Raw genomic sequence first — 89,092 nt, forward strand, 5'->3', positions numbered from 1 at the left:
GCTTAACCCGGGGATCTTATGGGTCGCCCCTCTCTCTCGTGTTGTGACGGGTCATACCTGGCCAGAATGACGGCAGGTTCACGCTGCACGACGCTCACCCATGCGGATGCTTCACACCATGCTCCGGGTCGCTGATCTGGAGCGGTCTCTGGGCTTCTACACCGAGGTCCTGGGCATGCAGCTTCTGCGTCGAAAGGATTACCCCAGCGGCCGCTTCACCCTGGCGTTTGTTGGCTATGGGTCGGAGAGCGACCACACGGTTCTGGAACTCACCCACAACTGGGACACCGACAGCTACACCCTGGGTGATGGCTACGGCCACATCGCGCTGGGGGTGGAGGACATCCACAGGACCTGCGCCGGCATTGCCGACAAGGGTGGTCGTGTGGTGCGGGAACCTGGTCCGATGAAGCACGGCACCACCGTCATCGCCTTTGTTGAGGATCCGGATGGCTACAAGGTGGAATTGATCGAGATGTCCTCCAAAGCCCACGCCTGAAGAACCGGATGACTTCATCGCCAGCGTTGAACGGCAGCCTCACCCATGAGCCGGATCGCTTCAGCGACGCGGCCTGGGATCTGCTGCTTAGTGGTCAGGACGTTGCCCGTCGCTGGCGTCATGAGCAGTTGGATGTGGAGCACCTGATCCAGGTGCTGTTCACCGATCCCGCCTGCCGCCGCCTGGTGGAGCGCTTGCCTCTCCCCATCGATGCGCTCTTGGATCGCTTGGAGGATGTGCTGGCTGATCAGCCCTCCGGGCGAGGCGCAGAGCTCTTCATCGGTGATGACCTGGAACAGCTGCTCGATTCGGCTGATGCCATCCGTCGGCGCTGGAATGGCGACGTCATCGATCTGCCGGAAGTGCTGATGGCCATTGGTGCCGATCCGCGGATCGGCGCTGATCTGTTTGCCGGCTTTGGTTTGTCGGCCGATGCTCTGGAGCAGCTGATTCAACGGGGCATGGATGAGCGGGTTCCTGGCGTGACCGTTCCTCCCCAAGAGCGCTCGATGCCGCGGGCTCAGCCGGAGGTGCAGCAGGAAGCGCCCCGACGTGAACGGGTGGCGCGCGTTCTCTCCTCCTCCCGTGCGCTGCGCGGGCCGGAGCCTGTCGCCGCCCCTGTCACCCCCCAGTTGCCCGCCCTTGAGGCCCCCTTGCAGGAGCCCCCTACAGCCTTGGAGTCCTATGGGCGGGATCTCACAGAAGAGGCGGAAGCAGGCAGCCTGGATCCGGTGATCGGTCGTGATTCTGAAATTCGCAACCTGGTCAAGGTGCTGTCGCGCCGGAGCAAGAACAATCCGGTGCTCATCGGTGAACCCGGTGTTGGCAAAACAGCGATTGCGGAGCTGCTGGCGCAGCGGATCGTCGCGGGTGAAGTGCCGGAGTCGCTGCAGGGTCTGCGGCTGGTGGCCCTGGATCTCGGGGCTTTGATCGCCGGTGCCAAGTTCCGTGGTCAGTTCGAGGAACGCCTGCGCTCGGTGCTCGAGGAGGTGAGTGGTTCCGATTCTGGGGTGGTGTTGTTCATCGATGAGCTGCACACCGTTGTCGGCAGTGATCGCAGCAGCACCGATGCCGGCAGCCTGTTGAAACCCGCCCTGGCCCGGGGAGACCTGCGCTGCATCGGTGCCACCACGCCGGAGGATTACCGGCTCACGGTGGAAAAGGATCCGGCCCTCAACAGGCGTTTCCAGCAGGTGGTGATCCGGGAGCCGGATCTGGAGTTGAGCCTCGAAATTCTGCGGGGCTTGAAGGAGCGCTACGAGCTGCACCATGGCGTCAGCATCACCGACGAGGCCATTCAGACCGCCAACCGTCTTGCCGACCGCTACATCAGCGATCGCTGCCTGCCGGACAAAGCCATTGATCTGATCGATGAAGCGGCGGCACAACTGAAGATGGAGGTCACCTCCAAGCCGCAGGTGGTGGAGGAGGCCGAAGCGGATCTGCGCCGCGTTGAACTGGCCCTGCTCGCCGCCGAGCAGGCGCCTGAAGCGGAGCGGATTCAGCTCCAGCGCAACCGGCTTGAAGTCTCCACGCGACTGGATGATCTGCGGCGGCGCTGGCAGGAGGAGCGCGGTCAGCTCGAGGAGCTCGGCCAGCTGCTCCAGCAGGACGAAGACCTGCGCCATGCCATCGCTGAGGCCGAGCGGGATGGTGACCTGGAGGAAGCGGCCCGCCTCCAGTACGACCAGCTGCATCGGGTGCAGCAGCGCCGGGATGAATTGGAGGCGTCCCAGGCGGAGGCCCAGTCCGCTGGAACGGCTCTGCTGCGCGAGCAGGTGGAGGCCGGTGACATCGCTGATCTGGTGGCCCGTTGGACCGGGATCCCCGTGCAGCGTCTGTTGGCGGGCGAGCGGCGCAAACTCCTGGATCTCGACGCCCATCTCGCTGAACGGGTGATTGGTCAGGGCGAAGCGGTGATGGCCGTTGCTGCTGCCATCCGCCGGGCCAGGGCCGGCATGAAGGATCCCCGTCGACCGGTGGGTTCCTTCCTGTTCCTGGGGCCGACTGGCGTCGGCAAGACCGAGCTGGCGAAGGCGCTGGCGGGGTCTTTGTTTGATGAAGAGGAGGCGCTGGTTCGCCTCGACATGAGCGAGTTCATGGAGCGGAACGCCGTGGCTCGGCTGATCGGTGCTCCTCCGGGGTATGTCGGTTATGAGGAAGGGGGGCAACTCACGGAGGCCGTGCGCCGCCGGCCCTATGCGGTGCTGCTTCTTGATGAAGTGGAGAAGGCCCATCCCGATGTGTTCAACCTGCTGCTGCAGGTGCTGGACGACGGCCGGCTCACCGATTCCCAGGGCCGCACCGTTGATTTCCGCCACACCGTGGTCGTGATGACCAGCAATCTGGCCAGCCCGGCGATCCTTGAACATGCCCGCTCGGGATCCACGGATGAGTCAGCCCTGCAACAGCAGGTGGATGCAGCGCTCTCCAGCCAGTTCCGGCCTGAATTCCTCAACCGCATTGATGAGGTGATTCGTTTCCGTCCGTTGGAGGTCTCCGATCTGGTGCGGATTGTTCAGTTGCAACTGAAGGATCTCGCTGCTCTGTTGGCTGAGCAGGGCCTAGCTCTGGTCGTGGATGACGCTGTCGCTGAGGCCATGGCCCGTCAGGGCCATGAACCGGAGTACGGGGCGCGGCCGCTGCGTCGGGTGCTGCGCCGCCAGCTGGAAAATCCGCTCTCCACGCTGCTGCTTGAGGAGCGCTTTGCCGGAGCCAGTGGCGTGACGGTGCGGCTGGGGGAGGCCGGCACAGATGCCCTGGTGTTCGATCCGGTGGGAGTTTGAGGGCATCCGGTAGGGTGTCTGTTTGGCGAAGTGCTTAACGGCACCGTTGTCAACTTCCGGTCCCATCCCCGTGACCAGCCCCATCTCTGAGGACACCACCACTTCCGACGGCTCAAAAGCCGCTGCCGATTCCACCAAATCCGGTGGTTTTCTGGCGGACACGGTTGATGAGCTGAAACTCGTGGTCTGGCCCAGCCGCCAGCAACTGTTCAGCGAATCCATCGCTGTGATCCTGATGGTCAGCCTTTCGGCCGCCACCATCGCGGCTGTCAGTCGCTTCTTTGGGTGGGCTTCGTCCCAGGTGTTCCGCTGACTCGATATCACCTTTCTCGCCGTGCCCGACGACCTGACCACACCGGACGCCCCTGAGGTGCTTGATCTGCCGGCCCCGAATGAGGGGGAAGACGGCACCTTGCCTGCGGAGGCTGTCGCCAACACGGCCATCGCCCGTTGGTACGCCGTTCAGGTGGCCTCCAGCTGCGAGAAGAAGGTCAAGGCCACCCTGGAGCAGCGGGCCGTCACCCTCGGGGTGAGCAACCGGATTCTCGAAATCGAGATTCCCCAGACCCCTGCCGTCAAGCTTAAGAAGGACGGCACCCGTCAGTCCACCGAGGAGAAGGTGTTCCCCGGTTATGTGCTGGTGCGGATGGTGCTGGACGAGGACACGATGATGGCGGTGCGGAGCACCCCGAACGTGATCAATTTCGTCGGTGCTGAAGACCGGCGCGCCACCGGCAAGGCCCGTGGTCACATCAAGCCTCGTCCCCTCAGTCGCTCTGAGGTGGATCGCATCTTCAAGCGCGCTGCCGAGAAGAAGACCGTCGTCAAGGTGGATCTCACCGAAGGCGATCAGATCCTGGTGACCGCTGGTCCGTTCAAGGACTTCCAGGGCGAGGTGATTGAGGTCTCAGGCGAGCGCAACAAGCTCAAGGCCCTGCTCTCCATCTTTGGTCGCGAGACCCCGGTGGAACTGGAGTTCTCTCAGATCAGCAAACAGAACTGACCTGGCGGCGGCCGTCTCCCTGCGGAGGGCGGCCTTGGGAGTGGGCAACCATTCCGCCGCACCCGACCTGAGGGTCTGGTGATCCGCAACTGTCCAAACCCCCCAGCCGATGGCCAAGAAAGTCGTAGCTGTGATCAAGCTGGCCCTAGACGCCGGCAAAGCCAACCCCGCGCCGCCGGTGGGCCCTGCCCTCGGTCAGCACGGTGTGAACATCATGATGTTCTGCAAGGAGTACAACGCTCGGACGCAGGACAAAGCCGGTTATGTGATTCCGGTGGAGATCTCGGTCTTTGAAGACCGCAGCTTCACCTTCATCACCAAGACGCCTCCGGCGTCGGTGCTGATCACCAAGGCAGCAAAGATCCAAAAGGGATCCGGTGAGTCCGCCAAGGGCAGTGTTGGATCGATCAGTCGGGCTCAGCTCGAGGAGATCGCCAAGACCAAACTCCCTGACCTCAACTGCACCAGCGTTGAGTCCGCCATGCGGATCATCGAAGGCACCGCCCGCAACATGGGCGTTTCCATCAGCGACTGACGTCGCTGCATCGCTTCTCCAACCCATACGGGGGAGGCATCCCTGATGTCGTCTGAACCCCAACTCTGAACATGCCCAAAATCTCCAAGCGCCTGGCCAGCCTGGCCGGCAAGATCGAGGACCGTGCCTACGCACCCCTCGAGGCGATTGCCCTGGTCAAGGACAACGCCAACGCGAAATTCGACGAGACGATGGAGGCCCATGTGCGCCTCGGCATCGATCCGAAGTACACCGACCAGCAGCTGCGTACCACCGTGGCTCTGCCCAACGGCACCGGTCAGACGGTTCGCATCGCCGTGGTGACCCGCGGTGAGAAGGTGGCTGAAGCCAAAGCCGCCGGTGCCGAACTCGCCGGTGAAGAAGACCTGGTGGAAAGCATCAGCAAGGGCGAAATGGATTTCGACCTGTTGATCGCCACCCCCGACATGATGCCCAAGGTGGCCAAGTTGGGACGGGTCCTCGGCCCCCGTGGCTTGATGCCTAACCCCAAGGCAGGCACCGTCACCACGGACCTCGAGGCTGCGATCAAGGAATTCAAGGCCGGCAAACTGGAATTCCGTGCCGACCGCACCGGCATCGTTCACGTCCGCTTCGGCAAGGCCAGCTTCAGTGCCGATGCCCTGCTGCAGAACCTCAAGACCCTGCAGGAAACCATCGACCGCAACAAGCCCAGCGGTGCTAAGGGCCGTTACTGGAAGTCCCTGTATGTGACCTCCACCATGGGTCCTTCCGTTGAAGTCGATTTCTCTGCTCTGCAGGACATCGAGCAGGGGAGCTGATCCGGCTCTCCTCTACACTTAACGATTGGCGAAAGCCAAATCGGGCACGCGCCCGGCCAGAGACAGCAGGATGTCCCTGGGCATGACATCAGTCATTCCCGTTGATGTAATCCCTGCCGAGGCAGACGCGACACGGTTTTGTCCCATTCGGGATTGGATCGGCACGCGGCCTCGTCTTCCTTTCGAAGACTCGATCGGCCGTGTGCCCAGCTTGTTCCTTTGATCCGATCCAATCCCTATGGGCCGCACGCTGGAGAACAAGCAGCAGATCGTCGGAGAGCTCAAAGAGCTCCTCGCCGACGCCGAACTGGCACTTGTCCTTGATTTCAAGGGCCTGTCCATCAAGGAAATGTCTGACCTGCGGGATCGTCTGCGGGCCAGCGACAGCGTTTGCAAGGTGACCAAAAACACCTTGATGCGCCGTGCCATTGATGGTGACAGCAACTGGGCCAGCCTCGATTCCCTGCTGACCGGAACCAACGCCTTCGTCCTGGTGAAGGGCGATGTTGGCGCCGGTGTGAAGGCCGTTCAGACCTTCCAGAAGGAACTCAAGAAGTCCGAGACCAAGGGCGGCCTTTTCGAAGGCAAGCTCCTGTCTCAGGACGAGATCAAAGCCATTGCCGATCTCCCCTCCAAGGAGCAGCTCATGGCTCAGATCGCCGGTGCCATCAACGCCGTGGCCACAAAGGTCGCTGTGGGCATCAACGAGGTTCCCTCTGGTATGGCCAGGGCACTCAAGCAGCACGCCGAAGGCGGCGAAGGCTGATTCGGCCCTGCCGAGACCACTGTTCATTGATCTGTTGCTTCCCCTTTCAAAACCATGTCTGCAAAAACCGACGAAATTCTCGAATCGCTGAAATCCCTCTCCCTGCTTGAAGCTTCCGAGCTGGTCAAGCAGATCGAAGAGGCCTTCGGTGTGTCCGCCGCAGCATCTGCTGGTGTTGTGATGGCTGCCCCTGGCGCTGCTGGTGGCGGTGGCGATGCCGCTGAAGAGAAGACCGAATTCGACGTGATCCTGGAAGGCTTCGATGCCTCCGCCAAGATCAAGGTCCTCAAGGCCGTCCGTGAGGCCACCGGTCTGGGTCTGGGCGACGCCAAGGCTCTTGTCGAGGCTGCTCCCAAGGCTGTCAAGGAAGGTGTCTCCAAGGAAGACGCCGAAGCTGCCAAGAAGGCCATCGAAGAAGCAGGCGGCAAGGTCACCCTCAAGTGATCGCCTTGGGAGAGGGCTTGACCCTCTCCTCCTGTTGTCGTGCAGTCACCGGTCCTTTCGAGGACCGGTTTTTTTGTGGTTTTCTCTGAAAAATAAAAAGCCCCGCCAAAGGCGGAGCTTTTTAGAGAGGAACACGTTCAGGAGTCTGTCCTTGTTTCGACCCTGAAGAGGCGTTCAGCACTCCTCACACAAATTCAAATTAAGGGTGGGGAATCCATTGTCAGCCCCTGTCTGGTCGCCCTCTCAACTGTCACTGTGACGGTTGGTCCTCAGCGGCGATAGGGAATCACCTGCAGTCGGATCGGGGCATTGCTGGCCAGGCGTGTGGTGCGTCGGTGTGTTGCTCGTGCCGTTGGCAACGGCGGTGGTGCGATCGGCGGCATCGGCGCTCCCAACTGCTGAAAGCCTGAACGCTGGCCGCGGCTGCTGGCCAGCGCAAGCAGCCGGTTCACCGGGGCTTGATGAGCAAAATACAGGTGGTTCAGCTGCCTACCCTGATAAGTCCGGCGTTCCAAGGCCCAGCCCGGCTCCAGCTGCAGAGCCACAAACCCGTTGGTATCGCGGCGAGCTGGTATCGCGGCCTGACCCACCAGAAGTGGTGCCCGTTGCTGGGGGTCGAGGGCTTCGAGCCTCAGTGATGTGCCGGATGGCTTGAGCCGGAAGCGAAAGCGCGTTCCAAGGTCTTGGCCACCGCTTCGCAGCGAGTAGCCATTGCTGTCCAGGTAGCGCTTGCAGATGCCGCTGAAGTTGAAGCGAGTCAGGCTGGGCTCCACCAGTCCGTCCTGGCGTGCCCTCCAGCAGCGCGGTTGGGTTTTGATCTGTTCCAGCACCAGCAGTTTCCACTGGGTTCTGCCGATGGGTTGGGCCAGCACCGCAAAGTGCTTCTGCGGTACAGCAGCGCTTTCAAACAGGGACCGTGCTTTGCACTCCTGCGACAGACCGGCGGCCAGGAACCCCACGGCAGTCAGACCGGCAGCCCGCAGGTAGGTTCGGCTCATCCACGGTGACGCCAGAAACCGTGTTGTACCGAACAATGTTGGGACCGATCAATGGCGGAAGGACGGGGACGGGTCGTGGCTGCAGCGACGGATGGTGCCTGCAGCGGCAACCCAGGTCCGGGAGGTTGGGGCGCCTTATTGCGTTTTGAAGACGGCAGCGTTGAGGAATTCGGTGGCCATGCACCCGACACCACCAACAACCGCATGGAACTGCAGGCGGCGTTGGAGGTGTTGCAACGGCTTGAACATCTGCCCCGTCATCCGGATCTCACCCTGCGCACCGACAGCAAATATCTGATTGATGGCCTGGGCTCCTGGATCAAAGGCTGGAAGCGCAAAGGCTGGAAAACGGCTGCGGGCAAGCCCGTGCTCAACCAGGACCTCTGGAAGGCTTTGGATGCCGCTCGTCTGGATGATGTGCCCCTGCGCTACGTCAAAGGCCACAGCGGTGATCCAGACAACGAACGGGTGGACCGCATCGCCGTGGCGTTCTCCCATAACGCCCAGCCCAACTTGGCTTTGAAGCAGGGATCATCGGAGCTGTCTTCCGCCGAGGCCGCGCCAGAAGCACCATCTGAGGTTGCCCCCAAGCCTCTGCTGCAGCTGTTGTCCCGGTTGGAGCTGGCGGACCGTCTGGCGCAGGGTGGCTACAGCCTCTCGTTGCTGGAGCTGGCGCAGCTGGTGGAAAAGCCGCTCAAACAGCTGGAAACCAAGGCTGAGAGCTGGATCTGGAGGGATTGGATGGTCGAGCCCCAGGCGGAAGGGCGTTGGATCCTGCAACGTCGCGAGGCAGGATCAGAACAGTCCTGAGCCAGAGCATGTCGCCGTCCTCTTCGGCCGGACCGCTCAGCAGCGGTGCCTTTTATCAGCGTTGGCTTGGCCCGGTCTTGGCGCGGGACGACGGTCTGGATGCTGAACAGCTGTCGCGCACTGCCCTCACGGCTCTTGGTCAAGCCAGCCTGCGGCGCCGCTGGCCAGGGGTGTCCACGGTGCTGGATGGCGTTGCGGCGGATCTGCAACGGCGTGATCTGCGCCTGGAACAAGTGCTGTTTGGCTGCCGCTTCCCCAACCCGGTGGGTTTGGCGGCGGGGTTTGACAAGAACGGTGTGGCGGCTGGCATCTGGGATTGCTTTGGCTTTGGCTTCGCCGAAGTGGGCACGGTCACCTGGCATGGCCAGCCGGGCAACCCCAAACCACGCCTGTTCCGGTTGGCGGAGGAGCAGGCCGCGTTGAATCGGATGGGATTCAACAACGATGGTGCCAAGGCACTGTTGAAAACGCTGGAGCGTCAACGTCTGGACCCGCCTGGCCGGCGGCCGGCGGTGCTGGGGATCAATGTGGGCAAATCCAAGATCACGGCCTTGGAGCAGGCACCGGACGACTACGCGGCGTCGCTGGAGTTGTTGTCCCCCTTGGCGGACTACGCGGTGATCAACGTCAGCTCCCCCAACACCCCCGGATTGCGGGATCTGCAGGACACAGCCCAGTTGCGGCGGTTGGTGGAGCGGCTGCGCCGGCTGCCGGCCTGCCCCCCTTTGTTGGTGAAGATCGCGCCGGATCTGGACGATGAATCGATTGATGCGGTGGCCCGATTGGCCTTTGAGGAGGGTCTGGCTGGGGTGATCGCGGTCAACACCAGTCTCAATCGGCTGGGCCTGGAGCAACGGCGGTTGCCGCAGACCGGGCGCACTTTGGCGGAGGAGGCCGGTGGTCTCAGCGGTGCCCCCCTGCGTCAGCGGGCCCAGGAGGTGATCCGTCGTTTGCGGGCCAGTGCTGGCCCGGCCCTGCCGTTGATCGGTGTGGGCGGGATTGATTCGGCCCAAGTGGCTTGGGAGCGCATCACCGCAGGGGCTTCATTGGTGCAGCTCTACACCGGCTGGATCTTTCAGGGGCCGGATCTGGTGCCGCGGATTCTGGATGGTCTTCTGTTGCAGTTGGACCGCCACGGTCTGCGCACCATTGCGGAAGCATCCGGCAGCGGTTTGCCCTGGCAAGACTGAACCTGTTGCTTGAAAGACAGCTCAACTGCTCGATGTTTCGCTCTTGAATGGCTCTTCTGCGCAGTTATTCAAGGGGTAATCGTCGAAAGCGTTGGCTCAGTGGACAAAGCCGCTTGCCATGCTCGCTTTTGGTGAGCTGCCTCAACTCATAGCGGTCAGCTTGGCTTGAACTCGTCAGTGGGCCACGCTGGTGATGTCTCTGCGTTGTATTGGGAGTCGGGATGGGCGTTGACCTACGCCATGGCGGCAACCGCGAAGCAGCCGCCGCAAGGTTGAACTGCCCGCCGTCCCAGCTGCTCGATGCCAGTGCATCTCTGGTGCCTTGGTCTTCCCGTTGGCAGCGAATTGGCCTGAGTGCCTGGCGCGACTATCCCGACCGCAGTCAGGTGCTGCTTCGTGAGCGCATCGGTGTGCTGCACGGCGTTGAGCCTTCCTTCGTATTGCCGGGTAACGGCGCTGCCGAACTGTTCACCTGGGCGGCTCGTGATGCAGCCGAGCAAGGTTTGAGTGTGCTGGCAGCACCGGGTTTTGCCGATTACAAACGCGCCTTGCGCTGCTGGTCAGCGACCTCCCGGCAGCAGCAGTTGCCTCTCCTTTGGGATGAGGCGTTTCCGCAACCGTTTCCCGACGCGGGCGAGGGATCTGTGCTGTGGATTTGCAATCCCCACAACCCCACCGGCCAGCTCTGGTACCGTGCTTCATTGCAGCCATTGCTGGAGCGGTACGCCCTGGTGATCTGTGATGAAGCGTTTTTGCCTCTGGTGCCCAACGGCGAGCAGCAGTCGTTGATTCCCTTGGTGGCTGAGCATTCGAACCTGGTGGTGATCCGCAGCCTCACCAAGCTCTATGGCATTGCTGGCTTGCGTTTGGGCTATGCCGTTGCGCAGCCCCAGCGGTTGCAGCGTTGGGCCGAGTGGCGGGATCCCTGGCCCGTGAATGGCATCGCCCTGGCTGTTGGCGAACGGTTGTTGTCATTGCCCCGGCGTTACCAATCTTGGTGCGCGCGCGTGCAGCGTTGGACGGCAACGGAGGGGGCGTGGATGCAGCGGCAATTGGCTGCGTTGCCGGGCATCACCCCGATGCCGTCGGCGGTTAACTATCTGCTGATTCGAGCGAACCGATCCCTCGTGCCTTTGCGGGAGGCATTGGAGCAACGGCATCGCATTCTTTTGCGCGATTGCCGTTCCTTCGAGGGTTTGGGAGAGACCTGGCTGCGGATCGGATTGCAATCGCGGCGCAACAACCGCCGCATTGTGTGGGCGATGCGTGAGGAGTTGAAGCGCAGCCCTCTGGTTTGACTCAGGCCACCAGGCCTTGAAGCACGCCGGCCAGTTGCTGTTCAGCATCCCGTTCCGCCAAGGCAGCCATCCCTTCACGCATCTGAGTGAGTGGATCGTTTGTGGTGCTGGCATGTCCGAGCCGCGATGCCAGGAGCCGCTGCACGGTGTTGAACAAAACCGGCTGCTCCGGATCGTGTTGATGCACGATCACGGCCGCACCAAGGGATGCGGCGCAGGATGCATTGGCCTCCTGGTGTTGGTCCGCCGCCTGGGGGAATGGCACCAATACGGCCGGGGTCCCGCAGACCGCCAGTTCACTGAGGCTGCCGGCCCCCGCGCGGCTGATGGCTAGATCCGCATGTTGCAGCAACCCTGGCATCTCATCGCTGAAGCGGCGTTCCACCAGTTGTGGGTGCTGCAGTTGCCCAAGGTCAGGGTCGTTGTCACCGGTGAGGTGAACCACGCGGCAGCCCTGCTCCAATAGGGCCGGCACCGCAGCACGCACCATCCGGTTGAGGCCAACAGCGCCTTGACTACCTCCCATCACCACCAGCAGCGGTCCCTGGCCGGCGGGCACCCAGCTCGGTAGGGGTTGTGGGGCCAGAAAGCTGGAACGCACCGGCGTGCCCGTCAGCACCGGCTGGCTGCCGGGGATGCGTTTGGCGGCAGCGGGGAGGCCGATGGCCACGGCGCTGCAGAAGTGACCCAGCAAGCGGGTGACCCGCCCCGGGATCGCATTGGATTCATGCAGCACTACGGGAATGCCACACCAGCGCGCCGCCAGGATCGCGGGGGCGGCGATGTAGCCGCCGGTGGTGAACACCACATCGATCGCGTTCCGGCGGATCACCCGCCGCACGCTCACGCTGGCCAGCAACAGCCGCAGCAGCTGCAGCAGCTTGGTGAGCCCGCGCCCCTGCAGTCCGCCGGCGTTCACGCACACCAAACCAAAACGCTCCGGCACCAGCTGCGTTTCGAGCCGATCAGGCACTCCCAGCCAGCGCACGGCCCACTGCTGTTCAACGGCTTCCGCAACAGCCAGAGCGGGGAAGAGATGGCCGCCGGTGCCGCTGGCGGCGATTAGAAGCCGGGTCATCGCGTCGGCCGTCACCGCACACCAGCCCTAGTTTAATTGGGTTGTTCTAGTCCGGCCCGTGCGTCGTTTCCTGGGTTTCACGCTCGTGTCGGCCATGGCGTTGCTGTTGTCACCGGCCCATGCCCTTGAGCCGTCCGGACGAGGGGGCAGTGCTGTGGAACGTTTCAGCGATCGCCTGCAAGCGGCATTGAACAGCGGCAGCTCTTCGGCGTTCGACACGCTGGCCAGCGTTGAGCTCCAGCCTGTGCTGGCCCAGCGCCTGGAGCGGTTCCGGCAGGATTTCCCCGAGGTCACCTGGCAGGTGCAGCCCGCAGCGCCCACATCTGATGGGCGTCCGACCCTCAGCCTGCGGGTGCGGGGTGCCGCTGAATCCGAGGGGCTCAGCTATTCCCTCGAGGCCAGTGAACAGATTGCGATTCGTCTGGACGGTGGCGAGTTGGTGGAGCAGGAGCTGTTGGCCCAGCAGTCCTTGCTGCGCAGTGGTGAGCGCCCCTTGGCGGTTGACGTCGCCATCCCCGACGTGGTGCTCACCGGCAGCCGTTATGACGTCGACTTGATTGTTGAAAAACCGCTAGGCCAGGCCCTGGTGGCGGGCGGTTTGATCGATCTCACCGATGAGCAGCTGTCGGCTCAGATCCGTCCCAACCTGCCGCTGGCTCCCCAAGGAGGGGGTGGCTTGTTCAAAAGCGTCCAGGCACCGCAGCAACCCGGTTCGCAGACCTGGGCCGTGATGCTGGTGCATCCCGATGGCGTGGTGACGGCCACCAAACGGGTGCGCGTGGTCAGCAGCTACTAGCTCCGTTGTCTTGTTTGATTCCAGCGGTGCAGGGCGGACACGTCCTCATCACCATGGCCGTTGTTGATCAGATCGAGTTCCAGCTGTTCCACCAGCGTTGTGACGGGCAGATCCAGTTGGACGGCCTTGGCTGCATCAAGGGCAATCCCGAGATCCTTGCGATGCAGGCTCAGCCGGAAGCCGAGGGGATAGCTGCCCTCCAGCATGGCGATGCTGCGATGGTCGAGGGCCCATGAGCCGGCTGCACCATTTTTGAGGGCATCGATCACCTGGGGCATGGGCAGCTCCAAACGCTGGCCTAGGGCCACCGCTTCGGCCACGGCGGCATAACTGCCGGCCACCAGCACCTGGTTCACCGCCTTCACCTGCTGCCCCCGCCCCACGCTTCCGAAGTGGTGGATGGAGCCGCCAATCACCTCGAGGATGGACTGAACCCGTTCCAGGATCTCGCTGGCCCCTCCCACCAGCACCGTGAGGCTGCCGCGTTTGGCCCCTTCTGTACCACCGGTGACCGGCGCATCCAGGTAGTGGATCTTCTGGTGGGCCAGGCGCTCCGTACAGCGTTGGGCCGTGGCGGGAGCAATGGTGGAGCAATCCAGCACCACGCTGTCGGCGCTCAGCTGTGAGGCGGCACCGTTGGGGCCGAAAAGCACGTCCTCGACGGCTGCATCGTCACTAACGCAAAGCAGCAGCACATCAACGCCGGTGCTGGCGTCGGCTGGGCTGGAACACCGCACTGCACCCTCGAGCTCCGGGCTGGTTTCAGCGGTGCGGCTGCGGCTGTGCACCCGCAGCTTGAAACCAGCGCGGTGCAGGTTGATCGCCATCGGCAGGCCGAGTGCCCCCAGTCCCACGAAGCCCAGGCTCAAGTCACTTTTGGTCATGACGCATGGCGAAGAATTTGGATCCTGATCGACGGATGGGATGCGCTGCAGCCGTGCTTTCAGGACAAAAAAATCCCGGACGTCCGCTTGGAGGGACGACCGGGATGAGATCGATGAAGGTCTGAAGCTCCAGGGTTGAGCCGCTGATCAGGCGGCGTCAAGTGCAGCCACGCCGGGCAGCACCTTGCCTTCCAGCAGTTCGAGGCTGGCGCCACCACCGGTGGAGATGTGCGACATCTTTTCGGCCAGGCCAGCCTTCTCGACAGCGGCCACGGAGTCACCGCCTCCGATGATTGTGCAGCAGCCCTTGCCGCTCAGGTCGGCCAGGGTGGTGGCGATGGCATTGGTGCCAGCAGCGAACTTGTCGAACTCGAACACGCCCATGGGGCCGTTCCAGATCACGGTCTGACAGTCGGCCAGGGCGTCCTGGAACACCTTGATCGAGTCGGGGCCAATGTCCAGACCCATCCAGCCATCAGGGATGGCGTTGATGTCAGCGGTTTGGCTGTTGGCATCGGGGGCGAAGTTGTCCGCCAGCACCACATCGGTGGGCAGAAGCAGCTGCACGCCCTTCGCCTTGGCCTTGGCCTCGAGCTCCTTGGCCAGTTCCAGCTTGTCTTCTTCCACCAGGCTCTTGCCGACAGACAGGCCGCGGGCCTTGTAGAAGGTGAAGATCATGCCGCCGCCGATCAGCACCTTGTCGCACTTGTCGATCAGGGCTTCGAGCACACCGATCTTGGAGCTCACCTTGGAGCCGCCGACGATGGCAGCCAGAGGACGCTTGGGCTCATCCACAGCACCCTGCAGGTACTGAAGTTCCTTCTCCATCAGGAAGCCGGCGACGGAGGGCTTGAGGAACTTGGTCACGCCCTCGGTGGAGGCGTGGGCGCGGTGGGCGGCGCCGAAGGCGTCGTTCACGTACACCTCAGCCAGGCCAGCGAGCTTCTCAGCGAAACCGGCTTCGTTCTTCTCTTCTTCGGCGAAGAAACGGACGTTCTCCAGCAGAACCACATCGCCGTTGGCCATGGCGCCCACCTTGGCTTCGGCGTCGGGGCCGATGCAGCTGTCGGTCTTGGCCACGGGTTTGCCCAGCAGTTCGCTGAGGCGAGCGGCCACTGGTGTGAGACGCATGGCGTCATTCACCTGGCCCTTGGGCCGGCCGAAGTGGGCAGAAAGGATCACCTTGGCGCCCTTGCCGATCAGGTTGTTGATTGTGGGCAGGGCAGCACGGATGCGGGTGTCGTCGGTGATCGCACCGGCATCGTTCAGGGGCACGTTGAAGTCAACCCGCACGAGAACGCGTTTGCCGCTCAGGTCGCCGGCATTGAGGCTGGCCAGGGAACGCTTCGCCATAGGGTTGTGTCGTGCGGTAAGAAAACGGGGTGAGATTAACCCGTGTGAATGGCGATGGCGCCAGCGCGTTCAAAGTGAATCTGTTCCGGCTGGCTGTCTGTTCTGTGCGTTTGCGTTCGTGAGCACCCCAACGATCCAGTGGTATCCCGGCCACATCGCCAAGGCGGAGCAGCAGCTCAAGCGCCATCTCGACAAGGTGGATCTGGTGATTGAGGTGCGTGATGCCCGTATTCCTCTGGCCACGGGCCACCCCCATCTCAACCGTTGGTTGAAGGGCAAGCAGCATCTGTTGGTGATCAACCGGCGCGACATGGTCACCGCGGCGGCCAAGGAGGCCTGGGAGGCCTGGTTCAAGGCCCAGGGGCAGCGAACGGTTTGGTGTGATGCCAAGGCAGGCACCGGCGTGAAGCAGGTGCAGCAGGCGGCGATCCGTGCCGGCGATCAGCTCAACGAACGCCGCCGCAACCGGGGCATGCGGCCCAGACCGGTGCGGGCACTCACCTTGGGCTTCCCCAACGTGGGCAAGTCGGCGTTGATCAACCGTCTGGTGCGGCAGAAAGTGGTGGCCAGCGCCCGGCGGGCCGGGGTGACGCGCACCCTGCGCTGGGTGCGTCTGGGGCAAGACCTTGACCTCCTTGATGCCCCTGGCGTTCTGCCGCCTCGGCTCGATGACCAGCAGGCGGCCCTGCGGCTCGCCCTTTGCGACGACATCGGCCAGGCCGCCTACGACGGTGAACTGGTGGCCCAGGCCTTCCTGCAGTTGCTGTTGGATGTGGAATCGCAGGCTGCTGCTGGGGTGACGATTCCGCTGCTGCAGGAGCGTTATGGCATTCCCCTGATCGGTGAAACGGCCGACCCGGCTCTTTGGCTGGATGCTGCAGCGGCCCGCCACACCTCTGGCGAGACGGCGCGCATGGCCCAGCGGTTGCTGGATGATTTCCGCAAATCGGCCCTCGGCAGCATTGCCTTGGAGCTGCCGGCATGAGTCCGCAGCAGTGGAAACGTCCTCCGTTGCCGGAGGAGACCTTTACGGATCGCTTTGGTGAAGGGGAGGGTGAGCTGCTGACGCTGGCCTATCCCAAGCCGTTGCCGATGCGGCTGGACCGTTGGTTGGTGAGCCAGCGCACAGAGCAGAGCCGGGCTCGGATTCAGAAGTTCATCGACGCGGGCTATGTGCGCGTCAACGGCAAGACCGGCAAGGCCAAAACACCCCTGCGCCAGGGGGACGAGGTGCAGCTGTGGATGCCGCCGCCGGAACCGCTGCCTTACCTCAAGCCGGAGCCGATGGATCTGGATGTGTTGTTTGAGGACGACCATCTGATCGTGCTCAACAAGCCGGCAGGGCTGACGGTGCATCCGGCGCCGGGCAACAAGGACGGCACACTGGTGAACGGCCTGTTGCATCACTGCCCGGATCTGCCTGGCATCAGCGGCAAGTTGCGGCCAGGGATCGTGCACCGCCTTGATAAAGACACCACCGGCTGCATCGTGATCGCCAAGAGCCAGGAGGCCCTGGTGCGGCTGCAGGTGCAGATCCAGAAACGGATCGCTTCCCGCGAGTACTTCGCCGTCGTCCATGGCGTGCCGGCAGGTGACTCGGGCACGATTGTTGGGGCGATTGGCCGTCATCCGGCGGATCGCAAGAAGTACGCGGTGGTGAGCAGCGAAAACGGCCGTTATGCCTGCACCCACTGGACCCTGGTGGAGCGTCTCGGCGACTACTCCCTGCTGCGCTTCAAGCTCGACACCGGGCGGACCCATCAGATCCGCGTCCACTGCGCCCACATGAACCACCCCGTGGTGGGGGATCCCACCTACAGCCGCTGTCGCAAGTTGCCGATCGAGCTGCCCGGCCAGGCGCTGCATGCCGTCCAGCTGGGGCTGGACCATCCGATCACCCGCGAGCGGATGGTGTTCGAAGCTCCTCTTCCTTCGGTGATGGAGAAGTTGCTTGGGGTGCTGAGGCGCCGCGCCGCCTCGGGCTGAGACCTCAACGGGGCAGCCTCGGACAAGCCTCCACGAGGGTCTTGCTGATCGGCGCCTGAGGCGCGCTGAAGATCTGGTCTCCCCGCCCCTCTTCCACCACTTTCCCTTGGTCGAGCACCATCACCCGGTGACAGAAACCACTGGCCACCGAGAGGTCGTGGGTGATGAACACGATCGCCAGGCCCAGCTCCTGCTGCAGCTCCCGCAACAGCGCCAGCACATCCGCCTGCACTTCGGCATCGAGCATGCTGACGCTCTCATCGCAGATCAGCACCTTGGGTTTCAACGCCAGGGCGCGGGCGATCGCCACCCGCTGCTGCTGGCCGCCGGAGAGCTGCTTGGGCAAGCGATCTTGAAACTGCTCGGCCGGGCTGAGGCCGACCCGCTCCAGCAGGCGGCGGGCTTCCTCCCGGGCTGCTGCTTTGCAGCAGAGGCCATGGATCAGCAAGGGATCGGCGATGGCATCGGCCACCTGCAGGGCGGGATTCAGGCAAGCCAGAGGGTCCTGAAACACCATCTGAAGGGCCTGGCGGGCCGTCCGCAGCGCCTCTCCGCGCAGGCTCAGCAGGTCCTGGCCCAGCAGGTCCACCCGGCCGCCACGGATGGGGTTGAGCCCCATCAGGGCCCGGCAGAGGGTGCTTTTGCCGCAGCCGGAGGCTCCCACGACCCCAAGGCTTTCACCGGCTCTGAGCTCGAAACTCACGCCATCCACCGCCTTCAGCCAGAGGGGTGCCCATGGTGCGCCACCCACGGCATGCCAGCAGCGCATCTCCTCCACCCGCAGCACGCTGCCGTTGTCGGGACGTGCCGGTGAGCGTCCCCCTTCCCGGGCCTGGGCGGAGGCTATCAGCCGTTGCCCCACCGGCGACTGCGGCCGGGTGAGCAACTGATGGCTGGGGCCGTCCTCCACCTTGCGTCCGCCGTCGAGCATGGCCATGCGCTCGCACCAGCGGGCGGCCATGGCCAGGTCGTGGCTGATCAGCAGCAGGGCGCTGCCGAGTTCCTGGCAGAGGCCGCTGAGTTCGGCCATCACCTGCCCGGCCACTGCCACATCCAGGCTGGTGGTGGGTTCATCGGCGATCAGCAGCGGTGGTTCCAGGGCAATCGCCAGGGCAATGGCCAGGCGCTGGCGCATCCCACCACTGAGCTCATGGGGGTAAGCGCGAAAGCGGTTGGCGCCAATGCCCACTCGCTCCAGCAGTTCTCGAGCCCGTTCCTGGTGGGCCGCGGCACTGATTTGAGGTCGGTGGGCCCTGAGGGTGTCGATCAGATGGCCGCCCACGCTCATCAGCGGATTCATCCGCGTCATCGGGTCCTGGAACACCAGACCCACGGCCTCACCCCGCAGCTGCCGCAACTGCGGTCGCCGGAGTTGGCGTGGATCCTGGCCGGTCAAGGCCAGCCGTCCTTCACAGACCGTTCCCTGTGGCAGCAGCTGCATCACGGCCCGCGCCACCGTGCTTTTGCCGCAGCCCGAAGATCCCACCAGGGCCAGGGTCTCTCCCGGCTCAAGGTTCAGATTCAGCCCATCCAGCGTCCAGGAGTTGCTGCCGGGATAGCGCAACCGCAGCTGTTCGAGTTCCAGAACAGGCCGGCCCATGAACAGTGCTGCGGGAGCGACAGGGGGTCCTGCACTGAATACCATGGACTGACCCGATGGGTCGGATGCTCAACGCTGCCTCCACACCCAAAGAGCCCCGAACCAGCACGGGTTCGGCCATTCCGGGCTGCGCGTTGCCAGAAGTGAGGCGTTATCCCGTCCGCCATCCGGACGATTACGGCATTGCTCTGCCGGACTGGTTGCGGGAGTGCATCGCCAATGTGCCGCCCGGCATTGGCCAGAGCTGCCCCACCGATGCCGAAGCGCTGCTGGTGTCGGCCTTCGATTTCGGCTTTCAGCTGCACGAAGGCCAGTTCCGCGCCAGTGGGGACCCCTACATCGTTCATCCGGTGGCGGTGGCTGATCTGTTGCGGGATATCGGCGCCAGCGCTCCGGTGATCGCCGCAGGGTTCCTCCACGACGTGGTCGAAGACACCGACGTCACCCCCGATCAGATCGAGCTGCACTTCGGTTCCGAGGTGCGTGAATTGGTGGAAGGGGTGACCAAGCTCGGCGGCATCCACTTCAACGACCGCACGGAAGCGCAGGCGGAGAATCTGCGCCGGATGTTCCTGGCGATGGCCAGCGACATCCGTGTGGTGTTGGTGAAGCTGGCCGACCGCTTGCACAACATGCGCACACTGGGTGCGTTGAAGGAGGAGAAGCGCCAGCGGATCGCCCGTGAAACCCGTGAGATCTATGCCCCCCTGGCCAACCGCCTCGGCATCGGTCGCTTCAAGTGGGAGCTGGAGGATCTGGCCTTCAAGTTGCTGGAACCGGAGGCCTTCCGGGAGATTCAGGAGGAGGTGGCCACCAAGCGCAGTGAACGGGAGCAGCGGCTCGGCGTCACGGTGGGGCTCTTGAACGAGCGGTTGGAACGGGCCGGCCTAGAGCACTGCGAGGTGAGTGGTCGCCCCAAACATCTGTTTGGCATCTGGAGCAAGATGCAGCGCCAGCAGAAGGAGTTCCACGAGATCTACGACGTGGCGGCGTTGCGGATCCTCACCCCCAATGTCGAGAGCTGCTACCGCGCCCTCGCGGTGGTTCACGACACCTTCCGCCCGATTCCTGGACGCTTCAAGGACTACATCGGGTTGCCGAAACCCAACGGCTACCAATCCCTGCACACGGCGGTGATCGGTCGGCATCGCCCGATCGAAGTGCAGATCCGCACGCTCGAGATGCACCACGTGGCCGAATTCGGAATTGCGGCCCACTGGAAATACAAGGAAGGCGGCTCACCGGCCAGCAGCGGCAGTGATGCGGAGCGGTTCAACTGGCTGCGTCAGCTGGTGGATTGGCAGCAGGAAGGCGGCAACGACGATCACAACGACTACCTCTCTTCGATCAAGGAAGACCTTTTCGACGAAGAGGTGTTCGTGTTCACCCCGAAGGGTGATGTGCTCGGTCTGCGCAAGGGGGCAACAGCCGTCGACTTCGCTTATCGCATCCACTCCGAGGTGGGCAACCACTGCCATGGCGTTCGCATCAACGATCGGCTGTGTCCGCTAGCGACGCCGCTCCAGAACGGTGATTTCGTTCAGGTGCTCACCAGCAAAACGGCCCATCCCAGCCTCGATTGGCTGAACTTCGTTGCCACGCCGACGGCCCGCAATCGCATTCGCCAGTGGTACAAGCGCAGCCACCGTGACGAAACGATTGAACGGGGCAAGGATCTGCTGGAGCGGGAGCTGGGGCGTGATGGCTTCGATGCCCTGCTCAACAGCGAGGCGATGCAGCGGGTGGCGCAGCGCTGCAATGTGCCCACCACCGAAGACCTCCTGGCATCACTAGGATTTGGAGACGTCACGCTTCAGCAGGCGCTCAACCGTTTGCGGGAGGAGATGCGTCTGCTGGCGGAACAGCAGCAGGCCCCACCCAGCAACGAAGACGTGGCCGCGGCGCTGCTGCCATCGCGGGATCCGGCGCCGGACCGTTCCGGAGGTGAAGGGGCGATCCTTGGGCTGGAGGGCTTGGACTACCGCCTCGGTGGCTGCTGCAGCCCGCTGCCGGGTGAGTTGATCGTGGGCACGGTGGCCCTCGGAAACCACGGCATCACCATTCACCGGCAGGACTGCTCCAACGTGGAGACAATCCCGCGGGAACGGCGGCTCCCTGTGCGCTGGAACACCGCCCATGCCGATCAGGAGAAACAGCGCTTCCCGGTGCAGTTGCGGATTGAAGTGATCGATCGCGTCGGCATCCTTAAAGACATCCTGCTGCGTCTCTCCGATGGGGCCATCAACGTCAGTGATGCCCGGGTCACCACCGCCGCTGGCAAGCCGGCCCGCATTGATCTGCGGGTTGAGCTGGAGGGTGCCGATCAGCTCAGTCGCACCATGGACCAGATCCGCTCGATGGCGGATGTGATCGGGATCGCCCGAGTGGGCACGAGTTAGCTGCCTCGGCCCACGACGGCACGGGCTTCATGCTGCAGAAACAGGCGGTAGGCCATCCAGCTGCTCACCAGGGCCAGCACCATTCCCACTACGGTGGAGCCGAGCAGGATTCGCTGGCTGAACTCCCACCCCTGGGCCCACAGGCTGCTGCGATTCAGCTCCGAAAGGTCGATCCCGCCTTGGCCTGGGCCCAGCAGCCGACAGCCCACCAGATAGTTGAACCAGTAGAGGGGCAGATAGGTGAGGGGATTGCTCACCAGGGTTCCTGCGGCGGCGAGCAGGTGGTTGCCACGCACCATGCTGGCCACACCCACGCTGAGGAAGATCTGCAGCCCAAAGAAGGGGTAGCAGCCGCAGAACACGCCAGCGGCCAGGCCCCGGGCCCGTTGGCCTGGGGTGCCTTCCTGTCTCCACAACCAGAGGACCCCACGGCGCATCCGGATGCGACTGAGGCGCAGCAACCGGCGCATGAACCCTGCAGAAATCGGCCGGATCCTAGGTATGGATCACCAGCGGCGACTGCTGTGCCCAGCACCGACACGATTGCGGCCGTGGCCACCGCCGTGGCCCCAGGGCAGGGCGGCATCGCCGTGATTCGTCTCTCCGGGCCGGCTGCGGAAGCGACGGGGCGCAGCGTGGTGCACTGCCCGGGCCGACAGGAGTGGGGATCGCACCGGGTGGTGTACGGCCATGTGATCGATGGCGAGGGCCGCCGACTCGATGAGGTGCTGCTGCTGCTGATGCGCGGGCCCCGCAGCTTCACCGGTGAGGACGTGGTGGAGATCCACTGCCATGGCGGGGTGATCGCCGTGCAGCGGGTGCTCGAACAGGTGTTGCGGCAGCCGGGAGTGCGGCGGGCCCATCCGGGCGAATTCAGCCAGCGGGCCGTGCTCAACGGCCGGCTCGATCTCACCCGTGCCGAGGCGGTGAGTGAGCTGGTGGCAGCCCGCAGCCGCCGGGCGGCCGAGTTGGCCATGGCGGGCCTCGATGGCGGCATTCAGGCCCAGATCACGGCGCTGCGGGAACGGCTGCTCGATCAGCTCACCGAACTGGAAGCACGGGTGGATTTCGAGGAGGACCTGCCGCCCCTCGATGGCGAGGCCCTGCTGCAGCAACTGCAAGCCGTGCGGCTGGAGCTGCAACAGCTGGTGCGCGATGGCGAGCGGGGCGATGCCCTGCGCCAGGGCCTGCGGGTCGCCCTGGTGGGTCGCCCCAATGTTGGAAAAAGTTCCCTGCTCAATCGGCTCAGCCGCCGCGAGCGGGCGATCGTGACCGATCTGCCGGGCACCACCAGAGATCTACTGGAGAGCGAGATCGTGTTGGAGGGGGTGCCGATCACCCTGCTCGACACCGCCGGCATCCGCAGCACTGATGACGCGGTGGAGCAGCTGGGGATTGCCCGCAGCGAGGAAGCGCTGGCCACGGCGGATGTGGTGCTGTTGGTGCTCGACGGCCATGCGGGCTGGACCGCTGAAGACGCTGCCTTGCTGGCGCGCATCCCTGAGCAGATCCCCAGGATCCTGGTGGCCAACAAAGCGGATCTCCCGGCGGGGGCCTTCCCCCAGCCGGTGGATGTTCAGTTGTCGGCTTTGCAGGGCACGGGGGAGGCCGACCTGGTGCAGGCCCTGCTGGAGCGTTGTGGTGCTGCAGGAACCGAAGGGGTGCTGCTGGCGCTGAACCAACGCCAACGCGATCTGGCCTCCCGAGCCGCCGAAGCCCTGGCCCGCAGCCAGGAGGTGGCGGCCCAGCAGCTCCCATGGGACTTCTGGACCATCGACCTTCGCGAAGCAATCCGCGCGCTGGGGGAGATCACCGGAGAAGAGCTCACCGAAGCGGTTCTGGATCGGGTGTTTTCGCGCTTCTGCATCGGAAAATAGGTTCAGCGGACGTCTGAAACGGTTTGGACTGGCAATCCCCGGCACTCAACGCTGCCTTGGAGGCCTGGCTGGCGGAAGACATCGGCCGCGGTGATCTAACGGCGGCTGCCTTGCAGGGACAGCAGGGTCAGGCCCATTGGGTCGCCAAACAACCGGGCCGGTTCTGTGGTGGGCCGTTGGTGCAGCGCTTGTTCCAGCATCTGGATCCTGGGGTGAACCTTCGCCTGCTGCGGCAGGACGGCGACGCCGTCGAGGCAGGGGACTGCCTGCTGGAGCTGCAGGGGGCCGCCACGGCCTTGGTGGCGGGGGAACGCACCGCCTTGAACCTGGCCATGCGGCTTTCGGGCATCGCCACCGCCACGGCTGAATTGGTGGCCCAGCTCCAGGGCACCGGTGTGCGTCTGGCCGACACCCGCAAGACCACCCCTGGGCTTCGTCTGCTGGAGAAATACGCGGTGCGCTGCGGCGGCGGCATCAACCACCGCATGGGGCTGGATGACGCCGCCATGCTCAAGGAGAACCACATCGCCTGGGCAGGGGGCATCACAGCGGCCATCACGGCTGTGCGTGAGCAGGCCCCCTGGCCCACGGCCGTGATTGTGGAAGCGGAGACGGAGGCTCAGGCGCTGGAGGCGGTGCAGGCGGGCGCCAATGGGGTGCTGCTGGATGAATTCAGCCCCGAGCAGCTCAGGCAGCTGGTGCCACGTCTGCGGGACTGCAGCGCCGGTGGGGTGGTGCTTGAGGCCTCCGGCATTCAGCCGGAGCAGTTGCAGGCCTACGCCGCCACCGGCATCGATCTGATCTCCACCAGCGCGCCGGTCACCCGCAGCCGCTGGTTGGACCTGAGCATGCGTTTCACCTGAAGAGGGATGATCAGAGCCGGATTCCCCCGGCCACGCACTGCCCATGCTCAGCCTGTCCCAGTCCCTGGATGCCCAGCTGCGGGCGGCGATGCAACGGGCCTTCCCGGAGGTCGATGCGGGGCTGGACCCCCAACTGGCCCCTGCCAGCAAGCCGGAATTCGGCGACTTCCAGGCCAATGGCGCGCTGCCCCTGGCCAAGCCCTTGAAGCAGGCTCCTCGGCAGATCGCCACGGCGATCGTGGAGCAGCTGCAGGCTGATCCTGCCTTCACCGACCTCTGCCTGGAGCCGCAGATCGCCGGGCCGGGTTTCATCAACCTCACGATCCGCCCGGAGCGGCTGGCGGCGGAGGTGTCGGCACGGCTGGGGGACGAGCGTCTCGGCGTGCCGGCGGTCAGCAAAGCGTCGCCGGTGGTGGTGGATTTTTCCAGCCCCAACATCGCTAAGGAGATGCATGTGGGGCATCTGCGCTCCACGATCATTGGCGACTCCCTGGCGCGGGTGCTCGAGTTCCGCGGCCATCCGGTGTTGCGCCTCAATCATGTGGGCGACTGGGGCACCCAGTTCGGCATGCTCATCACCCACCTCAAGCAGGTGGCGCCGGAAGCCCTGGACACCGCCGATGCGGTGGATCTTGGAGATCTCGTGGCTTTCTACCGCGAGGCCAAGAAGCGCTTCGATGACGATGAAGCGTTCCAGTCCACCTCCCGCGACGAGGTGGTGAAGTTGCAGGGGGGCGATCCGGTGTCGCTCAAGGCCTGGGGCCTGCTCTGCGACCAGTCGCGGCGCGAGTTCCAGAAGATCTACGACCGGCTCGACATTCGCCTGAGCGAACGCGGCGAGTCGTTTTACAACCCCTTCCTGCCGGCGGTGATTGATGGCCTGAAGGCCGCTGAGCTGCTGGTCACCGATGACGGTGCCCAGTGCGTGTTCCTTGAGGGCGTGCAGGGCAAGGACGGCAAGCCCCTGCCGGTGATCGTGCAGAAGAGCGACGGCGGCTTCAACTACGCCACCACTGATCTGGCGGCGATCCGCTACCGCTTTGGAGCAGCTCCGGAAGGGGATGGTGCTCGCCGGGTGGTGTACGTCACCGATGCCGGCCAGGCGAACCATTTCGCCGGGGTGTTCCAGGTGGCCGAACGGGCCGGCTGGATCCCGGACGGTGCGCGCCTCGAGCACGTGCCCTTTGGCCTGGTGCAGGGGGAAGACGGCAAGAAGCTCAAAACCCGTGCCGGCGACACCGTGCGTCTGCGGGATCTGCTCGATGAAGCCGTCGAGCGCGCCGAAACCGATCTGCGTTCACGCCTGAAGGAGGAGGAGCGCAGCGAGTCGGAGGAGTTCATCCAGCATGTGGCGGGCACCGTGGGTTTGGCGGCGGTGAAATACGCCGACCTCAGCCAGAACCGGATCACCAATTACCAGTTCTCCTTCGACCGGATGCTGGCGCTGCAGGGCAACACGGCGCCTTATCTGCTCTATGCCGTGGTGCGCATCGCCGGCATCGCCCGCAAGGGGGGCGACCTTGCGACCACCAATGCCCAACTGCAGTTCAGCGAGCCCCAGGAGTGGGCCCTGGTGCGGGAGCTGCTCAAGTTCGATGCCGTGATCGCAGAGGTGGAGGAGGAGCTGCTGCCCAACCGCTTGTGCAGCTATCTGTTCGAGCTCAGCCAGGTGTTCAACCGTTTCTACGACCAGGTGCCGGTGCTCAAGGCCGATCCTGAAGCGCTGGCATCCCGCCTCGCCCTCTGCCGTTTGACGGCCGACACCCTCAGACTGGGGCTCGGACTGCTGGGCATCGCCACCCTGGACCGCATGTGAGCGACAACACTCAACCGTTCACACCCGGTGGTGCTCCGGCGGCCCGCGCCGCCGTCGAGCGGCTCAAGGCCTACAGCGCGCCGTTGGAGGGCCGCCGCCAGATGCTGCGGCTGGATTTCAACGAGAACACGATTGGTCCAAGCCCCTTGGTGGCCCAGGCCCTGCGCAACTTCAGCAGCGAAGAGATTGCCGTTTATCCGGAGTACGACGGCCTGCGGGAGGCGTTGCTCCAAAACCTGGAGGAAACCGGCTGCCGGCCGGGATTAAAGCCTGATCAGGTGGGCCTGTTCAACGGCGTGGATGCCGCCATCCATGCGGTGTTCCAGGCCTATGGCGATGCAGGTGAGACATTGCTCACCACAGCGCCCACCTTCGGCTACTACAGCCCCTGCGCCGGGATGCAGGGCATGACAATCGAGGCGATTCCCTACGAGGGCGAGACGTTCGCCTTCCCCCTCGCCGCCATTCAGGAGGCATTGGCATCTCGAGCGCCACGGTTGCTGTTGATCTGCAACCCCAACAACCCCACCGGCACGCGCTTGCCAGCCGATCAGGTGATCGCCTTGGCGGCCTCAGCCCCGGGCACCTTGGTGGTGGTGGATGAGCTCTACGAGGCCTTCACCGGAGACAGCGTGCTGCCGAGCTCAGATTTCACGGCCACACCGAACCTGCTGGTGTTCCGCTCCCTGGCCAAAACAGCTGGTTTAGCGGGGTTGCGGATTGGTTTTGCCATTGGCCATGCCGATGTGGTGGATCGGGTGAGTCGCGTCACGGGGCCATACGACGTGAACAGCGTGGCCGTGGCCGCGGCCTTTGCCGCCTTGGCGGATCAGTCGTATGTGAATGCCTACGTGGCCGAGGTGCTGCGGGCTCGCGACTGGACACTGCAAGCGCTGCATGACGCTGGCGTGCGCCACCACTGCGATGGCGGCAACTATCTGCTGATCTGGCCCCAGCGTTCGGTGGCGGAGGTCGATGCGGCGTTGCGCGAGGCGGGGATCCTGGTGCGTTCGATGGTAGGCAAGCCCTTGATCGATGGTTGCTTCCGGGTGAGCATCGGCACCACAAGCCAGATGCAGCGCTTCATGGAGGCGTTCCTCCCCCTGGAGCGATGAACCGCCTGCTGCTGCTGGCCACCGGCGGCACCATTGCCGGCTGTGCGGAGAACAGTGCAACGCTGAACAACTACACCGCGGGCGTGCTGGGGGGTGATGCCCTGCTGGTGGCGGTGCCGCAGCTGCAGGACCTGGCGGCGATCAGTGTTGAGCAGATCGCCAATGTCGACAGCGCTGATCTGCTGTTTGCCCATTGGCGTGCGCTGGTGGGGCGCATTCGTTCTGCCTTTGCGGCAGACCCCGAGCTGGCCGGGGTGGTGATCACCCATGGCACTAACACGTTGGAGGAAACCGCCTGGTTGCTGCAGCTCTTGATCGACGACCCTCGGCCGGTGGTGCTGGTGGGTGCGATGCGGCCGGCCACGGCCCTTAGTGCCGATGGGCCGTTGAATCTGTTGCAGGCGGTGCAGGTGGCCTTAAGCCAAGAAGCGCGTGGTCAGGGCGTGCTGGTGGTGATGGATGGCCAGATCCATGCCGCCCAGCGGGTCACCAAGCTGGCCACCCAGGGGGTGGGGGCCTTCGCCAGTCCCGGTCGCGGGCCCTTGGGCTGGGTGGATGACGTTGGCGTTCATCTGCCCACGGCGAGTGGACCCCGGCAGGTGCCCTTTGCTGGGCTCGATTTGCCTGAGCAATGGCCCCAGGTGCCGATCGTCTACGGGTGTGTGGAGCCAGAGCCGCTCCTGCTCAACGCTTGCCTCAACGCCGGCGTTGAGGGCTTGGTGTTCACCGGCACCGGCGCCGGCCAGTTGTCGGCGGCTGAGCGTTCGGCGCTTGAGGCTTGGCCCGGGAAGCGGCCGTTGGTGCTGCGGGCCAACCGCTGTGGATCTGGACCCGTACATCGCGATTCCGAGGATGAACGGCTCGGGCTCCTTCCCGCGGGCAGTCTCAACCCCCAGAAAGCCAGGGTGTTGTTGCTGTTGGTTGTGCTGGCGGGTTGGGACAGAGATCAGCTGGATGCGCTGATCACTGCATCACCGTGATCACGGTGGTGTCGTCGAGCTTGCCCGGCAGGGTTTGCGACCGGCCCACCCGGCGCACGGCGGTCCCACCCATGGCATCGAGGAAGGGCTGCAGAGCCTCTTGATCACAGCCTTCCGGCGCGTCTCCGGTCACGTACTGCACTGGGATGACGCGCTTGGGATTCAACTGATTCACCACCGCGGCAGCTTCTTCGGCGGTGTAGATCTTGCTGCCGCCACCCACGCCGATGATCAGCACATCGGGGTTGCCGAGCAGCACGCGGTCAGCAGCCGTGAGCTCTCCAGCGGTGGCACCGAGATGGGCAAAGCTGAGGCCACCCTGCTGCCAGCGCCACAGGGTGGCGTTGCCAAAGCGGCGTCCGCCCACGCGGTCGTGGGGATTGGCAAAGCCCTCAAGGCTCAGGCCGCCGATGCGATAAGACCCTGGCTGAGCGAGAAAGCGGCCGCCGGCCACGTCGCGGGCCCCTTCATCGGCGAGTTCGGAATTGGCCAGAACAACGCCGGGCGTCAGCCGGGGTTCAGGCAGCCCCGCAGCGCAACCCACGGCCTTGTAAGGGTTGAGCAGCACCGACTGGCCGCCCCCCTGAATCAGCAATGCCCGTTGCCCGTAGCTGCTGATCGATACCCCAGCGCCCGCCAAGGCCGGCGATGTGAGGCCAACTGCCAGGCCTGCAGCGGCGGTCACGGCGGAACGCAGGACGGACATGGGACGGGTTGAACGTGTTTCGGACGCTAACAGCGTTATCCCTCAGCTTCCCGCAGGAAATTGGCCAGTAGTTGGTGACCTTGATCGGTGAGCACGCTTTCGGGGTGGAACTGCACCCCTTGCAAGTGGTGAAGCTCCCGATGCCTCAGGCCCATGATCGTGCCGTCCTCGAGCCACGCGGTCACCTCGAGGCAGTCCGGCAGGGTGTCGCGTTCGGCGATCAGGGAGTGGTAGCGGGTGGCCGTCAGCGGTTGGGGGAGTCCCGCGAACACGCCATCGCCCTTGTGCAGCACCGGTGAGGTCTTGCCGTGCATCTGCTGCTGGGCGCGCACCACCCGGCCGCCGTACACCTGGGCGATGGCCTGATGGCCCAGGCACACCCCCAGGGTGGGCACCGTTGCGGAAAGCTCTTTGAGGATGTCGAGGCAGACGCCCGATTGATCCGGGTCGCCAGGGCCTGGGGAGAGCAGGATCGCGTCGGGCTTCAGGGCACGGATCTGCTCGAGACTGATGGCGTCGTTGCGATGCACCTGCAGATCGGCTGCCACCGGATGCTGAGCGGCGAGCTCACCGAAGTACTGCACCAGGTTGAAGGTGAAGCTGTCGTAGTTGTCGATGACCAGCAGCATCTGCGAATCGGGAGTCAGAGCCCCAGGCGGAGCAGGAGCGGTGGAAGCAGGAGAAATAGAGCGATCAGCAAGGAGCTGATGGCGGCTGTCAGTACGGCCGCGGCAGCACAGTCTTTGGCGATGCGGGCCAAGGGGTGATAGCGCCGGCCAATGGCCAGATCCACCACCGCCTCCATCGCTGTGTTCAGAAGCTCCAACACCAGAACGGCAGCCACCGTAAGCACCAGCACGGCCAGGCGGACCAGATCCAGTTGCAGCCAGGTGGCCAGACCAAACACCACCAGTCCCGTCACCACATGGATGCGGAAGTTGCGCTGGGTGAAGAAGGCGTAACCCAGGCCTTGGGCGGCATAGCGAAAACTCGAGGGCAGATCACCGGCGATGCGCCAGCTGCCCCGACGTCGCATGGCATTGGGCACCATGGCTACCTCCTCTGAAGCTGCGTCTGCGGAGGGTGCCCGGGGCGATTCAGTGGTCATCGGAACGGAACTCGGACTCCGCAGGCCACACGCCCGCTTTTCGAAGACTACCCGGGTTGCCTAGGCCACCCATCCTCAAGAAGCTTCTCCTGCAGGGTCAGCATTGCGGCAAGGCTCTCGTCATCGGGATGGTCCCAGCCCAGCAGGTGCAGCAGGCCATGGCTCACCAGCCAGCGCAATTCCCGCTGAAGGTTGTGCCCCTGCTCCTGGGCCTGACGCCGGGCCGTCTCCAGGGAAACCACGATGTCTCCCAGTTCGATGCTGGGGCCTTCCATCCAGTCGCCGGCGTCGTCGAGCGCGGCAAACGACAACACATCCGTGGGGCCTGTTTTCTGGCGCCAGGCGCTGTTCAGATCCGCGATGGTGGCGTCATCGGTGAAACGCAGTCCCAGGCTCAGCTCTTTCGCTGCACGCACCAGGGTTGGGCAGTCGAGGCTTGCATTGCCGCAGATGCCGTTGAGCCAGTGCTCCAACTGCTGGAGCCAGGCAGTGTCATCAAGTAGATCGCTGCTGTCGGAGGGTTGCAGCGTCACCCCCTCCCGATCCAGTGCGAGGTCGAGCTCCATGCCTACCCCGGCAGGGTCGGACGCCCCAGCCAAGCCACGAGGGTGATGAAGCCGAGGAAGCCCATGGCGGTGAGACCGAAGTGAAACAGGCTCTTGCTGCCCTTGCGCACCATGTTGCGCATGGCCTGTTTGACGAAGCTCGGCGGTGGGGTGCTCTCGCTGGCCATGGGATCAGGAATCGGCATCGGCGCCAGGGCTGTCGACACCCTGGCGCAAAGAGGCGTCGATGAAGGGGTCGAGGGCCCCATCCATCACCGCTTGCACATCGTTGGTTTCTTCATTGGTGCGCAGGTCTTTCACCATTTGGTATGGCTGAAAAACGTAGTTGCGGATCTGGTTGCCCCAGGCCGCTTCAACGATGTCGCCGCGGATGTCGGCGATTTCGGCCGCCCGTTGCTCCTGGGCGATCACCAGCAGCTTGGCCATCAGCAACGCCATCGCTTTCTCCTTGTTCTGGAGCTGGGAGCGCTCCTGGGTGCAGCGCACAAACAGCCCGGTTGGGATGTGCAGGATGCGCACAGCCGTTTCCACCTTGTTCACGTTCTGGCCACCCGCGCCGCCCGAGCGGCTGGTGGTGATCTCCAGGTCCTTTTCAGGAATATCGAGCTTGACCTCCTCCTCGATCTTGGGCATCACCTCCACACCGGCAAAGCTGGTCTGGCGCTTGTCATTGGCGTTGAACGGTGAGATGCGCACCAGGCGATGGGTGCCCTTTTCGTTGCGCAGGTAGCCGTAGGCGTAGCGCCCTTCGATCTCGATCGTGCAGCTCTTGATCCCGGCTTCCTCCCCTTCGGAGAGTTCATCCACGGTCACTTTCATGCCGTGGTCTTCCGCCCAGCGGGTGTACATGCGTAGCAGCATCTGGGCCCAGTCCTGGGCGTCTGTTCCGCCGGCCCCCGCATTGATGCTGAGCACGGCACCCTCTTTGTCGTATTCGCCGCTCAGCAGGCGCTCCAGTTCCCAGCGGTCCAGCCCCTGGCGCAATTGGTTCAGCCCGTTCTGAGCTTCCTGCAGCAGGTCCTCATCGGGTTCCAGTTCGTAGAGCTCAAGGGTGGCCTGGGCGTCGTCGACCGCACCGCGCCATCCGGCCAGCTGAGACAGCTGGGCCTTCACCTCATCCAGACGCCGCATCTGCTTCTGGGCGTTCTGCTGGTCATCCCAGAAATCGGGCTGGGCCGCGAGTTGTTCGAGATCCTGTTGCCTGGCGTTCAGTGCAGGAACGTCAAAGACAGTCCTGGGCATTGCCCAGGCGGTCAGTGAGCTCGGAGAGATCGCGTTTGAAGTCGGTGAGATCCAGCAAGGACTCGGTCCTGATCAGCCTCTGACGCTATCAGCGCAGTAGCTGCATAGGATCCGACCACTGGCATCACCAACGCAATGGCCAAGGTTGAGATTTACACCTGGCAAACCTGCCCGTTCTGCGTCCGCGCCAAGGGGCTTCTGGACCGCAAGGGGGTGAGCTATACCGAACACAGCGTGGATGGGGATGAGCCTGCCCGGGATGCCATGGCGGCGCGGGGTGATGGTCGCCGCAGCGTCCCGCAGGTGTACATCGACGATCGCCACATCGGTGGTTGTGATGACCTCCATGCCCTGGATCGCGCCGGTGAGCTCGATGCGCTGCTGAAGGCCTGATCGATGCGCCAGCTGTTCGTTCTGGATCCGCTGGGGCAGATCAATCCAGCCAAGGATTCCTCTACTGCGCTGATGCAGGCCGCCCATCGCGCCGGCGATGAGGTGTGGGCCTGCACGCCCTCCGATCTGATTGCACGGGGCGATGAACCCCTCGCGATTGCCCTGCCGGTGACGCCGGAGCCCTGGATCACGGTTGGGGTGGCTGAACGTCAGGCGCTGGCTGGGTTTGACGTGATCTGGATGCGAAAGGACCCGCCGGTTGATGAGGCGTATCTGTACGCCACCCATTTGCTGGAGGTGGCGGAGCGGGCTGGGGTGCGGGTGCTCAATCGCCCCAGTGCGCTGCGCAGCTGGAACGAAAAGCTGGGGGCCCTACGTTTCAGCCGTTGGATGGCTCCCACGCTGGTGGCGGGGCGGGTGTCTGAACTGCTTTTGTTTGCCCAGGAGCAGCAGGAGATCGTGCTCAAACCCCTGGGGGGTCGTGCCGGCATGGGGGTGATTCGGGTCAACGGCCAGGCGCCGGGTTTGAAGGCTCTGCTGGAGCTGGTAACGGAGCAGGAAAGCCTGCCGGTGATGGCCCAGGCCTTTCTGCCATCCGTGACCGAGGGTGACAAGCGCATCCTTCTGGTGGACGGTGATCCCCTGGGGGGGATCAACCGGCGTCCTTCAGCCGGAGAATTCCGCAGCAATCTGGCCGTGGGTGGCCAGGCGGAAGCCACGGAACTCACTGAGCGGGAGCGTCAGATATGTGCTGCCCTGGCCCCGGCGCTGCGGGCGGAGGGGTTGTTCTTCGTGGGCATCGATGTGATCGGCGGCATGCTCAGCGAAATCAACGTCACCAGCCCCACTGGGGTGCGGGAAGTGGAGCGGTTGATGAACCAGCCTTTGGCCGATCAGACGATCGAGCGGTTGCGCGCGCTGGTCTGAAGTTCCAGCTGGTCCGCCAGCACGGCCAGCTTCAGCCTCACTTCCTGAAGCTCCCGCTCGGCAACGGACCCTCGCACCAGGCCGGCGCCTGCGGTGAGATCCAGCTCACAGCCGCGGGCGTGACCACAGCGGATCGCCACCCGCAGTTCGGCATCACCGGCGCTGTCGATCCAACCGATCGGCGCGGCATAGCTGCCCCGTTCAAACGGTTCCAGGGTGCGCAACCAGGCCATCGCGTCGCGTCGCGGCAACCCGGCGACGGCAGGGGTGGGGTGCAGCTGTTCAGCCAGCGCCAGCACGGGCTGACCATGGGTTTCCGCTGTGATCGGGGTGTGCAGGTGGGTGAGGTTGCCGTGGCGGGCCAGTTGGGGCTGGCGGCGACGCCGGGGTGTCAAGCCGTTGCGGCGCAGTTGGTCAGTGATGGTTGCCACCACCAATTCATGCTCGCGGCGGTCTTTATCGGAGCGCAGCAGCTGCGCCCCGGAATCCCCTTGCCCCGCCGTGCCGGCCAGGGCATCGCTGCGCAGCCATCCGGCGCGCAGGCTGAGCAGCCGTTCCGGCGATGCACCGAAGAAGGCATCACCGGTGTGACGTTGCCAGAGGAAACGGCAGCTGCCGGCCTGCTGCCGCCGCAGCCGCTTCAACAGCGGCAAGGGGTCGAAGGTGTCGGCCAGAACGATGCGGTGTTGTACGGCCAGCACCAGTTTGTGCAGGTCGCCGCTGTTGACCAGATCAATGCCGCGGGTGAGGGCTGCGGCGTAGCGCTGCCGCCAGGTTTCCGGTTCCGTTGCCGCCACCAGCGCCTGGGGCTTGAGGGGGGTTGGCGTCGCTGGCGTCTTGAGCAGCTGTTCGTGCTTGAGCCAGAGCTGTTCCGCCAGCTCGCGGCAGTCCGCCGCACTGCTCACAACCCCATTCAGCCGCAGCCAGCCGCGGCGTCCCTGACGGCTGAGCTGCCAGCGGGGCAGCACCGCCTGCACCGATGGCACCACCGCTTCACTGCGGCGGCGCTCACTCACCTGGTCAAAGAAGCGGAAGCGCAGCAGCACCCGAGGCCGTGCATGGGCTGGGCTGTCCGCTGCCGTGTCGTGCAGCCGGCTGAGGCAGAGGTCGGCGAAGCGCTGGGCCTGCTCAAAGCGACGGCTGCCGGCCAGCTCCAGTTCCTGGCAGGGCCCTGCGGCAGCCAGGCAGAGACCCGGCGCGCTGTCCCACAGCACCTGCAGGCTTTCCTGCTCCGCCAGCTGCGGCAAGGCCAGAAGCGGATCGATCCCTTCGATCGGCAGGGCCAGGCTGAGCAGCGCTTCATCGCCGTCACAGGCCAACCATCCCCGCTGGGCAGCGGAGAGGAGGGTGCTGAAACAACAATCAGCCGACATCCGCGGCGTTTCCGGCCAGGGTTACTGCTCAAATGTATGGGTCTTCGCCCTGCGGGAACGGGTCCTGTCCATGTCTGAGCCGCAGGCTGTCGCATCCCGTTACGCCGATCGGCGCCGTTTGTGGAAGGCAGCGATCAAGTGGCCGATGTATTCCGTTGCTGTGATGCCTGTGCTGCTGGCGGCTGGTTGGCAGTTCGGGGTGGCGGGCTCCCTGCGTTGGCTGCAGTTGGGGGGCTTTGTGCTGGCGGCCATCCTGCTGTTGCTTTGGGAAAACCTCAGCAACGATGTTTTTGATGCGGCCACGGGGGTGGATGCCACCGGCAAGCCCCATTCCGTGGTGAACCTCACCGGCTGCCGGGACCGTGTCGCCCAGGGGGCGACCGCTGCGCTGGTGCTGGGGTTGCTGGTGATGGCAGGGTTGGCCTGGAGCAGCAGTGGGGCCGTGCTGGCCCTGGTGTTGGTCTGCTGCGGCCTGGGTTACGTGTACCAGGGCCCTCCGTTCCGCCTGGGCTACCGCGGCCTGGGTGAGCCCCTGTGCTGGCTGGCCTTTGGACCCTTTGCTACCGCAGCGGCCCTTGTGGTGCTGCAGCCCCGGGGGGCAGCATCGATTCCTTGGGGCACGGCCTGGATCTTGGGATCAGGCCCCGCCCTGGCGACCACCCTGGTGTTGTTCTGCTCCCACTTCCATCAGGTGGAGGAGGACGCCGCCCATGGCAAACGCTCGCCGGTGGTGCGTCTGGGCACGGCCCGGGCGGCAGCTTTGGTGCCCTGGTTTGTGGCCTTGACGCTGGCGTTGGAGTGGGTGCCTGTGCTGCACGGGGACTGGCCTCCAACGGTGTTGTTGAGCGCTCTCGGCCTTCCTGCCGGTGTGCAGCTGATGCGTCTGCTCCAGCGCCACCACGACAGGCCGGAGCTGATCAGTGGCAGTAAGTTTCTGGCCCTGCGCTTCCAGGGCTGGAATGGTCTGGGGCTGAGTGCGGGCCTGGCTCTGGCTCGTTTCTGGACCGGCGGATGACGCTCCTGCTGCAGCGTCGCCGCTTCCGCTTTGCCCTGCTGCAGCCGCTGCGCACGGCAGCCGGCGAGCTGCGGGAGCGTTGTGGCTGGTTGCTGCGGCTGGATGATGAGCAGGGGGCCGTGGGCTGGGGCGAAGTGGCTCCGCTGCAGCCGCAGCAGTTCATGGCCTGTGAGCAGGCTCTCGCTTCGCTGCCGGACGAGCTTCCTCAGGCTCAGTTGGAGGCTTTGTTGCGGGAGGCCCCGGGGGCGGTGGGTTTTGGCCTTGGGGCGGCCTTGGCGGAGCTGCAGGGTGTGGTGGGTGCTGCTGCGCCCCAGGGCTGGCTCAAGGCTCCTGCCCCGGCGCTGTTGCTGCCGGCTGGCGAGGCGATGCTTTCGGCCCTGGAGGTTGCTGCGGCATCGATGGGTGGCCTGGAGAGCTGCACCTTCAAGTGGAAGGTGGCCACGGCGCCAGATGGTCTGGAGCGTCAGCTGCTTGAGCAGCTGCTCCAGCGGCTGCCGCCCACGGCCCGGCTGCGTCTGGATGCCAACGGCGGCTGGGATCGCAGCACGGCTGAGGCCTGGATGCAGCGGTTGCGCGATGACCCTCGCTTGGACTGGTTGGAGCAGCCGCTGGCGGTGGAGGATCAAGCCGGCCTGGAGCAGTTGGCGGCGCTGGGGCCGGTGGCCCTTGATGAATCGCTTGACCAGCAGCCGGAGCTGCGCCGCAGCTGGAGCGGCTGGCAGGTGCGGCGGCCCGCGTTGGAGGGCGATCCACGCCTGCTGTTGCAGGAGCTGCAGGCGGGGCTGCCCCAACGCATGCTGAGCACGGCGTTTGAAACCGGCATCGGTCGGCGCTGGCTGGAGCATCTGGCCGGTCTTCAGGCCCAGGGCCCCACGCCGGCAGCACCGGGCCTGGCCCCCGGCTGGACGCCAGCGGGGCCGATGTTCTCCAACGATCCAGAGCAGGTCTGGGCCGCGGCGGCATGAGCGAGATCGAGCGGCTGGAGCAGGGGCTGGCGGCGGGGCAGTGGGTGGTCCTGTCACCTGAGGCGGACGCGGCTCCCATCGCTCAATTGCCGCCGGGACCGGGGGTGCTGGTGCGCAGTGGAGGCAGCAGTGGCGGCAGCCGTTGCTGCGCCCAGCCGTCGCTGCATCTGGACCGTTCGGCTGCCTCCGCCGCCCAATGGTTGACGGGGATCGGTTTGGACCCGGCCTCCACCCTCCTGCTCAATCCACTGCCGCTGGCCCATGTGAGTGGTCTGATGCCCTGGTGGCGCGCCCGCTGCTGGGGCGCGGGGCATCAGCAACTGGAGCCGGGGTTGATGAAAACCCCCACTGACTTGCTCGCCTTCTGTCAGGGCCTGCCCGCTTGGGAGACGAATTCTGCCGTGCTGTCCTTGGTGCCCACGCAGCTGGCACGTCTGCTGGCCCATCCCGATGGGGTGGCCTTCCTGCAGCAGCTGGAGCTGATCTGGATCGGTGGTGCGGCTCTCCCGTCTCCGCTGGCGGATCAGGCACGGGCCTTGCAGCTGCCGCTGTCGCCCTGTTATGGGTCGACGGAGACGGCGGCGATGGTGGCGGCCCTCCCGCCGGACCGCTTTCTGGCCGGCGAGCCCGGGTGTGGGGACCCGCTGGTGGATGTGGAGCTGCGGCTGGCCGCTGATGGGGCGCTTGAGGTGCGCACTGATCGGTTGGCGCTGGGCTGTTGGCGGGCGGATCAACCCGAGCGTTGGGTGCCCCTCAGGGATGGCGATGGCTGGTGGCGCTCCGGGGATCAGGCCGCGTTGACCCCCGGTCTCCAGATTGCCGGGCGCATCGATGGCGCCATTCACTCCGGGGGGGAAACCGTGTTCCCCGAGCAGCTGGAGCAGCGCTTGATGGCGGCGCTGCAGGCGGCATCGCTGCCGGTGAGTGCCGTGCTGCTTCTTGCTGTGGATGATCCGGAGTGGGGGCAGCGGCTGGTGGCCCTGGTGGGCAGTTCTGACCCTGCGGTGCTGCAGCGGCTTGAGGCCCTCACTCGGCCTTGGCCGCCGGCGGAGACGCCATGGCGTTGGGTGTTGTGCCCCCACCTGGCCCCCTCGGCGCTGGGGAAATGGCAGCGCCAGCGCTGGCGGGAGTGGTTAAAGCGGTTGGATGCGGCCGAGGCTTGATGCTTCCAGCCAACGGTCCACGCCATCGGGCAGGGCACAGCGGCGCCGGGTTTGCACGTCGATGGCCACATGACGCAGGCAGCCTTGGGCCACCAGCTGCTCCTCCAGCAGCACCTGGCTGTTCACCGCAAAACTGCTGGGATTGAGCCGTTCCGGTTCCAGGCGGATCAGCAGCTTGTCGCCCACCTGCACCGGGGCGCGGAAATCGGCATGGCAGTGCACGATCGGTAAGGCCACGCTCGGTTGCTCTCCGCGGCCGCCGGGAAAAACCGATCCCGCCGCTAAGCCAAAGCGTTCCAGGCTTTCCTCCCAGGCCTGGTGGCACCAGCCCAGCAGCTGCTGAAAGTGCATCACGCCGGCGGCATCGGTGTCGCTGAAGCGCACGGTTCGGCTCAGCTCCAGCCAGGGGGCAGAGGTCATGGCGATGTGTTGTTCGAGCCGGTGCCGACTGTCACCCTGACAGAAATCCCGCCCGAACCATGGCCGCGCCGATCGCTCATGAGCCCCCGTCCATTCAGAAGGCCTGGCAGGCCTTCCTGCAGCACATTCCCGTGGTGCTGGTGAGCTGGGTGGGCTCGATTGTGCTGTCGCTGTTAGCTGTTCTGGTCTATGGCCTCACCCTCGTTGTGGTGTCAGCGATCATCGGCAGCAGCGATGCGGCATTGGGGCTCGGGGCGGTGCTCGCCCAACTGGTTCAGCTGCCTCTCTCGATCCTCGCCAGCCTGCTGTCGGTATTGTTGGTGGCTGTTCCTGCCCTCTACTACGAACGCGGGGAGGTGGTGACGATTTCAGTGGCTGCTCAGTTGCTCAGCGGCCGTTGGTGGCGCTATGTGCTGGCGGGGCTGTTCTTTTCACTGGTCACCACCATTGGCTTTCTGCTCTGCATCCTTCCCGGCCTTGCGGTGGCGTTGGTCACGCCGGTGTTCATCAATCGCATCTTCGTCACCGAGATGAGCATCGGTGAAGCCTTTGCTAACTCGTTTCAGGTGGTCTACCGCTCGCAGAACGGTTTGAGCTTTGTGGGCCTAGAGGTGATGGTGGGCATCGTTGTGGGGCTGCTGGCTCTGCTGACCTGTGGTCTGGGCGGCTTTGTGGTGATTCCCATGGCTAGCTTCTTCCTTCAGAACGTCGCCTATCAGCGCGGACTGTTGCGCTGATCGCTCAGCCGCTGGGCCAGCTGTTGGTGCTTAGGCGCAGCAGCCAGTAGCTGATCACCCCTCCAGTCACCACCGGCAGGGGCCAGAGGGGAAGACCTCTGGGGATCAGACGCCGTTGCTGGAGCGCCAGCACACTCCAGAACACCAGCCCCAGGGCGGCAATGGGACCAAACAGATGCCATTGCAGTGATCCGCCCAGATCACCGGTGAGTGCTGCGCTTGTTGCTCGGGTCAGAAAGCAGGTGGGGCAGGGCACGCCGGTGAGGGCGCGAAGCGGGCAGCCGAGGCCGGGTATCCCTGGATGCAAGCCCTTCAGCCATAACGCACCGGTCACGGTCGCGGGCAGCAGATAGCCCGCGCGTTGCAACCGCCGCAGAAACCGGTTCAGAGATCAGCGGTCCACCGATCCCATGATCACGTCGATGGAACCGAGGATGGCCATGATGTCGGCCACCTTGTGTCCCTTGAGGATGTGGGGAAGGATCTGCAGGTTGTTGCTGTCGGCAGCGCGGATCTTGAAGCGCCAGGGGGTGACGTCGTTGTTGCCCTGAATGAAAACGCCGATCTCTCCCTTACCTGATTCCAGCCGGGTGTAGAGCTCGCCGTTGGGGATTTTGAAGGTGGGTGCCACCTTCTTGGCCACGTACTGGAAGTCGAAACCTGCAGCGTCGCTCCCCTTGCCTTCGTTGAGGCGCTTGGCCTCGAGGTTTTCGGTGGGTCCGCCGGGGATCATGTCGCAGGCCTGGCGCAGGATCTTGAGCGACTGGCGCATTTCTTCGATGCGCACGCGATAGCGGGCGTAGCAGTCGCCTTCCTTTTCCCAGGCCACCTGCCAGTCGAAGTCGTCGTAGCACTCGTAGTGATCCACCTTGCGGAGATCCCAGGGCACGCCGGAAGCGCGCAGCATCGGTCCGGAGAGGCTCCAGTTGATGGCGTCCTCCTTCTCGATCGTTCCCAACCCTTCAATCCGGCGCCGGAAAATCGGGTTGTTGGTGATCAGCTTTTCGTATTCGTCGATCTTGGGGCCGAACCAGTCACAGAAATCACGGCATTTCTCCAGCCATCCCCAGGGCAGATCAGCGGCGACGCCGCCGATGCGGAAATAGTTGTTGTTGATCAGCCGCTGGCCGGTGGCGGCTTCCCAGAGGTCGTAAATCATCTCCCGCTCGCGGAAGATGTAGAAGAACGGAGTCTGGGCCCCCACGTCTGCCAGGAAGGGTCCAAGCCAGAGCAGGTGGTTGGCGATGCGGTTGAGTTCCAACATCAGCACCCGGATGTAGCTCGCCCGTTTGGGCACCGGGATGTTCGCCAGTTTTTCCGGGGCGTTCACCACGATCGCCTCGTAGAACATCCCCGCCGCATAGTCCATGCGGCTCACGTAGGGCACGAACATCACATTCGTGCGGTTCTCGGCGATCTTCTCCATGCCGCGATGGAGGTAACCGATCACCGGTTCGCAGTCGACCACGTCCTCACCATCGAGGGTGACCACGAGCCGCAGCACCCCGTGCATGGAGGGGTGGTGGGGCCCGAAGTTCACCACCATGGGCTCCGTGCGCGTTTCCAGCTGCGTCATGGGAGCGGTGGTCCGATCGATGAGTAGATCTTAAGGAGTCTTCGCCTGTGGCTTGTGCCCCCCTTCAGCCATGTGCCCGTGCTGGCCGATGCGGTGCTGGATGCGGCCCGGCAGATCCCCCGTGCGGATGGCCTGTTGATCGACGCCACCCTTGGGGGCGGCGGCCACAGCGCCCTGTTGCTGGAACAGCATCCCGGCCTGCGCCTGATCGGACTGGACCAGGACGCCACGGCTCGGGCCGCGGCGGCGGAGCGTCTGGCCCCCTTCGGTGATCGCGTCTCGATCGTGGCCACCAACTTTGCCGACTATGTGCCGCCCGAGCCCGCCGTGATGGTGCTGGCGGATCTGGGGGTGAGCAGCCCGCAGCTGGATGTGGCGGAGCGGGGCTTCAGTTTTCGCCTGGATGGTCCCTTGGACATGCGTATGGATGCCGGCGGTGCGGGGGAGACCGCGGCTGAGCTGATTGATCGCCTGGAGGAGAACGAGCTTGCGGATCTGATCTATGGCTACGGGGAGGAGCGGCTTTCCCGTCGCATCGCCCGGCGGCTCAAAGCCGACCTCAAGGACAAGGGCGCCTATGGGGGCACCGCGGCCTTGGCCTACGCCGTGGCCGGTTGTTATCCCCCCAAGGCGCGGCGGGGGCGGATTCACCCCGCCACCCGCACTTTCCAGGCCCTGCGGATTGCGGTGAACGATGAGCTGGGGGTGCTCGATCGCCTGTTGCAGCAGGCCCCCGATTGGCTCGAGCCCGAGGGGCTTCTGGGAATCATCAGCTTCCATTCCCTGGAAGACCGCCGCGTCAAGACCGCCTTTCTGCGTGATGAGCGCTTGCAGCGAATCACCCGCAAGCCGGTGGTGGCCACCGAGCAGGAGGAGGAGGCCAACCCCCGCAGCCGCAGTGCCAAATGGCGTGTGGCCCAGCGTGTGGCCCCTGCTTAGCGACCGCTGAGGAACCCGGCGGCAGCTGCGGCGTCGGTGATCGCTGTGATGGCCTGATCCACGTCGCCGGCTGTGGTCTCGCGCCCCAGGCTGAGCCGTAGGGAGGCTTCGGCTTCTGCCCGTGAGCGGCCGATCGCCTGGAGCACGTGGGACGGGGCACCGTTGCTGCAGGCGGAGCCGCTGCTGCAGGCCAGGTGCGGGCGCAGGGCCCGGTGCAGGCGGCTGCCGTTCACCCCGGGAAGGCTGATGTTGAGGTTGTGGGGCAGGCGCGGCTGCAGGGCTCCATTGAGCAGTACACCGGGGAGACGCTGCTGCAGGCCCTCCCACAGCTGATCGCGCAGGTGCTGTAGACGGCTGTTGCGCTGCTCCTGCTTTTGCAGCGCAAGCCGGGCGGCGACGGCAAAGCCCACGATCAAGGCTGTGGGCAGGGTGCCGGCCCGGAGCCCCGCTTCCTGGCCGCCCCCCCATTGCAGCGGTTCGATGACGATGCCCTCCCGCAGCACCAGGGCGCCGATGCCCTTGGGCCCGTAGAGCTTGTGGGCACTGAGGCTGAGCAGGTCAACCCCCAGGGCATCAGGGTTCAGCGGCAGCGTCCCGAAGGCCTGGGCTCCATCGCTGTGCAGGGTGATGCCATGGGTCTTGCAGAGGGCACCCAACTGCTCGAGCGGCTGGAGCACGCCGATTTCGTTGTTGGCTGCCATCACGCTCACCAGCCGCGTTTCGGGGGTGATCGCCGCCTCCAGCTGCTCGGGGCTGATCAGTCCATCGGGGCCTGGGGTCAGCAGGGTGACGCTGAAGCCTTCCCGTTGCAGTTGCTGGAGCGGATCGAGCACGGCGTGGTGTTCGGTGGCCACGCTGATCAGATGGCCTCTTCCCAGGGCGCGGGCATGGCCCAGCAGCGCCAGGTTGTTGGCTTCGGTGGCGCCACTGGTGAACACCAGCCGTTCCGGCTTCACCTCCAACGCCTCCGCCAGCTGGCGCCGCGCCAGCTTCACCGCTGCAGAGGCGCTGAGGCCGAGCCGATGCTGGCGGCTGGAGGGATTGCCCCAGTCCGCACTCCAGAACGGCGCCATCGCCTCCACCACCTCGGCCGCACAAGGGGTGGTGGCTTGGAAATCAAAGGCGAGAGTCGAGCCGCTCAGGACGATGCAGGTAGATGTTGCGATCATGGTGCTGCATTGCGAACGGCACTGGCATGGGTCTGCGATTGTCAATGGCACTGCTGGGCCTGGGCGGGCTGGTGTGCCTGCAACCCGCCAGTGGCTTCGACCGCGAGCAGGTGCTGGAGCAGATGCGGCAATCGCGGCCAGCCGATCTCAAGGTGCTGATCGAACGCCCTGCTCCCGTCGGCACCCTGTCGATCGGGATTTACGCGGTGAAACCAGCATCGTCCAATCCCGACACCCGCAGCTACAGCCTGTGGGAGGAGTCGGCATCGGATCTCAACGTCTACGTGGAGAGCGTCAATTGCTCCCCAGAGAAGCCCTTGCGGGTGAAACGCACGCCGTCGATGGTTTACGTGCGCACCCTCAACCCCGGCGGTCCGATCACGGACGTGAATCGGGAGGATCACCTGGTGTGGTGGGCAGCCTGCGTGCCGGAGGTGGCGGGAACCGATCCTGCCACGTTGCGTCAGAAGGCCCTGGATCTGGGCTTTTCCACCCTGATTCCCGAACAGCAGGAGCAGTTACCCGCACTGGCCCGTTGAGCGTGCTCTCCATACATTGCGGCCAGAGCGATTCCAGCCATGAGCGACGCGCCCACCCCCACCGCTGAATCCGTAGAGGCCGCGGCGCCCGCCCCGCGTCTTTTGCTGGTGGACGACGAGCCCGGTCTGCGCACGGCGGTGCAGGCCTATCTGGAAGACGAAGGCTTTGAGGTGACCACCGCGGTGGACGGGGAGGAAGGCTTCGCCAAGGCGCAGCAGATGCTGCCGGATGTGGTGATCAGCGACGTGATGATGCCGCGGCTCGATGGCTATGGCCTGCTGCAGAAGTTGCGCGCCGATGAACGGCTTGGCGGCACCCCGGTGATTTTCCTCACCGCCAAGGGCATGACGGCGGACCGCACCCAGGGCTATCTGGCCGGGGTGGATGACTACATCCCCAAGCCCTTCGATCCCGATGAGCTGGTGGCGCGGGTGCGCAACGTGGCCCAGCGCCAGCAACGGCTGCTGCAGGAGGCAGCGCGCTTTGCGGATACCGATATGGGCCAGATGGCCAAGCAGATCACCGAGATCCGTTCGCTGCTGGCCCAGGCCGAAGCGTTGCCCTCCACCGAGCCGGTGGTGCACAGCTTCACGCCGCGGGAGGCGAGTGTGCTGCAGCTGGTGGCGGAAGGATTGATGAACAAGGAGATTGCCCGGCAGTTGGAGACCTCGATCCGCAACGTGGAGAAGTACGTGAGCCGGTTGTTCAACAAGACGGGCACCTCCAGCCGCACGGAACTGGTGCGCTATGCCCTGGAGCACCGTCTGGTGACTTGAAGGCTGGTTGGTGCGAGGCGGCGTTCAACAACGGTTGGACCTACCGTGACCGGGTGCCGCGGGCAGCTGCCGGCACCTTGGTGAGCGAATGGCTGGCGGATCGCCATCGCCACTCTGATGCTGGGTTGTGGCAGCAGCGGATCGCCGCCGGTGAGCTGGATTGGAACGGAGCGCAGCTGGCCGGTGATCGAGCCTTGCAGGGCGGCGAGACCCTCTCTTGGAGGCGTCCGCCCTGGTTGGAGCAGGCGATCCCCGATCAATGGGAGACGATCCACGACGACGGTGACCTGTTGGTGATCAACAAGCCTTCCGGTTTGCCGGTGATGCCCGGTGGTGGCTTCCTGCGCCATACGCTCACGGCCTTGCTTGAACCCACCGGTGCCCGGCCGGTGCACCGCCTGGGGCGGTTCACCTCCGGTTTGCAGGTGTGTGCCCGCACGCCGCAGACCCGCGCCCTCTGGTCGAAGCAGTTCCGGCCCGATGGCGGTTGCCGCAAGGTGTATCAGGCCTGGAGTCAGCGGGTGCCCGAGTTGGAGTTGGGGCAGTGTTTGACGCTGAGCAGTGACGTGGTGGAACGGCCGCATCCACTCTTGGGCTGGATCTGGGGGCCGGAACCGTTCGACGATGCGCCGATCCGCAAACGGCTCTCAGCCCACTCCGAGCTGGAGCTGTTGGAGCGCACGGCCGAGGGTGATCGCCTGCAGGTGACGATCACCACCGGCCGGCCGCATCAGATCCGCATTCATCTGGCGCAGCTGGGCAGTCCGCTGCTCGGGGATCCGCTTTATCTGGTGAATCGCGAGATTTCAGCCACCGCAACGCCCGGTGATGGGGGCTATCGGTTGCATGCCTGGCGGCTTTCGGGTCTCCCTCACTTGAGGGAGATCAACCTCCAGGTGGATCCCCCAAGTGAGGGAGATCAGGCCTTACGGAACTCGATCAAACGCGAGAAGTAGAAGGGGGCCTTGTTCAGGCTGCGGCGCACCAGCTTGAAGCCGCAGGCTTCGGCTGCCTTCACGATGCCGTCTTCCTTGAGGGTGTAGGCCCGGGTGGTTTTGCTGGGGCCGGGGAACAGCTGGCCGATGCCCTTCAACAGCGCCAGCAGCGGGGTGTAGGGAGCAAAGCTCACGATCAGCCGCTCTTCGGTGAGGCTGCAGAGGTGCTTCACCATCTCCTCGGCCGGTTGCTGGGGGTAGTGGATGAACACATCCAGGCAGCACACCGTGTGGAACGAGCCGCTCAGGCTTTCCAGGTCGCTGGCGAAGAAGTTCAGCTTGGTCATGTCGAGGCCGGCCTCGCGGGCCCGGCGCTCGGCTTCCTGGGCCATGGCTTCGGAGATGTCGCTGGCGCTGATGGAACTGGCCCCCATCGCCGCCAGCGGCAGGCTCAGGCTGCCAACACCGCAGCCCGCGTCGCAGAAGCTCGCCTGGCTGAGTTCACCGCTCTCCTTGATCCAGGCCAGTACTTCATCCACTGTTTTCTGGTGACCGATGCGGATGTTGCGCTGCACCTTGTTCACGTCATCGCTGTCGCTGTAGATGCGGTTCCAGCGGTCGAAACCCGTGGTTTCGAAGTAGCCCTTCACCTCCTTTTTCTCGGCCTGTTTCTGCTCCAGCAGCTGATCGGGGGCCATGGCGGAAGGGTTTGCGTCGGCGGGATCCTAAGCAGCGCAGGCCCAGTGCAGCTCACCCTCCTTCTGGTGCCAGCGCAGCAGTTGCGTCAGTGGCCGTCCCATCAAGGCATCCATGCACCCCGTTGCATCGCCAATCACCCGCCGCGGCGCCACCGTGGCGCTCCAGATCGCAGCACTGGGGGCGTCACTCCAGCGGGCCAGCCGTTTCACCCCCTCCAGTTGCGGCAGGGTCACCCCCGCCAGGGTGCCGTCATCGAGGCGGCAGGTGCCGTTCTCCACAAGCAGCACCCGCTCGTCCCAGCGGTGCTCTCCGTCGGCCAGGCCGTAGGGGGCCAGCGCATCGCTCACCAGCACCGTCTGCTCCGCTGCCAGCCGTTGCAACAGCACCGCCATCGTGGGGTGCACGTGCACGCCATCGGCGATCAGCCCCAGGGCTACCCCTCCGCGCCTGCAGGCTTCCCCAAGAGGGCCCGGTGCCCGGTGGTGCAAGCCCGGCATGGCATTGAAGGTGTGGGTGAGCATCGCCACCCCCTGATCGAACCCGGTGCTGGCCTGTTCGGCCGTGGCGGCGCTGTGGCCCAGGGCCACGCTGATGCCCAGCTCCCGCAGTCGCCCGATCACCGCAGCGGCTCCCTCCAGTTCGGGGGCCAGGGTGACCAGGGCAATCTCCGTTTCGAACCCACCAATCCGTTCCTCGAGAGCTTCCAGGCTGGGGCTGGCCAGGTGTTCACGGGGATGGGCACCGCGGCGGGCTTCGGCCAGAAAGGGACCCTCCAGATGGGCCCCTAGCAGCCGGCAACGGCCGGGTCGGTGCAGGTCCCGCGCCTGCCGCAGCACGGCCAGGGCCTGGCGCAGCGGCGCGATGCCGCAGGTCACCAGGGTCGGGGCGATCGCTTCGACCCCATCGCGCCACAACAGATCGAGGAGCTCCTCCAAACGGGGCAGATCCGCACTGGTCAGTTCCGGGAAGGCCAGCCCCAAACCGCCGTTGATCTGCAGGTCAACACCTCGGGGGCTGAGCCAGTTGCCGTTCCAGTCCGCATCGGTTTCTTGAGTCTCTTGTTGCTCCTCTTGTTGCGCCTTGCCGCCCATCGCCTCGATGCGGCAGATCAGCCCCTGCTCGTCCAGGTCGATGGCATAGCGCTGGTCTCCGTCCTCAGGCAGGGGACCCGGAAGTCGAACGTTGGTGATCCGGTGCATCAACGCAACACTGGCTTCTGCAGCCATGGGGGGAGACGATGGCAGTCTTGCCCCTCTGCGTTGTGCCGCCAGTGCTCCCCCGTGTTGCCGTTGTGATGGGCAGTGACTCTGACCTGCCCACCATGGAACCCGCCGCCGCCATCCTGCGCGAGTTGGGGGTGGAGGTGGAGGTTCGGGTGCTCTCGGCCCATCGCACCCCCTTGGAGATGGTGAACTTCGCTCAAGCGGCCCGGGGTCAGGGGTTTGGGGTGATCGTCGCCGGCGCTGGCGGGGCCGCCCATCTCCCCGGCATGGTGGCCGCCCTCACCACCCTGCCCGTGATCGGCGTGCCGGTGAAAAGCCGGGCGCTGTCCGGGGTTGATTCCCTCCACTCGATCGTGCAGATGCCGGGGGGGATTCCGGTGGCCACCGTCGCCATTGGTGGGGGCCTCAATGCCGGTTTGCTGGCGGCGCAGATCCTTTCGGTGGCCGACGCTGACTTGGCCCGTAAACTTGAGGATTACCGCAGCAGCCTCCACGATGCTGTGGTCGCCAAGGATGCGCGCCTGGTTGATCTGGGCAGCACGGATTACCTCTCCCAGATGACTTCATAAGTGTTCCCGTTGGTTCCACCTTGCGATCCACGCTGCTTTGGGCGGTGGTGCCGGCGGCCATCGTCTATGCGGTTGCCCTGGTCTGGAGTGGTGCTGAGGGCATCAGCGCCAAGCTGGTGCTGAAGGACTTGGCCCAGTCCTGCAAGGCGCCTCTGGGAGGAGGTTTCCTTTCCAGCGTGGGCTATCTGCTCTGGATGGCGGCGGCGGCCATTGCCTTGTTTGCGGCGTCCACCCGGCAGATCCAGGGCTCCGTTCTGAACCGTCAATTCGCCTTCTGTGGGGGTGGTTTCTCGCTCTGGCTCTGCCTCGACGACATGTTCCTGGTGCATGACCGCTACCTCGGTGAGGCGTTCCTCTACATCACCTACGCCTTCTTCACCGGGTTGCTGTTGTTCCGCTTCCGTGGCCCTCTGCGGCGCTTCGGTGGCGACACCTTTCTGGTGTCCGTGGTGTTGTTGGACCTGTCGGTTCTGACCGATGCCCTCCAGGGGCTGTGGCCGAATTCCTATGAAACGGTGCAGATCTTTGAGGAGGGATTCAAGTTCCTTGGGATTGCCGCCTGGCTCAGTTTTTGGTGCCATTACGTCAGTTCCGCCTCCAAGCCGGCCGCCCTTGAGCAGCACTGATCGATTCGCGTCATCGCCTCGATGACGCCCTGGCCGGCCTGGTTGCGGCTTGGTCTTCTGCTGCCAGTGCTGGGCTTGAACGCCTTTGTGCTGAAGCGTTTGCTGGTGCAGTTCGCCCCATTCCCCGGGCTGTTCCTCACCGCGGCTTTGATCGCCTTTTTGTTGGACCTGCCCTGCCGCTGGCTCGTGCAACGGGGTCTTCCCCGCGCCTGGGCCATCGTCAGCGTGGTCCTGGTGACCCTGGGGCTTCTGGTCTGGGCCGCTGTGGCCTTGGTGCCGCTCTTGATCGAACAGCTCAGCCAATTGCTCAGTGCCTCGCCGTCTCTGCTCACGGCGGCGGAGCAGTGGATCGATCGGGGTCAGCTCTGGGCGCTGGACCATGGCCTGCCGGCTGATTTCGCTGACCTCAGCAGTGATCTGGTGGCCCAGTTCAGCCGTCTGGCGACGCAGTTGAGCCAGCGTCTGTTGGGCCTGCTGGGGGCCACGGTGGGGACCACGATCAATGTGGTGATCGTGCTGGTGCTGGCGGTCTTCCTGCTGTTTGGGGCGGATCCGATCGTCGATGGTCTGGCCCGCTGGCTGCCCGACCGTTGGAGGGATCTGGTGCAGACGACCCTCGAGCGCACCTTTCGGGGCTATTTCGCCGGCCAGGTGGTGTTGGCGCTGATCCTCAGTGGTGGTCAGCTCCTGGTGTTCACCGCCCTGAACATTCCCTACGGCGTCTTGTTCGCCGTGCTGATCGGCTTCACCACCCTGGTGCCCTATGCCAGTGCCGTGTCGATCGTCTCAGTGAGTGCGGTGCTGGCGGTTCAGGACCCCCGCACAGGCCTTGAGTTGCTTGCCGCGGCGATTGTGGTCGGTCAGATCGTGGATCAGGTGATCCAACCGCGGCTGATGGGCAGCATCGTTGGCTTGCAACCGGCCTGGTTGCTGATCGCCTTGCCCATTGGGGCCCGGGTGGGAGCCCTCTATGGCGTGGGGGATCTTCTGGGCCTGCTGTTGGCGGTGCCGGTGGCTAGTTGCATCAAAACCCTGGCGGATGCTGCCAGGGCTGGCGACGGCGACCTCAGGCGGCCGGAATCACCCCACGCTCCTGGAGCGCTTTGATCACCAGCTCCACGGAGTCGGCCAGATCCTGCTTGCCTGTGTCGATCTTCAGTTCGGGCGTTTCCGGTGCTTCGTAAGGGCTGGAGATGCCGGTGAATTCCTTGATCTGCCCCGCCCGTGCCTTGGCGTAGAGACCTTTGGGGTCGCGGGATTCGCAGACCTCGAGATCAGCGGCGCAGAACACCTCGAGGAAGTCACCGTCCTCCACCAGCTCACGGGCCTTGTCCCGGTCTGCACGGAAGGGCGACACAAAGGCGGTCAGCACGATCACGCCCGCATCCAGGAACAGCTTGGCCACCTCACCGATGCGGCGGATGTTCTCCTCACGGTCGGCATCGGAGAAGCCCAGGTCTTTGCAGAGGCCGTGGCGGATGTTGTCGCCATCCAGCACATAGGTGGCGAGTCCCCGCTCGAACAGGGCTGCATTGACGGCGTTGGCCAGGGTGCTCTTGCCAGAGCCGGAGAGCCCGGTGAACCAAAGAATGGCGCTGCGGTGCCCACGCTGCTTCGAGCGCTCGTCGCGGCCCACGGAGGCCTCATGCCAGGCGATGTTGGTGGACGCACCCTTGTTGGTGAGTTCTCCGTAGGTGGGGCTGGCGGTCATGGCCACGGCATGAAGTGGCGGCCATTCTCCCTTAGCCCCCCGCCCGTTTCGGCCGGTATCCCTCCTTGCTGAGCAGCTCGAGCGCCAGATCCACCTGATCTCCTTGCAGTTCGATCACGCCGTCCTTGGCGGTCCCGCCACTGCCGATGCGTGTTTTGAGCTTCTTCAGCAGCACCTTGAAGCCCGCAGCATCCAGCTCCAGGCCCCGGATCACCGTCACGGTTTTGCCCCCTTTGCCACCACGGGTGGGCTGCACCCGCACTATTTGTTGCGCCTTGGCCGTGGGCTCCGTCGCAGGGCCGCTCGGTCGCTGCAGGCTCTCGGCACTGCTGAATTCTTGCCAGCCTCCTTTCGGCATCCACCCGTCGCAACCGGATTGCATTGTCGATGAGCGCCGATGCGGCGCCCCACGGCGTGACCGCCTGCTTACGCTGAGCCGACGCTCCGCCGTGGATCCGTGACCAGCACCCTGCCCAACTCCAGCACTCCGGATCCCTCCAGCCTGCAGCCAGCGGTGCGCCCCGGCGCCCATGGCCGCTTTGGACGATTCGGTGGCCAGTACGTGCCCGAGACCCTGATGCCGGCCTTGGCGGAACTGGAGCAGGCAGCGGCCCAGGCCTCGAACGATCCCGCTTTCACCGCCGAGCTCAACCGCCTGCTCAAGAACTACGTCGGGCGGGCGACACCGTTGTATGAGGCCGAGCGTCTCACCGCCCACTACCGCCGCGCCGACGGTGGCCCCCGCATCTGGCTCAAGCGAGAAGACCTGAACCACACCGGTGCCCACAAGATCAACAACGCCCTGGGGCAGGCCCTGCTGGCCCTGCGCATGGGTAAGAAGCGGATCATTGCCGAGACCGGTGCGGGCCAGCACGGCGTCGCCACGGCCACGGTCTGTGCCCGCTTCGGTCTGGAGTGCGTGATCTATATGGGCGCGGAAGACATGCGCCGTCAGGCCCTCAATGTGTTCCGCATGCGCCTGCTGGGCGCCACGGTGCAACCGGTGACGGCCGGCACCGCCACTCTCAAGGACGCCACCAGTGAGGCGATCCGCGACTGGGTGACCAACGTCGAGACCACCCACTACATCCTTGGATCCGTCGCTGGTCCGCACCCTTATCCGATGTTGGTGAGGGATTTCCATGCTGTGATCGGTGAGGAGTCCAAGCAGCAGTGTCAGGACGCCTTCGGCCGGCTGCCCGACGTGCTGATGGCCTGCGTTGGCGGTGGCTCCAATGCCATGGGCCTGTTCCATCCCTTTGTGCAGGACACGTCTGTGCGGCTGATCGGTGTTGAGGCCGCCGGTGATGGTGTGGCCAGCGGTCGCCACGCCGCGACGATCACCGAGGGTAGAGCCGGTGTGCTGCACGGCGCCATGAGCCTGCTGCTGCAGGACGGCGACGGTCAGGTGATGGAGGCCCACTCCATCAGTGCAGGTCTCGATTACCCCGGAGTGGGGCCGGAGCACAGCTACCTGCGGGAGATCGGGCGTGCCGAGTACGCCGCAGTCACCGACCAACAGGCCCTCGATGCCCTGCGCCTGGTGAGTGAGCTTGAGGGCATCATTCCGGCCCTGGAAACCGCCCACGCCTTTGCCTGGCTTGAGCAGCTTTGCCCCACCCTGGCCGATGGCACCGAAGTGGTGATCAACTGCTCCGGCCGCGGCGACAAGGACGTCAACACCGTGGCGGAGAAGCTGGGGGATCAGCTTTAAGGAGTGATCCTCAGGCCAGCAGCAATTCCAGATGGCGGGCCACCCGCTGCACGGCGGCCCGTGCCGTGGCGTAGGCCATCCGCATCGGCCCCACCAGAGCCACATGGCCTAGCCCCTCGTTGCAGCGGTAGGGCGCCTGAACCACGGCACAGGCCTCCAGGGCTGGCTGCGGATGTTCCTCGCCGATCCACACCCGTGCGGATTCACCGCGGCTGATCAAGGTGGCGGGTTGGTCATCGATCAGTTCCAGCAGCGGCCGAAGGCTGGAGGTGCTTTCAAATTCTGGTTCGCTCACCAGCCTGGAAAGGCCATGCACCACCACCTGTGTGGAGTTGGCGGGGGTGGGCTGCTCAAGGGCGTTGCGCAGCACAGCGCCGCTGCGTTGCAGCTGCCTGGGCAGTGCGTCCCAGTTCAGATCGCCCTGCTCGAGCTGAGCCGACGCCCAGCGTTCCATCGCGGTGAGTTCGGTTTCAGCCCCGTGGGGCAGACGCAGGTTGAGGTGGCTGGCGCGGCCATTGGCTTCCACCAGCATCACCAGCAGTCGATCACCGCTGGGCACCAGACGGATCGTCTCCAGTTGCTGGTTCTCCTGCTGCGGTTGGGTGATCAGGCTCATCAGACCGGTGAAATCCGTCAGCCGACGAGCCAGATGCATCATCAGGTCGTCCAAACCGGCCCAACGAAGACTGAGGCCGGTGAGCTCCCGTTCCAGGTGTTGAACAGCGATGCCGGGTTCCGGCAGCAACGTGTCCACGTAGTGCCGGTATCCCATCGGACTGGGAACGCGTCCGGCGGAGGTGTGCGGTTGATGCAGCAGTCCTCGGCGCTCAAGCGCCCCCATGGCGGAGCGAACGGTGGCGGAGCTGGCGGGAATGCCGAAGCGTTGCACCAGGGTGCGGCTGCCCACCGGCTCCATCGTGTCGACGTAGTGGTGCACCGTCGCCTGAAGCACCTGTTCTTGCCGAAGGGACAGGGGCTTGCTCATCAGTAGCGGGGAACGCTGGGATCCACCTGAAGGCTCCAGGCATCAATGCCTCCCTCAAGGTTCCACACCTCAAGGCCCCAGGGTTGGTCCAGCAGCCACAGGCCGAAGTGGTAGCTGCGCACGCCGGCATGGCAGACCACCACGACGGGTTGATCGGGGTTGAGGTCGGCCTGCAGTGTTCCAAGCCATGCATTGGATTGGCTCAGGGGGCGGTGCAGCACCGCACCCGGGAAGGCAGCGATCGCGAGCTCAGCCTCCTCGCGCACATCCACCAGTTGCGGTGAAGGTCGCTCGCTTTGCAGCCATTGCTGCAGTTCAGAAGCTTGGATTGGTTGTGGTTGTTGGGATTGGCCCATGGCGCCATTCTGCGGTGATGGACAAAGATGAGGCGACCCGAGACCGCCGGCCCATGAAGGCCCGCCCCTTCCTCAGCGCTGCCGGCGCTGTGCTGTTGTCGCTGATTTTGCTGGCCGCTGGCCTGCTCTGGACCATGAACCGCCAGAGCCCCCTGCAGCTGGCAGAGCAGCCGTTGCATCTGCCTCGGGCGGCCCGGTTTGTGCCCCGGGATGCTGACCTGTCCCTCCATTGGCTGGCCGATCCAGGACGGCTGCCGGCCTATGCCCAGGCCGTTGCCCCTGCCTCCCAACGCCGCGATGCCCGTGATGGCGCCCGGCAGTGGCGCGAAGGCGTCTTTGCCCTCGCGGGCCTCCAGTTCGGTCTTGAGCTTGAGCCCTGGCTTGGTGAGGAGGTCAGTCTCACCCTCACCGATGGGGATTCCAACACCGGTTGGGTGTTGGCTTTGACCAGTCGGGATGACGACGGCGCCCGGCGCTTTCTGCAACGGTTCTGGCAGACCCGCAGCCTGGCGGGCACCGACCTGCAGATCAGCAGTTACCGCGGCATCGGTGTGATCAGCGGCCAGGGGGCGTTGGTGGGGCATGACCCCCAACCCCTGGCCACGGCCTTGATTGACGATGATCTGCTGCTCGTGGCCTCAGGCCGGGGTGTGCTGGAGCAGGCCCTCGATGTCTCCCAGCTTCCGGATCAGCATCAGCTGGGGGATCAACGCTTGCAACGTCAGGTGGCTGAGCTCGGCGAAGGCGTGGCTCTGCTCACGGCATCTCCCCATGCCCTTGAGCATTGGCTGCAGCTGCCTGAGCTGGTGGCCCAACGGGACGATCTGAGCGGACTCGTGGCATCACTGCGACCGGAGGGTTCAACCCTGGCGGTCGATGGGCGCCTCGGGTTCCGGCAAGCCCTTGGCGCCGACCCCTGGCCTGGGCTCACGGATCTGACGGCGTCGGCCGGTGGCCATGCCCGCTGGCTGGCTCAGCTGCAGAGCCCAGCCCGTTTGTTGGATCCCAGCGAAAGCCATCCACTGGCCCAATGGTTCGCTCCGTTGCTGGAGCAGCGCCTGGCGGACCAGCCGGCGGCCGATGCTGTTGTGGGGGCCGATGCTGGCCCTCTTCTCTGGCAGGACCAACCCGAGGGCTGGCTGCTGGCCACCCGCCCTCAAAGCCCCGCCAGGGATGCGGTGGATGCGCGTCTGCAGGAGCAGGGCCTGACCCGTTCTGAGCTGGAGGGCGATGGTGAGGTGTTGAGCGTGTGGACGCGGCTGGTGCGCCAGCGGGGACGCCAGCCTGGGGTGGACGCTCAATTGGCGGTGGCTCAGGTTCGCTCGTCTGCGTTGAACTGGTGGGGCGAGTCCTTGATGGCTCTGGCGCAGCGCCAGAACGGGCGTGCCATCCAGCCCCGCTTGAACCAGTGGCAGGAGCTCACAGCCTCCGCTCAACCGGCGCAGGCCCTCCTGCTGGCGGATGAGCCGGCCCGCGCACTGTTGGGGCAATGGCGGCCCTGGGCCCTGCTGCAGGTGATGGCGGGGCGGCCGCTTCAGGATCAGGTCCGCGGCCTTGCGGTGGCCGTCGACGTTGATCGTCAGGAGCAAGGCAGTACCGAGATTCCGTTGCATGCCCGGCTCGAACTCGGCTGACCTGGTTCTGTTGCGGCATGGCATCGCCGAGCCCCGCCAGGCGGGCCAGGGCCATCCCGATCGACCCCTAACCGCCGCTGGCCGTCAGCGAACCCAGCGGGTGATGGCGGCCCTGGCGCAACGGGGGCTGCGGTTGGATCGCTTGCTGTCCAGCCCTTATCGCCGGGCTCTGCAAACGGCGGAACCGGCTTTGGAGGCGGGGCTCGCTTCTGAACTCGCGGTGGATGAACGGCTTCAGCCGGGAGGGGACCTCAACATGCTGGTGACCGCCTTCGAACAACTGCTTGGCTTGGTCGGCCATGAGCCGGATCTTGGCGATCTGGCCTGCGGTCTTCTGGGGTGTGCCCCGGGATCCCTGGTGCTGAAGAAAGCCGGCGTGATTCAGCTGCGTCGGTCCACGGGCCAGTGGCAGTTGAAGGCTTTGCTTCGGCCAGCACTGTTGATTGACGATTTAGGTTGCTGTTAGAGGCAATCAGGCGGTGGCCCAGCAGCAGACAGGCGACCTGCGCCATGCGCGGACCGGGATCGAACTGCGTCCAGGTCTGGATGGCGTGCCGGCCACCCAGTCGGCGATCTGCGACATCGATGGAGAGCAAGGTCTGCTCACCTATCGCGGCTATCCGATGCAGGATCTGGCGGCCAACAGCAGTTTTCTGGAAACGGCTTACCTGCTGATCTGGGGAGAGCTGCCCAGCCGCGACCAGCTGGCGGAGTTTGAGCACGCGGTTCAGATGCACCGGCGGGTCAGCTTCCGGGTGCGGGACATGATGAAGTGCTTCCCGGCCAGCGGCCATCCGATGGACGCGCTGCAGTCCAGTGCAGCTTCCCTGGGGCTGTTCTATTCGCGCCGGGCGATCGACGACCCGCAGTACATCTATGACGCGGTGGTGCGGCTGATCGCCAAGATCCCCACGATGGTGGCCGCTTTTCAGCTGATCCGCAAAGGCCAGGACCCAATCCAGCCCCGGGATGATCTGGCCTACTCCGCCAATTTCCTCTACATGCTCACCGAACGTGAGCCGGATCCCCTGGCGGCGCGGATCTTTGATCGCTGCCTGATGCTCCATGCCGAGCACAGCCTCAACGCCAGCACCTTCAGTGCCCGCGTCACCGCCAGCACCCTCACCGACCCCTACGCCGTGGTGGCTTCAGCCGTCGGCACCCTGGCGGGCCCACTCCACGGTGGCGCCAACGAAGATGTCCTCGCCATGCTCGAGCAGGTGGGCAGTCCCGAGAATGCTGGCGCTTTCTTGGATGAGGCCATCGCGGCCAAGCGCAAAATCATGGGCTTCGGTCACCGGGAATACAAGGTGAAGGATCCCCGTGCCGTGATCCTGCAGGCCCTGGTGGAGGAGATGTTCGCCAGCTTTGGCCATGACGACCTCTACGACGTGGCCCGGGCGATCGAAGCAGAAGCAGCGTCCCGCCTCGGCCCCAAAGGCATCTATCCCAACGTCGATTTTTATTCGGGCCTGGTGTACCGCAAGCTCGGCATTCCCAGGGATCTGTTCACGCCGGTCTTCGCCATTGCCAGGGTTGCCGGCTGGCTGGCTCATTGGCGAGAGCAGCTCGGGGCGAACCGGATTTTCCGGCCTTCGCAGATCTACTCCGGATCCCAGCCACGCTCCTGGATGCCCATTGAGGAGCGCGTCTCGGCTCCGGCCGCCTAAGTTGCACCCACTTCCGTCGACACCATGGTGAGTCCGGGATTGGACCTGGAATTGAGCTTTAGCCAGGCCCTGCAAGGGTTTGGCTTCTCCCCGGAGGTGGCGAGGCTGCTTTGGCTGCCGCTGCCGATGCTGCTGGTTCTGGTGGCTGCAGTGGTGGGTGTTCTGGTTTCGGTGTGGCTGGAACGCAAGATTTCCGCTGCCGTCCAGCAGCGGATCGGTCCGGAGTACGCCGGTGCCCTGGGCGTGCTTCAGCCCCTGGCTGACGGCCTCAAGCTGCTCGTCAAGGAAGACATCATCCCGGCGCGGGCCGACAGCCTGCTGTTCACCCTCGGCCCGGTGCTGGTGGTGGTGCCGGTGATCATCTCTTGGCTGATCATTCCTTTCGGCCAGAACCTGCTGATCAGCAATGTGGGCGTGGGGATCTTCCTCTGGATCGCCTTCAGCAGCATCCAGCCGATCGGCTTGCTGATGAGCGGCTATGCCTCCAACAACAAGTACTCGCTGCTCGGTGGGCTGCGGGCCGCGGCTCAATCGATCAGCTACGAGATTCCCCTGGCTCTGGCGGTGCTGGCCATCGTGATGATGACCAACTCGCTGAGCACGGTCGACATCGTGGGTCAGCAGACCGGTGCCGGCATCTTCAGCTGGAACATCTGGCGCCAGCCGGTGGGCTTCCTGATTTTTTGGATCTGTGCCCTGGCCGAGTGTGAGCGGCTGCCCTTCGACCTTCCCGAAGCTGAGGAAGAGCTGGTCGCCGGCTATCAGACCGAGTATGCGGGCATGAAGTTCGCTCTCTTCTACCTGGCGGGTTACATCAACCTGGTGCTCTCGGCCGTCCTGGTCAGCGTTCTGTATCTCGGTGGTTGGGGCTTCCCGATTCCTGTGGAGTGGCTGGCCGGCTGGTTGAACCAGCCCATCGATGCCCCCGTGGTGCAGGTGATCACGGGCACCGTTGGCATCGTGATGACGGTGCTCAAGGCCTATCTGCTGGTGTTCGTGGCGATCCTGCTGCGCTGGACCACCCCCCGCGTGCGCATTGACCAGCTGCTCGATCTTGGCTGGAAGTTCCTGCTGCCCCTGTCCCTGGTGAACCTTCTGGTGACAGCAGCCCTCAAGCTCGCATTCCCCGTTGCATTCGGCGGCTAGGTTTTCCTACCTAGGATTTCTACGCTCCCGGCTCCGCTTCGTTCTCTCCCTTTCAGACCATGTTCGGCTTCCTCAAACAGGTCGGTGATTACACCCGGGATGCAGTCGATGCAGCCCGGAATCTGGCCCAAGGCTTTTCGGTCACGTTCGACCACATGCAGCGCCGTCCGGTCACGGTGCAGTACCCCTACGAGAAGCTCATTCCTTCCGAGCGTTATCGGGGCCGGATTCACTACGAGTTCGACAAGTGCATCGCCTGTGAGGTGTGCGTGCGGGTCTGCCCGATCAATCTTCCGGTGGTCGATTGGGTGATGAACAAGGCCACGAAGAAGAAGGAGCTGCGCAACTACTCCATCGACTTCGGAGTCTGCATTTTCTGCGGCAACTGCGTCGAGTACTGCCCCACCAACTGCCTCTCGATGACGGAGGAGTACGAGCTGGCGGCTTTTGATCGCCACAGCCTCAACTACGACAACGTGGCCCTCGGACGCCTTCCCACCAGCGTCACCACCGACCCCTCCGTTGTTCCCCTCAGGGAACTCGCCTATCTGCCGGCGGGCGAGATGGATCCCCACGGTGTTGCGGCCGATCGTCCCCGGGCTGGTCAGCTGCCGTCTCAGGTGTTGGAGACCCTCACCCCTCCTGCCAAGTCCTCTGCCAAGAATGAGGGACAATCCTCCAGTGAGGCCAAGGAGGGCGACGCATGACCATCGCGACAACCACCGAGCTGATCTGTTTTCTGGTGCTGTCTGCCGTTGTGGTGATCGGCGCCCTGGGTGTGGTGCTGCTCAGCAACATCGTCTATTCCGCCTTTCTGCTGGGCGGGGTGTTCACCGCCGTTGCTGGGCTCTACCTGCTGCTGAACGCCAGTTTCGTGGCCATGGCCCAGATCCTGGTGTATGTGGGCGCGATCAACGTGTTGATCCTGTTCGCGATCATGCTCGTCAACAAGCGGGAAGACCTCAAGGCCATCGCCAACCTCACCACGCGCCGCGTGGTGTCCGCCGGCGTCTGCGCCGGTCTGCTGGCGTTGCTGGTTCGTGTTGTGGTCACCACCCCCTGGTCGCTGCCCGGTCCCGCCGCTGTGGGTGAAGAGGCCACGGCCCGCATCGGTGAACACTTGTTCACCGATTACCTCTTGCCGTTTGAGGTGGCATCGGTGCTGCTGCTGATGGCCATGATCGGCGCCATTGTGTTGGCCCGTCGTGATGTGCTGGCCACAGATGTGGTCACCGGTGAGGTGGCTGATCAAGGCCTGATTGAGAAGGCCCGTACTCCCTTGCTGATGAATCGAGCGGACTGATGAGCGATTTTCTTGCCACGCTTCCCTCCCTGCAGGCCTACCTCCTGGTGGCCGCAATGCTCTTCTGCATCGGCGTTTGGGGTTTGATCAACAGCCGCAATGCAGTGCGCGTGCTGATGAGCATTGAGCTGATGCTCAATGCCGTGAACATCAACCTGATGGCCTTCTCCTCCTTCGTGGATGGTGATCTGATTCGCGGCCAGGTTTTCGCTGTGTTCGTGATCACGGTGGCCGCCGCTGAGGCCGCTGTCGGTCTGGCGATCCTGCTGTCGCTTTATCGCAATCGCGTTACCGTCGACATGGAGCAGTTCAACCTGCTGCGCTGGTAACCCCCGCACACCTGGGTCATGCGTCTCGATCGGGTCTGGGTGATCTATCGGGCCGACAGCCAGCCTGCCCAGCGTGAAGCCCGGCAATGTGCCAAGGAGCTGAAAGCTCTCGGCTCCCATGTGGTTACCGCGATGTCGGGTCCGCGGGTGAATCCTTTCCCCGGTCTGCTGGCTGTTGAGGAGTCGTTGCCCGACCTGGCGCTGGTGCTGGGGGGAGATGGCACGGTGCTGGGGGCTGCCCGCCACCTGGCGGTGCATGACATCCCGATCCTCAGCATCAATGTGGGAGGCCATCTGGGCTTTCTCACCCATGACCGGCGTGTGTTGCGCGGTGATCAGATCTGGCAACGCCTCCAAGACGATCAGTTCGCGATCGAACGTCGCATGATGCTTCAGGCGATGGTGGATCGACGCTCCGCTGAAGATCGAGCGGCTTCGCCGGCTCCTTTGCAGCAGCCGGATCTCGAAGACGATGAAGAGCATCACTGGGCCTTCAACGACTTCTACCTGCGGGCCTACCGCGATGAGATTTCGCCCACCTGCACGCTGGAGCTCGAGATCGATGGGGAAGTGATCGACCAGGTGCGTGGTGATGGCCTGATCCTCTCCACCCCGACGGGGTCCACCGGGTACGCCCTGGCGGCAGGGGGACCGATTCTTCACCCCGGCATCGATGCGATCATCGTTGCCCCGATCTGCCCGATGAGCCTCTCCAGCCGAACGCTGGTGGTGCCGCCTCGGGCCAGGTTGGTGATTTGGCCCCTCGGGGCTGGGGATCACCGCATCAAGCTGTGGAAGGACGGTGTGGGCTGCACGGTGCTGGAGCCTGGCGAGTGCTGTGTTGTTCAGCAGGCGCGCCACCATGCCCTGATGGTGTTGCTCAATCAAAGCCCGTCGTATTACCGAACCCTTTCCCACAAGCTGCATTGGGCGGGAAGCTTGCACGCGTCTCAGCCCTCGCAGAATTGAGCCATGGCCCTCGAGATTGAACGGCGCTTTCTCGTGCGGTCGGACGCCTGGCGCAGCAGTGCTGGCCCCGCACAGCCGCTGCGTCAGGGCTATCTGGCCGCCAGTGCCGACGGTGTGACGGTGCGGATGCGTCTGCGCGGATCGGATCAGGCCTGGCTCACCCTGAAGGCGGCGGCTGATGCCGTTGGCCTGGTGCGCCACGAGTTCGAATATCCGATTCCCGTGGCGGACGCCGAAGCCCTCTGGGATCTGGCGCCGCACCGCCTGGACAAAGTCCGCTACGCCCTGGATTGCCCTGGTGGTGACTGGGTGGTGGATTGTTTCCAGGGCGAGAACGCCCCCTTGGTGCTGGCGGAGGTGGAGCTGGCATCGGCCCAGGCGGATCTGCTGATTCCGCCCTGGTGTGGCGAGGAGATCACCGGGGAGTCCCGCTGGAGCAATGCGGTGCTGGCCCAGCATCCGGTTCAGTCCTGGCCTGAAGCGCAGCGTCGACGTTTTGGCTGGCCCTAAGGCCGGACTGGATTTGTCTTCAGATTTCCTTTAGCTTTGAGGAGTTCTGATTGGTGGCTCCTTCCAGTGGTGGGTCTATACGACACAACTGGAATGCTTCGCTTCGCAGGCTCCAGCGTGGAGGCCTGTCTGGAATACGCCACGCTGTTTCAGATCCCTGTGGGCCCCACCTCCCTTCAAAGCTTGCCGGAGCCTGTCAGCTCCACGATCAGGCTGAGGGGGGATCGTGTTCTGGAAGGACGCAACAGTTGAAGCCGTCCCGGCAGATCTTGCCGTTGTCCATGGCCCAATTGAGCAGTGCCACCCGGTTCTTCGAGCCGGTCTTGGTGAACACGTTGCTCACATGGTTGTCCACCGTTCGTTTGCTGATGGTGAGACGGTCAGCGATTTCCTGATTGGTCAGTCCTTCGGCCACGAGCTCGATGATCTCGATCTCCCTGGCAGAGAGGGAGATCTCCAGAGGATCGGTACCGTCAAGGGAGGACATGGGCGACCACCGTTGGGATCATGCTAGTCCGGACGACCGGTCTGATCCTGCATAGTGGGCCGGTGAAATGGAACGAGATTTGAGCACGGCGCTGCAGCGTGCAATTGAGGCCGGGGATCAGGTGCTTACGGCCGAGGTGATGCCTCCTCGCGGAGCCGACCCCTCCCACATGCTGGCCATGGCAGCGTCGCTGCAAGGCCGTGTCCATGCCGTGAATGTGACCGATGGCAGTCGGGCCGTGATGCGGATGAGCAGCCTGGCCTCCTGCAAGTTGCTGTTTGAGGCCGGTCTGGAACCGGTGTTGCAGATGGCCTGCCGGGACCGCAACCGCATCGCGCTTCAGGCCGATCTGCTCGGGGCCCATGCCTTAGGGATCCGCAACCTGTTGTGTCTCACTGGCGATCCAGTGCGGGCGGGCGATCAGGCTGATGCTCGGCCGGTGAATGAGTTCGAGTCGGTGAAGCTTCTGCAGCAGGTGGACGCCCTCAATCGGGGCGTGGATCCCGTGCAGGGCACCCTGCCCGATGGGGCGACCACGCTGTTTGCCGGGTGTGCTGCTGACCCACAATCGAGGAGCTGGAGCGGTCTCCAGCGCCGGTTGCAGCGCAAGCAGGCGGCGGGAGCCCGCTTCGTTCAAACCCAGATGGTGATGGACCCTGAAGCGCTCGAGCGCTTCCAGCGCGAACTGGCCGGCCCCCTGGACCTTCCCGTGCTCGCTGGCGTGTTTCTGCTGAAGTCAGCCAAGAATGCCCGGTTCATCAACCGCGTTGTGCCGGGAGCCTGCATCCCCGATGCGTTGATCCATCGGCTGGAGTGCGCCGAGAATCCCGCCATGGAGGGTGTGGCCATCGCTGCTGAACAGGTGAAGCGTTATCTCGGCATCGTTCGTGGCGTTCACCTGATGGCGATCAAGGCGGAGGAGTGCATCCCGTTGATCCTGGATCGCGCCGGACTCAGCTCGCTGCCTGGGTGAGGTCGGTGCCGAGCAGCTCCGCCATGGCTTTCTGCTGCGGGGAAGGCTCCACAAGGTCCTGACGACGGGCATCGGTGATCAGCCAGTCGAGCGAGGCCTCCTGCAGATCGAAGTGATCACCGTCCTTGCCCACGCAGTAGCGGCCGAACACCAGCTTCTCGAGCAGCTGTACGCCGGGGCCAATGCGCGAGTAGTCGAAGATGATCGAGTTGTCGACCGTGGCGCCCTCGCAGATGTGGCAGCTGGGGCCGATCATGGTGGGCCCAACGATCGTTGCGCCATCTTCGATCTTGGTCATGCCGCCTACGTAGACCGGGCCGGTGACGTTGATCTTGTCCCAGTTGGCGGCCACATTCAGACCGGTGTAAACCCCGGGACGCACCTCCTTGCCGGGGATGCCCACCTGACGGACGTCACCCATCAACACGCTGCGGATGGCTTGCCAGTAGTCGGGAACCTTGCCGATATCCACCCATTCGAAATCCATCGGGATGGCATAGAAGGGTGCACCGAGTTCGGCCAGTTTCGGGAACAGATCCGAGCCGATGTCGAAGGACTGTCCCGAAGGGATGTGTTCAAAGATCTCCGGCTCAAAGATGTAGATGCCGGTGTTGATCGTGTCGCTGAGGGCTTCGTCGACGCTGGGCTTTTCCTGGAAGCTTGAAATTCTGTTCTGGTCATCGGTGACCACAACGCCGTAGCTGCTCACCTGGTCTTTGGGGACCCGTTTGGTGACGAGGCTGGCGATCGCACCCTTCTCTTTGTGCAGTCGTACCGCTTCGCTGAGATCAAGGTCGATCAGCGCATCGCCGCAGAGCACCACGAAGGTGTCGTCGAAGAAGTGCTGGAAATCCTGGATTTTTTTTAGTCCGCCAGCAGACCCCAGGGCACTGCCGATCAGTTCGCCGTCTTCAATCCGTCCTTCAAAGCTGTAGGCAATTTCAACCCCGAAACGCTGGCCATCCCGGAAGTAGTTTTCAATCTCTTCGGCCAGGTGGGAGACGTTCACCATCACTTCGGTGAAACCGTGCTCCTTGAGCAGTTCCAGCAGAAATTCCATCACCGGCTTCTGCAGGATCGGAATCATTGGCTTGGGGATCACATGGGTGATCGGTTGGACCCGCGTCCCCTTACCAGCCGCCAGAATCATCGCCTTCATTGGCGTTTGGTCGGGTCAATACAAGGTAGTGACCATAGACCCGGTCTTAGGCCGCAACGACCGTCCGGGTCGGCGACGGATCTGGCACCTGAAGGCTGCGGATCGGCAGTTGCGTTGCAGTGCCACTCGCGGGGATGAATTTCAGTCGCAGCGGTCCGTGGAGCCAACCCTCCTGTTCCAGCTCAACCCGGCCCTGGCAGGAGAGAAACAGCAGGGCCCAGAACACCCCGACCCGGTCATGGTCCAGGTCCGCGGCGGCGGCCACCTCCCACTGATCCACCAGTTGATCGAAGCCCACCCAGTCCAGGGCGGTCTCCCAACCGTTCAGAAACACCCCCAGTGCTGCGGTTGTTTCCGGCAGCTTTTCGCGGTGGGCCAGTCCGGCCACCTGGGCGATGGCTTCACGGTTGCTGTAGCGCTTCTGCCGTTTGCGGCGGCGTGCCTCGAGTTCGTCTGATTCCAGCTGCTCGGCAATTGTTTCCAGCTGTTCGATCAGCTCCCCGAGGGTGACGGGGCGACGCAAGGGCGGTGGCGCCACGGGCCGCCGCTGCAGATGACGTTCCGGCCGTCGGGGCAGATCAAAGGTCGGATCCAGCCAACCTTGCTCATCGAAGTCGGCATCGAAGTGATCTTCGACTTCAGGCGGCGGCGGCAACATGCTGGTTTCGAGCATCTCCGCCTTGAGTCCCACAAGCACGGAGGCGGCAAGGAAGGCTTCGCTGCTGTCAGCCAGGTCCCGCTCGTAGCTACCACCCCGTCCGGCCAGGGCGGCCGCCACCTGCCCGGGAACCTCGATGCGTTGCCGGAGCTGATCCAGAAAGCCGTCGATGACGGCGATCACATCCACATCCCAGGGATCGAGATCGCCCCGCTCCGCTGCGTTCTGCAGCAGCCGAATCGCAAGGCGGGCTCCAGCATCAGCGCCGTCGTTAGGGGCCACCTGGAGCAAGTCAATTCACCCTTTCCCGGCAAGGTATCGGTCCTCAACCGATGTTGCCAGTGCTGCCTCAGGCCGCGCTGCTGGCGTCGGAGACCTCCGCCTGGTCGTTGTCGTCGCTCTCGGCACTGGTCGCGCTGACGGTGGTTGCGGGGAGGAGGCCCAGCTGGGTTTCAACGGTGGAGCGGTAGCGGCTGAGGTCGGTCTCCAGTTCCTGGATCCGCACCTGCTGTGCTTCGTATTCGTTCGCCTTGCTGAACTGTTCAACGTTGTTGAGCATCCCGGTCCAGGCGGCGAAGAACCAGGCCGACACGGCTCCCAACCCCGCTGCCAGCAGCAGCAGACCCGCCAAAGGCAGGGTGTACTCGACCCCGGGCAACACGTGAACCGTCGTGGGGCTGGTGTTCGCCAGGGTGAAGAACACCGTGATCAGGCCGAAGCTGAAGATCAGGCCGAAGTTGATCTGACGCATGGCAGGGGAGCGTTCCCCTGGAACTTACGGACGGTTGGCTGGGAATGAATCGGAATCGATACGTGATTTATGACGCGCCCAGGCCGGGGGCCTGGATGACTGCTGGAACGGGCGCCTGACCTCGTATCAAGGGGGCCGTTGGTGAGATCACCTGTTCCATCGCACCAAGGTTTCGGTTCACCAGGGCTTCGATCGAGCTGCGGTAGCTGTCGGTCATCAGCTTGGGGTACAGCCCGATTCCGATGATCGGCACCAGCAGGCAGCCGATGATGTAAACCTCGCGTGGCTCCGCATCCACCAGGTTGGTGTGGGACACCAGCTCCTCTTTCTCCTTGCCGAAGAAGATTTCGCGAAGCATCGAGAGCAGATAGATCGGTGTGAGGATCACCCCGACGGCGGCCAGCCCGCAGATCACCACGCGGAAGGGCAGGGTGTAGGCCTCATCCGTGGCGAAACCAGCGAACACCATCAGTTCGCTCACGAATCCGCTCATGCCGGGCAGGGCCAGGGAGGCGAGGGCACACACCGTCCAGAGCGCGAACATGATGCGCATCTTCTGGCCGATGCCTCCCATCTCATCCAGCTGAAGCGTGTGGGTGCGGTCGTAGGTGGCACCCACGAGGAAGAACAGGCTGGCGCCAATCAAGCCGTGGCTGATCATCTGCAGCATGGCGCCACTGGTGCCCAGGGCACTGAAGCTGCCCACGCCGATCAGCACGAAGCCCATGTGGCTGATCGAGCTGTAGGCGATCTTTCGCTTGAGGTTGCGCTGGGCGAAGGAGGTGAGGGCGGCGTAAATGATGTTCACCACCCCCAGCACGATCAGCAGTGGGGCGAACTGAGAGTGGGCCGCTGGCAGCAGTTCACAGTTGAAGCGCAGCAGGGCATAGCCGCCCATCTTCAGCAGGATGCCGGCCAACAACATGTGCACCGGTGCCGTTGCTTCGCCATGGGCATCCGGCAGCCAGGTGTGCAGGGGCACGATCGGCAGCTTCACGCCGAAGGCGATCAGCAGCCCGGCGTAGCAGAGCAGTTGAAAGCCCGTACCGAAGTCTTTGGCTGCAAGAGCGGTGTACTCAAAACTGGGGGTGCCGCCGCCGAAGAAGCCCATGGCCAGGGCGGCCAACAGTATGAACAGGGAGCTGCCGGCGGTGTAGAGGATGAATTTGGTTGCGGCGTACTGGCGTTTCTTGCCGCCCCAGATGGCCAGCAGCAGATACACAGGAATGAGTTCCAGCTCCCAGGCCAGGAAGAACAGCAGCATGTCCTGCACGGCGAACACCGCGATCTGGCCGCCGTCCATGGCCAGCAGCAGGAAATAAAACAGCCGCGGTTTGAAACTCACCGGCCATGCCGCCAGGCAGGCCAGGCTGGTGATGAAGCTGGTGAGCAGGATCAACGGCATCGAGAGCCCGTCGGCTCCCACCGCCCAGGTGAGGCCAAGATCCGGCAGCCAGCTCACCCGTTCGGACAGCTGCAGACCACTCAGGCTGGGGTCATAGCCGGTGAGGTAGGCCGCAACGGTGATCAGGAAGGTGATCAGCGTCACGATCAGGGCGTACCAGCGCACCTGTTTGCCCTCGCCTTTGTCTGGAACCAGCGGAATCAGCAGGGCACCCACAATCGGCACCAGGATCGACAGGCTCAGCCATGGAACGGTTGCCTGCACCGGATCGCTGAGTCCGGCGACTGCGAATTCGAACACGCTGATCCGATCCTCACTGGATGGATCGTAGAAATCATGGCCGCTGTGTCATCACCTCGATAGGCGATGACACACATGGACGATGGGCCTTAAGCGATTGGTCCGCCGATCACGCCAAACAGCACCACCAGGCCGATCACACCGGCAAACACAATCAGGGCATAGAACTGGGCCCGTCCGGTCTCGAGATATTTGAGACCTTCGCCGCTGCCGAGGGTGAGCAGTCCGGTGAGGTTGACCACGCCATCCACCACTTTGGCGTCCACCTCGAGCACCTCCCGCGCCAGTTTGCGGCTGCCGCGGACGAACAGCTTTTCGTTCAACACATCGAGATACCACTTGTTGGCGAGGAAGGCATTCACCGCCGGGAAGCGGCCGGCCACCAGCTGCTCCAGATCAATCCGACGCAGGGCATAGGCCAGAACAGCCAGGCTGATGCCGGCAACGGAGATGGCCACGGAGGCGCCCGCTAGGGGGAGAAACTCGCCCCAGCTGAACTTTTCGGCCATCTCGAGGGCTTCTTCGGGATTGAGAAGGCCCGCAAAACGGCTGTTCCATGGGGTGCCCAAGAGGCCAATTAGGACGGAAGGCACCGCCAGCACCGCCAAGGGGGCCGCCATCGGCCAGGCCGATTCGTGCACGCTGCCGCCATGGGCATGGTGCTCAGAAGGATCCTTGCCAGCGGCGGTGAGCAGCTGGGCCTGCATGGCGGTGTCATTGCCGCGGAATTCCCCTTCAAAAGTGAGGAAGTAAAGCCGGAACATGTAGAAGGCCGTCATCCCCGCCGTCAGGAAGCCCACCACCCAGAGCAGCGGGTAGCTGTTGAAGGCCTGGCCAAGAATTTCGTCCTTGCTCCAGAAGCCTGCCAGGGGCGGAATGCCGCTGATGGCGATGCAGCCGATGAGGAAGGTGATCGAGGTGACCGGCATCTTTTTGCGCAGGCCGCCCATCAGGCGCATGTCTTGGGCGAGAACGGGCTCGTGGCCCACCACATCCTCCATGGCGTGGATGACGGAGCCTGATCCCAGGAACAACATCGCCTTGAAGAAGGCATGGGTCACCAGGTGGAAGATGCCGGCGACCGGGGCACCGCAACCCATCGCCAGCATCATGTAGCCGAGCTGGGAGACGGTGCTGTACGCCAGACCTTTCTTGAGGTCCATCTGGGTGAGGGCGATGGAAGCCCCCAGGAAGCAGGTGATCGTGCCAACGACGGCGATCACGGTTTGAACGATGGGGAACTGGGCGTAGAGGGGATCAAGGCGGGCCACCAGGAACACCCCTGCGGCCACCATCGTTGCGGCGTGAATCAGCGCTGAAATCGGCGTCGGGCCCTCCATGGCATCGGGCAGCCAAACGTGGAGGGGGAACTGGGCCGACTTGGCCATCGGACCCATGAACACCAGAAGGCAGAGCAGCAGCGCTGCCCATGGGGCCACCGTTCCGGCGGTCAGGCCGTTCTGCAGACCATCGGCGATTCCCTGGAAATCGAAGCTTCCGGTGGCCCAGAACAGGCCAAGGATGCCCAGCAGTAGGCCGAAGTCACCAACCCGGTTCACCACAAAAGCCTTCTGAGCGGCGTGGGCGGCACCGTCGCGGTCGTACCAGAAGCCCACCAGCAGGTAGGAGCACATGCCCACCAGTTCCCAGAAGACGTAGATCTCCAGAAGATTGGGACTGATGATCAGACCCAGCATGGAGCTGCTGAACAGCGCCAGGTAGGTGAAAAAGCGCACATAGCCCTTGTCATGGGCCATGTAGCCGTGGGAGTACACCAGCACCAGCAGGGCGATGGTGGTGACCAGCGCCAGCATCACCGCCCCAAGCGGATCCACCACGTAGCCCATCGGCAGAACGAAGCTGCCGGCACTAGCCCAAACGAACAGATGCTCGACCGGCGGGGCCCCATTGAGCTGGTTGAACAGGATGCTGTAGCTGAGGGCCGCAGCTGCACCAACGCAAGAGATCAACAGCAGCGCAACGGGTTTGCGCAACCGATTGATCGTGCGGTTGAAGCTGATCAATCCCAACCCGGTCAGCACTGCACCGAACAGGGGCAGAACGGGAATGAGCCAGGCGAGTTCCTCGGCCGAGGGCATCCGCATAAAGGAGGTTGAAGCGAGTGTAGGCAGCTCAGCCCAGCAGGTTCTGGAGTGCTGAATTGCGCATCAACTCGGCAGCCGTCGGAATGAAGCGATGGGCCCACCAGAACACGCCGACGGCGATGGCGATGCCCAGTTGCGCCGGTCGAACGAATTCCTGCCACTGCAACTGCTGGCGTCCATCCAGCACCGCTGCGAAGGGCACGATTGAGGTGCTGGCCTTGAGCTCGTCAAAGGCTTCGCCGAAGCGGGCCTTCAGGCGCCGGTCGCCATGCCAGACGGCGAAGAGGTGATGGCCGATCAAGCCCACGCAGGTCACCAGCATGAAGCTGCTGCCGATCCAGAAGGCGTGGGTGAGGCACCAGAGGATTTGCCCGATGGCCTGGGGATGGCGGCTGATGCGGATGATCCCCGTGGCGTAAAGACGCACCTGCGGTTTCAGCACCGCCGGGATCTCCAGCAGGTTGTAGGTGGCTGGATAGAGGAAGAGAAAACTGATGGCGGTTCCGATCCACACGAGCGGAATCACCCCAGGCACGCCCTGGAGATTCCAAAGCCGCACCCCGTCGTAGCGATGGGCCAGGAACCATCCGATCACCACCACGGCCGAGGGAATGCTGGCTGCCGCGAAGATCAGGCGCCAGGCCCGTGCTCCGATCACGGCCTCAGCCCGGCTGCGCAGGGCAGCACCACCGCTGTGAATCACGGCAAACAGGATCAGCAGCACCAGCATCACGACGCTGCTGTGGTGGGTGGAGGCCATGGCGGCTGCGTTGGAAGGGCGTGATTCTGGCTGTCGGACGTGGCGGTCCTAAATTTCTGGTGTTCCTCCGGGTGTTCCGCGGTGGCCGATCTGCCGTTCACCCTCGACCAGCTGCGGATCCTTCGCGCGATTGTCAGTGAGGGCAGCTTCAAGAAGGCCGCCGATAGTCTTTACGTCACCCAGCCCGCAGTCAGCCTTCAGATCCAGAACCTGGAGAAGCAGCTGGAGGTGTCGCTGTTTGATCGCGGCGGGCGCAAGGCGCAGCTCACTGAAGCTGGCCATCTGCTGCTGAGTTATTGCGACCGGATCCTCAGCCAGTGCCACGAAGCCTGTCGGGCCCTGGATGATCTCCACAACCTCAAAGGTGGGTCCCTGATCGTGGGGGCAAGTCAGACCACCGGCACCTATCTGATGCCCCGGATGATCGGCCTGTTCCGCCAGAAATATCCGGACGTGTCCGTGCAGCTCCAGGTTCACAGCACCAGACGCACGGGCTGGAGTGTGGCCAACGGTCAGATCGACTTGGCGATCATCGGTGGTGAATTGCCGGCGGAACTCAATGAACTGCTGCAGGTGGTGCCCTACGCCAGTGATGAGCTGGCGCTGGTGCTGCCGGTGAAGCACCCCTTGGCCCGACTGGCTGAACTCACCAAGGAAGACTTGTATCGCCTGGGCTTCGTCTGCCTCGATGCGCAATCCACCACCCGGAAGATGGTTGACCAGCTGCTGGCACGCTCCGGCCTGGATGTGCAGCGCCTGCGCATCGATATGGAGCTGAATTCGCTGGAAGCCATCAAGAACGCCGTTCAGGCGGGCCTGGGCGCCGCCTTTGTCCCTGTGGTGTCGATTGAACGGGAGTTATCGGCGGGCACGATTCACCGGCCCCAGGTGGCTGATCTGCAGGTGCGGCGCCAGCTCAAGTTGATCACCCATCCCGCCCGCTACTGCTCACGCGCCTCGGTGGCCTTCCGCAATGACGTTCTGCCCGTTTTTGCCAGCGCTGACAGCCCGATTCGTCAGGCAGTGAAGGTCGTGCCTGAAGCGATCGGGGAGCAACTGGTTCAGAACTGATCGGCCTCGGGTGTCACGCCCACAGCGTCATCTGCCACGCCTCGGGTGAGGAATTTGTTCTCACTGATGTCGGTTTGGTAGACGCAGCGCACCACGGGCTTGTCCCGAACAGAGCCGATATAGGCAAAGGTGTTCATCCGTTGTTTGCACTCACGCTCCTGCTCGGCGGTGATGGCCCCCTCCTTGCGCAGCACCGACCAGTTCTCCCGACGGATCACACAACCCGGTTGCAGGGTTGGCTGGGTCACAAAGCTGCTGGAGGGGTTGAGCGTCGTGTACATCTCGATGTCCATGACGAAGGCGCTCGCCCCCCACTGGCGGCAGAACTCCGGGTCGGGAACGGCCATGTCCAGTTGCTGGGAGCTGGCGATGTTTCCCTGGTCGCCTGTGGTGGTGCTGGTGACAGCGCTGCCGATGCCGATTCCCACCACGAGAACTCCTGCCAAGACGGCCACGGTGAGGGTGCTGAATTGAAAGCCGCCCTGGCCGCCTCCTCCACCTGGTGGGGGGGCGGGAGGACGGCCGTATCCGACCCGGGGTGGAGCGTCATAGCGGTCACGCTCACCGCGGTCGTAGCGGCCATCACGCGGTCGGCGGCCGCCGCGGTCGTAGCGCGAGCCGGTCACAACAGTTCTGGGGTGCGGGGCAGGCCCATGGAGAAGTTCTGCACGCGGCCATCCGGGTTGTAGCTGAGTTCTCCGGCCTGGAGCAGTTGCCGGATGAATCCCTCCAGGTCTGTGCCAATGCGACGCAGGGTGTAGTCACTCAGTTCGCCGCCGGCTGCGGCATCCACCAGTTCCTTGAAGCGTCCCTGCACCTTGGCGAGGCTGGCGGCATCCCAGAGAAATTCGTTGTCGGGATCCAGATCCAAGGTCAGTTGGTCATCTGAAGGAACCAGATCCTCCTCTTGAAGCGCTGCTGTGAACAGGCGCACGTGGCGGGTGGTGCACTTGAGAAGGGTGTCAGCCAAGACGCGCCCACGGGAAAGCTGACACGACTTTAAGAAGCGAACGGGGGTCAAGCCCTTTTAAGGTTGGTTTCACTTTCGAGACGGCCGCATGCGCGTCGCTATTGCCGGAGCTGGTCTTGCTGGACTCTCCTGTGCCAAATACCTGGCGGATGCCGGCCACACCCCCATCGTTGTGGAAGCCAGGGATGTTCTCGGCGGCAAGGTGGCGGCCTGGAAAGACGAAGACGGCGACTGGTACGAAACCGGCCTGCACATCTTCTTCGGGGCCTACCCGAACATGCTGCAGCTGTTCAAGGAGCTGAACATCGAAGACCGGCTTCAGTGGAAGAGCCATTCGATGATCTTCAACCAACCCGAGGAGCCCGGCACCTACAGCCGCTTTGATTTCCCTGATCTGCCTGCACCGGTGAATGGTGTGGCGGCGATCCTGGGCAACAACGACATGCTCACCTGGCCGGAGAAGATCAGCTTCGGCCTGGGACTGGTCCCCGCCATGCTCCGGGGCCAGGGTTACGTCGAAGAGTGCGACAAGTATTCCTGGACGGAGTGGCTGCGGATCCACAACATCCCAGAGCGGGTGAATGATGAGGTGTTCATCGCCATGAGCAAGGCGCTGAATTTCATCGATCCCGATGAGATCTCCGCCACCGTGGTGCTCACGGCCCTGAACCGCTTCCTGCAGGAGAAGAACGGCTCCCAGATGGCGTTCCTGGACGGCGCACCGCCGGAGCGCCTCTGCCAGCCGGTGGTCGAGCACATCGAATCACTGGGTGGTGAGGTGCATCTCGACAGCCCCCTGCGTGAGATCAAGCTCAATCCCGATGGTTCTGTGGCGGCCTTCCACATCGGTGGCGTGAAGGGCAAGGAAAGCTTCGACCTCACCGCTGATGCCTATGTCAGTGCCTTGCCGGTGGATCCCTTCAAGCTGCTGCTGCCCGAGCCCTGGAAGCAGATGGAAGTGTTCCAGAAGTTGGATGGCCTCCGGGGTGTCCCTGTGATCAACCTGCACCTCTGGTTCGATCGCAAGCTCACCGACATCGACCATCTGTTGTTCAGCCGCTCCCCTCTGCTCAGCGTGTATGCCGACATGAGCATCACCTGCAGGGAGTACGAAGATCCCGACAAGTCGATGCTTGAGCTGGTTTTTGCTCCTGCCAAAGACTGGATCGGCCGCCCCGATGAGGAGATCATCGAGGCCACCATGGGCGAGCTCAAGAAGCTGTTCCCGATGCACTTCAGTGGCGACAACCCCGCCACCCTGCGCAAATACAAGGTCGTGAAGACGCCGTTGTCCGTTTACAAGACGACTCCCGGCTGCCAGGAGCTTCGCCCGGATCAGACCACCCCGATCAAGAACTTCTTCCTCGCGGGCGACTACACCATGCAGCGTTATCTCGCCTCGATGGAGGGTGCTGTTCTCAGCGGCAAGCTCTGCGCCGGTGCGGTGGACCGCAAGACAGGTCAGCTGGCATCATCGACCTCTTCCAGTGAGCCTGTGACGGCCTGAGCCATGCCCCTCGCCTCCCCGGATCTCGACGCAGCCTTTGAGGCCTGCCGTCGGGAGACCGCCGAGTGGGCCAAGACGTTCTATATCGGCACCTTGCTTCTCCCTCCGGAGAAGCGGCGTGCCATCTGGGCGATCTATGTGTGGTGCCGGCGCACGGATGAGTTGATGGACAGCCCGGAGGCCCAAGCGCGTCCTGTGGAGGAGCTTGCAGAGCGGCTCGACCGTTGGGAAGAGAAGACCCGTGCTCTGTTTGATGGGCGGGTGGAGGACGACCTGGATGCGGTGATGGTCGACACCCTGGAGCGCTTCCCCCAGGGCATTCAGCCTTACCTCGACATGATCGAGGGCCAGCGGATGGACCTCACCTGGACCCGCTACCCCCGCTTTGAAGACCTCAAGCTCTACTGCTATCGCGTGGCAGGCACCGTTGGCCTGATGACCCAGGGGGTGATGGGCGTCGACCAGGCCTACACCTCAGCCCCCTGGAGCGACTGTCCCGACACCTCCGATGCCGCCGTCGCCCTTGGGATCGCCAACCAACTCACCAACATTCTTCGGGATGTTGGGGAAGACCGGGGCCGTGGTCGTATTTATCTGCCCCTGGAAGATCTCAAGCGTTTCGGCTATTCCGAGGAAGAGCTGATGGCTGGAACCCTTAACAACGCCTGGCGTGCGTTGATGCGCTTTCAGTTGGAGCGGGCTCGCGATTGGTTTGCTCGTTCCGAAGCCGGAGTCCGTTGGCTGTCCGCCGATGCGCGCTGGCCGGTGTGGACGTCGTTGCGGCTGTACCGAGGCATTCTGGATGAAATTGAACGGGTCGATTACGACGTGTTCAATCACCGTGCCTACGTGGCCAAGGTCAACAAGCTGCTTGATCTGCCCCGTTCATTCCTGTTGGCGCAGTCACGCTAAAAACCCCTGCCGGTCATACCGGCAGGGGTTTGGATTGATCTGCTGTGTCCTTCAATCAGATCGGCGACGGATCAAACCGCCGTCTTCTGGTTGGCCAGCAGATCCTTGAGCTTCGACAGTTCGCCGGCCCAGCGGGGGTCAGGAGCGCCTTCGCTCTTTGCATCGCTGTGAACCACTTTGTTCACGGCCTTGCGGGCCACTTGAGGCTGGCCGGCTGCGTTGGGGGCTCCACGACGGTTGCCGCCAGCATTGTTGTCGCGACGCTCGGAGCGCTCGACCCGCAGGGCACTTCCACCAAAATCCTTGCCGTTGAGGGCTTCGATCACGGCGTCGGCCAGTTTCGGATCGTCCACGTTGGCGAAGCCGAAACCGCGGCATGCACCGGTTTCGCGGTCGAGAACCGACTTGAACCGAATCCCTTCTCCCACCGACTTGAGCAGAGCCACCAGCTCCTGTTCTTCAAAGGTCTGCGGCAGGTTGCCGATGTACAGGCGGATGCTCATGAAGGAAAGGAAATGCGATCTGTCGGTGTCTGACCGTCATCATTGACACCAGGAAAGTTAATCACAGAGCCTCGCTTTCACGGGTCAAGAAATGTTGGGCCTCTTTCAGTGCCTCGCTTGGGGTCTGGATGCGTCCAAAGGCATGTTCAAGCTTCAGATGATGCAGCAGGCGTCCGAGACGGGGGCCGGGTTCGATCTCCAGGGCCGTGAGCAGGCCATTGCCGTCGACCGGGGTTCTGGGGTGGAACAGAGGGTCCTCGGCGTTGCGCCATCGACGCAGCCAGATTTCTTTTTCGGGCACGGGCAGTTGCAGGGCCAGGGCGGGGAGATCCCCCTCCAGCTCCTCATGCAATTGCAGTCGATCGCTCTCGGACAGCGCGTCCGGTGCCTGGCAGGTGCGTTGCTGCCAGCTCCGCAGCCGTTTGCAGCGCTGGCGCAGGGCGCGACTGGCGCGGAGTTGGCTGAGCCCCTCATCGCTCACCAGGGCCGTCAGCCGCGCCAAGGGCACTGCTGCTGCGGCTTCCTCGCTGGTAAGGCCATCGATGTTGCCGGGCGTGGGAGGTTGCCCTCCGGCCGCCCAGGGATGCAGCAACGGCAGGCTTGTGAGGGCTGCCATCGCGGCGTCAGCGTGTTCGCCTCGCACCAGGCGCTGCAGCTCCGCCAGGATTCGCTCCGGTGCCGCTTCCGGAAGCCGTGCGGCGTGCCGCTCAATCCACGCCATGGTCTGGCTGGAGATGGTGAGAGGGATTTCCGCCATCAGCCGCAATCCCCGCAGCAACCGCAGAGGGTCGTCGATGAGGTTGGCTTCCGAGACGGCGGTCAGGCAGCCCTGCTGGAGGTCGCTCAGTCCTCCTGTGGGGTCCCATAGCTCTCCCCAGGGCTGGAGCGACACGGCGATGGCATTGAGCCGGTAGTCGCGCCGCCAGAGGTCGTCTTCGATGCGGTCTCCGTCCTGTCGGGCGATGTCGACCGTCCAGCCCCCAAGCACCAGCCGAGCAATGCTCCGTTCCGCGTCCAGCACCACACAAGTGCCATGGAGCTCCTGGGCCAGGGCCTTGGTCAGAGCGATGGCATCGGATGGGACCACCAGGTCAAGATCCGGATGCTCCTGGAGACGGTCCAGCAAGCCATCCCGCACGGCGCCACCCACCAGCGCCGTGCCCTCCGGAAGCCGTGCCAGGGGGAGAGGCCACTGGGCTGGAGCCAGTCGCTCTCGCAGCTGGTCAAGCAATGCGTTGCCGGAGCCTTGAGCCATCAGAATGGGTGGAGTGAACGGCCTCGGGAGGCATGTGCATCTGCGTGGATTGCAGCTGGGTCGACCGTTGTCAGGCCTATCACGCAGTTGAGCGTCAGCATGGTGTTCCGCATCTAGCCCAGGCCCCGGATTTTGAGCCAGAAGCCCCCCGCATCCACGTGTCGGTGATGGATCTCCCCGATGGCCAGGCCGGGATTGAGTGGGATGTGCGCTCCTGCTCCAGCTTCAAGGCGGATCCAGGCCGGTGGCAGCGTTGCCGTCCTGGACAGGAGCTGCCCCGATGACAGCTCCACCGCTACTGCTCGCCTTGCACAGCTGTTCCGATTGCTTTGGCATGGCGCTGCTGGATCCTCAGCAGACCGGGGCAGAGCCTTTGGTGCAGGCTCATCCGGATGGCCGGGGCCTCTCCAACAGCTTGATTTCGCGGGTTCAGGGGCTCCTCCCGCCTGAGCGTTGGCCCCAGTTGCAGGGCCTTGCCGTCGCGACGGGACCCGGCGGCTTCACCGGCACCCGCCTCACGGTGGTGATGGCCCGCACCCTGGCGCAACAGCTGGATTGCCCCCTGCTGGGAGTGAGCAGCTATGCCCTGATGGCCCCACGCCTGGAGCGGCAACTGCCCCAAGCCATGCAGGGGGAACCGTTCTGGATCACCCAGGAGTTACCCCGGCGCGGGGTGGTGGGTGGTCAGTACAGGATCACGACCGGGCAGGTTTACGAACTCAGCCTGCCGACCTTGCTGCCTCAGGGGGCATCACCCAAGCCTGCTGTTGAGGTGCAGCTGGATGTGGAAGCGGATGTGGCGCGGCTCCTGCAGCTGTTGCATCGCAGCCATGCCGCCGGGGCTGCGATGCCCTGGGCTGAGGTGCTGCCGATCTACCCCACCTCACCTGTTGGACAGGTCTGATGGCGTGCGTGCGTACAGAGCTGCTGCTGGGTGCTGGTTTGATGGCCTGGCTGTTGGGGCCCGGCCCGCTGTCGCCCTATCGGCGGGCTCTGTTGGATCGCAGCCCGCCCCAGCTGGTGCTGGTGCTCGGGGGTGATGTGGACAGGGAACGATTGGGTGCCCGGTTGGCGCGTCAGCTCGACCTACCCCTGCTGGTGAGCGGCGGCAGCAACCGTGAGTACGCCGAATGGATGCTCAGTGAGGAGCGCTTCAATCCCGACCGCGTCACCCTGGATTACCGGGCCCGTGACACCCTCAGCAATTTCACGTCCGTGGTGGATGAGCTGCAGGCGGATGGTGTTCGCCACGTGCTGCTGGTGACCAGCGAAGACCACCTGCCCCGCTCTATGGCGGTGGGCCAGGTGGTGGCCGGCAGCCGCGGAATTCAGCTCACCGGAGTTCCCGTGGCCTGCCGCGAGGACTGCACCCAGGAGGGACGCCTCAAGCAATGGAGTGATTGGCTTCGTGCGGTGGCGTGGGTGATGACCGGTCGCGACCTCAGGGATGCTGCGGACCTTGATCCAGCAGAGCGTTGATGCGTTCCTGCAGCAGAGCGGTGGTGGCATCCAGATCAGGCCTGCGGCGGCTGGCCGGGGCTGGGATGGGGGCGCCGATGCGCAGCTGAATCGGCACAAGGCGCGGCCAGCTGCGCCCGCTGCCCAAGGCGCGGTGGCTGTTGCAGATGGCCACCGGCAGCAGAGGGGCTCCCGTGCGAGCCGCGAGCAGGGCCGCTCCGGGGAGTGGGTTGTTGATCCGGCCGTCGTTCTGTCGGGTGCCGTCGAGAAACACCCCCGTTGCCCAGCCTTCTTCGAGTCGAGCCGTTGCGGTGCGGATCGCTTCGCGATCGCTGGCACCCCGCCGCACGGGGTAAGCACCACAGGCCCGGATCAAGCGCCCTAGGAGCGGGATGCTGAACAGTTCCGCCTTGGCCATGAAGGCCACGGGGCGCCCCAGGGCATGGCCCAGCAAGGGCGGGTCCAGGTGCGAACCATGGTTGGCCACCACCACAAGGGGCCCTTGCATGGGCACTCGGTTGTTGCCGGAGGTCGATCCGCGGAACAGCAAGCGGAAGACCGGGAACACCAGCAGGCTGCTGACCAGCCGGTAGGTGAGGCTCGGCTTGGGGGTGCGGACGAGGCTGGACTGACTCACTGTCCGAGGTCTCCAGCCCCGGAGATCTGGGCGGTGGTGACCCCGCTCATGCTGCGTTTGGCCAGGCCGCTGAGCACGTTGCCCGGACCGATTTCCACCAGGGTGTCCACACCGCTGTCGGTCATCGCCGCCATGGTTTCGCGCCAGCGCACACCGGTGGTCATCTGCTGCTTCAGGCGCTGTTTGAGCTCGTCCGCACTGGTGCTGGCGCTGGCGGCGCTGTTGCTGAGCACCGGAACGCGGGCATCCAGGAAGGGCACGTTGTCCAGCTCGGCGGCGAAGCGCTCAGCAGCCTCCGCCATGAACGGAGAGTGGAAGGCTCCGGAGACGGCCAGGGGGATGGCGCGCTTGCATTTCAGGGCTCCACTCACGCGTTCCACGGCCTCTGGAGAGCCAGAGATCACCACCTGCGCGTCGCTGTTGTCGTTGGCGATGCTGACGCCGTCCGTGGCGGCCACCAGATCGTCCAGCTGAGCGCGATCGAAGCCGATCACGGCCGTCATGGCGCCGCCCCCGGCGTTCGCCATCAGTTCTGAGCGGGTTTTCATCAGCTGCAGACCGGTCTCCAGCCCAAACACTCCTGCGCTGTACAGGGCAACCAGCTCGCCCAGGCTGTGGCCGGCCACCAGCGCGGGCTCGCGGCCCTGCTGCTGAAGGTTGTCGGCCAGCACCGATTCGATCACAAACAGGGCGGGCTGGGTGTTGCGGGTGTCGTTGAGGTCATCCGGGCCATCACCACCGCCGCTTTCCCCTTGGCAGATCGCCAGCAGATCGCGCCCCAGCAGCTCGGAGGCCATGGCGAAACGCTCGCGGCTGCCTTCGATGCTGAGCAGCGCTTCTGCCATGCCCACCTTTTGAGAGCCCTGACCGGGAAAGACCCAGGCGATCGCCATTGCTGTGTTCTGCAGACCGTGCCGGAGATTAGGCGGGCCCGCTCCAGCGGAAGAGGGCTGCACCCCAGCTCAATCCCGCTCCGAATCCACTGCTGGCGATGCGGTGGCCGGGTTGGATGCGGCCATCCCGCACGGCTTCATCCAGCATCAGGGGAATGGTGGCTGCCGAGGTGTTGCCGTAGTGGGCCAGGTTGCTGAGCACTTTTTCGGAGGGCACCGAGAAGCGATCCGCCACGGCATCAAGGATGCGCTGGTTGGCTTGATGCAGCAGCAGCCAATCCAGGCAATCTGCGGCGACACCACCCTGTGCAAGCAGCTCTTCGAGAATCGCCGGCACCTCGCGCACCGCGAATTTGTAGACCTCCTGCCCGTTCATCTGGATGGGGCTGAAGCCGCCGCACTGATGGCTGGCGTCCCCCACCAGGGGCTGGCGCTGGTTCACCTGGGGCAGCTGGAGCACTTCGCCACGGCTGCCATCGGAGCGCAAAAGAAATCCGTCGAGATCGTCCTGACCGCTCTCTGAAGCTTCCAGCACCACGGCACCAGCCGCATCACCGAAGAGAACGCAGGAGCGTCGATCGTCCCAGTTAACCCAGCGGCTGAGTTGATCGGCCCCCACCACGAGAATGCGGCGCATTGCCCCACTGCGCAGGTACTGGGCGGCGGTCACAACGGCGAAGAGAAAGCCACTGCAGGCAGCGGTGAGATCAAAGGCCGCGGCATTGGTGGCCCCGAGGCGCGCCTGCAGCCGTGGAGCCGAACCAAAGAGGTCGTCCGGGGTGGAGGTGGCCAACAGGATGAGATCGAGGCTGTCGGCCGACCAACCGGCCATCTCCAAGGCCCGTTCCGCCGCCAGTCCGCTCAGTTCCGCCAGGGATTCGTCGCTGTTGACCACCCGTCGTGCGGCAATGCCGGTGCGACTGCGGATCCATTCGTCACTCGTCTCGACCCGCTGGCCAAGCTCAGCGTTGCTGATCGAGCGGCTGGGCGTCGCGCTGCCAGACCCTCGGAACAACACTCCGCTGGTTGTGCTGAGCGGCTCGACCAAGGCGGATGTTGATTGACGTCGCGTCAGTCAATCACAACCCTGTTGCAGCGTGGCGAGATCCTCCATCACCCCATGGCTGGCTGCGGAGTGGGCAATGCGCAGGGCACTGACCACGGAGAGGGCTTTGCTGCTGCCGTGGCCGATCACGGAAATGCCGTTCACGCCCAGAAGCAGGGCACCACCGTGCTCGGCATGGTCGAGCCGCTTCTTGATGCGCTTCAGGTTGCTGCGCAAGAACGCTGAGCCAACCTTGCCGCGACGCCCCCGGGGCAACTCCGCCCGCAGCACCCCCAGCAGAACACTGCCGACGGACTCGAGGAACTTGAGCAGCACATTGCCGGTGAATCCATCGCAGACCACCACATCGAAGTCGCCCGAAAGCACATCCCGGCCTTCGCAGTTCCCGGCGAAGTGGAGCCTGGATTCGTCTCGCAGCAATTCGTGGGTCTTCAGGGAGAGATCGTTCCCCTTGCACTCCTCTTCGCCGATGTTCAGCAGGCCAATGCGTGGGCGTTTCACCTGCAGCACATCCCGGCTGTAGATGTTCCCCAGCAGAGCGAACTGGTGCAAGTAAGTGGGCTTGCAGTCCATGTTGGCGCCCACATCGAGCACCAACACCGGCTTGCTGGGATCTTTTGTGGGGAACAGGGCACCGATGGCAGGACGGTCGATGCCCTTGAGCCGTCCCAGCCGAAAAATCGCTGAGGCCATCACCGCACCGGAATTACCGGCGGAGTAAACCGCCTCGGCCTTGCCTTTCTTCACGAGGTCCATGGCCACATTGATGCTGGCGTCCCGTTTGCGCCGCACCGCCGTGGCTTCGTCATCCATGCCGATGGAGGGCCCACTGGCCACCAGGTCCAGATGCCCTGCTGCCCGCGCACTCTCCAAGGCTTCGCGTAGGCCAAGGCTGTTGGCGTCAGCCATCACTCGGTCGATCTCCCCCACGAAGCGGATCTTCAGCGGCAGCCGGTCAATGGCATCCAGGCATCCCTCCAGGATCGGCCCCGGCGCATGGTCACCGCCCATGCCATCGACGGCCACCCAGAGGCGCTCCGCATCGTCGATCTCATCGGTATCGGTGCCCCCTTGCAGCCAGCGCAGGGGATCGAACCCCAGCGGTTGGAGCACGGTGCTGGCCACCGTGCCGGCTCCGGAGACCACGGTTTCCGCCACGTTGCCGGCCATAGAACCCGCGGCCGTTGCTGAGCTGGCAGCACCATCAACGATGGTTGTGACGGCGGCGTTGCGCCGATACCAAATCACCAGGCGACGGATCGCCCGAGGACGGTTTGTTTTATGCCGCGGCTGAGGAGCCGGGGTGGGATCAGGGTCCTTCGGAGGCAACGGAATCGACGATGCGCTGGAACAGGTAGCCGGTGCCCCGAGCTGTGAGGATCAACTCGGGATTGGCAGGATCATCCTCCAATTTGGAGCGCAGACGGGAGATATGAACATCCACCACCCGGGTGTCCACATGGCGCTCCGGGGTGTAGCCCCACACCTCTTTGAGGATCTCGCCGCGGTTGAACGGTTCGCCGGAACGGCTCACCAGCAGTTCCAACAGGCTGAATTCCATCCCCGTTAAGCGGATGCGTTCATCGCCGCGGAACACCTGGCGTTTGTTGGTGTCGATGCGCAGGTCGCTGACCTGGATCACGCCGGAGTTGGGAATGCCCGCCACCTGCTCTTTCTCCACCCGGCGCAGCACGCAGCGGATGCGGGCTTCCAGCTCCTTCGGGCTGAAGGGCTTCACCACATAGTCATCGGCACCGAGCTCAAGCCCGGTGATGCGGTCAGCCACGTCGCCGAGGGCCGTCAGCATCACGATGGGAACGTCGGATTCCTTGCGCAGCTCCTGGCAGACGCCATAGCCGTCCAGCTTTGGCATCATCACGTCCAGCACCACCAGGTCTGGCATGCAGGTGGGGAACAATTCCAGAGCTTCCGTGCCGTCGCAGGCGGTTACGACGTTGTATCCAATCATGGATAGACGGGTTTCCAGGATCCGTCGGATCGATGCCTCGTCGTCGACCACGAGGATCGTTTCCTTGGTGGGAGCCGTGGCCGTCATGGGCACCGAGGCGTTAGTCACTTCTCGCCACAAATAAAAGGGCAGCCCCCTACTCCGTTCATTCAACGGCAACTTTCTTCACAGTTCGCAGTGCCCAAATCCACCGCTGTTTTCATCTGTCAGGTCTGTGGAGCCCGTGCCCGACAGTTTTTCGGCCGTTGCCCGGAGTGCGGCAGCTGGAATTCGCTGGTGGAGCAATCCCAGCCCGCCGACGATGGCCGTCGCCGCCGCAGTGCTCCGGATCCGGAGCAGGCTGCTGCCCCGCGACGGTCCACGGCCATGGCCTCGCTGGAGGATCAGCCGCTGCAGCGGCTGGCGACCGGGTCGGCGGAATTTGACCGCGTTCTGGGTGGTGGTTTGGTGCCCGGTTCGCTGGTGCTGGTGGGAGGCGATCCGGGTATCGGCAAGAGCACATTGCTGCTGCAGAGCGCCTCAGCCATGGCGGCCGGTGCATCAGTGCTCTATGTGAGCGCTGAGGAATCAGCGCAGCAGGTGAAGCTGCGCTGGCAGCGGCTTGCCGGGGGGGCATCGGATCTGCAGTTGCTGGCCGAAACCGATCTGGAACTGGTGCTGGAGGAGCTGGAGGCCTTGCGCCCTGCTGTGGCGATCATCGACAGCATTCAGGCGTTGCATGACGCCAACCTCACCAGTGCACCGGGGTCCGTCGGTCAGGTGCGTGAATGTGCAGCTGCCCTGCAACGGCTGGCGAAACGCCAGAACATCTCGTTGTTGTTGGTGGGGCACGTCACCAAAGAAGGCATGTTGGCCGGCCCGAAGGTGTTGGAACACCTCGTGGATGCGGTGCTCACCTTCGAGGGAGACCGCTTCGCCAGTCATCGCCTGCTGCGGGCCGTCAAGAACCGCTTCGGTGCCACCCATGAGTTGGGTTTGTTTGAGATGCAAAGCGGTGGCCTGGCCGAGGTGGGCAACCCCAGTGAGCTGTTCCTCAGCGATGCCCGCGCCTCCGGTGTCGCCACGATCGTGGCCTGTGAGGGCACTCGCTCTTTGGTCGTGGATCTGCAGGCCTTGGTGAACGTCACCAGCTATGCCAGTCCGCGACGCACGGCGACAGGGATCGGTACCAACCGTCTGCACCAGATCCTCGCGGTGCTGGAGAAGCACATGAGACTGCCGCTCTCCCGCTTCGACTGCTATCTGGCCGTTGCCGGTGGCCTGGAGGTGGAGGAGCCGGCGGCGGATCTGGGGGTCGCTGCAGCGGTGGTGGCCAGTTTCAGAGATCTCACCCTGCCTGCGGGCACGGTGTTGATCGGCGAGCTTGGTTTGGGGGGGCAGTTGCGCCCTGTGGGTCAGCTGGAGCTTCGGCTGCAGGAAGCGGCCCGGCTGGGCTTTCAGCGGGCCGTCGTCCCCCGGGGCAGTGGCCTGGGCGATCTGGCTTCGGCTTTGGATCTCGCTCTTCTGGAGGCCGACAGCGTCACCGAGGCCCTGGTGCTGGCGCTCGGTGGTGCCGTGCAGCCCGACCAGGACTGATTCAGAAGTAAACGTCCACGTTGCTGCGGCCCGTGGACTTCAGCCAGTTCTCGATATCGAGATAACCGCCGGGATTGAGGCGCACGGCCTGGGTCCAGACGTCAGCGGCCTGGTCAAACCAGCGATCCGCTGCGTCCTGCTCACCGCCTTCCTCGGCGATGCGGCCCCACTTCTCGTAAATCAGCCCCATGTTTTTCAGGCAGGAGGGCTGATTCGGGTTTTCCTCGAGTGCCTTGCGGTAGGTCTCGATCGCCCGCTCCTCCTCGCCGTTGGACATGTAGATGATGGCCATGTTCTTGAGGGTTTCGCTCCGGTCGGTGGAGTTCTCCTCAAGCTTCAGGGCCTCCTCGTAGTTCTCCAGCGCTTCGGCGTAGTCGCCATCATTCTGGGCGGAGAGGCCATCCCGGTAATAGACGTAGGCCTCCTTGGAGCGGGCATTGATCGGCAACAGCTTGACGATCAGGTCCGCCATCACCGTGAAGCTCTTGTCAATGAAGTTGTCGTTGCGGTTGCTGCGGGGCACGGCGCTCCGGCGGACGGACCCCCATCCTGACGGGACCGGAGCCCGACCTAGCCTGCTCGTAAAGATCCCTGTTGCGTAAACACCTGTGAGCCCTTCGGTTCAGACCGTCGTCCTGGATGTGGAAGGGATGAAATGCGGCGGTTGCGTCCGCGCTGTGGAAACCACCCTGCTGGATCAGCCCGGTGTTCAGCGCGCCGATGTGAATCTGGTCAGCCGCTCGGCCTGGCTCGATCTCACTGCCGGTGAGAGTGATGTGGATGGTGTCTTGAAAGCCCTGGCAGACAGAGGCTTTCCGGCCAAGGAGCGTTCCCTGGATGCCCCGATCGGAGCGGCGGCTGCCGGGCAGGCGCTGCCGGGCTGGTGGCAGCAATGGCGACAGCTGATGGTGGCCCTGGTGCTGCTGTTGCTGTCGGTGCTGGGGCATGTCAGCGAGGCAGGGCATTTGTCGCTGCCTCTGATCGGCAGCCTGCCTTTCCACGCCACGTTGGCCACGGTGGCTCTGCTGGGGCCGGGCCGTCCGATCCTGGTGGGTGGTGTTGCGGCGGCTCGCGCAGGGGCCCCCAGCATGGATTCCCTCGTGGGCCTGGGGGTGAGCAGTGCCTATGTGGCCAGCCTGGTGGCCTTGGTTTGGCCCCAGGTGGGTTGGCCCTGCTTTTTCAATGAACCGGTGATGTTGCTGGGATTCGTCCTGCTGGGACGTTTCCTCGAGGAACGGGCCCGTTTCCGGACCGGTCAGGCCCTGCAGCAACTGGCTGAGCTCCAGCCGGACACGGCGCGCCTGCTGTTGAGCGACGGGGCGATTCGTGAGGTGCGCGTTGGTGCTCTCAGGCCCGGTGAAACCGTGCAGTTGCTGGCCGGTGACCGCATTCCGGTGGATGGGGTGGTGCTTGAGGGGGCCTCGGCCGTTGATGTGTCCAGCCTCACCGGTGAGCCCTTGCCACTGCAGGCGGAGCCCGGCACGGAGTTGTCCTCCGGCAGCCTCAATCTGGAGTCAACCCTGGTGCTGAAGGTCACCCGTGTCGGTGCCGAAACCGCCCTGGCCCGGATCATTCGTCTGGTGGAGCAGGCCCAGGCCCGTCGGGCCCCCATCCAGGGCCTGGCCGATCGTGTGGCAGGCCGTTTTTGCTACGGCGTGATCGGCTTGGCCCTCGTCACGTTTTTGTTTTGGTGGTTGTTCGGTGCCCAGCACTGGCCTGAGGTTCTGCAGGCGTCAGCCCCTGGGATGCCCATGACGCATGGGACATCTCATGGGATGGACCATGGCCATGGGATGCATCACGGCGGTTTGGGCAGTGGAGCCAGCACCCCGATGGGTCTGGCCCTGCAACTGTCAATCGCCGTGCTGGTGGTCGCCTGCCCCTGTGCTCTGGGTCTGGCGACCCCCACTGTGATAACGGTCGCCACCGGCTTGGCAGCAAGGCGCGGCTGGCTGTTCCGCGGTGGTGATGTGATCGAAACCGCCGCCGGTTTGGACCATGTGGTCTTCGACAAGACCGGCACCCTCACCTTGGGTCGTCCCCTCGTGACCGATGTGTACGGGGATGATCCGGATCATTTGTTGCAGCTTGCGGCCAGCCTGGAGCAAAGCAGCCGCCATCCCTTGGCCTACGCCCTGCTGCAGGAGGCCCAGCGCCGGGAGCTCGCACTACTGAATTGCGAGGACGTTCGCACCGTCTCCGGCCAGGGCCTGGAGGGCCACGTGGACGGTGCATCGGCTCAGGTGCTTGTTGGCAAGCCCGATTGGTTGGAGGAGCAGGGTGTTCCCATCGCCCCCGCCGCCGAGGACTGGCTCTCTGCCGCTGAAGGCTCGGTGGTAGCTGTGGCTGTGGGAGCTGTCCTGGTGGGCCTGGTGCAGATTGAGGATCAGCTGCGCCCGGATGTTGCCTCGGCGTTGCAACACCTGCGCTCTCACGGTCTGGCGCTTTCGGTGTTCAGTGGTGATCGGCAGGCGGCTGTGCAGCGCCTTGGTCAGCAGCTGGGCTTTGCCGCCAAGGATCTGGGCTGGCAGATGCTGCCGCAGCAGAAGCTGCAGCGCCTCGAGCAGCTGCGGCAGGCCGAGCGGGTGGCCATGGTGGGCGACGGCATCAACGATGCGCCGGCCCTGGCCGCGGCTGATCTTGGGATTGCCATTGGCACTGGAACCCAGATCGCGCAGGACTGCGCTGGTCTGGTGTTGCTTGGCGATCGGCTCGACAACCTGCCCGAAGCCCTCAGCCTGGCGCGCCGCACCCTGGTGAAGGTGCGGCAGAACCTGTTCTGGGCCTTCGGTTACAACTTGATTGTTCTTCCGGTGGCCGCCGGTGCCTTGCTCCCTAGCCATGGGGTGCTGCTGTCGCCCCCGTTGGCGGCGCTGTTGATGGCCCTGAGTTCGATCACTGTGGTGCTCAATGCCCTGGCTCTTCGCTTGCCATGACAGGTCGCTTCATTGTTCTGGAGGGCATCGACGGCTGCGGCAAGACCACGCAGATCCAGCATCTGGTCGAGTGGTTGCCCAACAGCGGTCTGATGCCGAGGGGCGCTGCTGTGGTCTGCACCCGTGAGCCCGGAGGCACTCCCCTGGGGCGCTCGATCCGTGAACTCCTGCTGCACACGGCAGACCAGGAGGCACCAGCTCCCACCGCTGAAATGTTGCTGTATGCCGCAGATCGGGCTCAGCATGTTGAAACGCTGATCCGTCCTGCGCTGGAGCGTGGTGATTGGGTGATCAGCGATCGTTTCGCGGGATCGACCCTCGCCTATCAGGGCTATGGCCGTGGGTTGGATCGGGACTTGATTCAGCGGCTCGAAGGGATCGCCACCACGGGGCTGCAGCCCGATCTCACCCTCTGGCTGCGCCTTTCCGTTCAAGAGAGCCTGCGGCGCCGTCTCGGCGACAAAGAGGACCGCATCGAAGCCGAGGGAGCTGCATTCCTGGAGCGGGTTGCACAGGGTTTTGCCGAGTTGGCCCAGCAGCGCTCCTGGTGCGCCGTCGCTGCAGATCAGTCAGCCAGCGCCGTTCGTGCTGCTCTGGAACGTCAGCTCCAGGAGCATCTGGCTTGAGCGCGCTGTTTGGCGATCTGATCGGTCAGCCCCTCGCCGTTGATCTGCTTTCGGCGGCCCTGGCCCAAGAACGTGTGGCCCCGGCCTATCTCTTTGCTGGCCCTGAAGGGGTGGGTCGTCAGTTGGCGGCGGTGCGTTTTCTGGAGGGACTGCTGGCCGATGGTCAGCCCTCGGCGCGTGAACGCCGACGCCTGCTGGAACGCAATCACCCCGATCTGTTCTGGGTGGAACCCACTTATCAGCATCAGGGCCGTTTGCTGACCCGCACCGAAGCCGAGGAGGCGGGGCTCAGCCGGCGCACTCCGCCCCAGTTGCGCTTGGAGCAGATCCGCGACATCGGACGCTCTCTGGCCCGGCAGCCAGTGGAGGCGAAGCGCGGGATGGTTGTGATTGAGGCTGCTGAGGCGATGGCGGAAGCGGCGGCCAATGCCCTGTTGAAAACGCTGGAGGAACCCGGCCATGGGGTTCTGATTCTGTTGACCTCAGCCCCCGAGCGGTTGCTCAGCACAATTCGCTCCCGTTGTCAGTTGATCCGTTTCCTTCGGCTCAACCCCGAGGCCATGGCTCAGGTGCTCGAGCGCACCGGTGCAACCTCTCAAGATGCTCCGGAACTTCTGGCCTTGGCTGCCGGGTCTCCAGGCGCCCTGATCGACCATCGCCGCACCCTGGCTGGTCTGCCCGAGGAGTTGGTTCAGCGCCTCGATTCGCTTCCCGCCACTCCCATGGAGGCACTTGCCTTGGCACGCGATCTCTGCGAAGCCCTCGATGGCGAGCAGCAGCTCTGGTTGATTGGCTGGTGGCAACACCGGCTTTGGCGCTCCGGCAGTCCTGCCTCAAGCCTCAAGCGCTTGGACACGCTGCGCGGTCAGCTGCTTTCGTTCGTTCAGCCGCGACTGGCCTGGGAGGTGGCGTTACTCGACCTCACGCCATCCGTCTCCTAGGAGCACGAAGGCGATCAGGCCGAGGCTCGATCGCCTTGCTGTTTGCGCTCTTCGCGGGCCATGGCCACCACGTCCTCCAGGCCATCCATCTGAGCGCTGGTGGGCAATTCCAGGCAATAGCCCGCTCCGTACACCGTCTTGATAAAGCGTGGCTTGCGCGGATCGGGCTCCAGCTTGGTGCGCAGGTGTCTGACGTGTACGCGAATGGTCTCGATGTCGTCATCGGGTTCGTAGCCCCACACCTCCTTGAGGATCAACGAGGGGGCCACAGTCTGACCGTGACGCTGCAGCAGGCAATGGAGCAGTTCGAACTCCAGGTGCGTGAGTCGTACGGGTTGATCAAACCAGATGGCTTCAAAGCGCTCGGGCACCAGGGTGAGAGGCCCGTAGCTGAGGATCTCGTTGTGGTTGGTGGTCCCAACAGGAGCTCGGTCACTGCGCCGTAGCAATGCTTTGACCCTCACCTGAAGTTCCTCCAGGTCGAAGGGTTTGGTCAGGTAATCGTCGGCACCGGAATTGAAACCGCTCACCTTGTCTTTGGTGCCTCCGAGAGCCGTGAGCATCAGGATCGGAATCCCCGCGGTGCGGTCGTCGCGCCGTAGGCGCTGACACAGGGTGAGGCCATCCACTTTGGGCAGCATCAGATCCAGCAGGATCAGATCCGGGGTGTATTGCAGCGCGAGGGCCTGGCCTTTGATGCCATCGTCGGCGCGCTGCACATCGAAGCCGCTGTGCTCCAAATGGCCGCTGACCAGGTCGCGCATGTCCTGGTCATCTTCGATTAGCAGGATGCAGGGCTTCATCGGTTCGGCGGCAATTCGGCTGGAGAAATAACGAGCGCTTGTCTGTAGGGATTAACGCTGAACGGATTCTCTCAAGCTTTTCAAGTGTCTGCAGATTTTCAGCAAGGAGACCCTTAGAGGCTTGGTTGTCGCAGATTGCTTTCAGGATCAGCGATTTGGAGGTTTTTTTGCTTGTCTTCCGCCCCTGTCTGTTTAGGAAGTCTTCCGCTTCGAGCAATCACCCGTCACGAAATTCCTTTTTCGTCAATAAAAAAGCCACAGCGTGAGCTGTGGCTTTAAAGCTCCCCGGGCGGGATTCGAACCTGCGACCAATCGATTAACAGTCGACCGCTCTACCGCTGAGCTACCGAGGAATGAGACCCGAAGAACTTACCCCTCGAATGTGCCCCCCTGCAAGCGTCGTTGCAGTTCTGTTCCCCGGGTCCATGGTCCAATCCGACCGTCTTGCATGCGAGCGGCACCATCGGCGGAGGCCAATTCCTCAAGCCTGTGGGTGATCCATAGCGCCGTGATCGGCTTCACGGGGTCCTTGCAAAGCCGTTGCACGGTGGTCAGCACGGTTGCTTGGCTGCTGGGATCGAGCAGGGCGGTCGGTTCGTCGAGCAGCAGGAGCTCGGCGTCACTGGCCAGTGCTCCGGCAATGGCCAGGCGTTGTTTCTGGCCGCCGCTGAGGCTGTGAATCGGCCGCTTCTCCAGTTGGGCGAGGCCAAGCTGGTTCAGCAGGCCGCGCACGGTGCTCAGGCGGTGCTGCTGGGGCCCTTCAGGGTCCATGCCCAGCATCAGATCGCTGCCGCAACTGGGGAGCAGCAGCTGATGGTCTGGGTTCTGAAACACCAGGGCCGTTTTGCTGCGGCAGGCGATGCGTCCGCTCTGGGGTTCGAGCAGTCCTGAGATCAGGCGGAACAGGGTGCTTTTGCCGCTGCCGTTGCTGCCCACCAACATCCAGAGGCCCGGGCCAGGGATGACCAGGTTGCAACGGTTGAGGGCCTGCTGGCCGTTCGGCCAGCGGTGGCTGACGGCCTCAACGCTCAGTTCGGCGGTTGAGGTGTCAGGAATCAAAGGAAAAGCCGGGACGCTTGCTGCCACCCGCTGCCGAAGCTTTCTCATAAAGCTGAACGGCGAGAACCTCACTGACCAACAGCGTTACTTTCTTGCCTTCCACTTTCTCGCAGGTGAGCTCTAGCAGCCTCGGTTGGCCGTTCTCGAGGGCTTGGAGGATCTGCCGATACAGCGCATCGGCATCTGCATGCTCCTTGCGCTGAACAGACACCGGGACAGGACTCATGCGCAGGGCCAGTTCGATGACGTACACAGCGTTGGAAAGAAGCGATGCGTCATCTTCGCGGAGGGACCGGCATCCCGTCGGTCCAAAAATGCGCATTTCTACTCATCCACTCGAAAAGGGTGCGGGGAGCTGCCCCATTTCGGTGATCAACCCCTAGGCTCAGCCATGTAACGGATCATGAAGCACCTCTCATGACGATCGCTGTAGGACGCGCGCCACAGCGGGGATGGTTTGACGT

97 protein-coding genes and 1 tRNA gene are annotated in these 89,092 nt (G+C 64.2%); 54 read left to right on the forward strand and 44 right to left on the reverse strand.

The window, feature by feature from the left end; genetic code table 11:
• Nucleotides 1-100 precede the first annotated feature (100 nt).
• The 8 genes from gloA (at nt 101) to rplL (ending at nt 6,812) form a co-directional block, all read left to right on the forward strand.
• On the forward strand, nt 101-499 hold the full coding sequence (gene gloA / locus DXY03_RS07670; protein ID WP_115009875.1) for a lactoylglutathione lyase: 399 nt from the start codon (nt 101-103) through the stop codon (nt 497-499).
• Nucleotides 500-507: 8 nt separating this feature from the next.
• Entirely contained in the window at nt 508-3,285 is a 2,778-nt protein-coding gene (locus tag DXY03_RS07675) for an ATP-dependent Clp protease ATP-binding subunit (protein ID WP_115009876.1), read from the forward strand.
• 70 nt (nt 3,286-3,355) lie between these two features.
• Nucleotides 3,356-3,598 carry a preprotein translocase subunit SecE gene (secE, locus tag DXY03_RS07680; RefSeq protein ID WP_006850159.1) on the forward strand — a complete coding sequence of 81 codons (243 nt, stop codon included), beginning with the start codon at nt 3,356-3,358 and terminating at the stop codon, nt 3,596-3,598.
• A 21-nt stretch (nt 3,599-3,619) separates the two neighbouring features.
• Nucleotides 3,620-4,288, forward strand: coding sequence for a transcription termination/antitermination protein NusG (gene nusG, locus DXY03_RS07685; RefSeq protein ID WP_115009878.1), 669 nt, complete (start codon nt 3,620-3,622; stop codon nt 4,286-4,288).
• 109 nt (nt 4,289-4,397) lie between these two features.
• Nucleotides 4,398-4,823: a 50S ribosomal protein L11 gene (gene rplK / locus DXY03_RS07690; protein ID WP_006851160.1), complete on the forward strand. Its 426-nt coding sequence runs from the start codon at nt 4,398-4,400 to the stop codon at nt 4,821-4,823.
• Nucleotides 4,824-4,894: 71 nt separating this feature from the next.
• A complete protein-coding gene (gene rplA, locus DXY03_RS07695) occupies nt 4,895-5,602 on the forward strand; it encodes a 50S ribosomal protein L1 (protein WP_038552494.1) in 708 nt (235 codons plus the stop codon).
• A gap of 238 nt (nt 5,603-5,840) precedes the next feature.
• Entirely contained in the window at nt 5,841-6,368 is a 528-nt protein-coding gene (rplJ, locus tag DXY03_RS07700) for a 50S ribosomal protein L10 (RefSeq protein ID WP_006851480.1), read from the forward strand.
• Nucleotides 6,369-6,422: 54 nt separating this feature from the next.
• Entirely contained in the window at nt 6,423-6,812 is a 390-nt protein-coding gene (gene rplL, locus DXY03_RS07705) for a 50S ribosomal protein L7/L12 (RefSeq protein ID WP_114987674.1), read from the forward strand.
• A 269-nt stretch (nt 6,813-7,081) separates the two neighbouring features.
• Here the strand turns inward: rplL and DXY03_RS07710 are convergent, their stop codons facing one another.
• Nucleotides 7,082-7,810 carry a DUF3747 domain-containing protein gene (locus DXY03_RS07710; RefSeq protein ID WP_115009879.1) on the reverse strand — a complete coding sequence of 243 codons (729 nt, stop codon included), beginning with the start codon at nt 7,808-7,810 and terminating at the stop codon, nt 7,082-7,084.
• A gap of 51 nt (nt 7,811-7,861) precedes the next feature.
• Here DXY03_RS07710 and rnhA point away from each other — a divergent pair, with 51 nt between their 5' ends.
• From rnhA to DXY03_RS07725, 3 genes are all read left to right on the forward strand, one after another.
• Nucleotides 7,862-8,620, forward strand: a complete 759-nt coding sequence (gene rnhA, locus DXY03_RS07715) for a ribonuclease HI (protein WP_115009880.1) — start codon at nt 7,862-7,864, stop codon at nt 8,618-8,620.
• 8 nt (nt 8,621-8,628) lie between these two features.
• Entirely contained in the window at nt 8,629-9,810 is a 1,182-nt protein-coding gene (locus DXY03_RS07720; protein WP_114987666.1) for a quinone-dependent dihydroorotate dehydrogenase, read from the forward strand.
• Between the two features lie 221 nt (nt 9,811-10,031).
• On the forward strand, nt 10,032-11,108 hold the full coding sequence (locus DXY03_RS07725; protein WP_115009881.1) for an aminotransferase class I/II-fold pyridoxal phosphate-dependent enzyme: 1,077 nt from the start codon (nt 10,032-10,034) through the stop codon (nt 11,106-11,108).
• Nucleotide 11,109: 1 nt separating this feature from the next.
• Here the strand turns inward: DXY03_RS07725 and murG are convergent, their stop codons facing one another.
• Entirely contained in the window at nt 11,110-12,186 is a 1,077-nt protein-coding gene (gene murG, locus DXY03_RS07730) for an undecaprenyldiphospho-muramoylpentapeptide beta-N-acetylglucosaminyltransferase (protein ID WP_115009882.1), read from the reverse strand.
• 94 nt (nt 12,187-12,280) lie between these two features.
• Here murG and DXY03_RS07735 point away from each other — a divergent pair, with 94 nt between their 5' ends.
• Nucleotides 12,281-12,982, forward strand: coding sequence for a hypothetical protein (locus DXY03_RS07735; RefSeq protein ID WP_115009990.1), 702 nt, complete (start codon nt 12,281-12,283; stop codon nt 12,980-12,982).
• On the opposite strand, the gene DXY03_RS07740 is transcribed toward DXY03_RS07735, so the two are convergent.
• Entirely contained in the window at nt 12,979-13,866 is an 888-nt protein-coding gene (locus tag DXY03_RS07740) for an NAD(P)-dependent oxidoreductase (RefSeq protein WP_115009883.1), read from the reverse strand. The two genes, DXY03_RS07735 and DXY03_RS07740, sit on opposite strands and share 4 nt — an antisense overlap.
• A gap of 147 nt (nt 13,867-14,013) precedes the next feature.
• Entirely contained in the window at nt 14,014-15,219 is a 1,206-nt protein-coding gene (gene pgk / locus DXY03_RS07745; RefSeq protein WP_115009884.1) for a phosphoglycerate kinase, read from the reverse strand.
• A gap of 118 nt (nt 15,220-15,337) precedes the next feature.
• Between pgk and ylqF the strand changes: the two genes are divergently transcribed.
• Together ylqF and DXY03_RS07755 are read left to right on the forward strand one after the other, a co-directional pair.
• Nucleotides 15,338-16,204, forward strand: coding sequence for a ribosome biogenesis GTPase YlqF (gene ylqF, locus DXY03_RS07750; protein WP_115009885.1), 867 nt, complete (start codon nt 15,338-15,340; stop codon nt 16,202-16,204).
• Nucleotides 16,201-17,205, forward strand: a complete 1,005-nt coding sequence (locus DXY03_RS07755; RefSeq protein WP_115009886.1) for an RluA family pseudouridine synthase — start codon at nt 16,201-16,203, stop codon at nt 17,203-17,205. The genes ylqF and DXY03_RS07755 overlap by 4 nt, the downstream gene beginning before the upstream one ends.
• Before the next feature lie 4 nt (nt 17,206-17,209).
• Here the strand turns inward: DXY03_RS07755 and DXY03_RS07760 are convergent, their stop codons facing one another.
• Nucleotides 17,210-18,850 (reverse strand): ABC transporter ATP-binding protein, encoded by a 1,641-nt coding sequence (locus DXY03_RS07760; protein ID WP_115009887.1) that lies wholly within the window; start codon nt 18,848-18,850, stop codon nt 17,210-17,212.
• A 20-nt stretch (nt 18,851-18,870) separates the two neighbouring features.
• Here DXY03_RS07760 and DXY03_RS07765 point away from each other — a divergent pair, with 20 nt between their 5' ends.
• Complete coding sequence (locus tag DXY03_RS07765; RefSeq protein ID WP_115009991.1) at nt 18,871-21,204, forward strand: bifunctional (p)ppGpp synthetase/guanosine-3',5'-bis(diphosphate) 3'-pyrophosphohydrolase; 2,334 nt, start codon at nt 18,871-18,873, stop codon at nt 21,202-21,204.
• On the opposite strand, the gene DXY03_RS07770 is transcribed toward DXY03_RS07765, so the two are convergent.
• A complete protein-coding gene (locus DXY03_RS07770) occupies nt 21,201-21,674 on the reverse strand; it encodes a DUF2062 domain-containing protein (protein ID WP_115009888.1) in 474 nt (157 codons plus the stop codon). The genes DXY03_RS07765 and DXY03_RS07770 overlap by 4 nt on opposite strands.
• A 54-nt stretch (nt 21,675-21,728) precedes the next feature.
• Between DXY03_RS07770 and mnmE the strand changes: the two genes are divergently transcribed.
• Genes mnmE through DXY03_RS07795 form a run of 5 tightly spaced genes read left to right on the forward strand, consistent with a single transcriptional unit; the run spans nt 21,729 to nt 27,855 of the window.
• Nucleotides 21,729-23,081: a tRNA uridine-5-carboxymethylaminomethyl(34) synthesis GTPase MnmE gene (gene mnmE / locus DXY03_RS07775; RefSeq protein WP_115009889.1), complete on the forward strand. Its 1,353-nt coding sequence runs from the start codon at nt 21,729-21,731 to the stop codon at nt 23,079-23,081.
• Between the two features lie 23 nt (nt 23,082-23,104).
• Nucleotides 23,105-23,944, forward strand: coding sequence for a carboxylating nicotinate-nucleotide diphosphorylase (nadC, locus tag DXY03_RS07780; protein ID WP_115009890.1), 840 nt, complete (start codon nt 23,105-23,107; stop codon nt 23,942-23,944).
• Between the two features lie 43 nt (nt 23,945-23,987).
• On the forward strand, nt 23,988-25,760 hold the full coding sequence (gene argS, locus DXY03_RS07785) for an arginine--tRNA ligase (RefSeq protein ID WP_115009891.1): 1,773 nt from the start codon (nt 23,988-23,990) through the stop codon (nt 25,758-25,760).
• The gene (locus DXY03_RS07790) at nt 25,757-26,875 is read left to right on the forward strand and encodes a histidinol-phosphate transaminase (protein ID WP_115009892.1); all 1,119 of its coding nucleotides are present in this window, start codon (nt 25,757-25,759) and stop codon (nt 26,873-26,875) included. The genes argS and DXY03_RS07790 overlap by 4 nt, the downstream gene beginning before the upstream one ends.
• Nucleotides 26,872-27,855, forward strand: coding sequence for an asparaginase (locus tag DXY03_RS07795; protein ID WP_115009893.1), 984 nt, complete (start codon nt 26,872-26,874; stop codon nt 27,853-27,855). Before DXY03_RS07790 ends, DXY03_RS07795 begins: the two co-directional genes overlap by 4 nt.
• Here the strand turns inward: DXY03_RS07795 and DXY03_RS07800 are convergent.
• From DXY03_RS07800 to prfB, 6 genes are all read right to left on the reverse strand, one after another.
• A complete protein-coding gene (locus DXY03_RS07800; protein WP_115009894.1) occupies nt 27,839-28,561 on the reverse strand; it encodes an MBL fold metallo-hydrolase in 723 nt (240 codons plus the stop codon). The genes DXY03_RS07795 and DXY03_RS07800 overlap by 17 nt on opposite strands.
• A 35-nt stretch (nt 28,562-28,596) precedes the next feature.
• Nucleotides 28,597-29,190, reverse strand: coding sequence for an aminodeoxychorismate/anthranilate synthase component II (locus DXY03_RS07805; RefSeq protein WP_115009895.1), 594 nt, complete (start codon nt 29,188-29,190; stop codon nt 28,597-28,599).
• 14 nt (nt 29,191-29,204) lie between these two features.
• Entirely contained in the window at nt 29,205-29,612 is a 408-nt protein-coding gene (locus DXY03_RS07810; protein ID WP_244272362.1) for a diacylglycerol kinase family protein, read from the reverse strand.
• Nucleotides 29,613-29,716: 104 nt separating this feature from the next.
• Nucleotides 29,717-30,235 carry an rRNA maturation RNase YbeY gene (gene ybeY / locus DXY03_RS07815; protein ID WP_115009897.1) on the reverse strand — a complete coding sequence of 173 codons (519 nt, stop codon included), beginning with the start codon at nt 30,233-30,235 and terminating at the stop codon, nt 29,717-29,719.
• Nucleotides 30,236-30,237: 2 nt separating this feature from the next.
• On the reverse strand, nt 30,238-30,420 hold the full coding sequence (locus DXY03_RS07820; protein WP_006851191.1) for a DUF3285 domain-containing protein: 183 nt from the start codon (nt 30,418-30,420) through the stop codon (nt 30,238-30,240).
• Nucleotides 30,407-31,535, reverse strand: a protein-coding gene (gene prfB / locus DXY03_RS07825) for a peptide chain release factor 2 (RefSeq protein WP_114987631.1) whose coding sequence is annotated in 2 segments (ribosomal slippage) — nt 30,407-31,459 and nt 31,461-31,535 — 1,128 coding nt in all. Because the reading frame shifts where the segments join, the coding sequence is not laid out codon by codon here. Before prfB ends, DXY03_RS07820 begins: the two co-directional genes overlap by 14 nt.
• A 77-nt stretch (nt 31,536-31,612) precedes the next feature.
• Between prfB and grxC the strand changes: the two genes are divergently transcribed.
• Nucleotides 31,613-31,870, forward strand: coding sequence for a glutaredoxin 3 (grxC, locus tag DXY03_RS07830; RefSeq protein ID WP_115009898.1), 258 nt, complete (start codon nt 31,613-31,615; stop codon nt 31,868-31,870).
• Between the two features lie 3 nt (nt 31,871-31,873).
• Nucleotides 31,874-32,797 (forward strand): glutathione synthase, encoded by a 924-nt coding sequence (gene gshB, locus DXY03_RS07835; protein WP_115009899.1) that lies wholly within the window; start codon nt 31,874-31,876, stop codon nt 32,795-32,797.
• On the opposite strand, the gene DXY03_RS07840 is transcribed toward gshB, so the two are convergent.
• Entirely contained in the window at nt 32,764-34,170 is a 1,407-nt protein-coding gene (locus tag DXY03_RS07840) for an isochorismate synthase MenF (RefSeq protein WP_115009900.1), read from the reverse strand. The genes gshB and DXY03_RS07840 overlap by 34 nt on opposite strands.
• Nucleotides 34,171-34,240: 70 nt before the next feature.
• Here DXY03_RS07840 and menA point away from each other — a divergent pair, with 70 nt between their 5' ends.
• Genes menA through DXY03_RS07855 form a run of 3 tightly spaced genes read left to right on the forward strand, consistent with a single transcriptional unit; the run spans nt 34,241 to nt 37,313 of the window.
• The gene (gene menA / locus DXY03_RS07845) at nt 34,241-35,185 is read left to right on the forward strand and encodes a 2-carboxy-1,4-naphthoquinone phytyltransferase (RefSeq protein WP_115009901.1); all 945 of its coding nucleotides are present in this window, start codon (nt 34,241-34,243) and stop codon (nt 35,183-35,185) included.
• Nucleotides 35,182-36,150, forward strand: a complete 969-nt coding sequence (menC, locus tag DXY03_RS07850; protein WP_115009902.1) for an o-succinylbenzoate synthase — start codon at nt 35,182-35,184, stop codon at nt 36,148-36,150. The genes menA and menC overlap by 4 nt, the downstream gene beginning before the upstream one ends.
• Entirely contained in the window at nt 36,147-37,313 is a 1,167-nt protein-coding gene (locus DXY03_RS07855) for an AMP-binding protein (RefSeq protein ID WP_115009903.1), read from the forward strand. Before menC ends, DXY03_RS07855 begins: the two co-directional genes overlap by 4 nt.
• On the opposite strand, the gene DXY03_RS07860 is transcribed toward DXY03_RS07855, so the two are convergent.
• Nucleotides 37,284-37,733 carry a thioesterase family protein gene (locus DXY03_RS07860; protein WP_115009904.1) on the reverse strand — a complete coding sequence of 150 codons (450 nt, stop codon included), beginning with the start codon at nt 37,731-37,733 and terminating at the stop codon, nt 37,284-37,286. The two genes, DXY03_RS07855 and DXY03_RS07860, sit on opposite strands and share 30 nt — an antisense overlap.
• A 59-nt stretch (nt 37,734-37,792) precedes the next feature.
• Between DXY03_RS07860 and DXY03_RS07865 the strand changes: the two genes are divergently transcribed.
• On the forward strand, nt 37,793-38,470 hold the full coding sequence (locus tag DXY03_RS07865; RefSeq protein WP_115009905.1) for a hypothetical protein: 678 nt from the start codon (nt 37,793-37,795) through the stop codon (nt 38,468-38,470).
• 4 nt (nt 38,471-38,474) lie between these two features.
• Here DXY03_RS07865 and DXY03_RS07870 read toward each other — a convergent pair whose 3' ends face one another.
• Both DXY03_RS07870 and DXY03_RS07875 read right to left on the reverse strand, forming a co-directional pair.
• Complete coding sequence (locus tag DXY03_RS07870; RefSeq protein WP_115009906.1) at nt 38,475-38,837, reverse strand: DUF2752 domain-containing protein; 363 nt, start codon at nt 38,835-38,837, stop codon at nt 38,475-38,477.
• Nucleotides 38,838-38,861: 24 nt separating this feature from the next.
• Nucleotides 38,862-40,046 (reverse strand): NAD(P)H-quinone oxidoreductase subunit H, encoded by a 1,185-nt coding sequence (locus DXY03_RS07875; protein WP_115009907.1) that lies wholly within the window; start codon nt 40,044-40,046, stop codon nt 38,862-38,864.
• A 54-nt stretch (nt 40,047-40,100) separates the two neighbouring features.
• On the opposite strand from DXY03_RS07875, the gene rsmH reads away from it, so the two are divergent.
• Nucleotides 40,101-40,985, forward strand: coding sequence for a 16S rRNA (cytosine(1402)-N(4))-methyltransferase RsmH (gene rsmH / locus DXY03_RS07880; protein WP_115009908.1), 885 nt, complete (start codon nt 40,101-40,103; stop codon nt 40,983-40,985).
• Here the strand turns inward: rsmH and DXY03_RS07885 are convergent.
• Entirely contained in the window at nt 40,982-42,154 is a 1,173-nt protein-coding gene (locus DXY03_RS07885) for a cysteine desulfurase family protein (RefSeq protein WP_115009909.1), read from the reverse strand. The two genes, rsmH and DXY03_RS07885, sit on opposite strands and share 4 nt — an antisense overlap.
• Before the next feature lie 26 nt (nt 42,155-42,180).
• On the opposite strand from DXY03_RS07885, the gene DXY03_RS07890 reads away from it, so the two are divergent.
• From DXY03_RS07890 to DXY03_RS07900, 3 genes are read left to right on the forward strand one after another with little or no spacing between them, the layout of a single operon-like run.
• Nucleotides 42,181-42,693 carry a hypothetical protein gene (locus DXY03_RS07890; RefSeq protein WP_115009910.1) on the forward strand — a complete coding sequence of 171 codons (513 nt, stop codon included), beginning with the start codon at nt 42,181-42,183 and terminating at the stop codon, nt 42,691-42,693.
• A 39-nt stretch (nt 42,694-42,732) separates the two neighbouring features.
• Complete coding sequence (locus DXY03_RS07895) at nt 42,733-43,470, forward strand: response regulator transcription factor (RefSeq protein ID WP_115009911.1); 738 nt, start codon at nt 42,733-42,735, stop codon at nt 43,468-43,470.
• Nucleotides 43,467-44,426 (forward strand): RNA pseudouridine synthase, encoded by a 960-nt coding sequence (locus DXY03_RS07900; protein WP_115009912.1) that lies wholly within the window; start codon nt 43,467-43,469, stop codon nt 44,424-44,426. The genes DXY03_RS07895 and DXY03_RS07900 overlap by 4 nt, the downstream gene beginning before the upstream one ends.
• Here DXY03_RS07900 and bchM read toward each other — a convergent pair.
• On the reverse strand, nt 44,390-45,103 hold the full coding sequence (gene bchM / locus DXY03_RS07905) for a magnesium protoporphyrin IX methyltransferase (protein WP_115009913.1): 714 nt from the start codon (nt 45,101-45,103) through the stop codon (nt 44,390-44,392). The genes DXY03_RS07900 and bchM overlap by 37 nt on opposite strands.
• 27 nt (nt 45,104-45,130) lie before the next feature.
• Complete coding sequence (locus DXY03_RS07910; RefSeq protein WP_115009914.1) at nt 45,131-46,330, reverse strand: N-acetylglucosamine-6-phosphate deacetylase; 1,200 nt, start codon at nt 46,328-46,330, stop codon at nt 45,131-45,133.
• An 11-nt stretch (nt 46,331-46,341) separates the two neighbouring features.
• On the opposite strand from DXY03_RS07910, the gene purE reads away from it, so the two are divergent.
• Genes purE through DXY03_RS07925 form a run of 3 tightly spaced genes read left to right on the forward strand, consistent with a single transcriptional unit; the run spans nt 46,342 to nt 48,629 of the window.
• Entirely contained in the window at nt 46,342-46,896 is a 555-nt protein-coding gene (gene purE / locus DXY03_RS07915) for a 5-(carboxyamino)imidazole ribonucleotide mutase (RefSeq protein ID WP_114987595.1), read from the forward strand.
• A gap of 20 nt (nt 46,897-46,916) precedes the next feature.
• Nucleotides 46,917-47,522, forward strand: a complete 606-nt coding sequence (locus tag DXY03_RS07920) for an oxidoreductase (protein ID WP_244272354.1) — start codon at nt 46,917-46,919, stop codon at nt 47,520-47,522.
• A 21-nt stretch (nt 47,523-47,543) separates the two neighbouring features.
• Entirely contained in the window at nt 47,544-48,629 is a 1,086-nt protein-coding gene (locus tag DXY03_RS07925) for an AI-2E family transporter (protein WP_115009916.1), read from the forward strand.
• On the opposite strand, the gene cysC is transcribed toward DXY03_RS07925, so the two are convergent.
• Both cysC and DXY03_RS07935 read right to left on the reverse strand, forming a co-directional pair.
• On the reverse strand, nt 48,589-49,233 hold the full coding sequence (cysC, locus tag DXY03_RS07930) for an adenylyl-sulfate kinase (protein WP_115009917.1): 645 nt from the start codon (nt 49,231-49,233) through the stop codon (nt 48,589-48,591). The two genes, DXY03_RS07925 and cysC, sit on opposite strands and share 41 nt — an antisense overlap.
• A gap of 31 nt (nt 49,234-49,264) precedes the next feature.
• Nucleotides 49,265-49,591, reverse strand: a complete 327-nt coding sequence (locus tag DXY03_RS07935; RefSeq protein ID WP_115009918.1) for a translation initiation factor — start codon at nt 49,589-49,591, stop codon at nt 49,265-49,267.
• Nucleotides 49,592-49,690: 99 nt separating this feature from the next.
• On the opposite strand from DXY03_RS07935, the gene trpB reads away from it, so the two are divergent.
• Entirely contained in the window at nt 49,691-50,947 is a 1,257-nt protein-coding gene (trpB, locus tag DXY03_RS07940; RefSeq protein WP_115009919.1) for a tryptophan synthase subunit beta, read from the forward strand.
• 10 nt (nt 50,948-50,957) lie between these two features.
• On the opposite strand, the gene DXY03_RS07945 is transcribed toward trpB, so the two are convergent.
• Nucleotides 50,958-51,932 (reverse strand): heat-inducible transcriptional repressor HrcA, encoded by a 975-nt coding sequence (locus tag DXY03_RS07945; protein WP_115009920.1) that lies wholly within the window; start codon nt 51,930-51,932, stop codon nt 50,958-50,960.
• Nucleotides 51,932-52,288, reverse strand: a complete 357-nt coding sequence (locus tag DXY03_RS07950; protein ID WP_114987584.1) for a rhodanese-like domain-containing protein — start codon at nt 52,286-52,288, stop codon at nt 51,932-51,934. The genes DXY03_RS07945 and DXY03_RS07950 overlap by 1 nt, the downstream gene beginning before the upstream one ends.
• Before the next feature lie 17 nt (nt 52,289-52,305).
• On the opposite strand from DXY03_RS07950, the gene DXY03_RS07955 reads away from it, so the two are divergent.
• Genes DXY03_RS07955 through DXY03_RS07995 form a run of 9 tightly spaced genes read left to right on the forward strand, consistent with a single transcriptional unit; the run spans nt 52,306 to nt 59,849 of the window.
• Nucleotides 52,306-53,922, forward strand: coding sequence for a DUF3352 domain-containing protein (locus DXY03_RS07955; protein ID WP_115009921.1), 1,617 nt, complete (start codon nt 52,306-52,308; stop codon nt 53,920-53,922).
• A complete protein-coding gene (sixA, locus tag DXY03_RS07960; RefSeq protein WP_115009922.1) occupies nt 53,900-54,388 on the forward strand; it encodes a phosphohistidine phosphatase SixA in 489 nt (162 codons plus the stop codon). The genes DXY03_RS07955 and sixA overlap by 23 nt, the downstream gene beginning before the upstream one ends.
• Nucleotides 54,389-54,401: 13 nt before the next feature.
• Nucleotides 54,402-55,592, forward strand: a complete 1,191-nt coding sequence (locus tag DXY03_RS07965) for a citrate synthase (RefSeq protein ID WP_006850123.1) — start codon at nt 54,402-54,404, stop codon at nt 55,590-55,592.
• A 27-nt stretch (nt 55,593-55,619) separates the two neighbouring features.
• Nucleotides 55,620-56,738 carry an NADH-quinone oxidoreductase subunit NuoH gene (nuoH, locus tag DXY03_RS07970; protein WP_170952016.1) on the forward strand — a complete coding sequence of 373 codons (1,119 nt, stop codon included), beginning with the start codon at nt 55,620-55,622 and terminating at the stop codon, nt 56,736-56,738.
• 59 nt (nt 56,739-56,797) lie between these two features.
• Nucleotides 56,798-57,445 carry an NAD(P)H-quinone oxidoreductase subunit I gene (ndhI, locus tag DXY03_RS07975; RefSeq protein WP_115009924.1) on the forward strand — a complete coding sequence of 216 codons (648 nt, stop codon included), beginning with the start codon at nt 56,798-56,800 and terminating at the stop codon, nt 57,443-57,445.
• Complete coding sequence (locus DXY03_RS07980; protein ID WP_038552703.1) at nt 57,442-58,041, forward strand: NADH-quinone oxidoreductase subunit J; 600 nt, start codon at nt 57,442-57,444, stop codon at nt 58,039-58,041. Before ndhI ends, DXY03_RS07980 begins: the two co-directional genes overlap by 4 nt.
• Nucleotides 58,041-58,370, forward strand: a complete 330-nt coding sequence (gene nuoK, locus DXY03_RS07985; protein WP_038552705.1) for an NADH-quinone oxidoreductase subunit NuoK — start codon at nt 58,041-58,043, stop codon at nt 58,368-58,370. Before DXY03_RS07980 ends, nuoK begins: the two co-directional genes overlap by 1 nt.
• An 18-nt stretch (nt 58,371-58,388) precedes the next feature.
• On the forward strand, nt 58,389-59,339 hold the full coding sequence (locus DXY03_RS07990; protein WP_115009925.1) for an NAD(+) kinase: 951 nt from the start codon (nt 58,389-58,391) through the stop codon (nt 59,337-59,339).
• 3 nt (nt 59,340-59,342) lie between these two features.
• A complete protein-coding gene (locus tag DXY03_RS07995; RefSeq protein WP_115009926.1) occupies nt 59,343-59,849 on the forward strand; it encodes a CYTH domain-containing protein in 507 nt (168 codons plus the stop codon).
• A 208-nt stretch (nt 59,850-60,057) separates the two neighbouring features.
• Here DXY03_RS07995 and DXY03_RS08005 read toward each other — a convergent pair whose 3' ends face one another.
• The gene (locus DXY03_RS08005) at nt 60,058-60,336 is read right to left on the reverse strand and encodes a helix-turn-helix transcriptional regulator (protein ID WP_011365335.1); all 279 of its coding nucleotides are present in this window, start codon (nt 60,334-60,336) and stop codon (nt 60,058-60,060) included.
• A gap of 67 nt (nt 60,337-60,403) precedes the next feature.
• Here DXY03_RS08005 and DXY03_RS08010 point away from each other — a divergent pair, with 67 nt between their 5' ends.
• Nucleotides 60,404-61,309 carry a methylenetetrahydrofolate reductase gene (locus DXY03_RS08010; RefSeq protein ID WP_115009928.1) on the forward strand — a complete coding sequence of 302 codons (906 nt, stop codon included), beginning with the start codon at nt 60,404-60,406 and terminating at the stop codon, nt 61,307-61,309.
• On the opposite strand, the gene DXY03_RS08015 is transcribed toward DXY03_RS08010, so the two are convergent.
• The 6 genes from DXY03_RS08015 to DXY03_RS08040 all read right to left on the reverse strand — a co-directional run bounded on the left by DXY03_RS08015 (nt 61,290) and on the right by DXY03_RS08040 (nt 68,447).
• Complete coding sequence (locus tag DXY03_RS08015; RefSeq protein WP_115009929.1) at nt 61,290-62,468, reverse strand: NDP-sugar synthase; 1,179 nt, start codon at nt 62,466-62,468, stop codon at nt 61,290-61,292. The genes DXY03_RS08010 and DXY03_RS08015 overlap by 20 nt on opposite strands.
• Before the next feature lie 46 nt (nt 62,469-62,514).
• On the reverse strand, nt 62,515-63,417 hold the full coding sequence (locus DXY03_RS08020; RefSeq protein ID WP_115009930.1) for a segregation/condensation protein A: 903 nt from the start codon (nt 63,415-63,417) through the stop codon (nt 62,515-62,517).
• Between the two features lie 58 nt (nt 63,418-63,475).
• Complete coding sequence (locus DXY03_RS08025) at nt 63,476-63,877, reverse strand: lipopolysaccharide assembly protein LapA domain-containing protein (RefSeq protein WP_115009931.1); 402 nt, start codon at nt 63,875-63,877, stop codon at nt 63,476-63,478.
• Nucleotides 63,878-63,944: 67 nt separating this feature from the next.
• On the reverse strand, nt 63,945-65,582 hold the full coding sequence (locus DXY03_RS08030; protein ID WP_115009932.1) for an NAD(P)H-quinone oxidoreductase subunit 4: 1,638 nt from the start codon (nt 65,580-65,582) through the stop codon (nt 63,945-63,947).
• An 89-nt stretch (nt 65,583-65,671) separates the two neighbouring features.
• Nucleotides 65,672-67,681 (reverse strand): NAD(P)H-quinone oxidoreductase subunit 5, encoded by a 2,010-nt coding sequence (locus DXY03_RS08035; protein ID WP_115009992.1) that lies wholly within the window; start codon nt 67,679-67,681, stop codon nt 65,672-65,674.
• Nucleotides 67,682-67,715: 34 nt separating this feature from the next.
• Nucleotides 67,716-68,447 (reverse strand): NnrU family protein, encoded by a 732-nt coding sequence (locus tag DXY03_RS08040; RefSeq protein WP_115009933.1) that lies wholly within the window; start codon nt 68,445-68,447, stop codon nt 67,716-67,718.
• 81 nt (nt 68,448-68,528) lie between these two features.
• Between DXY03_RS08040 and DXY03_RS08045 the strand changes: the two genes are divergently transcribed.
• Complete coding sequence (locus DXY03_RS08045; protein ID WP_115009934.1) at nt 68,529-69,518, forward strand: LysR family transcriptional regulator; 990 nt, start codon at nt 68,529-68,531, stop codon at nt 69,516-69,518.
• Here DXY03_RS08045 and DXY03_RS08050 read toward each other — a convergent pair.
• Together DXY03_RS08050 and DXY03_RS08055 are read right to left on the reverse strand one after the other, a co-directional pair.
• Nucleotides 69,509-70,144, reverse strand: coding sequence for a DUF3172 domain-containing protein (locus DXY03_RS08050; RefSeq protein WP_115009935.1), 636 nt, complete (start codon nt 70,142-70,144; stop codon nt 69,509-69,511). The two genes, DXY03_RS08045 and DXY03_RS08050, sit on opposite strands and share 10 nt — an antisense overlap.
• A complete protein-coding gene (locus DXY03_RS08055) occupies nt 70,141-70,488 on the reverse strand; it encodes an NAD(P)H-quinone oxidoreductase subunit M (RefSeq protein WP_025362552.1) in 348 nt (115 codons plus the stop codon). The genes DXY03_RS08050 and DXY03_RS08055 overlap by 4 nt, the downstream gene beginning before the upstream one ends.
• 88 nt (nt 70,489-70,576) lie before the next feature.
• On the opposite strand from DXY03_RS08055, the gene pds reads away from it, so the two are divergent.
• Together pds and DXY03_RS08065 are read left to right on the forward strand one after the other, a co-directional pair.
• Complete coding sequence (pds, locus tag DXY03_RS08060) at nt 70,577-71,995, forward strand: 15-cis-phytoene desaturase (protein WP_115009936.1); 1,419 nt, start codon at nt 70,577-70,579, stop codon at nt 71,993-71,995.
• A gap of 3 nt (nt 71,996-71,998) precedes the next feature.
• Nucleotides 71,999-72,907: a phytoene synthase gene (locus DXY03_RS08065; RefSeq protein ID WP_115009937.1), complete on the forward strand. Its 909-nt coding sequence runs from the start codon at nt 71,999-72,001 to the stop codon at nt 72,905-72,907.
• 71 nt (nt 72,908-72,978) lie between these two features.
• On the opposite strand, the gene DXY03_RS08070 is transcribed toward DXY03_RS08065, so the two are convergent.
• Both DXY03_RS08070 and DXY03_RS08075 read right to left on the reverse strand, forming a co-directional pair.
• On the reverse strand, nt 72,979-73,410 hold the full coding sequence (locus DXY03_RS08070) for an RNA-binding protein (protein WP_115009938.1): 432 nt from the start codon (nt 73,408-73,410) through the stop codon (nt 72,979-72,981).
• A gap of 61 nt (nt 73,411-73,471) precedes the next feature.
• Nucleotides 73,472-74,665 (reverse strand): CCA tRNA nucleotidyltransferase, encoded by a 1,194-nt coding sequence (locus tag DXY03_RS08075; protein WP_115009939.1) that lies wholly within the window; start codon nt 74,663-74,665, stop codon nt 73,472-73,474.
• Nucleotides 74,666-74,697: 32 nt separating this feature from the next.
• Between DXY03_RS08075 and DXY03_RS08080 the strand changes: the two genes are divergently transcribed.
• Genes DXY03_RS08080 through DXY03_RS08090 form a run of 3 tightly spaced genes read left to right on the forward strand, consistent with a single transcriptional unit; the run spans nt 74,698 to nt 76,144 of the window.
• The gene (locus DXY03_RS08080; protein WP_115009940.1) at nt 74,698-74,949 is read left to right on the forward strand and encodes a Ycf34 family protein; all 252 of its coding nucleotides are present in this window, start codon (nt 74,698-74,700) and stop codon (nt 74,947-74,949) included.
• Nucleotides 74,946-75,569, forward strand: coding sequence for a tRNA (adenosine(37)-N6)-threonylcarbamoyltransferase complex dimerization subunit type 1 TsaB (tsaB, locus tag DXY03_RS08085; protein WP_115009941.1), 624 nt, complete (start codon nt 74,946-74,948; stop codon nt 75,567-75,569). The genes DXY03_RS08080 and tsaB overlap by 4 nt, the downstream gene beginning before the upstream one ends.
• Nucleotides 75,569-76,144: a YdcF family protein gene (locus DXY03_RS08090; protein WP_115009942.1), complete on the forward strand. Its 576-nt coding sequence runs from the start codon at nt 75,569-75,571 to the stop codon at nt 76,142-76,144. The genes tsaB and DXY03_RS08090 overlap by 1 nt, the downstream gene beginning before the upstream one ends.
• On the opposite strand, the gene DXY03_RS08095 is transcribed toward DXY03_RS08090, so the two are convergent.
• The 5 genes from DXY03_RS08095 to rpaB are packed head-to-tail and all read right to left on the reverse strand — an operon-like array spanning nt 76,107 to nt 80,775.
• Entirely contained in the window at nt 76,107-76,760 is a 654-nt protein-coding gene (locus DXY03_RS08095) for a 1-acyl-sn-glycerol-3-phosphate acyltransferase (protein WP_115009943.1), read from the reverse strand. The genes DXY03_RS08090 and DXY03_RS08095 overlap by 38 nt on opposite strands.
• Complete coding sequence (gene fabD, locus DXY03_RS08100; RefSeq protein ID WP_115009944.1) at nt 76,757-77,653, reverse strand: ACP S-malonyltransferase; 897 nt, start codon at nt 77,651-77,653, stop codon at nt 76,757-76,759. Before fabD ends, DXY03_RS08095 begins: the two co-directional genes overlap by 4 nt.
• Nucleotides 77,654-77,681: 28 nt before the next feature.
• Nucleotides 77,682-78,701 carry a beta-ketoacyl-ACP synthase III gene (locus DXY03_RS08105; RefSeq protein WP_170952007.1) on the reverse strand — a complete coding sequence of 340 codons (1,020 nt, stop codon included), beginning with the start codon at nt 78,699-78,701 and terminating at the stop codon, nt 77,682-77,684.
• A 27-nt stretch (nt 78,702-78,728) separates the two neighbouring features.
• Nucleotides 78,729-80,048 carry a phosphate acyltransferase PlsX gene (gene plsX, locus DXY03_RS08110; protein WP_115009946.1) on the reverse strand — a complete coding sequence of 440 codons (1,320 nt, stop codon included), beginning with the start codon at nt 80,046-80,048 and terminating at the stop codon, nt 78,729-78,731.
• Nucleotides 80,029-80,775, reverse strand: coding sequence for a response regulator transcription factor RpaB (rpaB, locus tag DXY03_RS08115; protein ID WP_038552777.1), 747 nt, complete (start codon nt 80,773-80,775; stop codon nt 80,029-80,031). Before rpaB ends, plsX begins: the two co-directional genes overlap by 20 nt.
• Before the next feature lie 90 nt (nt 80,776-80,865).
• Between rpaB and radA the strand changes: the two genes are divergently transcribed.
• Nucleotides 80,866-82,263 carry a DNA repair protein RadA gene (gene radA / locus DXY03_RS08120; RefSeq protein ID WP_115009947.1) on the forward strand — a complete coding sequence of 466 codons (1,398 nt, stop codon included), beginning with the start codon at nt 80,866-80,868 and terminating at the stop codon, nt 82,261-82,263.
• A 1-nt stretch (nt 82,264) separates the two neighbouring features.
• Here radA and DXY03_RS08125 read toward each other — a convergent pair whose 3' ends face one another.
• Entirely contained in the window at nt 82,265-82,786 is a 522-nt protein-coding gene (locus DXY03_RS08125) for a photosystem I assembly protein Ycf3 (protein ID WP_006849793.1), read from the reverse strand.
• Nucleotides 82,787-82,871: 85 nt separating this feature from the next.
• On the opposite strand from DXY03_RS08125, the gene DXY03_RS08130 reads away from it, so the two are divergent.
• From DXY03_RS08130 to holB, 3 genes are read left to right on the forward strand one after another with little or no spacing between them, the layout of a single operon-like run.
• On the forward strand, nt 82,872-85,199 hold the full coding sequence (locus DXY03_RS08130; protein WP_115009948.1) for a cation-translocating P-type ATPase: 2,328 nt from the start codon (nt 82,872-82,874) through the stop codon (nt 85,197-85,199).
• Nucleotides 85,196-85,825, forward strand: a complete 630-nt coding sequence (gene tmk / locus DXY03_RS08135) for a dTMP kinase (RefSeq protein ID WP_115009949.1) — start codon at nt 85,196-85,198, stop codon at nt 85,823-85,825. Before DXY03_RS08130 ends, tmk begins: the two co-directional genes overlap by 4 nt.
• The gene (gene holB, locus DXY03_RS08140; RefSeq protein ID WP_115009950.1) at nt 85,822-86,766 is read left to right on the forward strand and encodes a DNA polymerase III subunit delta'; all 945 of its coding nucleotides are present in this window, start codon (nt 85,822-85,824) and stop codon (nt 86,764-86,766) included. The genes tmk and holB overlap by 4 nt, the downstream gene beginning before the upstream one ends.
• Nucleotides 86,767-86,780: 14 nt before the next feature.
• Here holB and DXY03_RS08145 read toward each other — a convergent pair whose 3' ends face one another.
• From DXY03_RS08145 to DXY03_RS08160, 4 genes are all read right to left on the reverse strand, one after another.
• The gene (locus DXY03_RS08145; RefSeq protein WP_115009951.1) at nt 86,781-87,569 is read right to left on the reverse strand and encodes a response regulator transcription factor; all 789 of its coding nucleotides are present in this window, start codon (nt 87,567-87,569) and stop codon (nt 86,781-86,783) included.
• A gap of 281 nt (nt 87,570-87,850) precedes the next feature.
• Nucleotides 87,851-87,922: transfer RNA gene (locus tag DXY03_RS08150), tRNA-Asn, on the reverse strand.
• 16 nt (nt 87,923-87,938) lie between these two features.
• Nucleotides 87,939-88,676, reverse strand: a complete 738-nt coding sequence (locus DXY03_RS08155) for an ABC transporter ATP-binding protein (RefSeq protein ID WP_371637713.1) — start codon at nt 88,674-88,676, stop codon at nt 87,939-87,941.
• The gene (locus DXY03_RS08160) at nt 88,618-88,881 is read right to left on the reverse strand and encodes a hypothetical protein (protein WP_115009953.1); all 264 of its coding nucleotides are present in this window, start codon (nt 88,879-88,881) and stop codon (nt 88,618-88,620) included. Before DXY03_RS08160 ends, DXY03_RS08155 begins: the two co-directional genes overlap by 59 nt.
• Nucleotides 88,882-89,092 lie beyond the last annotated feature (211 nt).

The organism is Synechococcus sp. N5 (assembly GCF_900473925.1).
GTDB lineage: Bacteria > Cyanobacteriota > Cyanobacteriia > PCC-6307 > Cyanobiaceae > Parasynechococcus.

Bases quoted from the DNA above. Each gene is read 5' to 3' on its own strand.
- menA (WP_115009901.1), top strand. From the start codon at position 34,241: ATGTCTGAGCCGCAGGCTGTCGCATCCCGTTACGCCGATCGGCGCCGT.
- tsaB (WP_115009941.1), top strand. From the start codon at position 74,946: ATGACAGCTCCACCGCTACTGCTCGCCTTGCACAGCTGTTCCGATTGC.
- DXY03_RS07740 (WP_115009883.1), bottom strand. From the start codon at position 13,866: ATGACCAAAAGTGACTTGAGCCTGGGCTTCGTGGGACTGGGGGCACTC.
- DXY03_RS07755 (WP_115009886.1), top strand. From the start codon at position 16,201: ATGAGTCCGCAGCAGTGGAAACGTCCTCCGTTGCCGGAGGAGACCTTT.
- DXY03_RS07865 (WP_115009905.1), top strand. From the start codon at position 37,793: ATGGCCGCGCCGATCGCTCATGAGCCCCCGTCCATTCAGAAGGCCTGG.
- DXY03_RS08065 (WP_115009937.1), top strand. From the start codon at position 71,999: ATGCCCCTCGCCTCCCCGGATCTCGACGCAGCCTTTGAGGCCTGCCGT.
- purE (WP_114987595.1), top strand. From the start codon at position 46,342: ATGGCAGTCTTGCCCCTCTGCGTTGTGCCGCCAGTGCTCCCCCGTGTT.
- murG (WP_115009882.1), bottom strand. From the start codon at position 12,186: ATGACCCGGCTTCTAATCGCCGCCAGCGGCACCGGCGGCCATCTCTTC.
- DXY03_RS07935 (WP_115009918.1), bottom strand. From the start codon at position 49,591: ATGCCGAAAGGAGGCTGGCAAGAATTCAGCAGTGCCGAGAGCCTGCAG.
- DXY03_RS07980 (WP_038552703.1), top strand. From the start codon at position 57,442: ATGACCATCGCGACAACCACCGAGCTGATCTGTTTTCTGGTGCTGTCT.
- DXY03_RS08010 (WP_115009928.1), top strand. From the start codon at position 60,404: ATGGAACGAGATTTGAGCACGGCGCTGCAGCGTGCAATTGAGGCCGGG.
- nuoK (WP_038552705.1), top strand. From the start codon at position 58,041: ATGAGCGATTTTCTTGCCACGCTTCCCTCCCTGCAGGCCTACCTCCTG.
- pgk (WP_115009884.1), bottom strand. From the start codon at position 15,219: ATGGCGAAGCGTTCCCTGGCCAGCCTCAATGCCGGCGACCTGAGCGGC.
- DXY03_RS08145 (WP_115009951.1), bottom strand. From the start codon at position 87,569: ATGAAGCCCTGCATCCTGCTAATCGAAGATGACCAGGACATGCGCGAC.
- rpaB (WP_038552777.1), bottom strand. From the start codon at position 80,775: ATGACGGCCACGGCTCCCACCAAGGAAACGATCCTCGTGGTCGACGAC.
- rplL (WP_114987674.1), top strand. From the start codon at position 6,423: ATGTCTGCAAAAACCGACGAAATTCTCGAATCGCTGAAATCCCTCTCC.
- DXY03_RS08075 (WP_115009939.1), bottom strand. From the start codon at position 74,665: ATGGCTCAAGGCTCCGGCAACGCATTGCTTGACCAGCTGCGAGAGCGA.
- DXY03_RS07995 (WP_115009926.1), top strand. From the start codon at position 59,343: ATGGCCCTCGAGATTGAACGGCGCTTTCTCGTGCGGTCGGACGCCTGG.
- DXY03_RS08035 (WP_115009992.1), bottom strand. From the start codon at position 67,681: ATGCCCTCGGCCGAGGAACTCGCCTGGCTCATTCCCGTTCTGCCCCTG.
- DXY03_RS07840 (WP_115009900.1), bottom strand. From the start codon at position 34,170: ATGTCGGCTGATTGTTGTTTCAGCACCCTCCTCTCCGCTGCCCAGCGG.
- rnhA (WP_115009880.1), top strand. From the start codon at position 7,862: ATGGCGGAAGGACGGGGACGGGTCGTGGCTGCAGCGACGGATGGTGCC.
- DXY03_RS07875 (WP_115009907.1), bottom strand. From the start codon at position 40,046: ATGACGCAGCTGGAAACGCGCACGGAGCCCATGGTGGTGAACTTCGGG.
- DXY03_RS08015 (WP_115009929.1), bottom strand. From the start codon at position 62,468: ATGAAGGCGATGATTCTGGCGGCTGGTAAGGGGACGCGGGTCCAACCG.
- rplK (WP_006851160.1), top strand. From the start codon at position 4,398: ATGGCCAAGAAAGTCGTAGCTGTGATCAAGCTGGCCCTAGACGCCGGC.
- DXY03_RS07735 (WP_115009990.1), top strand. From the start codon at position 12,281: ATGGCGTTGCTGTTGTCACCGGCCCATGCCCTTGAGCCGTCCGGACGA.
- DXY03_RS07820 (WP_006851191.1), bottom strand. From the start codon at position 30,420: ATGCCGATTCCTGATCCCATGGCCAGCGAGAGCACCCCACCGCCGAGC.
- DXY03_RS08070 (WP_115009938.1), bottom strand. From the start codon at position 73,410: ATGAGCATCCGCCTGTACATCGGCAACCTGCCGCAGACCTTTGAAGAA.
- DXY03_RS08080 (WP_115009940.1), top strand. From the start codon at position 74,698: ATGTGCATCTGCGTGGATTGCAGCTGGGTCGACCGTTGTCAGGCCTAT.
- DXY03_RS07950 (WP_114987584.1), bottom strand. From the start codon at position 52,288: ATGGGCCAATCCCAACAACCACAACCAATCCAAGCTTCTGAACTGCAG.
- DXY03_RS07770 (WP_115009888.1), bottom strand. From the start codon at position 21,674: ATGCGCCGGTTGCTGCGCCTCAGTCGCATCCGGATGCGCCGTGGGGTC.
- DXY03_RS07765 (WP_115009991.1), top strand. From the start codon at position 18,871: ATGCTCAACGCTGCCTCCACACCCAAAGAGCCCCGAACCAGCACGGGT.
- DXY03_RS08155 (WP_371637713.1), bottom strand. From the start codon at position 88,676: ATGAGAAAGCTTCGGCAGCGGGTGGCAGCAAGCGTCCCGGCTTTTCCT.
- bchM (WP_115009913.1), bottom strand. From the start codon at position 45,103: ATGGCCCCCGATCAGCTGCTGGAGCAGAAACAGGCCGAGAAAAAGGAG.
- DXY03_RS08025 (WP_115009931.1), bottom strand. From the start codon at position 63,877: ATGCGTCAGATCAACTTCGGCCTGATCTTCAGCTTCGGCCTGATCACG.
- DXY03_RS07800 (WP_115009894.1), bottom strand. From the start codon at position 28,561: ATGTCCGTCCTGCGTTCCGCCGTGACCGCCGCTGCAGGCCTGGCAGTT.
- ndhI (WP_115009924.1), top strand. From the start codon at position 56,798: ATGTTCGGCTTCCTCAAACAGGTCGGTGATTACACCCGGGATGCAGTC.
- DXY03_RS07955 (WP_115009921.1), top strand. From the start codon at position 52,306: ATGGACAAAGATGAGGCGACCCGAGACCGCCGGCCCATGAAGGCCCGC.
- sixA (WP_115009922.1), top strand. From the start codon at position 53,900: ATGCCCGGCTCGAACTCGGCTGACCTGGTTCTGTTGCGGCATGGCATC.
- DXY03_RS07805 (WP_115009895.1), bottom strand. From the start codon at position 29,190: ATGCTGCTGGTCATCGACAACTACGACAGCTTCACCTTCAACCTGGTG.
- DXY03_RS07725 (WP_115009881.1), top strand. From the start codon at position 10,032: ATGGGCGTTGACCTACGCCATGGCGGCAACCGCGAAGCAGCCGCCGCA.
- DXY03_RS07675 (WP_115009876.1), top strand. From the start codon at position 508: ATGACTTCATCGCCAGCGTTGAACGGCAGCCTCACCCATGAGCCGGAT.
- DXY03_RS07895 (WP_115009911.1), top strand. From the start codon at position 42,733: ATGAGCGACGCGCCCACCCCCACCGCTGAATCCGTAGAGGCCGCGGCG.
- grxC (WP_115009898.1), top strand. From the start codon at position 31,613: ATGGCCAAGGTTGAGATTTACACCTGGCAAACCTGCCCGTTCTGCGTC.
- pds (WP_115009936.1), top strand. From the start codon at position 70,577: ATGCGCGTCGCTATTGCCGGAGCTGGTCTTGCTGGACTCTCCTGTGCC.
- ybeY (WP_115009897.1), bottom strand. From the start codon at position 30,235: ATGGAGCTCGACCTCGCACTGGATCGGGAGGGGGTGACGCTGCAACCC.
- rplJ (WP_006851480.1), top strand. From the start codon at position 5,841: ATGGGCCGCACGCTGGAGAACAAGCAGCAGATCGTCGGAGAGCTCAAA.
- DXY03_RS07860 (WP_115009904.1), bottom strand. From the start codon at position 37,733: ATGACCTCTGCCCCCTGGCTGGAGCTGAGCCGAACCGTGCGCTTCAGC.
- DXY03_RS07890 (WP_115009910.1), top strand. From the start codon at position 42,181: ATGGGTCTGCGATTGTCAATGGCACTGCTGGGCCTGGGCGGGCTGGTG.
- DXY03_RS07810 (WP_244272362.1), bottom strand. From the start codon at position 29,612: ATGGTGCCCAATGCCATGCGACGTCGGGGCAGCTGGCGCATCGCCGGT.
- tmk (WP_115009949.1), top strand. From the start codon at position 85,196: ATGACAGGTCGCTTCATTGTTCTGGAGGGCATCGACGGCTGCGGCAAG.
- DXY03_RS07795 (WP_115009893.1), top strand. From the start codon at position 26,872: ATGAACCGCCTGCTGCTGCTGGCCACCGGCGGCACCATTGCCGGCTGT.
- menC (WP_115009902.1), top strand. From the start codon at position 35,182: ATGACGCTCCTGCTGCAGCGTCGCCGCTTCCGCTTTGCCCTGCTGCAG.
- gshB (WP_115009899.1), top strand. From the start codon at position 31,874: ATGCGCCAGCTGTTCGTTCTGGATCCGCTGGGGCAGATCAATCCAGCC.
- DXY03_RS08090 (WP_115009942.1), top strand. From the start codon at position 75,569: ATGGCGTGCGTGCGTACAGAGCTGCTGCTGGGTGCTGGTTTGATGGCC.
- DXY03_RS07925 (WP_115009916.1), top strand. From the start codon at position 47,544: ATGACGCCCTGGCCGGCCTGGTTGCGGCTTGGTCTTCTGCTGCCAGTG.
- argS (WP_115009891.1), top strand. From the start codon at position 23,988: ATGCTCAGCCTGTCCCAGTCCCTGGATGCCCAGCTGCGGGCGGCGATG.
- DXY03_RS07910 (WP_115009914.1), bottom strand. From the start codon at position 46,330: ATGGCTGCAGAAGCCAGTGTTGCGTTGATGCACCGGATCACCAACGTT.
- rplA (WP_038552494.1), top strand. From the start codon at position 4,895: ATGCCCAAAATCTCCAAGCGCCTGGCCAGCCTGGCCGGCAAGATCGAG.
- DXY03_RS07885 (WP_115009909.1), bottom strand. From the start codon at position 42,154: ATGATCGCAACATCTACCTGCATCGTCCTGAGCGGCTCGACTCTCGCC.
- DXY03_RS07945 (WP_115009920.1), bottom strand. From the start codon at position 51,932: ATGAGCAAGCCCCTGTCCCTTCGGCAAGAACAGGTGCTTCAGGCGACG.
- DXY03_RS07710 (WP_115009879.1), bottom strand. From the start codon at position 7,810: ATGAGCCGAACCTACCTGCGGGCTGCCGGTCTGACTGCCGTGGGGTTC.
- cysC (WP_115009917.1), bottom strand. From the start codon at position 49,233: ATGACCGCCAGCCCCACCTACGGAGAACTCACCAACAAGGGTGCGTCC.
- DXY03_RS07760 (WP_115009887.1), bottom strand. From the start codon at position 18,850: ATGGTATTCAGTGCAGGACCCCCTGTCGCTCCCGCAGCACTGTTCATG.
- DXY03_RS08040 (WP_115009933.1), bottom strand. From the start codon at position 68,447: ATGGCCTCCACCCACCACAGCAGCGTCGTGATGCTGGTGCTGCTGATC.
- DXY03_RS07720 (WP_114987666.1), top strand. From the start codon at position 8,629: ATGTCGCCGTCCTCTTCGGCCGGACCGCTCAGCAGCGGTGCCTTTTAT.
- gloA (WP_115009875.1), top strand. From the start codon at position 101: ATGCGGATGCTTCACACCATGCTCCGGGTCGCTGATCTGGAGCGGTCT.
- fabD (WP_115009944.1), bottom strand. From the start codon at position 77,653: ATGGCGATCGCCTGGGTCTTTCCCGGTCAGGGCTCTCAAAAGGTGGGC.
- DXY03_RS07855 (WP_115009903.1), top strand. From the start codon at position 36,147: ATGAGCGAGATCGAGCGGCTGGAGCAGGGGCTGGCGGCGGGGCAGTGG.
- DXY03_RS07990 (WP_115009925.1), top strand. From the start codon at position 58,389: ATGCGTCTCGATCGGGTCTGGGTGATCTATCGGGCCGACAGCCAGCCT.
- DXY03_RS08005 (WP_011365335.1), bottom strand. From the start codon at position 60,336: ATGTCCTCCCTTGACGGTACCGATCCTCTGGAGATCTCCCTCTCTGCC.